At 64.4% G+C, this 83672-nt stretch carries 82 protein-coding genes and 2 pseudogenes (1 of these 84 only partly in view); 30 read left to right on the plus strand and 54 right to left on the minus strand.

Annotation, left to right across the window (positions count from 1 at the left end; translation table 11 throughout):
• From F6X42_RS21760 to F6X42_RS21785, 7 genes are all read right to left on the minus strand, one after another.
• Positions 1 to 879: the 5' portion of a carbohydrate ABC transporter permease gene (locus F6X42_RS21760; RefSeq protein ID WP_187636171.1), read on the minus strand. Its footprint begins 39 nt before the window's first position; the window shows 879 of its 918 coding nt (coding positions 1-879); it begins with the start codon at positions 877 to 879; the stop codon falls past the left edge of the window.
• Positions 876 to 1832, minus strand: a complete 957-nt coding sequence (locus tag F6X42_RS21765) for a carbohydrate ABC transporter permease (protein ID WP_187636172.1) — start codon at positions 1830 to 1832, stop codon at positions 876 to 878. The genes F6X42_RS21760 and F6X42_RS21765 overlap by 4 nt, the downstream gene beginning before the upstream one ends.
• 7 nt (positions 1833 to 1839) lie before the next feature.
• Positions 1840 to 3078, minus strand: a complete 1239-nt coding sequence (locus tag F6X42_RS21770) for an ABC transporter substrate-binding protein (protein ID WP_187636173.1) — start codon at positions 3076 to 3078, stop codon at positions 1840 to 1842.
• Between the two features lie 96 nt (positions 3079 to 3174).
• Positions 3175 to 4590 (minus strand): GH1 family beta-glucosidase, encoded by a 1416-nt coding sequence (locus tag F6X42_RS21775; RefSeq protein ID WP_187636174.1) that lies wholly within the window; start codon positions 4588 to 4590, stop codon positions 3175 to 3177.
• Between the two features lie 291 nt (positions 4591 to 4881).
• Complete coding sequence (locus tag F6X42_RS44150) at positions 4882 to 5619, minus strand: putative bifunctional diguanylate cyclase/phosphodiesterase (RefSeq protein ID WP_246530169.1); 738 nt, start codon at positions 5617 to 5619, stop codon at positions 4882 to 4884.
• Positions 5540 to 6370 (minus strand): GGDEF domain-containing protein, encoded by an 831-nt coding sequence (locus F6X42_RS44155; protein WP_246530170.1) that lies wholly within the window; start codon positions 6368 to 6370, stop codon positions 5540 to 5542. Before F6X42_RS44155 ends, F6X42_RS44150 begins: the two co-directional genes overlap by 80 nt.
• A gap of 81 nt (positions 6371 to 6451) precedes the next feature.
• On the minus strand, positions 6452 to 6607 hold the full coding sequence (locus F6X42_RS21785; RefSeq protein ID WP_187636175.1) for a hypothetical protein: 156 nt from the start codon (positions 6605 to 6607) through the stop codon (positions 6452 to 6454).
• 190 nt (positions 6608 to 6797) lie between these two features.
• On the opposite strand from F6X42_RS21785, the gene F6X42_RS21790 reads away from it, so the two are divergent.
• The 4 genes from F6X42_RS21790 to F6X42_RS21805 all read left to right on the plus strand — a co-directional run bounded on the left by F6X42_RS21790 (position 6798) and on the right by F6X42_RS21805 (position 10330).
• Positions 6798 to 7181, plus strand: a complete 384-nt coding sequence (locus F6X42_RS21790) for a nuclear transport factor 2 family protein (protein WP_187636176.1) — start codon at positions 6798 to 6800, stop codon at positions 7179 to 7181.
• 102 nt (positions 7182 to 7283) lie between these two features.
• Positions 7284 to 8231: a lactate/malate family dehydrogenase gene (locus F6X42_RS21795; protein ID WP_187636177.1), complete on the plus strand. Its 948-nt coding sequence runs from the start codon at positions 7284 to 7286 to the stop codon at positions 8229 to 8231.
• 55 nt (positions 8232 to 8286) lie between these two features.
• On the plus strand, positions 8287 to 9765 hold the full coding sequence (locus F6X42_RS21800; RefSeq protein WP_187636178.1) for a DASS family sodium-coupled anion symporter: 1479 nt from the start codon (positions 8287 to 8289) through the stop codon (positions 9763 to 9765).
• 106 nt (positions 9766 to 9871) lie between these two features.
• On the plus strand, positions 9872 to 10330 hold the full coding sequence (locus F6X42_RS21805) for an MEKHLA domain-containing protein (RefSeq protein WP_187636245.1): 459 nt from the start codon (positions 9872 to 9874) through the stop codon (positions 10328 to 10330).
• A 37-nt stretch (positions 10331 to 10367) separates the two neighbouring features.
• On the opposite strand, the gene F6X42_RS21810 is transcribed toward F6X42_RS21805, so the two are convergent.
• The 6 genes and pseudogenes from F6X42_RS21810 to F6X42_RS21835 form a co-directional block, all read right to left on the minus strand.
• The gene (locus F6X42_RS21810) at positions 10368 to 10775 is read right to left on the minus strand and encodes a carboxymuconolactone decarboxylase family protein (protein ID WP_187636179.1); all 408 of its coding nucleotides are present in this window, start codon (positions 10773 to 10775) and stop codon (positions 10368 to 10370) included.
• On the minus strand, positions 10709 to 11194 hold the full coding sequence (locus F6X42_RS21815) for a MerR family transcriptional regulator (protein WP_187636180.1): 486 nt from the start codon (positions 11192 to 11194) through the stop codon (positions 10709 to 10711). Before F6X42_RS21815 ends, F6X42_RS21810 begins: the two co-directional genes overlap by 67 nt.
• 512 nt (positions 11195 to 11706) lie before the next feature.
• Positions 11707 to 12276 (minus strand): hypothetical protein, encoded by a 570-nt coding sequence (locus F6X42_RS21820; protein ID WP_187636181.1) that lies wholly within the window; start codon positions 12274 to 12276, stop codon positions 11707 to 11709.
• Positions 12273 to 12839 carry a transglycosylase SLT domain-containing protein gene (locus tag F6X42_RS21825; protein WP_187636182.1) on the minus strand — a complete coding sequence of 189 codons (567 nt, stop codon included), beginning with the start codon at positions 12837 to 12839 and terminating at the stop codon, positions 12273 to 12275. The genes F6X42_RS21820 and F6X42_RS21825 overlap by 4 nt, the downstream gene beginning before the upstream one ends.
• A complete protein-coding gene (locus tag F6X42_RS21830; RefSeq protein WP_187636183.1) occupies positions 12836 to 13285 on the minus strand; it encodes a hypothetical protein in 450 nt (149 codons plus the stop codon). Before F6X42_RS21830 ends, F6X42_RS21825 begins: the two co-directional genes overlap by 4 nt.
• Before the next feature lie 627 nt (positions 13286 to 13912).
• A pseudogene (locus F6X42_RS21835) lies at positions 13913 to 14221 on the minus strand (NAD(P)-binding domain-containing protein); the annotation flags it as partial.
• On the opposite strand from F6X42_RS21835, the pseudogene F6X42_RS45950 reads away from it, so the two are divergent.
• Positions 14221 to 14331 (plus strand): annotated as a pseudogene (locus F6X42_RS45950) (winged helix-turn-helix transcriptional regulator); the annotation flags it as partial. The pseudogenes F6X42_RS21835 and F6X42_RS45950 sit on opposite strands and share 1 nt — an antisense overlap.
• A gap of 231 nt (positions 14332 to 14562) precedes the next feature.
• Here the strand turns inward: F6X42_RS45950 and F6X42_RS21840 are convergent.
• The 3 genes from F6X42_RS21840 to ftrA form a co-directional block, all read right to left on the minus strand.
• The gene (locus F6X42_RS21840; RefSeq protein WP_312892867.1) at positions 14563 to 16119 is read right to left on the minus strand and encodes a sialidase family protein; all 1557 of its coding nucleotides are present in this window, start codon (positions 16117 to 16119) and stop codon (positions 14563 to 14565) included.
• A gap of 486 nt (positions 16120 to 16605) precedes the next feature.
• On the minus strand, positions 16606 to 17028 hold the full coding sequence (locus F6X42_RS21845) for a hypothetical protein (protein WP_187636184.1): 423 nt from the start codon (positions 17026 to 17028) through the stop codon (positions 16606 to 16608).
• 108 nt (positions 17029 to 17136) lie between these two features.
• Complete coding sequence (ftrA, locus tag F6X42_RS21850; protein WP_187636185.1) at positions 17137 to 18099, minus strand: transcriptional regulator FtrA; 963 nt, start codon at positions 18097 to 18099, stop codon at positions 17137 to 17139.
• A gap of 121 nt (positions 18100 to 18220) precedes the next feature.
• On the opposite strand from ftrA, the gene F6X42_RS21855 reads away from it, so the two are divergent.
• From F6X42_RS21855 to F6X42_RS21865, 3 genes are all read left to right on the plus strand, one after another.
• On the plus strand, positions 18221 to 18637 hold the full coding sequence (locus F6X42_RS21855) for a rhodanese-like domain-containing protein (protein ID WP_187636186.1): 417 nt from the start codon (positions 18221 to 18223) through the stop codon (positions 18635 to 18637).
• Positions 18638 to 18836: 199 nt separating this feature from the next.
• Positions 18837 to 20981 (plus strand): putative bifunctional diguanylate cyclase/phosphodiesterase, encoded by a 2145-nt coding sequence (locus tag F6X42_RS21860; protein WP_246530171.1) that lies wholly within the window; start codon positions 18837 to 18839, stop codon positions 20979 to 20981.
• A 230-nt stretch (positions 20982 to 21211) separates the two neighbouring features.
• Positions 21212 to 22504: an aspartate carbamoyltransferase gene (locus tag F6X42_RS21865; RefSeq protein WP_187636187.1), complete on the plus strand. Its 1293-nt coding sequence runs from the start codon at positions 21212 to 21214 to the stop codon at positions 22502 to 22504.
• 20 nt (positions 22505 to 22524) lie between these two features.
• Here the strand turns inward: F6X42_RS21865 and F6X42_RS21870 are convergent, their stop codons facing one another.
• Together F6X42_RS21870 and F6X42_RS21875 are read right to left on the minus strand one after the other, a co-directional pair.
• Positions 22525 to 23379, minus strand: a complete 855-nt coding sequence (locus F6X42_RS21870; protein ID WP_187636188.1) for an alpha/beta hydrolase — start codon at positions 23377 to 23379, stop codon at positions 22525 to 22527.
• Between the two features lie 145 nt (positions 23380 to 23524).
• Positions 23525 to 24349, minus strand: a complete 825-nt coding sequence (locus tag F6X42_RS21875; RefSeq protein ID WP_187636189.1) for an NAD(P)H-dependent oxidoreductase — start codon at positions 24347 to 24349, stop codon at positions 23525 to 23527.
• Positions 24350 to 24419: 70 nt separating this feature from the next.
• Here F6X42_RS21875 and F6X42_RS21880 point away from each other — a divergent pair, with 70 nt between their 5' ends.
• Positions 24420 to 25328 (plus strand): LysR family transcriptional regulator, encoded by a 909-nt coding sequence (locus F6X42_RS21880; RefSeq protein WP_187636190.1) that lies wholly within the window; start codon positions 24420 to 24422, stop codon positions 25326 to 25328.
• A gap of 27 nt (positions 25329 to 25355) precedes the next feature.
• Here F6X42_RS21880 and F6X42_RS21885 read toward each other — a convergent pair whose 3' ends face one another.
• Positions 25356 to 26231 carry an aldo/keto reductase family oxidoreductase gene (locus F6X42_RS21885; protein ID WP_187636191.1) on the minus strand — a complete coding sequence of 292 codons (876 nt, stop codon included), beginning with the start codon at positions 26229 to 26231 and terminating at the stop codon, positions 25356 to 25358.
• A 106-nt stretch (positions 26232 to 26337) separates the two neighbouring features.
• On the opposite strand from F6X42_RS21885, the gene F6X42_RS21890 reads away from it, so the two are divergent.
• Entirely contained in the window at positions 26338 to 27264 is a 927-nt protein-coding gene (locus F6X42_RS21890; RefSeq protein ID WP_187636192.1) for a LysR family transcriptional regulator, read from the plus strand.
• 36 nt (positions 27265 to 27300) lie between these two features.
• Here F6X42_RS21890 and F6X42_RS21895 read toward each other — a convergent pair whose 3' ends face one another.
• Positions 27301 to 27642 carry a response regulator gene (locus tag F6X42_RS21895; protein ID WP_312892870.1) on the minus strand — a complete coding sequence of 114 codons (342 nt, stop codon included), beginning with the start codon at positions 27640 to 27642 and terminating at the stop codon, positions 27301 to 27303.
• A 235-nt stretch (positions 27643 to 27877) separates the two neighbouring features.
• Between F6X42_RS21895 and F6X42_RS21900 the strand changes: the two genes are divergently transcribed.
• Positions 27878 to 29086, plus strand: a complete 1209-nt coding sequence (locus tag F6X42_RS21900) for a sensor histidine kinase (RefSeq protein ID WP_187636193.1) — start codon at positions 27878 to 27880, stop codon at positions 29084 to 29086.
• 30 nt (positions 29087 to 29116) lie between these two features.
• Here the strand turns inward: F6X42_RS21900 and F6X42_RS21905 are convergent, their stop codons facing one another.
• From F6X42_RS21905 to F6X42_RS21915, 3 genes are all read right to left on the minus strand, one after another.
• The gene (locus tag F6X42_RS21905) at positions 29117 to 29476 is read right to left on the minus strand and encodes a hypothetical protein (protein ID WP_246530172.1); all 360 of its coding nucleotides are present in this window, start codon (positions 29474 to 29476) and stop codon (positions 29117 to 29119) included.
• Positions 29477 to 29490: 14 nt separating this feature from the next.
• A complete protein-coding gene (locus F6X42_RS21910) occupies positions 29491 to 30474 on the minus strand; it encodes a hypothetical protein (RefSeq protein ID WP_376776397.1) in 984 nt (327 codons plus the stop codon).
• Between the two features lie 227 nt (positions 30475 to 30701).
• Positions 30702 to 31280 (minus strand): hypothetical protein, encoded by a 579-nt coding sequence (locus tag F6X42_RS21915; RefSeq protein ID WP_187636194.1) that lies wholly within the window; start codon positions 31278 to 31280, stop codon positions 30702 to 30704.
• 239 nt (positions 31281 to 31519) lie between these two features.
• Between F6X42_RS21915 and F6X42_RS21920 the strand changes: the two genes are divergently transcribed.
• A complete protein-coding gene (locus tag F6X42_RS21920; RefSeq protein WP_187636195.1) occupies positions 31520 to 31795 on the plus strand; it encodes a metal/formaldehyde-sensitive transcriptional repressor in 276 nt (91 codons plus the stop codon).
• Positions 31796 to 31801: 6 nt separating this feature from the next.
• Positions 31802 to 32728 (plus strand): CDF family Co(II)/Ni(II) efflux transporter DmeF, encoded by a 927-nt coding sequence (gene dmeF / locus F6X42_RS21925; protein ID WP_187636196.1) that lies wholly within the window; start codon positions 31802 to 31804, stop codon positions 32726 to 32728.
• A 147-nt stretch (positions 32729 to 32875) separates the two neighbouring features.
• Here dmeF and pcaF read toward each other — a convergent pair whose 3' ends face one another.
• The 7 genes from pcaF to F6X42_RS21960 all read right to left on the minus strand — a co-directional run bounded on the left by pcaF (position 32876) and on the right by F6X42_RS21960 (position 39996).
• A complete protein-coding gene (gene pcaF / locus F6X42_RS21930) occupies positions 32876 to 34078 on the minus strand; it encodes a 3-oxoadipyl-CoA thiolase (protein ID WP_187636197.1) in 1203 nt (400 codons plus the stop codon).
• Positions 34079 to 34437: 359 nt separating this feature from the next.
• The gene (denD, locus tag F6X42_RS21935) at positions 34438 to 35418 is read right to left on the minus strand and encodes a D-erythronate dehydrogenase (protein WP_187636198.1); all 981 of its coding nucleotides are present in this window, start codon (positions 35416 to 35418) and stop codon (positions 34438 to 34440) included.
• 88 nt (positions 35419 to 35506) lie between these two features.
• Complete coding sequence (gene otnI / locus F6X42_RS21940; protein WP_187636199.1) at positions 35507 to 36307, minus strand: 2-oxo-tetronate isomerase; 801 nt, start codon at positions 36305 to 36307, stop codon at positions 35507 to 35509.
• A gap of 61 nt (positions 36308 to 36368) precedes the next feature.
• Positions 36369 to 37031 (minus strand): 3-oxo-tetronate 4-phosphate decarboxylase, encoded by a 663-nt coding sequence (gene otnC, locus F6X42_RS21945; protein ID WP_187636200.1) that lies wholly within the window; start codon positions 37029 to 37031, stop codon positions 36369 to 36371.
• Positions 37028 to 38341 (minus strand): 3-oxo-tetronate kinase, encoded by a 1314-nt coding sequence (gene otnK / locus F6X42_RS21950; protein ID WP_187636201.1) that lies wholly within the window; start codon positions 38339 to 38341, stop codon positions 37028 to 37030. The genes otnC and otnK overlap by 4 nt, the downstream gene beginning before the upstream one ends.
• Before the next feature lie 14 nt (positions 38342 to 38355).
• Positions 38356 to 39246 (minus strand): L-threonate dehydrogenase, encoded by an 891-nt coding sequence (gene ltnD, locus F6X42_RS21955; RefSeq protein ID WP_187636202.1) that lies wholly within the window; start codon positions 39244 to 39246, stop codon positions 38356 to 38358.
• 45 nt (positions 39247 to 39291) lie between these two features.
• The gene (locus F6X42_RS21960) at positions 39292 to 39996 is read right to left on the minus strand and encodes a FadR/GntR family transcriptional regulator (RefSeq protein WP_187636203.1); all 705 of its coding nucleotides are present in this window, start codon (positions 39994 to 39996) and stop codon (positions 39292 to 39294) included.
• A gap of 244 nt (positions 39997 to 40240) precedes the next feature.
• Between F6X42_RS21960 and F6X42_RS21965 the strand changes: the two genes are divergently transcribed.
• Positions 40241 to 41065, plus strand: a complete 825-nt coding sequence (locus tag F6X42_RS21965) for an IclR family transcriptional regulator (RefSeq protein WP_187636204.1) — start codon at positions 40241 to 40243, stop codon at positions 41063 to 41065.
• 44 nt (positions 41066 to 41109) lie between these two features.
• Here F6X42_RS21965 and F6X42_RS21970 read toward each other — a convergent pair whose 3' ends face one another.
• Positions 41110 to 42300: a M20 aminoacylase family protein gene (locus F6X42_RS21970; protein WP_187636205.1), complete on the minus strand. Its 1191-nt coding sequence runs from the start codon at positions 42298 to 42300 to the stop codon at positions 41110 to 41112.
• A 111-nt stretch (positions 42301 to 42411) separates the two neighbouring features.
• Here F6X42_RS21970 and F6X42_RS21975 point away from each other — a divergent pair, with 111 nt between their 5' ends.
• Positions 42412 to 43320: a LysR family transcriptional regulator gene (locus F6X42_RS21975; protein ID WP_187636250.1), complete on the plus strand. Its 909-nt coding sequence runs from the start codon at positions 42412 to 42414 to the stop codon at positions 43318 to 43320.
• Positions 43321 to 43350: 30 nt separating this feature from the next.
• Here F6X42_RS21975 and phnN read toward each other — a convergent pair whose 3' ends face one another.
• Genes phnN through phnF form a run of 3 tightly spaced genes read right to left on the minus strand, consistent with a single transcriptional unit; the run spans position 43351 to position 45418 of the window.
• Positions 43351 to 43902: a phosphonate metabolism protein/1,5-bisphosphokinase (PRPP-forming) PhnN gene (gene phnN / locus F6X42_RS21980; protein ID WP_187636206.1), complete on the minus strand. Its 552-nt coding sequence runs from the start codon at positions 43900 to 43902 to the stop codon at positions 43351 to 43353.
• On the minus strand, positions 43899 to 44663 hold the full coding sequence (locus tag F6X42_RS21985) for a DUF1045 domain-containing protein (RefSeq protein WP_187636207.1): 765 nt from the start codon (positions 44661 to 44663) through the stop codon (positions 43899 to 43901). The genes phnN and F6X42_RS21985 overlap by 4 nt, the downstream gene beginning before the upstream one ends.
• Positions 44660 to 45418, minus strand: a complete 759-nt coding sequence (gene phnF, locus F6X42_RS21990; protein ID WP_187636208.1) for a phosphonate metabolism transcriptional regulator PhnF — start codon at positions 45416 to 45418, stop codon at positions 44660 to 44662. The genes F6X42_RS21985 and phnF overlap by 4 nt, the downstream gene beginning before the upstream one ends.
• Before the next feature lie 180 nt (positions 45419 to 45598).
• Here phnF and phnG point away from each other — a divergent pair, with 180 nt between their 5' ends.
• Genes phnG through F6X42_RS22025 form a run of 7 tightly spaced genes read left to right on the plus strand, consistent with a single transcriptional unit; the run spans position 45599 to position 51503 of the window.
• A complete protein-coding gene (gene phnG, locus F6X42_RS21995) occupies positions 45599 to 46105 on the plus strand; it encodes a phosphonate C-P lyase system protein PhnG (protein ID WP_187636209.1) in 507 nt (168 codons plus the stop codon).
• The gene (phnH, locus tag F6X42_RS22000; RefSeq protein ID WP_187636210.1) at positions 46105 to 46716 is read left to right on the plus strand and encodes a phosphonate C-P lyase system protein PhnH; all 612 of its coding nucleotides are present in this window, start codon (positions 46105 to 46107) and stop codon (positions 46714 to 46716) included. The genes phnG and phnH overlap by 1 nt, the downstream gene beginning before the upstream one ends.
• Entirely contained in the window at positions 46716 to 47852 is a 1137-nt protein-coding gene (locus F6X42_RS22005) for a carbon-phosphorus lyase complex subunit (RefSeq protein ID WP_187636211.1), read from the plus strand. The genes phnH and F6X42_RS22005 overlap by 1 nt, the downstream gene beginning before the upstream one ends.
• Positions 47849 to 48781: an alpha-D-ribose 1-methylphosphonate 5-phosphate C-P-lyase PhnJ gene (locus F6X42_RS22010; RefSeq protein ID WP_187636212.1), complete on the plus strand. Its 933-nt coding sequence runs from the start codon at positions 47849 to 47851 to the stop codon at positions 48779 to 48781. The genes F6X42_RS22005 and F6X42_RS22010 overlap by 4 nt, the downstream gene beginning before the upstream one ends.
• The gene (phnK, locus tag F6X42_RS22015) at positions 48778 to 49548 is read left to right on the plus strand and encodes a phosphonate C-P lyase system protein PhnK (RefSeq protein ID WP_187636213.1); all 771 of its coding nucleotides are present in this window, start codon (positions 48778 to 48780) and stop codon (positions 49546 to 49548) included. Before F6X42_RS22010 ends, phnK begins: the two co-directional genes overlap by 4 nt.
• 8 nt (positions 49549 to 49556) lie before the next feature.
• A complete protein-coding gene (gene phnL, locus F6X42_RS22020) occupies positions 49557 to 50354 on the plus strand; it encodes a phosphonate C-P lyase system protein PhnL (RefSeq protein WP_187636214.1) in 798 nt (265 codons plus the stop codon).
• A 15-nt stretch (positions 50355 to 50369) separates the two neighbouring features.
• Complete coding sequence (locus F6X42_RS22025; RefSeq protein ID WP_187636215.1) at positions 50370 to 51503, plus strand: alpha-D-ribose 1-methylphosphonate 5-triphosphate diphosphatase; 1134 nt, start codon at positions 50370 to 50372, stop codon at positions 51501 to 51503.
• 26 nt (positions 51504 to 51529) lie between these two features.
• Here the strand turns inward: F6X42_RS22025 and F6X42_RS22030 are convergent, their stop codons facing one another.
• The 4 genes from F6X42_RS22030 to manD form a co-directional block, all read right to left on the minus strand.
• On the minus strand, positions 51530 to 52360 hold the full coding sequence (locus tag F6X42_RS22030) for a GntR family transcriptional regulator (protein ID WP_222945668.1): 831 nt from the start codon (positions 52358 to 52360) through the stop codon (positions 51530 to 51532).
• A 54-nt stretch (positions 52361 to 52414) separates the two neighbouring features.
• Positions 52415 to 53713, minus strand: coding sequence for an MFS transporter (locus tag F6X42_RS22035; RefSeq protein ID WP_187636216.1), 1299 nt, complete (start codon positions 53711 to 53713; stop codon positions 52415 to 52417).
• 81 nt (positions 53714 to 53794) lie between these two features.
• A complete protein-coding gene (locus tag F6X42_RS22040) occupies positions 53795 to 54841 on the minus strand; it encodes an L-idonate 5-dehydrogenase (protein ID WP_187636217.1) in 1047 nt (348 codons plus the stop codon).
• 141 nt (positions 54842 to 54982) lie between these two features.
• Positions 54983 to 56191 carry a D-mannonate dehydratase ManD gene (gene manD / locus F6X42_RS22045; RefSeq protein ID WP_187636218.1) on the minus strand — a complete coding sequence of 403 codons (1209 nt, stop codon included), beginning with the start codon at positions 56189 to 56191 and terminating at the stop codon, positions 54983 to 54985.
• Positions 56192 to 56355: 164 nt separating this feature from the next.
• On the opposite strand from manD, the gene F6X42_RS22050 reads away from it, so the two are divergent.
• Complete coding sequence (locus F6X42_RS22050; RefSeq protein ID WP_187636219.1) at positions 56356 to 57855, plus strand: mannitol dehydrogenase family protein; 1500 nt, start codon at positions 56356 to 56358, stop codon at positions 57853 to 57855.
• 30 nt (positions 57856 to 57885) lie between these two features.
• Here F6X42_RS22050 and F6X42_RS22055 read toward each other — a convergent pair whose 3' ends face one another.
• Together F6X42_RS22055 and F6X42_RS22060 are read right to left on the minus strand one after the other, a co-directional pair.
• On the minus strand, positions 57886 to 59703 hold the full coding sequence (locus F6X42_RS22055; protein ID WP_187636220.1) for a diguanylate cyclase domain-containing protein: 1818 nt from the start codon (positions 59701 to 59703) through the stop codon (positions 57886 to 57888).
• Positions 59703 to 60953 carry an ABC transporter substrate-binding protein gene (locus F6X42_RS22060; RefSeq protein WP_376776399.1) on the minus strand — a complete coding sequence of 417 codons (1251 nt, stop codon included), beginning with the start codon at positions 60951 to 60953 and terminating at the stop codon, positions 59703 to 59705. Before F6X42_RS22060 ends, F6X42_RS22055 begins: the two co-directional genes overlap by 1 nt.
• Before the next feature lie 613 nt (positions 60954 to 61566).
• Between F6X42_RS22060 and F6X42_RS22065 the strand changes: the two genes are divergently transcribed.
• From F6X42_RS22065 to F6X42_RS22085, 5 genes are all read left to right on the plus strand, one after another.
• Positions 61567 to 62349, plus strand: coding sequence for an ABC transporter substrate-binding protein (locus F6X42_RS22065; RefSeq protein ID WP_187636221.1), 783 nt, complete (start codon positions 61567 to 61569; stop codon positions 62347 to 62349).
• 266 nt (positions 62350 to 62615) lie between these two features.
• Entirely contained in the window at positions 62616 to 63731 is a 1116-nt protein-coding gene (locus tag F6X42_RS22070; RefSeq protein WP_187636222.1) for a succinylglutamate desuccinylase/aspartoacylase family protein, read from the plus strand.
• Between the two features lie 316 nt (positions 63732 to 64047).
• Positions 64048 to 65226 carry a porin gene (locus tag F6X42_RS22075; protein ID WP_187636223.1) on the plus strand — a complete coding sequence of 393 codons (1179 nt, stop codon included), beginning with the start codon at positions 64048 to 64050 and terminating at the stop codon, positions 65224 to 65226.
• 293 nt (positions 65227 to 65519) lie between these two features.
• On the plus strand, positions 65520 to 66812 hold the full coding sequence (locus tag F6X42_RS22080) for an MFS transporter (protein ID WP_187636224.1): 1293 nt from the start codon (positions 65520 to 65522) through the stop codon (positions 66810 to 66812).
• A 43-nt stretch (positions 66813 to 66855) separates the two neighbouring features.
• Positions 66856 to 67911 carry a serine hydrolase domain-containing protein gene (locus F6X42_RS22085; RefSeq protein ID WP_187636225.1) on the plus strand — a complete coding sequence of 352 codons (1056 nt, stop codon included), beginning with the start codon at positions 66856 to 66858 and terminating at the stop codon, positions 67909 to 67911.
• 3 nt (positions 67912 to 67914) lie between these two features.
• On the opposite strand, the gene F6X42_RS22090 is transcribed toward F6X42_RS22085, so the two are convergent.
• Both F6X42_RS22090 and F6X42_RS22095 read right to left on the minus strand, forming a co-directional pair.
• A complete protein-coding gene (locus F6X42_RS22090) occupies positions 67915 to 69648 on the minus strand; it encodes an IlvD/Edd family dehydratase (RefSeq protein WP_187636226.1) in 1734 nt (577 codons plus the stop codon).
• A 220-nt stretch (positions 69649 to 69868) separates the two neighbouring features.
• Entirely contained in the window at positions 69869 to 70309 is a 441-nt protein-coding gene (locus tag F6X42_RS22095; RefSeq protein ID WP_187636227.1) for a DUF1801 domain-containing protein, read from the minus strand.
• 132 nt (positions 70310 to 70441) lie between these two features.
• Here F6X42_RS22095 and F6X42_RS22100 point away from each other — a divergent pair, with 132 nt between their 5' ends.
• Entirely contained in the window at positions 70442 to 70885 is a 444-nt protein-coding gene (locus tag F6X42_RS22100; RefSeq protein ID WP_187636228.1) for a VOC family protein, read from the plus strand.
• A 53-nt stretch (positions 70886 to 70938) separates the two neighbouring features.
• Here F6X42_RS22100 and F6X42_RS22105 read toward each other — a convergent pair whose 3' ends face one another.
• The 9 genes from F6X42_RS22105 to F6X42_RS22145 all read right to left on the minus strand — a co-directional run bounded on the left by F6X42_RS22105 (position 70939) and on the right by F6X42_RS22145 (position 79766).
• Positions 70939 to 71319, minus strand: a complete 381-nt coding sequence (locus F6X42_RS22105) for a BON domain-containing protein (protein ID WP_187636229.1) — start codon at positions 71317 to 71319, stop codon at positions 70939 to 70941.
• A gap of 30 nt (positions 71320 to 71349) precedes the next feature.
• The gene (locus tag F6X42_RS22110; protein ID WP_187636230.1) at positions 71350 to 72495 is read right to left on the minus strand and encodes a porin; all 1146 of its coding nucleotides are present in this window, start codon (positions 72493 to 72495) and stop codon (positions 71350 to 71352) included.
• A gap of 139 nt (positions 72496 to 72634) precedes the next feature.
• Positions 72635 to 74260 (minus strand): 3-(methylthio)propionyl-CoA ligase, encoded by a 1626-nt coding sequence (locus F6X42_RS22115; RefSeq protein ID WP_187636231.1) that lies wholly within the window; start codon positions 74258 to 74260, stop codon positions 72635 to 72637.
• Positions 74261 to 74309: 49 nt separating this feature from the next.
• Positions 74310 to 74666, minus strand: a complete 357-nt coding sequence (locus tag F6X42_RS22120; protein ID WP_187636232.1) for a Rieske (2Fe-2S) protein — start codon at positions 74664 to 74666, stop codon at positions 74310 to 74312.
• A gap of 32 nt (positions 74667 to 74698) precedes the next feature.
• Entirely contained in the window at positions 74699 to 75265 is a 567-nt protein-coding gene (locus tag F6X42_RS22125; protein WP_187636233.1) for an RBBP9/YdeN family alpha/beta hydrolase, read from the minus strand.
• 18 nt (positions 75266 to 75283) lie between these two features.
• Positions 75284 to 76132, minus strand: coding sequence for a TauD/TfdA dioxygenase family protein (locus F6X42_RS22130; protein ID WP_187636234.1), 849 nt, complete (start codon positions 76130 to 76132; stop codon positions 75284 to 75286).
• 10 nt (positions 76133 to 76142) lie between these two features.
• Positions 76143 to 77123 carry a quinone oxidoreductase family protein gene (locus tag F6X42_RS22135; RefSeq protein ID WP_187636235.1) on the minus strand — a complete coding sequence of 327 codons (981 nt, stop codon included), beginning with the start codon at positions 77121 to 77123 and terminating at the stop codon, positions 76143 to 76145.
• A 107-nt stretch (positions 77124 to 77230) separates the two neighbouring features.
• Positions 77231 to 78553 (minus strand): MFS transporter, encoded by a 1323-nt coding sequence (locus F6X42_RS22140; protein WP_187636236.1) that lies wholly within the window; start codon positions 78551 to 78553, stop codon positions 77231 to 77233.
• A gap of 157 nt (positions 78554 to 78710) precedes the next feature.
• Positions 78711 to 79766: a beta-keto acid cleavage family enzyme gene (locus F6X42_RS22145; RefSeq protein ID WP_187636237.1), complete on the minus strand. Its 1056-nt coding sequence runs from the start codon at positions 79764 to 79766 to the stop codon at positions 78711 to 78713.
• A gap of 241 nt (positions 79767 to 80007) precedes the next feature.
• Between F6X42_RS22145 and F6X42_RS22150 the strand changes: the two genes are divergently transcribed.
• Positions 80008 to 81009, plus strand: coding sequence for an AraC family transcriptional regulator (locus tag F6X42_RS22150; protein ID WP_187636238.1), 1002 nt, complete (start codon positions 80008 to 80010; stop codon positions 81007 to 81009).
• A gap of 93 nt (positions 81010 to 81102) precedes the next feature.
• On the opposite strand, the gene phaC is transcribed toward F6X42_RS22150, so the two are convergent.
• The 3 genes from phaC to F6X42_RS22165 all read right to left on the minus strand — a co-directional run.
• Positions 81103 to 82845, minus strand: coding sequence for a class I poly(R)-hydroxyalkanoic acid synthase (phaC, locus tag F6X42_RS22155; RefSeq protein ID WP_187636239.1), 1743 nt, complete (start codon positions 82843 to 82845; stop codon positions 81103 to 81105).
• Positions 82846 to 82858: 13 nt separating this feature from the next.
• The gene (locus F6X42_RS22160; protein WP_187636240.1) at positions 82859 to 83329 is read right to left on the minus strand and encodes a MaoC family dehydratase; all 471 of its coding nucleotides are present in this window, start codon (positions 83327 to 83329) and stop codon (positions 82859 to 82861) included.
• Between the two features lie 83 nt (positions 83330 to 83412).
• A partial coding sequence (locus tag F6X42_RS22165) for an electron transfer flavoprotein subunit alpha/FixB family protein (protein ID WP_222945670.1) occupies positions 83413 to 83672 on the minus strand: 260 nt, incomplete at its 5' end.

An 83672-nucleotide genomic window follows, 5' to 3' on the forward strand; every position in this document is an offset into this window, starting at 1 on the left:
CCAGCGGCCCGAAATGAAATAAACCGCGAGCGGCACCATCGAGGTCAGAATGGTCGCCGCCATATTGACGTTGTACAGCCGCTCGCCGGTCGTCGTGTTGATGATGTTGTTCAACTGCACCGTCATCGGCAGATTCTTCGTGCCGGCGAACACGAGGCCCAGAATGAAGTCGTTCCAGATGTTCGTGACCTGCATGATCAGTGCGACGACGATGATCGGCGTCGACATCGGCAGCATCAGTTGAAAGAAGATGCGCCAGAAGCTGCCGCCGTCGATACGCGCGGCCTTGAACAGCTCCTGCGGAATCGACGCGTAGTAATTGCGGAACAGCAGCGTCATCACCGGCATGCCGAACATCGTATGGATCAGCACGATGCCGGGCAGCGAGCTGAACAGATGCACGCTCGCGAGCACGCGCACGAGCGGATAGACCATCACCTGCACCGGAATGAACGCGCCGACCAGCAGCACACCGAACAGCAGAGCCGCGCCGCGCGGCCGCCAGAACGACAGCGCGTAGCCGTTTACCGCACCGACCGCGATCGACAGCACCGTGCTCGGCACGACGATCCGCACCGAGTTCCAGAAGCCGACGCGAATGCCGTTGCAATCGAGCCCGGTGCAGGCCGACTGCCACGCCGCGCTCCACGCGTCGAGCGTGAAATGCATCGGCCAGCCGAGCAGATTGCCGAGGCGGATCTCGCTCATCGGTTTGACCGACGTGACCAGCATCACGTAGAGCGGCAGTAGAAAGAACACCGCGGCGCTCAGCAGGAACGCGTAGATGCCAATGCGTGCCGGCGAGAACGCCGAGCGGCGATGCCGCGTGTGCGTGCGATGCGGTACGCCGCCTTTGAGCGTGGAATCGAGCGTGTTCATTGCCTCTCCCCGCGCAGCGCCGCGCGGCTGCGAGCATAGAAGAACGGCGCGAGAATCGCGAGCACCGTCGCGAGCAGCACGATCGATGCCGCCGACGCGAGGCCGATGTTGGCGCGCCCGAACAGATAGTCCATGATGAATTTGGCCGGCACTTCGCTCGCGGTGCCAGGGCCGCCCTGCGTCATCGCGACGACCGCGTCGTACAGCTTCACGACCATCACGAACAGCAGCACGAACGCGGTCGAGATCGACGGTCCGAGCATCGGCACCACGATGCTCGCATACACGCGCCAGCGCGGAATGCCGTCGATGCGCGCGGCTTTCCACAACTCTTCGTCGATACCGCGCAGGCCCGCGAGCAACAGCGCCATCACGAGCCCTGACGCCTGCCACACGGTGGCGATCACGATCGTGTAGATGACCCAGTCCTGATCGACGATCCAGTCGAAGCGCGCATGCGTGAAGCCGATATTGCGCAGCACCTGCTGCGCGCCGAGCCCCGGATTCAGGATCCATTGCCACACGAGCCCGGTCGCGACGAACGACATCGCGTACGGATACAGAAACACCGTGCGCAACGCGCCTTCCGCGACCACGCGCTGATCGATGAAGATCGACAGTAACAGACCGATGACCATGCACGCGATGATGAAACACGCACCGTAGATCACGATGTTCTGCAGCGACACGAGCCAGCGGTCGTTGTGGAACAGCCGCACGTACTGCGTGAGGCCCGCGAAGTCGTTCGACGGAAACGTGTGCGAATTGCTGAGCGATACACGCGCGGTCCAGACCATCGTGCCCAGGTACGTGAACACGACGGTCAGGAGCATCGGCAGCAAGGCCAGCCAGACCGCGATCGAAAACCGCCTGTTCAGCGGTTTATGTCGCGGCCCGGGTTGCGACTTGCCGTGTGGTTTCGAACCCTCGGCTGGCAGCTTCAGCGCGTGCATGGCAGGTTTAGCCCTTCAATGCGCTGGCGAACGCTTTCTGCGCGTCGTCGACGGACTCGTTCTTGTTCCAGAAGTTCGTCACGACGTCGGTCAGCGCGCCCTGCGTATCCGGCGACAGCAGCATTTCCGGATTCGGCAACTGGCGCGACTTGTCCTTCATGATCGCGATGCCCTCCTTCGCGCAGACGTCGAGGCTGCTTTCGTCGACGTCAGACCGGATCGGAATCGAGCCCTTCTTCGCGCTGAACGCGACCTGCGCGGACGGCGAGGTCATCACCGTGGCGAGCAGATTCTGCGCCTTGATCGCCGACGCGCTGTCGGTCTTCGGGAACACGAACACGTCGCCCGCGACCAGATACGGCGAACGCGGACCGAAGCCCGGGAAGCAGCCGAAGTCCTTGCCCGCCGTTTGATTCGCCGCGACGAACTCGCCCTTCGCCCAGTCGCCCATGATCTGAACGCCGGCCTTGCCCGAAGTCACGAGCGCGGTCGCGTCGTTCCAGTTGCGGCCAGGCGAACCTGGATCGACGAAATCGTGCAGCCGCTTGAACGCCACGAGCACCTTCTTGAACGCCTCGGAGTTCACCGCGGTCTGATCGTGATCGCGATAGATCTTCATATACAGGTCCGGGCCACCCACATCGGCGAGGACCGCGTCGAACGTGATCTTCTCCTGCCACGGCTGGCCGCCGAACGCGAGCGGAATCACGCCCGCGCTCTTCAGCTTGCCCAGATCGGCGATGAATTCGTCGTAGCTTTTGGGCTCGCTCGCGATGCCCGCTTTCTGGAACACCGGCTTCGAATAGAAGAACCACGCCGGCATATGAATGTCGACCGGCGCCGCGTAGAAATGGCCCTTCACGCGGATACTGTCGAGAATCGACTGCGGGAAAATGCCGTTCCAGTTTTCCTTCGAGGCGACGTCGTCGACGTTATTCAGCAGTCCCTGGTCGATCAGGTCGTGAAACTGCTTCGACGTATTGAACTGGGCGGCGGTGGGTGGATCACCGCCGACGATCCGGTTGATCGCGGTGGCACGCGCCTGATCTCCGCCGGCGACCGCGTTGTCGACCCATTGGCCGCCGGCCTTGTCGTAAGCGACCGCAAACTGACGAATCGCGGCCGATTCGCCGCCCGAGGTCCACCAGTGAATCACGTTAGCCTTGAGCGGCTCTGCGTGCGCGACGACGCCATACAGCGCCAGTGCCGCAACCACGCCTCGCAAGACCATTCTGTTGCTGTTCATTCCGTCTCCTCCGGGCTCCTTGCCCGTGTGTCAATCGAAATACCAACCAGCTCCACCCGGTTTTACATCGTTGTTGCGTCGTTTTAATGGTGTTGATTACGCTTGCGCGTTGCGATCTTCGAGGAATTTCGACACCAGCTCCGCGCTGCGCTTGATCGTGCGTTTCTGCGTCGGATAGTCGACGTGAACGATGCCGAAGCGCCGCTCATAGCCGAAAGCCCACTCGAAGTTGTCCATCAGCGACCACAGGAAATAGCCGCGCACGTCGACGCCCGCCTTGATCGCCTGATCGACCGCGGCGAGATGGCGCTTCAGGAACGAGATGCGCTGGGTGTCCTCGACGCGGCCGTCTATCACCTGGTCGTTCGATGCCATGCCGTTCTCGGTGATGTAGATGGGCGGCAGATTGGCGTAGGTATCCTTGAAACCGGTCAGCAGATCGCGAAGACCATCAGGGTAAACCTCCCAGCCCATCTGCGTGCGCTCGACGCCCTCGAGCGGCACGTCCTTGAAGCCATGCCCGCCGTCGCTCGCCACGTTGGTGCGGAAATAATAGTTGATGCCGAGGAAATCGAGCGGCGTATTGATGGTCTGCATGTCGCCGTCGAGCACCAGCGGCTCGCTGCCCGGCCACAGTTCGAACAGGTCTTGCGGATAGTCGCCCTTGAACAGCGGATCGAGAATCCACGCGTTGTGCTGAACTTCGAACAGCTCGGCCGCGCGACGGTCGGCGGCGCTGTCGCTATCCGGCGTGCCGCGTCCGACGTTCGCGACGATGCCCTTGTGCGAGCGCGGATCGTTCGCGCGCAGCACCGGAATCGCGAGACCGTGCGCGAGCAGCAGATGATGTATGGCCTGCGTGGCGAAACGCACGTTCGACAGTCCCGGCGCGTGACGGCCGTCGCCGTAGCCGAGGTACGCCGAACACCACGGCTCGTTGAGCGTCGCCCATGCATCGACGAGGCCGTGCAGCTCGCGGCTCATCAGGTCCGCGTAATCGACGAATCGGTACGCGGTGTCGCGATTGAGCCAGCCGCCGCGATCCTCGAGATGCTGAGGCAGATCCCAGTGATACAGCGTGACGAAAGTCGTGATGTTCTTCTCTTTGAGCCGCCCCAGCAGACGCTTGTAGAAGTCGAGCCCCTTGCGGTTCGGCGCGCCGTTTTCGTCCATCACGCGCGGCCACGCGGTCGACAGCCGGTACGCTTCGAGGCCGAGGCCCGCGAGCAGGTCGACGTCCTGTTCCCAGCGATGATAGTGATCGCACGCGACCGCGCCGGTGTCGCCGGCCAACACCTTGCCCGGTGTGGCCGAGTACGTGTCCCAGATCGACGGCAGGCGGCCGTCTTCGTTGACCGCGCCTTCGATCTGATACGACGCGGTGGCCGCGCCGAGCAGAAAGTCCTTGCGCCACAGCGACGAATCGGCGGGCGGCGTGAAGGGATCGGTATGCGGGTCGCCGTGAGCGCTTGAATGGGCTGCGTCGATGACTGCCGATGCATCGTTTTCCACGGATTCTCTCCTGCGATGAGGTCGTTGAACCGGGTGTGATGGAAGCTGAGGCGCTCGCGTTCGAGCTTACTGTGAACGCTTGAATGGAAGCGCTTCCACACCGACCAGCGAACGATAGCAGCGGGCGAATCCCAGCAGCAATCCGGGTTTGTCTGGAGCGATTTCTGGCATGCGCGCGACGAGGATGCCGGGCGCATCGACGGCTATTCGACTGGAGCGTAGGGTTGCAGCTTGCGGGGGGAAATGGGGGGCAGCCGTTCAGCGCAAAGTCTCAGATCGTCGGCAATCAGCTTATCCAGGCAAGGCGATCCGGTCCGCGGCGCAACGCAGGAACGCAAGGCACTCCGCGGCGGGCAACGGCCGGCTCAACAGGAAGCCCTGCATTTGATCGCAGGCAAGTTCGCTGAGCGTGCGGAATTGCGACTCCGTCTCGACGCCCTCCGCCACGACATCGATCTGCAACGCGCGCGCTAGCGTCACGACGGCGGACAGCAACGCGCCGCCCCGTTGGCCGTCGGCGTCGAGATCGCGCATGAACGTGCCGTCAATCTTGATCTGGTCGAACCCGAAGCGCTGCAGATAGCAAAGGCTCGAATATCCGGTGCCGAAATCGTCGATGGCGACGGTATAACCGCGCGCCTGCAGCGCTTCGATCGTGCGGCTCGTCTTCTCGATGTTCTGCATCGCTGTCGTTTCCGTAATCTCGAACATCAGGCGACACGGTTCGACGCCGGCTGCCCCGATCAGCGCATCGATGCGGGCCACCAGGTCCGGCACGCTGAACTGGATCGGCGAAAGGTTCACCGCCACGCAAACCGCGGGCAGCCCTTGCGCGTCCCATAGCGCAATGTTGCGGCAGACTTCACGCAGCACCCAATCGCCGATCTCGACGATCAGGCCCGAGCGTTCCGCGATCGGGATGAATTCGAGCGGAGGAATCTCGCCCAGTTCAGGATGACGCCAGCGGATCAGGGCTTCGACGCCAGTCACCGATTGCGATGCAACGCTGAACTTCGGCTGGAAAGACATACTGAGTTCGCCGTCGCTCAACGCACGATGCAGATCGCGCTGCAGGATCAGCGACTTGAGCGCGCTGCATTTCCGGCTCGAACATGCGGAACGTGTTGCGGCCGCTTTGCTTGGCGGCGTACATCGCGGCGTCCGCGCTATGCAGCAGTTCGTCCGCATTGTCGCCATCATGAGGGTAGATCGCTATGCCGATGCTCGCACTCACGCGCAGCGGCAAGCCGTTGACAACGATCTCCTGGCTCAGCCGCCGCAGCACGGCATTGGCGACCGCCGCGGCGGACGACGCATCGACCACGTCGTCGACCACGATCACGAATTCATCTCCGCCCAGCCGCGCGACCATGTCGGTATGGCGCAGGTCGTGGCGCAATCGCTCGGCGCACACTTGCAGCAGATCGTCGCCGACGCGATGGCCGAGCGAATCGTTGATTGACTTGAAGCCGTCGAGGTCGACGAAGAGCACGGCGAACGGCGATTCGCTGCGCGCGGATTCGGCGACCGCCTGTGCGATGCGCAACGAGAGTTGCTGGCGGTTCGGCAGATTCGTCAGCGCGTCGTGCGTGCCGAGATAATGCAGTTGCCGGTTCGCGCGCTTGAGCGAGATGGAGAGGCTGCTCGTAAGAAAGCCGAGCAATGCGAGCGTACCCACTAGCACGGTGAACGAAGTCGCCGTGACCACGAGTCCGTCTCCGTTGAGTTCGCTGTGCGCGTTGGTCGCCGCACAGCCGAACCCGCGCGGCAAATCTGCCATGAGCAGAAATGCCGCAGCTATCAGAAACACCCAGAAACACCCGCATTCCGCTTCTATTTTTTATCGGGCGAATGCGCTCGACTACGGCTTGTCGTCCTCGCGATCGGGGTCGACGGCGGGATCGAGCGGCGGTTCATCCGGGTCCTGCGATGGACCGACGTCAGGCAAATCCGTCTGCACGACGTCGGACTGATCCGGGCGGATCGGGTTCTCGTCTTTGTTCGGTGCGGTGGCCATGGCGCCTTCTCCTCGGTTCGTTGCCATACCTGATTCAAGAGCAAGTTCCGCTCCCGATCGAAAGGCGGCATACCCTTGCCGGTCGCGAATCGAAGCCCATTTGAGAACGGCTATGCCGATAAAGGCGAGAATAGCAACGCGACGACCACCCGCGACTGGTCGACTTCAACACCCGATCTGGAGGCCCTCCATGAACGAAGAAGCGCTACGTGAAGCCTTGAACGCACACTGGCGAGCGTCGGCGGACGGCGATCTCGACGCCGAACACGCTATCTACGATGACGATGCGATCTGCGACTATCCCCAATCAGGCGAGCGCATCCACGGACGAATCAATCTGCAGGCACTGCGCGGTCATCATCCCGGCAAGCCATCGGGTTTCGAGGTCAGGCGAATTCAAGGCAACGGCAATCTGTGGATAACCGAGTACACCATCAACTATCAGGGGCGCATCGCTTACACGGTCAGCATGATGGAGTTCCGCGACGGCAAAGTGGTCCGCGAGACCCAATATTTCGCGGACCCGTTCGAGGCACCGGATTGGCGCAGTCAATGGGTCGATCGGATCGGCTGAAAAGCGTGTTGCGGCCGTGTAGGACCAAGGTCCGATTGATGAGAAACGCGCGCGTGCCACCATGTCTGCCAGGGCCGAAGCCCGAACTGACCGAGGTTCGCGATGCGGCAGGCAAAGATCGTTATCGTCGGCGCCGGGCTTGTGGGGGGATCGGCCGCCCTGTTCGTGGCGTTGGCCATTCCGAGCGCGAAAGTCGTGATCATCGACGTCGCGCGGGTGCGCGCTGAAGGACAGGTTCTCGATCTCGCCCACGCCGCGGCATTCTGGGGGCACAGCCGTTTCCGGGCCGGGGACTACGAAGACGCGCGCGACGCCGACATCGTCGTGATCGCCGCTGGCGCCGGCGTCAAACCCGGGGAAACCCGTCTGCACCTTGCCAGAACCAATGCGGACATCGCGGCCGGAATTGTCGAGCGCATCGCACCGCTCGCGCCGCAAGCCATCTATCTGATCGCGACCAACCCGTGCGACGTGCTGACTGGCGCCGTTTACAGTCAACTGCGTTGCGTGCGCGAGCGCGTCATCAGCACCGGCACCTCGCTCGACACCGGGCGGCTGCGCTCCCTGCTGTCCGAACGGCTCGGCGTGGTGGCATCCGCGATTCACGCTTATGTGCTCGGCGAGCACGGCGAATCGGCCGTGATCCAGTGGTCCGCCGCGACGGTCTGCGGCATGCCCCTCGAAACCTTCCTGACGAGGAACGGCAAGGAACTGGGCCCCGCCAGCAGGGATCTGATGCTGCGCTCCGTACACGAGGCGGCGAAGCTCATCAAGGAAGGCAAAGGCGCCACCCATTACGGCATCGCTAGCGCGATAGGAAGGATCTGCGAGGCCATCGTGCATGACACCGATCTGATCCTCACGGTTGGCATCGTGCAGACCGAAGTGGAAGGCGTACCGGACGTGTGCGTGTCGCTGCCGATGGTCGTCAATGGCGCGGGCGCGCGGTTGATCGCCTATCCGGAACTCGACCCTGGCGAGCGGACAGCCCTGCTAGGCAGCGCGCGCATCGTCAAGGAGGCGACCGAAAACGTTCTCCACGAGCGGTGACGCTTTCGCGCGCACTCCGCAAGCACCCAGCAACGCTGGCAAGCAGAGGTCCATCATGGCTCCATCACCTGCCAAGGTTTCACAGCCCACCAGTTCCCCACCGACCTCGCCGAAGCCGTCGGTCGGACTGCCGGCCGGCGTCTGGAAATATCTCGTGCCGGTCGCGGTCGGCGTCGTGCTGTGGTTCCTGCCCGCGCCCGCCGGCCTTCAGCCCAAGGCGTGGCATATGTTCGCCGTGTTCGTCGCGACCATTGCCGGCATCATGACCGCACCGCTGCCGATGTCGGTGGTTGCCATCATCGGTTCCACCATCGGCGTGCTCGTCGGCGTGCTGTCCTTTGCCGACGTCACCCGATCCACGGGCACTGACCTCGTATGGCTCGTGATGCTCGCGTTTTTCATTTCACGCGGCGTGATCAAGACCGGCCTTGGCCGCCGGATCGCGCTGCTGTTCATGCGATTGTTAGGGAAGCGAACGACGGGCCTCGGCTATGGGCTCGTGTTGACCGAACTGGTGATCTCCCCCGCCATGCCGAGCATCACCGCGCGCGCGGGCGGCGTGATGTTGCCGATCACGCGAGCGATTGCCGAAGTGCTAGGCAGCCACGCCGACGATCCGCAATCACGCGCGAAGGTGGGACGCTATCTGATTCTCTGCGCCTTCCACGCGAACATCATCACGGCGGGCATGTTCATCACGGCAATGGCGGGCAATCCGCTCGCGGTCAAGCTCGCCGCGGACCAGGGCGTCTCGATCAGCTGGCTCGACTGGGCGGTGGCGGCATCCCTCCCCGGCCTGTTGTGCCTCGCCGTCATTCCGATCGCCATGTTATGGATCGCGCCGCCGCAGGTCAGACGCACCCCCGATGCCATCGACCTCGCGCAAAAAGAGCTCGCAACGATGGGCCCGATTTCGGCCAGGGAAATCATCATGGCGGCTATCTTCGTCGGCTTGCTGGTGCTGTGGGTGTTCGGCGACGATCTCGGTGTAGGCGCGACGCTCGCGGCGGCGATCGGCGTTTCGTTGCTGTTCATCAGCGGCGTGCTGACCTGGCAGGACGCGTTGAACGAAAAATCCGCCTGGGACACGATGATCTGGATTGGCCTGCTCATCATGCTGGCCTCCAAGCTCAACGAATATGGCATGGTGAGCTGGTTCGGCAAGGAATTCGGCGCGCACCTCGCGGGCTTCCCGAGGCTAGCCGTTTATATGCTGGTGGCGGCGATCTACGTTTATATTCACTACTTTTTCGCCAGCGCTACCGCGCATATCAGCGCTCTGTTTCCACTTTCCATGGCGCTGATGGTCGCCGCCGGCATCCCGCCCTTCGTCGCCGCGGTCGCCCTCGGGATTCTGAGCAACGTGAACGGTTGCCTGACCCAATACGGCATCGGCTCCGGTCCGGTCATGTTCGGCGCGGGTTATGTGACGCAGGGCGAATGGTGGAAGGCGGGTTTTCTGATGAGCCTCTTTTATATGGTTGCATGGCTGGTTGTCGGGCCGCTCTGGTGGAAGGTGCTCGGGCATATTTGAGCGATTCGCGCCGGGTCAGAAGGCCACGAAACTTTCGCTTGCAGATGCTGTATCGTGAGCGCCTTTGCCCTTGCACGGGTCCACGATCTCCATCTAGATGTCTCAGATGATTCCACTGCACCGCGATCCCGCTTTCTATCAGCTCCTTGCCGACAGCTTCGCCAAACTGCTTGGTCGCCCCCTGGTGCCGCAGGCCATGCCCGTGGACGAAGCTACCGAATGGCTCTATGAGCGTGCCCCGTTCGCGGTACTCGCGCACAACACCGATCCCGACCCGCTCTTTATTTACGGCAACATGGCCGCGCAGCGCCGCTTCGGATACAGCTGGGATGAAATCACCCGACTGCCGTCCCGACTTTCCGCCGAGGCCCCGAATCGCGAGGAGCGGCAGCAATTCCTGGCACGCGTGCAGCGGCTGGGCTACGAGGCGGGCTACAAGGGCGTGCGTGTCACCAAGTCAGGCCAGCGCTTCATCATCGAGGAAGCCACACTGTGGCAACTTCTCGACGCGGACGGCAAATTGCACGGCCAGGCCGTTGTCATCCCGCGGACGCGCGACATCTGATCGCTACGCCGGGCGCACGTCGCCGCGCGTTCCCGTGCTACTCCCCGCTTTTCGCGGCAAACACTTCGTGTGCGGCGAACAATGCATTCAGTGCTGCCGGAAAGCCCGCATAAAGTGCCATCTGCATGAACACCTCAACGATCTCGTCGCGCGTGCAGCCGACGTTCAGTGCCGCCTCGATATGGACCTTCAATTGCGGTTGAGCATTGCCGAGCGCAGCCAAGGCCGCGATCGTCGCTATCTCGCGGGCGCGCAGATCGAGTTGCGGCCGACTATAGATGTCACCGAAGCCAAATTCGATCAACAGGCGGCCGAAGTCTGGAGCGATAGGCGCCAGCGCTGCGACTACCTTCTCGCCGACTTCACCGTCGATCTCCCTCAGCTTTTGCCACCCCTGCGCGTAGCGGTCCTGGTTTGTGTGCGTTGTATTGAATCCGGTATCCATGACGGGTCCTCTTCCTGTTGATGTGGTTGGAAACTGTCGTCATGTCGCGCTGCGTTCCTTGTGGCGGTCTCGTACCAGACGATCTTGTCCATGATTGCAGCAAGATTCGACTGCAGTTCAGCGATATGCACCAGGACCGTGTCTCGATGCTCAGCGAGCATCTCGCGCCGCGTATCGTACGTAGAGTCGCCTTGGGCGCGCAGCTCAGAGAAGACCTTTATCGAGGCTATCGGCATTCCCGTCGCCTTCAGGCGCATAACGAATTGCAGCCAGTCCAGATCGGCCGGCGAATACAGCCGGTGTCCGGCATCGGTTCGCCCGACTGCTCGCAGCAAGCCCGCTTGCTCGTAGTAACGCAAGGTATGCGCGGAAACACCAGTGGCTGCGGCCACCTGACCGATCGTTAGCGATTTCGACATGACGGACTCGAGGTTAGGACTTAGAGTGCACTCTAAGTCAAGCGAAACGCGGTGTCAGCTAGCCATGCGCGAGCGCGGAAAAAAGCGCAGCAGTCGCGGCGAAGAAACTGCGTCGCCCGTTACCGGTAATCTGCCCATCACTCACCGCCAGTCGGGGCGGTACGGGCGAATGACCAAGATTGCGGCTTGTCACCGGTCGGGCGTCGCGGACAGGCCACCACTGCCGCCGCTGCACGATGTTGAAGCAAGCTGAACCGGGCCAAACGGCTCTATGCTTACCGGCATCGAGTTCTTCGGCGACGTCGCCTATGCTCAGTCGTGATGGTGCCGGTTCGTCGCGTGACTTCGCTTTGCATAGCCCCGCCGAAGCGGGGCGATTGAACGATCAACGAACGGCGAATGGCTCGGAACATGGAATTGGGAACCGCCTCGCATCGCGAAGCATGAACTTCCACCCGTCGACGTATGGTCTTCTTTCAGTGCTAGTCTCACTGAAAACGTGTTTGTTGTTGTCACTCCGGTCGGTTTTTGGGGGCGGGAATTGGCACCACCCTAGAATGCGGAAGATGATCCGAATAGGCTTGCTTCGCTCGTCCGGCACCAGCGTCGTATCGGTAAATAATGTAGCGCTCAGGAGACTCGTTCCGCCCGCTATTGGGTATCAGTACGACTAGCCCTTTTGGATCAAGGTAGATGGCGGCGGGGCGTTCGCGCTCGGCGAAATCGACACGCTCCCATCGCCCCGATTTCGTGTTGTAGCGGATCGCAACGCCTTGGAGATAGTTCGATGTGAAGTCGCCGGATATCACGAATACGCGCTCCTTTGAACCGATACATGCCACCTGTATTCCATCGCCCCGCGATTGATCCTCGTCCCCCGCATAAAGGCGCACTGGCGCGGTGCTGTCCTTGCTAAGATAGAAAACCGCCGTGCCATCTATGGGATGATCGCGCAGCAATGCGAGCGTATGACTTTGATCGCTCCCGAGTTCGCAACGCGTGACCATTTCCATACCGATAGCGGATTGCGAATCGGCGACGTAGCCAATACACAGGATCGCAATAAAGGCGGCTATTCTCATTTCACCATATCTCGAAGGGACCGCATTGAATCAGGATCGGCGGTCAGGCGGTCCGCGCACCCCTTGATTTTCTTATAGTAGACGCCGTTAGACAGGCCGCGATAGAGTCTATACGCTGCATCAACTGAATGCGCCTTGTCTAGCCAGTATTGCATGTACTCTGTTCCTAATCCGATATTTGTTGCATCGTCGGTAAGTTGAGAGGAAGCATGTACCGCGGCAGCTTCCGCGAACAGTTGGTGCGTTTGCGCGTCGCTTGGCATATGGACCAACGTCTTTTGTGCCCTATATTTATAGACCTGTTGCACTGCGCCTTTCGTCATCTGCATCAAGCCTTTTGCAGTGCTACCGGCCGGCGAAGCGCTAGAGTCAAAGCGCGATTCCATGTAGATTTGGCAAATTACCAGATTGTCATCGAGAGTCGATTTGTTGTTCGCCCGCACCAACTGCCGAATCTCGCGTAGGCGTGCCGAATCGTCAATCTGCACCGTTACCGGTGTGGTATCCGATTTCGGAGTAAGTTTCGCCTTGTGCTTCTTGATTACCTTGTGCGTCGTGGTCATAGATATTTGTCCCACTTTGGATTAATCGGGACGTGTTCTTCGAAAACGTGGAGCGTCACGGATTCGGATTGTGCACCTGATATCTTAACGGTTCGGCCCTGTGCGTCCGTTCTGTGTTCTGCACTACCTCCATCTTCGCTGACGATTCGATACGGAATACCCTGCAAAGGCGTTCCGGTGTATTGGTCAGTTAACCGGAAATGCTGGTCGAAACGTTTCAGTGAGCGCCCGCGACAATCGCACGCCCATGCGTAACCCAGGGCTTCAGCCATGGCGTAACCGTTTGAATACGACTTCAGCCTATCGAACGGAAACCATTCGCCGGTTTCGGCGTTCAGCGCCATTGCGGACGGCATTAGCGGGAAGTTTGAGTAGACTGAATAGGTGATACGGCAAAGCATGCATTCTTCCTCGCCGCCGGTTTCATCCTGTTTCTGTTGTTCCATTTGACCTCTTTCGATTTTCCAGAACGCACCGGCAAATTAACCATCTAAAGAATCCACGGTCAACAGGTTTAATTTGAGATTAAAAGGTTTTGACAAATATTCACAATGATTCCGAGCATGCCATGTTCAAGCGGAACTTTCCGATGAGCCTCTTTTTCACAGTTGTATGGCTGGTTGTTGGCCCGCTGTGGTGAAAAGTGCCAGGGCATTATTTGAGCGATTCAGCGTCCGCCGTCGAAAGCCCTGAATGCTCGTGCGGAGTTGGATCCGGCCGCCCTCTTCGGGGCAGTAACCGGTCCATAGCCGGAGCTTCGTACGTAGTCGCTGTTTCGTCAGTGGCTGCGGCCACCTGACCTGAAGAGTGCACTCTAAGTCAAGCGAAACGCGGTGTCAGCTACGCATCCGCGAGTGCGGGAACAGGCCCGCGTGCAGGAACGGCAAGCACAACGCCTCCCCGAGCTGGAGGGCGTCAAGCAGACCCATAAGCGAGCGCACGCCGAGCGCACGCCAGATGATCGGAGCGCGGCTTACTGCCGGCGTCGCCCTCGCTTCAATCAAACTGTGGCTGCCCTTTGTCCACGAGGCAGGATCGCATCGAAATTTACGATCACGATTCATTAGTCGAACTTTGACCAAGTCCTTAAAGATCAGTTGACCCCAGCTATTTCCGCGCGCCTGCTCAGAAAGCCCGCGAAGTTTGATCGGCGAGAAACCGAGATTTTCCGCAAGCGCACCAATCTCCGCTGCGGCGCCGTCATCGTCGCTCGCCAGGAACACGACTCTCCTGCCACGATGTACGGCCGGATCCTGGTCAAGGACGGCAGCGACCAAATGGTTGAAGCCCCTAACCAGTCTTCCACCAGTGAAGGCCTGCGCGACGACCTTGGAAGAAGGCTGTCCTCCCAGTTCCTCAGGGGACACGCCGTAGGCACTGGACCCCGCTCGGTCGCAGCCTGGCCGACGCGATCGTCCCGCTGTGCACATGGGGAACCGAGAACATGGCGGAAATGACAAGCATCTTCGCCAAGCGCGACACTTTGCCCTAGCAGGATGCTGAAAACCCGCTGAGACGGACGACCCCCGCAGTCGAAAAAGCGCAGCAGTCACGGCTTAGAAAGTGCGTAGCCCGTTACCGGTGATCTGCCTTCACTCACAGCCAGTCGGAGCAGTACGGGCGAATGACGAAGATTGCGGCTTGTCACCGGTCGGGCTCAGCGGACAAACGCGAGCCATTGCAGGAACCAGCGGCGACCCCCTCAAGTCGCCGCCGCTTGCGCTTACGGCAATGTGATCTGACGGGTGAATTCGGCCGTCACGTTGGGAGCTGTGGCTGTGCCGAATACCGGGTAGATGGTTTTGGGCCCGCTGGCGGTCAGCCCCATGTAATCGCCGAGGAAATGGCCACGCGCCACAGGAGCGTTAAGTATATTGAACGAGGCCGTGGTCAGTCGCCGCTCGTTGCCCCAATTAGCGGAGCTCGTGCACGCGGACGAAGGCGAGATCGGGCAGAACAGCGCGAAATTGTCCGTACCCTCGGCGCCGGCAGACGTGTTCGTGTCGTTGCGAAAGTCGTAGTAGGTCACCACCACGGTCTTGCCGTCGCCCGAGGCCACCACTGCGGGGATGAAGGCCTGCTGACGGCACGGGTTGGCGGCATTCGCCGGCGTCTTGTTGATCATCACCGGCGTCGACCAGGTGGCCCCACCGTCATCCGATTCGCTGAAGACAATCCCGGTGATCGCGATTGACCCGGCACCGGGCGTGGTGCAGGTGGCTGTCGAAAAGCGATTGTCCTCCCACGCGAGATAGATTGCCCCCGTGACCGGGTTCACAGCGATACTGTAAAGAATGGCGGCATCGCGCACCGGCTGGCCGGTGTCCGGCGTGACCACTCCCGCTGCGCGCACCTGAATATCGTTGACGAACGTCGGTGTGCTCCAACTCGCGCCCTTATCCGTGGACTTGATATAGCCGATGCTGAGACCCGACGTTGTGACATTGATTGCAGTGAAGAAATCACGCAGGGTCCCATCAGGCAACACCCGTACGATGTTGTCGATCGTCTGTGCGTTCGTGCCCGGTTGATAGATCGGGGCGGCCGTGCTCCAGGTCACGCCGTTGTCGACGGATCGCGAGAAGAAGCTCGGGCCGGTGAAATTGAACTTGGAGACCGGAGCACCACCCGCTGCACGGTTGCGCAATTGACGCGCGATTTCGACACCGTCGTTTCCCGCGAGCAACTGATCGCCGGCCTGGCTTGGCGGGAAAACGCTCAGTTGATCCCACACCGCATAGACGTAACCGTTCGCCGTCGGATCGGCGGTGAGCGAGTTCTTGTCATTGAGCGCGTGCGGCGAGGTGGTGCGGATCAGCGTCACGGGAGCCTGCCAACTCGCGCCGTGGTCGACTGAGCGGCTGACCAGCAACCCGCTATTGCGCGCCCCGAACGGAGTCGTCGGCTTCATCGGGTCGAACACCAACGAGAAGAAGAACGCGGTGCCGTCTTGTGCGAAGTCTACCCACGGATCGGAGGCGCGACGGAATTTGCCGCCGGTGCAATCGGTAACGCCGGATGGGATCGTATTGGTCCACGTGCTGCCCGCATCGTTGGAGACGACGCCGACGAGTCCGCGTGAGCCACCGTCGTCCCAGCGGTCCTGCTGATGGCCGACGAGAAGGCGGGACGGGTTGGTCGGATCGGCCGCCAGCCATGGCTCGATCGACGTGGCCGGAAACAGGACGCTCCTGAATGCGGACTCCTGTGCGTTAATCTGGTCCGCAGTGCATCCGCTGAATGGATCGCCCGCGGCCACCGTGACGAGCGGGCCGACCACTTGCGCCTCGGCGCCTGGGACGATCGCGCACGTGAGCGCGATGACGCTGCCACCTGCAAAGCCGCGGGAAGCAGAACGGGATAGCCGTCTGAAAATCGATGTCATGTTGTGCCTCGCGAATAAGGTAAGACGCTTGCGCATTGCCGGGCTTTCCGTCACCGGCACCCATCTGAAAACGACTTGTTCTTGCTACCGCCCTTCGAGAGTCGTATCGATGCACGTCCGAAGCCACCTATGGCAACACACTAGGATGTTGCCGCCCGATTTGTCTGGAAAATTCGTCATGTATGCCAATTCGTGACAAGCCATCCTCATGGCTATTGATGTGGTATGGGGTTTGCAGAAGGACGATTGAAGCATGTATGCGCTTCCTGACCTGCGGCCATCCTGAATCCCGCTTCGCCGAGCACCTTCGCGCGCGGCAGACGCTGATAGGACAGGTGACAGATGCCGCGCAGAAACGCGTGCCGCGAATTCGATGCGGGCTCAACCCGGATGCAGCGAACTCACCAGCGCCTTCAGATTGGACGGGCGCACATGGATCATGCCGCCACGCGGGCTGTCGATATCGGCGACGTCGAGATAGTTGACGAGCAGGGCGCGGACCGCGGCCGCATCGGCGGCCGGCAGCAGATCGGCGCGCACGTAGGCGGTACTGATGGCGCTCGCCTCCTCTTCTTCGTAATGGTCGCGAAGGTCGTAGCGGCCGACCGCCATCGAGAACGTAAAGCCGATGATCAGCGCGAGCAGCGTCAGCGTCGCGGCCTGGATCACGCTGAAGTCGTCGTGGGCATCGTCGGCGATTTTTCTGAAGCGCCGCAACATCGTCGCGCCGATGCGCGCCGCCAGCCACATCAATGCGAACGACACGAGGAACACGAGCTCGGCATGATTCAGAACGTTTGGCATGACGCGCGTTTTTCTTTTGCTGAGGGTCTGGGAACGCTGACGGACTGCGGCGATGACGACGATGCATGCATATGCGCCTGCATGATAAGCGTCGCGGGCAGGCCGCGACTAGCATCCCGCCCCACCGAACCTGCGCCGATACGTGCCCGGACTCGTCAACGTGATCCGGCGAAAATGCCGCCGCAACGACTCCTCGGACCCGAACCCCGCCAGCTCGGCGACGCGCGCCATCGGCAGCGGTGTCGCGGCTTCGAGCAATTCACGCGCAATCGCGACGCGCTCCCTGACGAGCCATTCATAAGGCGCCATGCCGGTCGCGTCGCGGAACTGCCGTTGCAGCGTGCGCGGGCTCATCGCCGCGCGCCCGGCGAGCGAGTGCAGCGTATGCGGCTCGGCCGCATGGCTGCGCACCCAGTCCATCAGCTTCGCGATACGTCCGCTTTCGTCGCGCGGTATCGGGCGCGGCACGAACTGCGCCTGACCACCCTCGCGATGCGGCGGCACCACCAGCCGTTGCGCGACGCGATTCGCGACCGCGCTGCCATGATCGCGCCGCACCAGATGCAGCAGCATGTCGAGCCCGGCCGCCGATCCCGCCGACGTGATCACCTGCCCTTCATCGACATACAGCGCATCGGGCTGCACGCGCAGCTGCGGGTAGCGCTGCTGCAACTTGTCCGCGTAACGCCAGTGGGTCGTCACGGTCTTGCCGTCGAGCACGCCGGCCGCCGCGAGGACGAACACGCCCGAGCAGATCGAGCAGAGCCGCGCGCCGCGCTCATAGGCCGCGCGAAGCTTGCGCAGCAGCACGGCAGGCGGCACTTCGTCGGCATCGCGCCAACCCGGAATCACGATCGTGTCGGCGCTCGCGAGCAGCGTCAGCGTGTAGGGCGCGGCCAGCGTGATGCCGCCCGCCGCGCGGATCGGACCAGGTTCGCCCGCGCAGACCGCGAAGCGATACCAGGGCACGCCGAGCTCGGGCCGCTCGAGCGCGAACAGTTCGGTCACGCAGCCGAATTCGAAGGTGCAGAGCCGGTCGTAGGCCAGCGCGACGACGAGATGATTGTGCATGGCGCGATGTTACCGAAGATTGACGATCACGCCACTTATCCGGCGACCCGCCACCCGCCACAATCGACCGTGCCTGAAACGCGCGCGCCAGACCATCCGATCAACTCGACCCTTCCTTGACATGACTGACGACCACCTCACCGCCGTCCCGAACGCCGTCACCGCGATCCCCGCCGCCGACAGCGCCGCCGCGCTCGCGCACTTCCACGCGTCGCTGCGCTTCGAAACCGATTGCGCCGACGTGCACGCCGCCCTCGCGAGCGGCGCACCCGGCTTCGTACTGCTCGATGTGCGCAGTCCCGCGCTATTCGCGCAAGGCCACGTGCCGGGCGCGCTGAATCTGCCGCACGGCAAAATCGTCGCGTCGAAGCTCGCGGCCTATGCGCTGGACACGTTGTTCGTCACCTACTGCGCGGGCCCGCACTGCAACGGCGCGGCGCGCGGCGCACTGCGGCTCGCCCAGCTTGGGCGGCCCGTCAAGCTGATGGCGGGCGGCGTCACCGGCTGGCTCGACGAGGGGTTCCCGCTGAGCCGCTGAGCCGCCGGGACGCCGATCCGCCGTCCGAGCCGTGCTCCGATGCATAGCGTGGCTCGCAATCCGACACGCGTTCCAGCGCGGCATCCGCCGCCGTCCGCGCGCCCGTTTTGCCCCCTGTTCGCAAATCGCAAATAAGTTAAACAAAAGTTCGAAGAGTGCCGATAAGATGTTCAGCCGGACTCCTCCCGGCGGACCCAATATGCAGAGTTCATATAATTTCTGGCTCGTCGCGATTTCGTTCGCGGTTGCGACCCTCGCGTCGTACACCGCGCTCGACCTGACGGGCCGCATCTTCCTGCTCGGCTCGGCGCGCCGGCGGCATGCATGGCGGCTCGGCGGCGCGTTCGCGCTCGGCGTCGGCATCTGGTCGATGCACTTCGTCGCGATGCTCGCGTTCTCGCTGCCTATCCCGCTCGGCTATGACCTCGCGACGACCGCCTGCTCGCTGGCCCTCGCGATCGGCGCTTCGTATCTGGCGCTTTCGATGACGACCCGGCAGCGCCTGACGCCGGGCCGGCTGCTGATGGGCGGCGTGGTGATGGGGCTCGGTATCGCCGGCATGCATTACACCGGGATGGCGGCCCTGCAAATGGCGCCCGCGATCCACTATCAGCCGGCACGGTTCGCGGCCTCGATCGCGATCGCGATCGGCGCGTCGAGCGCCGCGCTGTGGATGGCGCGCGCGCTCAGCAACGAAGACGTGCGCCATGTCGCACGCAAACGTCTCGCCGCGGCGCTGGTGATGGGCGTTGCGATCAGCGGCATGCACTACACGGCCATGGCCGCCGCCGACTTCGCGCCCGGCGCGATCTGCGGCGCGGCCAACGAGATGGACGCGCAATGGCTCGCCACCGCGGTGATCCTGCTCACGTTCGCGGTCCTGATCGTCACGCTGATGCTGTCGCGCTTCGACGTGCGCACCACCTTCCTGCTCGGCGCGGTATCGAGGCTGAACGGCCAGATCGTGCGACTCGCGACGCTCGACGCGCTGACCGGCCTGCCGAACCGCGCGACGCTGACCGAGCGGATCGAACGCGCGATTAGCGGCGCGCGCCGCCAGCGCACGACGTTCGCGGTGCTGTTCATGGATCTCGACGGCTTCAAGACGATCAACGATTCGCTCGGCCACTCCGCCGGCGATGCGGTGCTGTCCGCATTCGCGCAACGCCTGCAGCAATGCGTGCGTTCGAGCGACACCGTCGCGCGGCTCGGCGGCGACGAGTTCGTCGTGCTCGCGGAGGACCTTACGTCCGCCGACGACGCGGCCGCGCTCGCCGACGGCGTGCTCGAGCGGATGCGCCAGGGCACGTGGAGCGACGCGCAACCGCTGCAGGTGATGCCGAGCATCGGCATTGCGCTCTATCCGCGTGATGGCGACAGCGTCGAGACGCTGCTCAAGCACGCGGACGCCGCGATGTACGAGGCGAAGCGCGCGGGCCGCGGCACCTACCGCTTCTTCGAGCGCACGATGAACGAGGCCGCCACGCGCACGTTGAAGATCCAGCAGGTGCTGCACGAAGCCTTCGCGAACGATCGTTTCTCGCTGCTGTTTCAGCCGAAGTTTCATGGCGGCGGCGAGGTGCTCGCGGGCGCCGAGGCGCTGATCCGTCTGCACGATCCCGAACTGGGCGCGCTGACGCCGCTCGAATTCATCCCGGTCGCCGAGCGCTCCGGGCAGATCGTCCAGATCGGCTACTGGGTCGTGCGCGAAACCTGCCGGCGCATTCGCGGCTGGATCGAACAGGGCCTGCCGACGATGAAGGTGGCGATCAACCTGTCACCGCGTCAGCTGCTGCAGCCGGAGCTCGTCGAGACGATACTCGACATCGTCAGGACCGAGGGCGTCGCGTGCGAGCAGATCATGTTCGAGATCACCGAGACCGTCGCGATGCAGGACGCCGCGCGCACCGTCGAAGTGATCCGCGCGTTTCAGCAGAGCGGCTTCGACATCTCGATCGACGACTTCGGCACCGGTTATTCGAGCCTCGCGTATCTGCAGCGCTTCCGGGCGAAGCAGTTGAAGATCGACCGCTTCTTCACCCACGGTCTCGACGCGAACGGCGCCGCGGGCAGCGCGATCGTGTCGGCGATCATCGCGCTGGCGCACTCGCTCGAAATGGACGTGGTCGCCGAGGGCGTCGAAACGCAATCGCAGCTCGACAAGCTGCGCTCGATGATGTGCGACGAAATGCAGGGCTTCCTGCTCGGCAAGCCGATCAGCGCTGACGACTTCGGCGAAATGCTCAGAGGGCGAATGATGGCCGCGTCGGCGAAGCGCGGCCCGGACCGTTTGCCCATGCGCGCATACCCATACGCCGACGCTGGCGGGGCCGATCTGGTCTGATCGGCTCCCGTCCGCCTGCGCTTCGAGTTCACGTCTGCCCTAACGCCGCGAGCCGTTCGACCAACGCCTCGCTCGCGCTCCCGCCGCGACCAGCCTTCGACGCTTGGCGAATCAGGCCGTCGACAAAATCGCTTGACTTCTACGTGGGGGAAACTAATATACGCACCGCGTATATCACCACGTTTTGCTGCCTCACTCCCCCGCCCCCCAAATTTGCGACAGGTGCCCTGATGAGCGTTCCGCAACAAGCCTTCCTACGCGATGCGATGCGTCGCCTGAACATGACGCGCGACACGTTCGCGAACCGCATCGGCGTGTCGCGCCGGGCGCTGGATACGTGGCTGCTGCCGGACGACTCGCAGGAATCGCGGGCGATGCCGGAAATCGTCGAGCGCTTCGTGTCGGAGATCGTTGCGAACACCGAACCCGGTGAAAGATATACGCAAAGCGTAGACTCGCAATCGCTCGCGAGCCAGATGCTGTTCGAAGGCAAACCGCAATTGCTGTCGGTCGATCAGTTTTCGCGCGACGCGGTCGAGGCCCTGTTTCGCGTCGCCGACATCATGCAGCCGATCGCGCGGCGCCGCAAAATCTCGCGCGTGCTCGAAGGCGCGGTGCTCGGCAATCTGTTCTTCGAGGCGAGCACGCGTACCCGTGTGAGCTTTGGCGCGGCGTTCTGCCGGCTCGGCGGCTCGGTGTGCGACACGACCGGCTTCACGTTTTCGTCGATGGCGAAGGGAGAATCTATCTACGACACGAGCCGTGTGATGAGCGGCTATGTCGACGCGCTGGTGATCCGCCACCCGGAGCAAGGCTCGGTGGCCGAATTCGCGCGCGCGACCAACGTGCCGGTGATCAATGGCGGCGATGGTCCCGGCGAGCATCCGAGCCAGGCGCTGCTCGATCTCTACACGATTCAGCGTGAATTTTCGCGGCTCGGCAAGATCGTCGACGGCGCGCACATCGCGCTGGTCGGCGACCTCAAGTACGGACGTACCGTGCATTCGCTGGTGAAGCTGCTGGCGCTGTATCGTGGCATCAAGTTCACGCTGATTTCGCCGCCGATGCTCGAAATGCCGGGCTACATCATCGAGCAGATTTCGCGCAACGGTCACGTGATCGAACAGACGCACGACCTGCCCAGCGGTCTGCGCGGCGCCGACGTGGTGTACGCGACGCGCATCCAGAAGGAGCGCTTCAGCGACGAATCGTTCGAGGGCTACACGCCCGATTTCCAGATCAACCAGGCGCTCGTCGATAGCAGGTGCGGCGCCGACACGCTGATCATGCACCCGCTGCCGCGCGACAGCCGCCCCGGCGCGAACGATCTGAGCACCGACCTCAATCACGACTCGCGACTCGCGATTTTCCGGCAAACGGACAACGGCATCCCGGTGCGGATGGCGATCTTCGCGGTGCTGCTCGGTGTCGACAAACAGGTCCAGCATTCGATGCGCGATGCCGCGTGGCGCCCGCCGGTCTACCTCGGCCCGGACGACGCGGTATTTCACGGCATCGATTGAAGCGGACAGCGCTTCGCCAATCAGGCCGCGGCGCGCGCGTCACGCATTTCGCGCGCCGCCTGCCTGAACCTGCCGGCAAAGAACAGCACCTGATATTTGACCGCGTTCGACCAGTATTTCCATGTATGTCCACCGGACCGCTCGGCGTAATCGTGCGGCACGCCGAGTTCGACGAGCCGCTCGTGCAGCAGCCGGTTCGACCGTACGAGCGAGTCGTTCACGCCGCAATCGATCGTCAGCGCGATATGGTCACGGCCGAAACCCTCCGCACTCGCGACGATCGCTTTGCTGTTCCAGAAGTTCGCATGTTGCATCGGGTCGCCGAACACACGCTCGATGCCGGGCTCGTCATCGCTGCCGCGCGGGTCCACCGCGCCGCTGATGCTGCCCGCCGCGCCGAAAGCGTCGGGCCGGTCGAGCGCAATGCGTAGCGCGCCGAAGCCGCCCATGCTCAAGCCCGTGATAGCGCGCGCCCGCTTCGTCGCGATCGTGCGGAAATGGCTGTCGATATAGGCCACCACTTCGGTGCCCACGTAGGTTTCGTAGCGGCTGCGCGGATCGACGGGGCTATCGATGTACCAGCTGTCGCGGCCGCCGTCGGGCATCACGAGGATCACCTGATATCGGTCGGCGAGCTTGCCGATATGCGAATTCGCGGTCCAGTCCGTGTAATTGCCGCCCGAGCCGTGCAGCACGTAGACGACCGGAAAGCGCGCAGCCTGGTTGCCACGCGCGTATTGATCGGGCAGCACGACTGTTGCGTCGAACGTCCGATGCATCGCCGCGCTCGGAATCGTGACGACGCGCGACTGGAACGCCCACGCCGGCGATGCGATCAGCATCAGAATGAGCCAGAACGTACGGACTGGATTCATGGTGGGTCGCCCTTGCGCTTGCTTGCGGCTGCTTACGTTCGTCAGGCATCCGAAGAAGAGCGCCCCGGCATGCCTCGGCCTATGTCCGTCGACGACTGTAGCAATGGCGACTTACAACCAAATTTCAGCGAAACATCCGATCCAGTCAGGCTTCAGCCGCTTCGTCGGCTTCAGTTGCTGTCTCTGCGCCCGCATCGTCGACGTGCGCGGCAAATCCAACCCGCCCCGGCGCGAGATCGTCCCGCAATGTGAGCGCCGGAATCGCATACGCGCCGCCATTCTGTGACCGGAACGGGATCGGAGCGGTCGTCCACAGAGCGTCGAGCCGTCGCCCTAGCGCCTCGCTAACCTCGGCATACTTCGCCTCGTCGACGCAGCTCGTGCGATAGACGACGAACGGCGGCAATACATCGAAGCCTGGGTAATACAGCACGCCGTGCTGGATCGGGAATAGCACGTCGTCGATCGGACCGTTGATGCCCCGCGCGCTGTAGTGCGACTCCCAGCCGCCCGTCGTGACGACCAGCATCGCGCGTTTGCCCGCGAAACGGCCTTCGCCATAACGCTCGCCCCAGCGCGCATCGGAATGTTCGCCGACGCCATACGCAAGACCGTACGCATAGACGCGCTCGACCCAGCCCTTCATGATCGCCGGCATCGAGAACCACCACAGCGGAAACTGCAGAATCACCGCATCGGCCCACTTCAGCTTGTGCTGCTCGCGCGCGATGTCCTCGCTCTGCAAGCCGTTCTCGAACGCATGCTTCGATTCCAGCGACGGAAAGAAGCGCTCGGCGCCGTGACGCTCGCTGCTATCGTTTGCATCGAGCGACGCTTTCCAGTTCATTGCGTACAGATCGGACACCTGCACCGTATGGCCGGCGCGTTCGAGATGCCGGACCGCGAAGTCCTTCAGCGAACCGTTCAACGATTTCGGTTCGGGATGTGCGTAGATGATCAGAACGTTCATGGTGGGACCTTCGTGGCTGAAAACAGTCACGATAGGCGTCGACGAGGTATATTGGAAATGAATTCCAAATATGTCAGGTATTGCCGTGATTAATCTCAGAAGGCTCGACCTCAACCTGCTGGTCACGCTCGACGTGCTGCTCGAAGAGCACAACGTGACCCGCGCCGCCGAACGGCTGAACTTCTCTCAGCCGTCGGTCAGCGTGCATCTGGCGAAACTGCGTGACGTGTTCGGTGATCCGCTGCTGTTGCCCGGACCGCGCGGCATGCGGCCCACCGCGAAAGCGCAGGCATTGCGTGAGCCGTTGCGCGAAGCGCTCGACGCGCTGCAGCGTGCGGTCGCGCCAACGAGCCCGTTCGACCCAGCCGCAGCAACGCAAACCTGGCGCATCGCCGCAACGGACTACGCGGAGTCGACGATCATCCTGCCGATGCTCGCCGGCCTGCGCGCGGCGGCGCCCGGCACGCGTCTGGCCATCGTCGAGGCGGCGCCGCCGCGGCTCGCGCGCCAGGCCGAACAGGGCGACATCGATATCGGCTTTCATACGAGCGAAGGCGCGCCCGAAGGCTTGCGCCGTCGCGTGCTGTTTGCCGAGCGCTATGCGCTGGTCGGCCGCGCCGGTCATCCGAAGCTGAAGCGCCGGCCCACCCTCGCGCAGTTCTGCAAGCTCGAACACGTGATCGTGTCGCCCGATGGCGGCGGCTTTTTCGGCGTCACCGACGAGACGCTCGCGAAGGTGGGGCTCGCGCGCAAGGTCGTGCTGTCGGTGCCGCACTTTCTGTTCATGCAATCGGTGCTCGCGAGCACGGACCTCGTGGGAATGCTGCCCGCGCGCCTCGTGCGCGGCTCGCACGCGCTGCGGATGGTCGAGCCGCCCGTCGAGGTGCCGGGCTACGAGATGGCAATGCTATGGCATGAGCGCGTGCATCGTGATCCCGCACATCAATGGCTGCGGGAGTTCATTGCGGCATCGATTTGAGCCACGCCGCGATGTCCAAGCCGAACCTCAGCCGTTTTCAGCGCCGATCGCATCCAGTTGATCGAGCACCTCGTCGCTCAGCTTCAACTGCGCCGCCTGCAGGTTTTCGCGCAGATGGCCAACCGAAGACGTGCCCGGAATCAGCAGGATGTTCGGTGCCCGATGCAACAGCCACGCGAGCGCGACCTGCATCGGCGTCGCGCCGAGATCGTGCGCAAGCGCCGACAGTTCCGTCGATTGAATCGGCGTGAAGCCACCCAACGGGAAAAACGGCACGTAGGCAATGCCCTGCTCCGCGAGCGCATCGATCAACGCATCGTCGTCGCGATGCACGAGGTTGTAGTGGTTCTGCACGCACACGACCTTCGTGATGCGCTGCGCCTCGGCAATCTGAGCGGCCGTTACGTTGCTCAGGCCGACATGACGCACGAGCCCGCGCTGTTGCAGCTCGGCGAGCGCCGTGATCTGCTTTTCGATCGAACCCTCGCTCGGCTCGTGCACGTTGCCCATCACGCGCATGTTGACGACGTCGAGTGCGTCCAGCCCGAGATTGCGCAGATTGTCGTGCACCGCGCGCTCGAGGTCGGCGGGCTCCTGCGCCGGCAGCCACGCGCCGGCGCTGTCGCGCACCGCGCCCACCTTCGTGACGATCGTCAGATCGCGCGGATATGGGTGCAGCGCCTCGCGGATCACCTGGTTGGTCACGTGCGGCCCGTAAAAATCGCTGGTATCGATGTGGTCGACACCCGACGCGACCGCTTCGCGCAGCACCGCGAGCGCCGCGCCGCGGTCTTTCGGCGGCCCGAACACGCCGGGGCCGGCCAGTTGCATCGCGCCATAACCCATGCGCCGCACCGGGCGGCCGGCTAGCGCGAAAGTGTCGATGGAACTGAAGTTCGGCATGACGATTTCCTTGTGAAGTGGTGAGCGACAGTATCGCTGGAATTGCGTTGTTGAATAAACCGGTCTAACGTGTACGGGTTGTTCAAAATTCTGCACAATCAATCCGATGGAACTGAACGATCTGGCCGCCTTCGTCTCGGTCGCCCGCGCCGGCGGCTTTCGCGACGCGGCGCGCGGCAGCGGCGTGTCCGCGTCGAGTCTGAGCGTCGCGGTGCGGCGCCTCGAAACGAAGCTCGGGCTGCGCCTGCTGAACCGCACCACGCGCAGCGTCGCGCCGACCGAAGCCGGGCTGCGTCTGATCGAGAAGCTGACGCCGCTGTTCGGCGAAATGGAAGCGGCGCTCGACGTGCTGAACGGCTTTCGCGACAAGCCGACTGGCACGCTGAGGCTCAACGTGCCGTCGAGCGTCGCGCGCATCGTGCTGCCCGACGTGCTCGCGCGCTTTCTGAAGACGTACCCGGATATTCGCGTCGAAGTGGTGGTCGAGGATGGTTTCGTCGATGTGCTGGCGATCGGCTGCGATGCGGGCATTCGCTACGACGAACGCCTCGAGCAGGACATGATCGCGGTGCCGATCGGCGCGCGCGTGCAGCGCTTCGCGACCGCCGCGTCGCCCGCGTATCTGGACGCGCACGGCCGCCCCGGGCATCCCGGCGAACTGCTCGCGCATGCGTGCCTGCGCGGACAATTCGCGAGCGGCGCGATGCCGACGTGGTACTTCGAGCGCGATGGCGAACTGCTGCAAATGAATCCGACCGGACCGCTGCTGGTGCGGCCAGGCGCCGCGATCGACCTCGCGGTCAGCGGCGCGCTCGCGGGCCTCGGCATCATTCATCTGTTCGAAGACATGCTGCGCCCGCATCTGGACAGCGGCGCGCTCGAAGCGATTCTCGAACCGTGGTGGCAGCGCTTTTCAGGGCCTTTTCTGTACTATCCGGGCCATCGTCATGTGCCGGCGCCGCTGCGCGCGTTCGTCGACTTCCTGAAAGCCGACTCAGCAGGGGTCCTCAGCAATGATGTGACACGCAATTGAGGTATAACGACGGCGGCAACGGCGACTCGTGCCACATCAGCATCGTGCTGCGCAGAGTTTCGCGATCGTCGTCAGAAAGAGTTCCGCGCCGATCGGCTTCAGCAAACACGCGTTGCAGTACCGCGCGTCGCTGTTCGAGGGCGGAACAGCGGTATGGACCAGAATCGGTACGTTGACGGATTGAGGCATCGATTTCAATCGGCGGCACAGCTCGGCGCCTCCCATGATCGGCATCATCCAGTCTGTAACAACCAGGTCGGGAACGTGAGCGACGACGTCAGCGAGTGCTTCGGCGCCGTTGCTCGCGCAAGTCACCTCATACCCTTCGCTTTCCAGAATCAGCCGCCATGCAGCTAGAATTTCCGGTTCGTCGTCCACCAGCAATATCGAACACATCATGGTTTGCGGACGAAATTTGCTTCTAGTCTGAGTAGAGTCTCGCAAGCCGTGTTCCACAGACGGCAATTGCGCGGATAATGACGCGGATTGCCGGCGCGCATCGGGTCGCCTGGCCGATTGGCGGCGAAACAGGCCCGCGGCGCCCCCGCAAATCGAGGCGTTCGCAACCGTTCGCGAGCAGGTACGTTGTAGAAACTCCATCCCGGTATCCATCATGACCGACAGACGGGTAGGCCCGCTGCGCAATTTCTCCGACTTCATCCGCGGCGAGCGGGACCGCCTGACGCGGCAATGGATGCAGGCCGTCTCCATCGACGCCAGTCTCGCCGAACCGGACCAGCTCACCTATCAGCAACTGGCGGACCATCTGCCGGAAATTCTCGAAGTGCTGTGCGTCGCGCTCGATGCGGAAGATCTGGGACGCGTTGAAACGTCGATCGAACGCGACGGGAAGAAACACGGCAACGTGCGCTGGCGCCAAGGTTACCGGATCGAAGAGCTGGTGCGTGAACTGGACCTCTTTCAGAAGGTGCTCACCGAAGCGCTCGAACAATTCGTCGAGCGCGACAGCACGTGCACGCGCCGCCACGAGAGCCGCGCACGGCGACTGATCGCCGAGACATTCAGCATGGTCACCTATGCGTCGATCAAGGAAGTGGTCGCCGAACGCGATCGCACGATCGATGAATACACGGAGCGGCTCGAACGCGCGAATCACGAATTGACGCTCAAGCAACGGCTGGTCGGCGATCTGTACGAATCGCGCATGCAGATCACGCGCTGCGTCGCGCACGATCTGCGCAACTTCCTCAACGCGTTTTCGATCGCGCTGCAACTGATCGAGCGGGCGCCGTCGCAAGCCGATACCGCGTTGGCGCTCGCGAACCGCCAGGCCGCCGACATGAAGCAACTGGTGGACCAGATGGTCGAATACTCGGTCATGCTTGGCGACTCGGCGCCGCTCGCGCTCGAAGACGTCGACTTGCGCGAACTCTTCGACGAACTGGTCGCGTCGACGCGGCCGTCGATCGACGCGAAGGGGCTCGCGTTACGCAGCTCGTTCGACGCGGCGCTGCCGGTCGTCACGTCGAACCGGCTGAAGCTCAAGCAGATCTCGCTCAATCTGTTGTCCAACGCGATCAAGTATACGAAGTCGGGACAGGTCGAATTCCGCTTCGCGACGCGTGGCGCCGAACACTGGATCATTCGCGTGTCCGACACCGGCGTCGGCATTGCGCCCACCGATGCGGAGCGCGTGTTCGACGAGTTCGAGCGCGCGGCCGGTGAGGAAATTCCGGGCACGGGGCTCGGGCTCGCGATCGTCAAGGAGCTATGCCGGGTGCTCGAGGGGCAGATCGAATTTGCGTCGCGCGAGGGCGTGGGGACCACGTTCGAAATTCGGTTTCCGCTGCGCGTTCAGTGAGCCGATCCATCGCATGATCCGTTTGCACGTTCAATGCAGTTGCGGTGCAGGCCGGCCCCGGCCCGCGGGTAGGCACTCGCTCATCACGCCGTTCTGCTCGCTCAATGCACGCACGACCACCTCCGACGATTTGCCGTCACGCCGCGCGAGCTCGGCCAGATCGAGCAACGCGGCGTAGCGCGCGGAACAGTCGCTCGCTGCGCTGGTGGCCGGCTTCGCGCGAAACTCGCGGTTGGGCTCGAGGTACGCGTTTAGCCCTAGCAGTGTTGCCATCACGATTGTCGCCAGCGCGGCTGCTTTGTACAGCGCGCACCACGCAGACACGTCGGCTCGCGAGTAGCGCATGGCGCGACGTGAGCGCCACGCTTCGACGCAGGTTCTGATTCGCATCGCCGCGCTCATCGTCAGGCCCAATGCGCCGGCACCCACACACGCCCGAACCAATGGCCCGGCACCCAGACGGCAGCCCGCGGTGCGACATACACAGCACGCGGCGCGATGTAGACGGCCGGCGGAGGCAGCGGCGCCACCACCACCAGCGGCGGAACATAGGCCGGCGGGGGCATCACCACGACGGGCTTCGGCGGCACGTAGACGACCGGCGGAGGCACGACGACCGGAGGCGGCGGCGCGACCACTACCGGCTTGGGCGCGACGACCACGGTCGCGCCGGTCGTCGTCCCGCCCGCAACCACCACACCGCCTGTTACCACCGTACCGCTCGAGCTCACCGTGTTGCCCTGCGTGCCGGTCACGCTCGTCGACGTCGTCACGACGCCGGGCGCGACCCGCGTCGCGGTGCCCGAGTGATAGACGCTGTTGTCCGGGCCCGTCACCGTGCCCGAGCGCGCGCAGGTCGACCCCGCGCAATTCGTCGACGCCGCATGATTGACCGTATTGCCGTTCGACCCCGTGATCGAGCCCGACGACGAATACTGGCCCGGCGCGGTACGCGTCACGTCGCCGGACGTCGTCGCCGTTTTGCCGTCGGGGCCGCTCAACGCGCCGGTATGCGAGCAGGAGCCGCCCGCGCAACTGGTGTCGCCGGAGTGCTGCACCGAGTTACCGTAGCGGCCCGTCGCGGTACCCGAGTTCGAGAACTGGCCGGGCGCCGTACGCGTGAGCGTGCCGGTGTTGCTCGCGAAGCCGCCATACGGGCCGGCCACGCTGCCCGCATGCGAGCAGCTACCGCCACCGCACGAGCCGTAGTGCGCGCCGTTATAGACGCCGCGCGACGTGTACGCGGTGCCGTGACCCGACCACGCGAACGCCGATGCGCTGCCGAGTGCGAGCACGGCGGCGGCCGCGCCGAGCACCGCGTTGCGCAGCGCGGCTCGCGCCAGGCGGGCGCTGACCTTGTCGGAACCTGCGAACGAACGATTTTTCACGGTATGTCCTTGCTGGATTCGGGCCACTTGCGTCACTGCCGCGTGGCGACGAACGGACTATAGAAGGACACACCGCGGAAATCATCACGGAAGATATGTCGAGCTGTTTCACCGCGACGCGGGCCCGCCAGGCAAGGCTTCGCCGCCATCCGGCGGGCGCCGCGACATGTTTCGACATAGTTTGCGAAGCCGACGCGGCCACGGACCGCTCCCGCTAGCTCGCCCCGTCACTGCCCGACAGGCGTCACCTGCATGGCGGCCGCCGACACGAACGCCGCATGCACGGTATCGCCGATCTTCACGTCGCTGAGATCGACATCGGGCGCGGCTTCGAAGGTCTGCGTCTGGGATGCGCCGCGCAGCGTCACCAGGCGCTGTTTGCGATCGATCTTCAGCACGGTGGCGAGCACCTCGGTCTGTCGCGCCGCCTCGTATCCGCCGGACGCCGGTGTATAGCTGTGCCTGTCGGCGCGCTCGCGAATCCCCTTGCTCGCGCTGCTTGCCTTGTCGACCTTGGTGAGCACCGCATTCTTGTACAGCACGTCGACGCGATCGCCGATCTTCAGCTGATCGAAGCCCGCAACCTGCTGGCTGACGAGCACGATCGCGACGTCGCCGTGCGGGCCCTTCAGTGTCAGTGAGCGGTTGCCCGCATCGATGGCGACGATCTCCGCCGTCATATGCACCGGCTGCGCCGCGCTCAGTACCGCTTGCGCGGTGCTCGCCATGTCGTCCTGCGCGCGCACCGGCGGGGCCGCGGCCGCCACCGCGATGGCCAATGCTGCCGCTAGCGTCGCTGTTTTCATCCGCGTTCTCCTCGAAGGTTTCAATAGTGCTTGACGGTCGGTCATGCGGGCGGCGCGCAATCGCTTCGCGCCCCGTACCATTCATGCCCGACGCGTTGAACTCCGCGTCTTCGGAACAACCACGTCAAACAGTATGACGCGAACGATCGGCCGACGTATGCGTCGGCAGGGCCGCCGACAGCCGCCAGAAACGCGATGTCAGTGCGGTGCTATCATCTATACCCATAGGGGGTATGCGTATGTCACATCTGAGTGAACACAAAGACGGCTTATTGAAGCGCGTTCGCCGCATCGCGGGCCAGGTTCAGGCTATCGAGCGTTCACTGGAATCGGACACCGATTGCGAAAAAGTCCTGCATCTGGTGGCCGCGACACGCGGCGCAATGAACGGCCTGCTCGATGAGATCGTCGAGGCGCACGCGCGCGAGCATGTCGCGCATCCCGACCTGACGGCCAGCCAGCGCAAAAAGGGCGTGGATTCATTGATCGAGGCGATCCGCCGCTATTCGAAGTAGGTTTCTATGACTGACAACATGATCCACAAGCACGAGCACTCGTTTCTCGGCAGCTCGCACGACGAAAACGCACGCCGGACCCGTTCCGTCGTCGCACTCACTCTTGCCATGATGATCGGCGAGATCGCGGCCGGTTACATGACCGGCTCGATGGCGCTGCTCGCCGATGGCTTCCACATGGCGACGCACGCTGGCGCGCTCGGGATTGCGGCGCTCGCGTATGCGTTCGCGAGACGCAACTCGGCAAACCACGCTTTCAGCTTCGGAACAGGAAAAGTGGGCGAGCTTGCCGGCTTCGCTTCGGCGTTGATTCTCGCGCTGGTGTCGCTGGGCATCGGCATCGAATCTGCGTTCCGGCTCATCCATCCCACCGGTGTCGCGTTCGGGCAGGCAGCGGTGATCGCGGCGATCGGGCTGGTCGTGAACATCGTCAGCGCGTTGCTGTTGTCGGGCGGCCATGCGCACCATGGGCATCGCGATCACGACCATCATCACCATCATCACGGCCATGCGCACGGGTCCGACAACAACCTGCGCTCCGCCTACCTGCACGTGCTCGCCGATGCGCTGACCTCGGTGCTGGCGATCGTGGCCCTGCTGGCCGGCCGCTATCTCGGGTGGGTGTGGCCGGACCCGCTGATGGGCATCGTCGGTTCCATCGTCATCGCGCGCTGGGCATGGACGCTGATGCGCGACACGGCCGGCGTGCTGCTCGATAAAACCGACGAGCACGTTGCCAGCGAAATCCGCGAAATCCTGGACTCGCACGGCGACGCCGAGATCGCCGACCTGCACGTCTGGCAGATCGGCCCGGAGGCGCGAGCGGCGATCGTCAGTGTGCGCACGCACGGCAGCGTCACCGCGGAGACGATCCGCGCGCGGCTCGCGCCAGTGCATGAGGTCATGCATCTGACAGTCGAAGCGGCGTCATAACGGCCGCGTCCGACGAAGCAACGCGCAATCAAAACAAAGGGCCGGCGTGTCTCGACGACACGCCGGCCCTGCTGCTTTGTGCTATTCAGCTTGCGCCGAAACCCGCAAAGCGCGAGGACGAACCCGCGCGCTAAAACAACTCACCCATCACACGCGTTCGATCGCGATCGCAATGCCCTGGCCGACGCCGATGCACATCGTGCACAGCGCGAAGCGGCCCTGCGTGCGTTGCAACTGATACGTCGCGGTCGTCACCAGACGCGCGCCGCTCATGCCGAGCGGGTGGCCGAGCGCGATCGCACCGCCGTTCGGGTTCACGCGGGGATCGTCGTCGGCGACGCCGAGGGCGCGCAGCACCGCGATGCCTTGCGAGGCGAACGCTTCGTTCAACTCGATCACGTCGAACTGTTCGATCGTCATGCCCAGACGCGCGAGCAGCTTCTGCGCGGCGGGTGCCGGGCCGATGCCCATCACGCGCGGCTCGACGCCGGCCGTCGCCATGCCGAGCACGCGGGCGCGCGGCGTCAGGCCGAAGCGCTTCGCGGTTTCTTCGTTCGCGAGCAGCAACGCGGCCGCGCCGTCGTTCACGCCCGACGCGTTACCGGCCGTGACCGTGCCGTCCGGACGCACGACGCCCTTCAGCTTCGCGAGCGTTTCGAGGCTCGTTTCGCGCGGATGCTCGTCCTGCGTGACCGTGATCGGATCGCCCTTCTTCTGCGCGATCGTCACGCCGACGATTTCCTGCGCGAGCGTGCCGTCGCGTTGCGCGCGCGCGGCCTTCTGCTGGCTGCGCAGCGCGAATGCGTCCTGGTCGGCGCGGCTGATGTTGTAGTCGGTCGCGACGTTTTCGCCGGTTTCCGGCATCGAGTCGACGCCGTACAGCTTTTTCATCAGCGGGTTCACGAAGCGCCAGCCGATCGTCGTGTCGTAAATCTCGGCCTGACGCGAGAACGCGGTCGGCGCCTTGCCCATCACGAACGGTGCGCGGCTCATGCTTTCGACGCCGCCAGCGATCATCAGTGCGGCCTCGCCCGACTTGATCGCGCGCGCGGCGATGCCGACCGCATCCATGCCCGAGCCGCACAGGCGGTTGACCGTCGAGCCCGGCACGTCCTTCGGCAGGCCCGCGAGCAGCAGCGACATGCGCGCGACATTGCGGTTGTCGTCACCGGCCTGGTTCGCGCAGCCGTAGATGACGTCGTCGATCGCGGTCCAGTCGACGTTGTTGTTGCGCTCCATCAGCGCCTTGAGCGGCACCGCGCCCAGGTCGTCGGCGCGCACCGACGACAGCGATCCCGCATAGCGGCCAATGGGGGTGCGAATCGCGTCGCACAGGAATGCTTCGGTCATGGGATGTCTCCAGTTGAAATGCTGCGTGCGCTGTGCCGCGGTCGGCTTTGCGTCATGACGCCGGTTCGATGCGGCGAGGCATCGGCCCAGTGGCCGACGGCCGCCGGCAGGAAGCTGCAAATGAGCGGCGGCGCGCGGCCGTTACATCGGAGCAGCTTAGCGCAGGATCGTGAACGATGGGCTTCGGAGCGACGAGTTGCGGCTCTCGCGTCTTCCTCGCCCGGCCTCATGTTCTCTGTACGAACGTCCGGTCATATATCGAACAAAACAGGCTCGATGATAGGCGTGGGCACGAAAGCGTGTCAAGCACGGCCGCAGCCGTGCCAAGCGATACCAGGGAATACGCGGAAACGGGATCTTCAGCGAACTTCGATTCCTTCATCGGCGATGTAGCCGCGGATCACATCCGCGAAACTGCGCTCGGCCGCGAGCCCGAGCCGTTCTGCGCGCGACGTATCCCACGCACCGGGCCAACTGCCGACGATCTTCTCGATGCGCTCGTCGGGCTGCCGCACGATGCGGCTCGCGACCGCATCGCCCGCGACCTCGCGCAGTGCCGCGATCATTTCGTCGACGCTGACCGACAAGCCCGGCAGGTTCAGCGCGCGCTGCTTGCCGAGCGCGGCGCCGTCGAGTTCGAGGCCGGCGATCAGGCTGTCGATCGCCTTGCGCGGCGACAGCAACCACAGCCGCGTCGAACCGGCGACCGGACACACGGCCTCTTCGCCATTGAGCGGCTCGCGGATGACGCCGCTCGCAAACGACGACGCCGCCGCATTCGGCCGCCCCGGCCGTACGCTGATAGTCGGCAGCCGCAGTACGCGGCCGTCGACGAAACCGCGCCGCGAATAATCGTTCAGCAGCAGTTCCGCGATCGCCTTCTGCGCGCCATACGACGACTGCGGATTCAGCGCGGTGTTGTCCATTACTAGCGCGGGTAGATCGCCACCATAGACGGCGACCGAACTGGTGAACACGACGCGCGGTTGGTGCCCGCGCTGACGGCAGATTTCGAGCAGCAGCCGCGATGCATCGAGATTGATGCGCATGCCGAGATCGAAGTCCGCCTCGGCCTGGCCGCTGACGATCGCAGCCAGATGAAAGATCGCCGACGTTTGATCGTCGATCACACGTTCGAGCACGCTGCGCTCCGCGATATCGCCGACTTCAGTGCGCACGCGCGCATCGCCGAAATCGTGGGCGCGCACGACGTCGAGAAGCACCAGCCCGGTAATCGCTTGCGCTGCGCCGTGCGCATCTTTCAGCGCGCCGCGCGCGAGCAGTTCGCGCGCGAGACGCTGGCCGAGAAAACCCGCGCCGCCGGTAATCAGTACTTTCATGGTTAGGTGTCCACTGTAGTTGTCAGCGATAGCAGCAAAAGCAGCAAAAGCAGCGAGATCAGCAGGGATCAGCGAAAGCCAGCGAAGCTCAGCGCCCCGCGTCGAGATAAGGCTTCAGCCAGCCCAGTCCCGCCGAGGTCCCCGCGCGCGGCCGGTATTCGCAGCCGATATAGCCGTCGTAGCCGAGCGCATCGATCAGATCGAACAGGTACGGATAGTTCAGTTCGCCGATGTCGGGCTCGTGCCGCTCCGGCACGCCGGCAATCTGGATGTGGCCGATGCCGGCCATATCGCGTTTGAGCTTGATCGCGAGATCGCCCTCGACGATCTGGCAGTGATAGCAATCGAACTGCACTTTCAGGTTCGGCGCGCCGACTTCGGCGCAGATCGCCTGCGCGTCGTCCTGTCGATTGAGGAAATAACCGGGAATGTCGCGCGTGTTGATCGGCTCGATGACGATCGTGATCTGATCGGCTTGCGCGGCTCGCGCGGCATAGGCGAGATTGTTCAGGTACACGTCGCGCTGTGTTTTACGCTGCGTTTCGCCCGCCTGATCGCCGCCGATCAACCCCGCCATCACATGCAGCTTGCGATTGCCGAGCACTCGCGCGTACCCGAGCGCCGTGTCGACGCTGCGGCGGAACTCATCCTCGCGGCCGGGCAGCGATGCGATGCCGCGCTCGCCGCCGTGCCAGTCGCCGGGCGGTGCATTGAACAGCGCCTGCGTGAGGCCGTGCGCGTCGAGCCGCGCCTTCAGTTCGTTCGCGCGGTACTCGTAGGGAAACAGGAATTCGACCGCATTAAAACCATCGCGCGCGGCCGCGGCGAAACGATCGAGGAACGCGTGCTCGTGGTACATCATCGACAGATTGGCGGCGAAGCGAGGCATGGTGGCAGCTCCTTTAAGACAGTACGGTGCGGTGCGCGGCCTTCATCGGTCATGCGCCCCGCTACCAGCGCGCGCCGAACGCGGCACAGAGTTCTTCGATCGCGGCGGGGTGGAGCGGCGCGGGTCGCGGATTCGTCATCAGCCACAGGCGCGCGGTCTCCTCGAGCTCTTCGAGCACATACGACGCATGCGCGACCGAGCGGTCCCACACCACCGGCCCCAAACGTTCGAGCAACACCGCGCGCACCCGATCGGCCAGCGCAGCGATCTGCGCGGCCACTTGCGGATCGCCCGGGCGTCGATAGCGAATCAGCGGTACATGTCCTACTTTCATCACGTAGTACGGCGTGATCGGCGGCAACACGTCCGCTTCGCTCCACACGCCCGCGAGCGTCAACGCGACCAGATGGGTCGAATGGGTATGGACGATGCCGCGCGCGTCGCCGTTGCGCGCATAGATGCCGCGATGCAGCGCGAGCGTTTTCGACGGCTTGCCGCCCGACACCGCGTGGCCATCCGCATCGACCTTCGCGATGTCGGCCGGATCGAGGCGGCCGAGGCACGCGTCGGTCGGCGTGATCAGCCAGCCGTCGTCGAGCCGCGCGCTGATGTTGCCGGCGCTGCCGACGGTATAGCCGCGCTGATACAGACTCGCGCCGACCGCGCAGATTTCCTCGCGCACGCGCGCTTCGGTGGATGTATGAAGTGCCGGTGCGTCGCTCATTGCGCGGCTCCGTCGAGATGGCGCAGCGCCTTGTCGAAGAAGTCGGTCGTGCCGAAGTTGCCGGACTTCAGCGCGAGCGCGAGCGGCTCGGCGCCGGTCGTCGCCGTGGCCGGCACGCCCGGATCGATCTGCGCGCCGATGCGCAGCATGCGCACGTCGAGCGCCTGCACGACCGCGCCCGAGGTCTCGCCGCCCGCGACGACGAACTTGCGCACGCCGCGTTCGCGCAGGCCGCGCGCAATCGACGCCAACGTCGTCTCCACCAGATGCCCGGCCTCGTTGACGCCGAGTTCGCGCTGCACGGCCTGCACTTGGTCGGCCGATGCGGTCGCATAGATCAGCACCGGCTCCGCGTGCGCGAAGCGCTGTTGTGCGAACGCGAGCGCCTCGCCGACGACATCCTCGCCACGCGCCGCCGCGAGCGGATCGATGCGAAACGCGGGCCGCGTCGCGCACCATGCGGCGACCTGCGCGTTGGTCGCTTTCGACGCACTGCCCGCGAGCACCGCCGACAAACCTCCGACACGCGGCAATTGCGCGGCATGGGTTTGCTCGCCGAGCAGAGCCGCGCGCCGAAAGTTGGCCGGCAAGCCGAGCGCGACGCCGGAGCCGCCGGTGATCAGCGCGAGATCCGCGCAGGCCGCGCCGAGCGTGTGCAGATCGGCGTCGGACACCGCGTCGGCAATCGCGATGCGCACGCCGTCGGCGCGCAGCGCGGCGAATGCGGCGCGCGCGCCCGCGTCGCCTTGTGCGAGCGCGTCGTAACGCACGAGCCCGACCTTCGATTGAGTTTGGCGCCGCAGCACGCGCACGAGGTTCGCGTCGCGCATCGGCGTCAGCGGATGGTTTTCCATGCCCGACTCGTTGAGCAGCGCATCGCCGACGAACAGATGACCGCGAAAAATCGTGCGGCCGTTCTCGGGAAACGCGGGACACGCGATCGTGAACGACGCGCGCTCGGCGAACTCGGCGGACAGCGCGTTCAGCAACGCATCGGTCACTGGGCCGATGTTGCCTGCATCGGTCGAATCGAAGGTCGAGCAGTATTTGAAGAAGAATTGCCGGCAGCCTTGCGCGCGCAGCCAGGCCAGCGCGGCCAGCGATTGCGCGACCGCGTCGGCGGCGGCGATCGTGCGCGACTTCAGCGCAACGACGAGCGCGTCGGCGTCGAGCGCTTCGTCCGAGGTGGGCACGCCAATCGTCTGCACGGTACGCATGCCACCGCGCACGAGCATGTTGGCGAGATCGGTGGCGCCGGTGAAATCGTCGGCGATGCAGCCGAGCAACGCGGGTTTCGTCTGAGCCGTCATGACCCGCCCCTCGCCTATTGCTTCGCCGGCAATTCGATGCCGGGGAAAATCTTCACCACCGCCGAGTCGTCTTCGCCACCGTGGCCCGCCGTCGACGCCATCATGAACATCTGATGCGCTGCCGCCGACAGCGGCAGCGGAAATTTGGTGCGGCGCGCGGTATCGAGCACGAGGCCCAGGTCCTTCACGAAAATATCGACCGCCGACAGCGGCGTGTAGTCGCCCGCGAGAATATGCGGCACACGATTCTCGAACATCCACGAATTGCCCGCGCTGTGCGTGATCACGTCGTACAGCGCGTCCGGGTCGACGCCTTCGCGAAGGCCGAGCGCGAGCGCCTCGGCGGCCGCCGCGATATGCACGCCGGCCAGCAGCTGATTGATGATCTTCACCTTCGAGCCGACGCCATGCGCGGCGCCGAGCCGATACACGTTGCCGGCGATCGCGGCGAGCACGTCCTCGCACGCGGCGTAAGCGGCCGTGGGACCGGACGTCATCATCGTCATTTCGCCCGACGCGGCGCGCGCCGCGCCACCCGACACCGGCGCATCGAGCATCAGCAGACCGGCCGCCTCGACGCGCTTGCCGAGATCGCTCGCGAATTCCGGCGCGACCGTGGCACACGCGATCACGACACCGCCCGGCTTCATCGCCGCGAGCGCGCCATGCTCGCCGAACAGTACGGCTTCGGTTTGCGCGGCATTCACGACCAGCGTGATCACGACCTCGCAATGCGCGCCGAGATCCGAGGGCGTCGCGCAGCCTAAGCCGCCTTCATCGACGAACGCCTGCAGCACGTCGCGCCGCAAGTCGCACGCGTGAACGCCAAAGCCCGCGCGCAACAGCGAGCGCGCGACGCCGAGCCCCATGGCCCCCAAACCTATGACACCGACATTTCTCGACATGCGTGACCTCTATGGATTGGTGCTGCATTCGTGGATTCACGCGCGTCAGACGATGCCCGCCTCGGCAAGTCGCCGCGCCGCGTTGTACAGATGCGTCTGCGCGGCATTGCGCGCCGCCATCGGATCGCCGGCACGAATCGCGGCGGCGATCGCCGCGTGCTCCTCGCGCACCTGCCGCGAGAAGTCCTCGCGCAGCGCCTCGTTGCGACGCGTAACGACCGTGCCCGCCTGGAGGTACTGATTGACGAACGTCAACGTCTTCAGGAAATAGGGATTGCCCGTCGCCGCCGCGATCGCGCGATGAAACGCGACGTCTTCGGCAACGCCGTCTTCGCCGTCGGCGACCGCCCGTTCGATGCGCGCGAGCGCGGCGTCGATCGCGGCCATGTCGGCATCGCTGCGGCGCATCGCGGCTTCCGACGCGACCTCGGCCTCGATCGCGCGGCGCAGCGCAAGGATGTGCACGACCGAGCCCGGTTCGACGGCTTCCGCATAGTCGATCCGCAGCGGGCGGATCGCGCCGTGCCCGGCGACGAACACGCCACTACCCTGGCGCGGCTCGACCACCCCCTCGTTCTTCAGCCGCGACAGCGCCTCGCGAATCACCGTGCGGCTCACGCCGAACTGTTGCGAGAGCACGGCTTCGGTCGGCAGCCTGGCGCCGCGCGCGAAGGTGCCCTTGTCGATCTGCTTCAGCAGTTGCTGCGCGACGGCGTCGCTCAACGCGCGCGCGGGAATCTTGTCGAACATGGTGGATCGGTGGGATCGGATGCGGTGAAGTGATCTGGTTATCGGGTCATCATACAAATTTGAACCGCGAATCGCATTCACGCAAACCCTGGGTTTTTTGAACGGATCGGCGTTATTTGGCGAAACAGAAGGCTTAAGCTATCGTCTCGCCTTTGCGCCGCCACGCAAAACGCGGCGCCGCATCGAAATCAACGCGCGTCGCACGTCCTTCGTGCGCACTTTTCCGACACCACGATCAAGGTCCATGAGCAAAGCCCTGCCGCCGTCTTCCGTCGCGCCCGCCAACGCCGAACCGCCCCCGGAGAAACCGGGCGACTCGTACGTGCAGTCGTTCGCGCGGGGCCTCGCGGTCATCCGCGCATTCGACGCGACGCGCCCCGAACAGACGCTCACCGACGTCGCCGCGGCGACCGGCCTCACGCGCGCCGGCGCGCGCCGGATCCTGCTCACGCTGCAAACGCTCGGCTACGTGGAAGCCGAGGGGCGCCTGTTCCGTCTGACGCCGAAGATTCTCGACCTCGGCTTCGCGTACCTGACCTCGATGCCGTTCTGGAATCTCGCCGAACCGGTGATGGAGAGCCTGTCGGCGCAGGTGCACGAAAGCTGCTCGGCGGCCGTGCTCGATCGCACCGAGATCGTCTACGTGCTGCGCGTGCCGACCCACAAGATCATGACGATCAACCTGTCGATCGGCAGCCGCCTGCCCGCGTACTGCACGTCGATGGGCCGCGTGCTGCTCGCCTCGCTCGACGACCAGACGCTCGACGCAACGCTGAACTCGTCGCCGCTCTACGCGCACACGCCGCGCACCGTCACCGACAAGGAAGAATTGAAGAGGTTGATCGAGCAGGTGCGACGCCAGGGGTGGGCGATTGTCGATCAGGAGCTCGAGGGCGGCTTGATTTCGCTGTCCGCGCCGATTCGCAATCGCCAGGGCCGTGTGATCGCCGCGATGAACATCAGCGGCAACGCGCAGCGCAATTCGGCCAAACAGATGGTGAAGGCGTTTCTGGAACCGCTGCAGCAAGCCGCGCAGACGGTCTCGGAGATGGTCGCGCGACGGGGCTGATGAAGTCGCGCACTGGCGCGCCCCGCGGCGTTCGTTCCAATCGCTCACCGCGCGAGGTAGCGCTCCACCAGCCGCGCCCAGAACGCCGCGCCGATCGGCAGGTTGCGGTCGTTGAAGTCGTAGTGCGGGTTGTGCACCATGCAGCCGTCCTCGCCGGCGCCATTGCCGATGCGCAGGAACGTGCCCGGCCGCTGCTGCAGCATGAACGCGAAGTCCTCGCTCCCCATCAGGATGTCGGTCTGCTCGACCACCTTGGCGTCGCCGACCAGCTCGCGCGCGACCTGCACCGCGAAATCCGTTTCGGCGTCCGTATTGATGACGACCGGATACCCTTCGATGTACTCGACGTTCGCCGTGCCGCCATAGCTCGCGGCCTGCGATTCGGCAAGCTCGATGATGCGCTTCTTCAGCAACGCGCGTACCTCGGGGCTGAACGAGCGCACGCTCAGTTCGAGCCGCGCGCTGCTCGAAATCACGTTGTTCGCGGTGCCCGCGTGCATCGAGCCGACCGTCACCACGGCCGGCTGCGACGGATCGACGTTGCGCGCGACGATCGTCTGCAGCGCCATCACGATGCTCGCGGCCACCACCACCGGGTCGACGGTCAGATGCGGACGCGCCGCATGACCGCCGATGCCTTCTATCGTGATGATCGCCTTGTCGCCCGCCGACATGAACGGCCCCTTGCGGAACAGCAGCACGCCCGGCTCCGCGCCCGGATGGTTGTGCAGGCCGAACACGGCGTCGCACGGGAAGCGCTCGAACAGGCCGTCGTCGATCATCTTCAGCGCGCCGCTGTCGATGCCGCTCTCCTCGGCCGGCTGGAAATACAGATGCACGGTGCCCGAGAAATTGCGCGTGGCCGCGAGCCGTTGCGCGGCGCCGAGCAGGATCGTCGTATGGCCGTCGTGGCCGCACGCGTGCATCTTGCCGTGGGTGTCGCTCGCGTACGGCAGGCCGGTCTGCTCGATGATCGGCAGCGCGTCCATGTCCGCGCGAATGCCGATGCTGCGCTGACTGTCGCCCACTTTCAGCGTGCCGACCACGCCGGTCTTGCCGACCCCGCGCGTGACCTGCCAGCCCCATCGTTCGAGCTTGTCGGCGACGAGCGCCGCCGTTTGCACTTCTTCGTACGCGAGTTCGGGATGGTGATGAATGTGATGGCGAATCTCGCGCAGGCTCGCGGCGGCGGGCTCCAGATCGGACACTTCGGTCAAACGCGGGGTCTCGTTCATAGTTGGTATGGCTCCAGTGAGTAGCCTCGCACTATAGCCACGCCGTCAGGTTCGAATAAGATGCTATTTTTTTCACCCTGATTAACGCGTCTTATATTGGGGCCTACCCTTATGAAGCTGCAGCAGTTGCAGGCCTTCGTCGTCGCCGCGCGTCAGCGCAGCCTGCGCGCCGCCGCGCGTGAGCTTGGCGTCACACAGCCGGCCGTCACGCATACGATTCGCGAGTTGGAGAGCGCGCTCAACGCGGAACTAATGGTGCGCAGTGTGCGCGGCATCGAGCTGACCGCGTGCGGGCTCGCGCTGTTGCCGCGCGCCGAGCAGTTGCTCGGTGACATACGCCGCACCGTCGAGGCCGTCGAGCAGGTGAAGGGGGAACTGGCCGGCAAGGTCAGCGTCGGCACGATGCCATCGCTCGCGCTGACGGTGCTGCCGCATGCGGTGTCGAGCTTCCGCGAGAAGATGCCGCTAGTCAACCTGCATCTGGAGGAAGTCACGGTGCCCGATGCGCTCGCGCGTTTGCGCAACGGCGCGCTCGATCTCGCGGCGATCCATCACGTGCAGGCATTGGACAGCGACCTGGTGCAGGTGCCGCTGTACTCGACGCAGTTCGTCGTCACGATGCGCGCCGGGCATCCGCTCGCGAACGTCACGCGTCTGTCCGAACTGCTCGACGCCGAGTGGATCGTCACGGTCGGCGCCGATCATTTCCCGCACAGCGTGATGATGGCGATGTTCAGCGCGCACGGCCTGCCGGTGCCGAAGCGGCTGTTGCGCGCGCCGTCGTCGTTTGCGGTGACGCTCGGGCTGGTGTCGCAGACCGACGTGATCAGCTGCTTCACGCGGCCGCTCGCGCAGAAGGTCGCGCCGCTCGGCATTTGTGTCGCGCCGATCGAAGACGCGCTGCCGAACTACGATCTAAGCATCATCTCGCGACGCGATCTGCTGCCGACGCCGGCCGTGCAGCAGTTCGTCGCATGTTTGCGGCAGGTGACGCGGGAACGGATGGAGGCCGTGCAATAAGCCGCTTGCCCGGGTGAGCGTGCGCTTGCGCTATGGGCTCACGCGCTCCTTGAGCACTGTGATCAAAGCGTGACCCGCGTCTTCGAGCGCGCCGGAGTTGTCGATCGTCGTGCAGCGCACGCCGGCGGGCAATGCAAACGGCGCACGCCGCGCGAGTCGCGCCGCGACCTGTTCCGCCGATTCGCGCGCCCGCGCGCCGAGCCGCGCTTCGAGAATATCGGGCGCGGCGCTCACATGCACCACTTCCGCGCGTGGATAGCGCGCGAGCGCATGCTGCACGTACTGCCGCGAGCCGTTGACGACCACCGTGCAGCCGCGCGCGAGCCACGCATCGAGTTCGATACCGATGCCATAGCGCAGCGAATGGCTCGACCATTCGAGCGCGAACAGGCCGAGCAGCGAACGCGCGGCGAACTCCTCGACGCTCAGTGTGACGTGCACTTCCCCATTGCCGCTCGGCCGCGTGATGTAACGATGCGCGAACACGACCGGCTCGCCGGCAAGCCGCTTGCGCGCGAATTGCAGCAGCGAGTCCTTGCCCGCGCCCGACGGCCCCATCACATAGATCAAACGCCCAGTCATTGGCTGCTCACCGCGCGTTGCTGCTTATCGTTGCCATAGCCGCGTTGCGCGCCGTCGCTGAACGGCAGCGCCCGCCACAGAATGAACGGGTCGCCCGGCGCCGGCTCGACGAACAGCGCGGCCTGATCGACCGCGAGCGGCCCAAGCGCGGGCGTGCGCTCACGCCACCAGGCGAGCAGCGTCGCGCGCTCGTCGGCATCGGCGAGCGAACTCGACAACGTCATGTGAAAACGGAACTCGTCGAACACGTACGGATAGCCCCATTGCAGCAGCAACGCACGTTGGCGCTCGCTAAGCGGCGCGGCGAGCCGGCGCTCGAGATCGGCCGCCGACGGATGCGCGCGCAGCCCGTCGAGCGATTGCAGCGCGTTCGACGCGAGTTCGCGAATGCGCGCCTCGCCATCTGCATTCGCGGGACGCATCGCGACGAAGTCGCCCAGCATGGCCGCTTCCACCGGCAACGCGAACGCGTGCTGCGCGAGCGCCCACGCACGCGCGGCCGCGAGCACGTCGTGCTGCGTGACGCCGGCGCCGGGCCGGAACGGCGCGACCAGCGTGCCATGCCAGCCATAGCGGCGCGGCGCGTCGGTCAACGCGGCGAGCGGGCGCGTCAGTCCCGGCGGCTGCGGCTGCGCGCAGCGCTCGCCGCTGTGCGCATCACGGCCGAGCCATGTCGAGCCGGCCCGCCACCAAGCGGATTCACGCGACGGCGCGTAGTACAGCGCAAAGCGCGCTTCGGCACTCCATGCGGGGCCGCTCACAGGTCGTGCTCCACGAGCAGTTGCACGCGGTCGGCCGCGAAATGCGTGAAGCCGTATTTGACCGGCGTGCCTTGCAGATCGACGTCGACGTTCTCGACCCACAGCACCGGCTGCTGACGGTTGATGTTGAGCCGCCGCGCGACCTCCGGCTCAGGCAGCACGCTGCCGATGCGGCTCCACTTGCGCAGATAATCGTCCACGCCGAATTCGGCCAGCGCCTTCGTCGTGCCACCGAGGCGTTGCACCACCTCCGGCAGATCCGGAAAACGCGTGGCCGGATACCAGCTGCGCGCGAACGTGAGCGGCACGCCGTCGGACGCGTTCAGCGATTCGATGCGATACACGGCCGCGCCCGCGCGCAGACCCAACGCCTTCGCGACAGTGGGCTCGGCCTTAACACGCGCCGCCGACAGCATCGTGCCCGCGGGCGAGTGATGCTGCTGACGCAGGTTTTCGGTGAAGCGCGTACGGCGGCCGATCGAATAGTCGATCGCGCCGGGCTGCACGAACGTGCCGCGCCCCTGCTCGACGCTGACCAGGCCGAGCGCGGCGAGGCCGAGCATCGCGCGACGCACCGTGTGGCGGTTGACGTCGAAGCGCTTCGCCAGCTCGCCCTCGCTCGGCAGCCGCCCTTCTTCGCCGAACCCGCTCGCCGCGATCTCGGCGGCCAGGATCTGTTCGATCTGTCTCCAGACGGCCACGCCCGCGCCGCGTTCGAGCGTCGTGGCCGGCGCCGCGCTGTCGTTCGATGTCATGGTGCTGTCATTCCCTTCGGTTCAAATGATCGCCATCACGTGCATTGTAGTGCGCGAGCCGTGATGGAAATATGAAACGTCAGCCTTGTACGACAGTCCAGACTTCTATGCTTATAAACGTCTAGACGTTTAGATGAATAGATGCTCCAATGTACACTCGCTGGATCGACAGGAAATCCGATGAGCCCGAGTTCCGTTCCTCCCTCTTCGCCGCTGCCGGCCGTGTCTTCGGCGGCGCGGCGCGCCTGGATGGCCGTGCTGGCGCGTACGCCGCGCGCCGACCTCGAAGCGGCGCTGCAGCGCGCGCTGCAAGGCCGCCCCACCCCCGCGTACGACTGGCTGCGTCCCCCTGAAATCGGCCTCGCGATGGTGCGAGGGCGGATCGGCGGCAGCGGCGACCCGTTCAATCTCGGTGAGGCAACGCTCACGCGCGCCACGCTGCGTCTGCATGCCAGCGGCGACGCCGAGGCCACCGTCGGCGTCGCCTGCCATCTGGGACGCGACCGCCGTCGCGCCGAACTGGCCGCTCTCGCCGATGCTTTGCTGCAGATGCCCGAGCATCATGACAGCCTGCAGCGTCAATTGATCGAGCCGTTCGCCGCGCAACAACGGACGCGGCGCGCGCAACAGCAACAGGATGCCGCGGCGACGCGCGTCGAATTCTTCACGATGGTGCGAGGCGACTGATGGAACATTCACCGATTGCGTTGTCCGCGCTGACGCCGGGTTTCGCGGACCCGGTCCACGATACCCAGGCCGTGTTTCGCACGCTGCTCGACGCGTTGTCGCGGCCCGGCACGATCGGCGTGATCCATGACGTGCTGCCCGCGTTGCGCAACACACCAGTTGAACCCGCCGCGTTCGCCGCGCTGCTGACGCTGTGCGACTACGCGACGCCGGTCTGGCTCGCGCAGCCCGATACCGCGCTCGCGTCGGCGTTGCGTTTCCATACCGGCGCGCCGCTCGTCGAGGCGCCCGGCGCGGCCGCGTTCGCGTATGTGCACGATGCCGACGCGTGGCCGCCGCTCGAAAGCTTCGCGCCCGGCAGCGACGAGTCGCCCGAACAGTCGGCCACGCTGCTGATCCGCGTCGACGCGCTGAGCGGCGGCACACCGGTCACGCTCAGCGGACCCGGCATTCGCGGTACCGAAACAATTTCGCCGGTCGGTCTTCCCGCGCGGTTCTGGCAAGAACGCGCGATGCTCGCACCGCTGTTTCCGTGCGGCATCGACTGTTATCTGGTTTGCGGCCTGCGCGTGATCGGCCTGCCGCGCACAACTGAAGCGAAGGTGAACTGATGTACGTTGCCGTCAAAGGTGGGGAACGCGCGATCGAGGCGTCGTGGCGCCTGCTCGACAAAGCGCGCCGCGGCGATACGCAGATCGCCGAACTGAGCGTCGCGCAGATTCGCGAGCAGTTGCGGCTCGCGGTCGCGCGGGTGATGACCGAAGGCTCGGTCTACGACGAAGAGCTCGCCGCGCTCGCAATCAAGCAGGCGGCCGGCGATCTGGTCGAAGCGATCTTCCTGCTGCGCGCGTATCGCACCACGTTGCCGCGCTTCGGCTATACGCGTGCGATCGATACCGAAACGATGCAGGTCGAGCGGCGCATCTCGGCGACCTTCAAGGACCTGCCCGGCGGCCAGCTGCTCGGCGCGACCTATGACTACACGCAGCGTCTGCTCGATTTCGCGTTGCTGGCCGATGGTGATGGTGCACAGCAAGGCGTGACGCGAGGCAGCGGGCCGGTTCCGCAAGAGCCGCCCGCGCCGGAATCGATGCCGCGCGTCGTGTCGCTGCTCGACAAGGAAGGCCTGATCGAACAGGAGCGCCCGACACCCGATGGCGCGCAACCCGGCGATCTGTCGCGCGAACCGCTCGCGTTTCCGGCGAGCCGCGCAACGCGTCTGCAAAATCTCGCGCGTGGCGACGAAGGCTTCCTGCTCGCGATGGGCTATGCGACGCAGCGCGGCTACGCGCACTCGCATCCGTTCGCGGGCGAGATCCGCTTCGGCACGATCGCGCTCGAGATGGACCTCGACGAACTCGGCGAAGCAGTCGACATCGGCGATATCGACATCACCGAGTGCCAGATGATCAACCAGTTCGCGGGCAGCGGCGCGGTGCCGCCCGCCTTCACGCAAGGCTACGGTCTCGCGTTCGGCCACTCGGAGCGCAAAGCGATGGCGATGGCGCTGGTCGATCGCGCGTTGCGCGCCGAAGAACTCGGCGAAACGCTCGCGTCGCCGACGCAGGACATCGAATTCATGCTATCGCATAGCGACAACGTCGAGGCGTCGGGTTTCGTGCAGCACCTGAAGCTGCCGCATTACGTCGACTTCCAGGCGGAGCTGGAACTGGTACGGCGTCTGCGCGCGCAGCATCACAGCCACGATGAAACAAGCCGCGAGACCGGCAAGGAGCAGGCAGCATGAACGCGCCCGACACCGCCGTTGCCAACACCTCATACGACAGCGCCGCACACGGCTACAACTTCGCGTATCTCGACGAGCAGACCAAGCGCATGCTGCGCCGCGCGCTGCTGAAGGCAGTCGCCGTGCCGGGCTACCAGGTGCCGTTCGCGTCGCGCGAAATGCCGCTGCCGTATGGCTGGGGCACCGGCGGCATCCAGGTGACGGCCGCGATCATCGGCAAAACGGACACGCTGAAGGTCATCGATCAGGGCTCGGACGAAACCACCAACGCGGTCAACATCCGCCGCTTCTTCGCGCGCACCACGGGCGTGACGACCACGCGGCATACCAGCGAAGCGACGATCATCCAGACGCGGCACCGGATTCCTGAAACGCCGCTGACCGAGCGGCAGATCCTCGTCTATCAGGTGCCGATGCCCGAGCCGCTGTACCGGCTCGAACCGCGCGTCGCAGAATGCAAAAAGCTGCATGCGCTCGCCGATTACGGATTGATCAGCGTGAAGCTGTACGAGGACATCGTGCATCACGGCAGCATCGCGACCACCTACGACTACCCGGTGATCGTCAATCATCGCTATCTGAGCTCACCGTCGCCGATCCCGAAGTTCGACAATCCGAAGATGCATATGAACGCGGCGCTGCAACTATTCGGCGCGGGCCGCGAACGCCGCATCCACGCGATTCCGCCTTATACGCCGGTGCGCAGCCTCGACTTCGACGATCATCCGTTCGAAGTGCAGAAGTGGCAGCACGCGTGCGCGCTGTGTGGATCGAAGGAAAGCTTTCTCGACGAAATGATCGTCGACGATGCGGGCACGCGCATGTTCGTGTGCTCCGATAGCGACTACTGTCACGAGCGGCGCGGCGACGGCGAAATCGAACCGCCAGCAGCGCTGCCGCGCGCCACGCGCGAAGGAGAATCCGCATGACGCCGCTTCTGAGCGCACGCGCGCTCACCAAACAATATGGCGGCCGCAACGGTTGCCGCAACGTGAGCTTCGATCTGTATCCGGGCGAGGTGCTGTGCATCGTCGGCGAATCGGGCTCGGGCAAAACCACGCTGCTCAACACGCTGGCGCTGAAGACCGAGGCCGATAGCGGCTCGCTGCACTACACCGCGTCGCATGGCGACTCGCTCGATCTGCGCGCGCTGTCCGAGCCGCGCCGCCGTCTGCTGATGCGCACCGAGTGGGGCTTCGTGCAGCAGAATCCGCGCGACGGCCTGCGCAGCGGCGTATCGGCCGGGGCCAACATCGGCGAGCCGTTGATGGCGGTCGGCGCGCGCCACTACGGCGAGATTCGCCGCATGGCCACGCAATGGATGGAGCGCGTCGAGCTCGACGCGACGCGCATCGACGAATTCCCCGCCGCGTTTTCGGGCGGCATGCAGCAGCGTCTGCAGATCGCGCGCAATCTCGTCACCGGTCCGCGGCTGGTGTTCATGGACGAACCGACCGCCGGTCTCGACGTATCCGTGCAGGCGCGTCTGCTCGATTTGCTGCGCACGCTGAGCTCGACGCTGCATCTGTCGGTGCTGATCGTCACGCACGATATCGGCGTCGCGCGTCTACTCGCGCATCGGCTCATCGTGATGCAGGCGGGCGAAGTCGTCGAAGCCGGCCTGACCGATCAGGTGCTCGACGATCCGCAGCACCCTTATACGCAAACGCTGGTTTCCTCGGTTCTGCCGGTTTGAGGCTCACAATGCGATCCACTGAGGTAGTCATCGACGCAGACAGCAATGCGCGCCACGGCGAGCGCGCTTTCGCCGACAACGCGGCGCTGATGCTGCGCGCCACCGGCATCGGCAAGACTTTCACGCTGCACGGCCAGGGCGGCGTGCGGATCGACGCGCTCGCGAATGTGTCGCTCGAGGTCGAGCGCGGCGAATGCGTGGTGCTGGTCGGGCCGTCGGGTGCGGGCAAGAGCACGCTGCTGCGCTGTCTGTATGGCAACTATCTGGCGAGCAGCGGCTCGATCGCGATTCGCGACACCAGCGATCACGGCCGGCCTGTCACGATCACCGGTGCCGAACCGCGTGAGGTGCTGCGTCTGCGCCGTGGCGTGGTCGGCTACGTGAGCCAGTTTTTGCGCGTGATTCCGCGCGTGCCGACGCTTGCGCTGGTCGCCGAGCCGTTGGTGTTGCACGGCGTCGCCGAACACGAAGCCAGCGCGCGCGCCGCTGGATTGCTCGCGCGGCTGAACGTGCCCAAGCGTCTGTGGTCGCTCGCGCCCGCGACGTTTTCGGGCGGCGAGCAGCAGCGCGTGAATATCGCGCGCGGTTTGATCGCCGGGCATCCGCTGTTGCTGCTCGACGAGCCGACCGCTTCGCTCGATGCGGAAAACCGCGACGTGGTGGCCGATCTGATCGTCGAGGCGCGCGAGCGCGGCGCGGCGATCGTTGGTATCTTTCACGACGAAGAGACACGCAACAAGGTCGCGACGCGCCGCCTCGAACTGCGGCCGCCGCTGCGGCACCGATCTGAAACCCGCCCCGACTGACTACGGAGCAAGTCGATGTTGATCAGCAACGCTCGCATCGTGACGCGAGACGAAGAATTCATAGGCGCCGTGCGCGTCGAAGACGGCGTGATTCGCGACGTCGAACGCGGCGCGAGTTCGGCGCGCGACGCCGAAGACTGGGACGGCGATTATCTGCTGCCCGGTCTGATCGAACTGCATACGGACAATCTCGAGAAGCACCTGGTGCCGCGTCCCGGCGTCGAATGGAATACCGACGCGGCCTTCGTGATCCACGACGCGCAGGTCGCCGCAGCCGGCATCACGACGGTATTCGACGCGCTCGCGATCGGCTCGCGCTCGAACGTTGGGCTGCGTAACCGCGATGTGCAGACGCAATGCGCCGATTCGCTGCTGCGGCTGTCCACGCGTCGACTGCTGCGCGCCGAGCACTTTCTGCATCTGCGCTGCGAGATCGCGACCGCCGACGTACTAGAGGTATTCGATTCGCTGTGTGCGCATCCGCTGCTGCGGCTCGCGTCGGTGATGGACCATACGCCGGGCCAGCGCCAATGGCACGACCGCGAGCAATGGCGCCGCTACCAGGAACGCAACGGCAAGATGAGCGACGAGCGCGTCGCGACCGCGCTCGCCGAGCTTGCGGTCGAACAGGCGCGTTACGCGGATGCGCACCGCCGCGAGATCGTCGAGCGTTGCGGGCGGCTCGGCATTCCGGTCGCGAGCCACGACGACACGCTGATCGAGCACGTCGAACAGGCGAAGGCCGAGGGCATCGTGCTCGCCGAATTCCCGACCACGCGCATCGCCGCGCAAGCCGCGCGCGAGCACGGCATCGCGACGATCATGGGCGCGCCGAACATCGTGCGCGGCGGCTCGCATTCGGGCAACGTGTCGGCGCTCGAGCTCGCGCGCGCGGACCTGCTCGACATTCTGTCGTCGGATTACGTGCCATCGAGCTTGCTGAGTGCGGTGTTCGATCTCGTCGAAAAAGCGGGCTGGCCGCTGCCGCGCGCGATGGCAACGGTCTCGGCCGAACCGGCGCGCACCGCCGGCCTCACGGATCGCGGCGCGATCGAGCCGGGCCTGCGCGCCGACCTCGTGCGCGTGACGATGCTCGACAGGCTGCCGGTGCCGCGCGCGACTTATCGCGGCGGAGTGCGGATCGTTTGAGTGGGCTATATGAGCGCGCCTGCGTCTCAGCTCGACAACGGCACGCGCTCAGGTTCGTCCGCCTCGAACCAGGCGGGGTTGCGCTCGGCGATCGGGCCGAGCGACACGAGGATTTCGCGCAGATGGCGGCGCATCGCGTCTTCGGCGGCTGTCGGGTCGTGCGCGCGCAGTCCGGCCAGGATCTTCGCGTGCTGGCGGATCAGCAGATCGAGCGGCGACACATCGGGTAGGCTCAGATAGCGCACGCGGTCCATTTGCGCCTTGATGTCCTGGATCGTTTCCCACGCGGCCGTGCAGTCGATTGCCCGGGCGATCGCGTAGTGGAACGCTTCGTCGAGCGCGAGAAACGCGGCCGTGTCGTTCGCTTTCGCCGCGAGTTTCTGCTCGCGCAGATTCTCGGCGAGCGCCTGCAACTGCTCGTCGGTAATCGAAACCGCCGCCTTGCGCACCACCGCGGTTTCGATCGCCTCGCGAATGAAGCGTCCTTCGCGCACCCGACGCGGAGAAATCCGCTTCACGAAGGTGCCGCGCTGCGGCAGCACTTGCAACACGCCCGCCTCGACCAGCTTGATGAATGCTTCACGTACAGGCTGGCGAGACACCTGAAACATGTCCGAGACCTCCTTCTCCGACAGCGGCGTGCCCGGCACCATCTGGCCGACGAAAATCGCCTCGCGCAGCGCGCGGAAAATCTGTTTGCCGATCGGCTCGTGAGAATCGAACGACAGGTGTGCGGTCAGGTCGGGCAGCCCGACGCGCGCGTTAGCCTGCGCGGCGGCGCGGCCACGCTTGCGTGGCGCGCTCGACGCGGCGGCGGAAGAAGACGGGAGCTCGGCGAGATGATTGCTGGTGGGCATTGGCAAAGCAGCGAATAGCGGCGGATCGGAAGCGAATAAAAGCTCCGCACCATACTACCATGCGCGCTCGACCGTCAAAGTGCCCGCGCGCGGCTCACGCACCCATATCAAGGAACAGACGGCGCCGAGCACCGCAATCGCGCCTGCCAGCACGAACGCGCTGCCGTATGCACCATGCGTCGCCTCGACGATAAAGCCGGTCACCGCCGGCCCGATCACGCCGGCCAGGTTCGCCAGCAGATGCACGAAGCCGCCCACGCCGCCGACGTGTTCGCGCGGCACGGTGTCCTGGATCACGGCCCAATAGACGGCGCCCGTCGCATAGAGGAAAAAGATCGACACCGACATCAGCGCGACCGCGCCCTGCATACTGGAGACGCGCCCGGCGAGAGCAACGCACAGCGCCGCCGCGCCGAGGCAAGTGCCGAGCACGAGCTTGCGCGACAACAACGGCTTGCCCGTGATGCGCAGAATCAGGTCCGAAATGAAGCCGCCGGCCGCGAGGCCGATGCTGCCGAGCAGCCACGGAATCACGGTCGCGATGCTCATGTCGTGCAGGCTCAGGTGATGCGCGTCGGTCAGGTAGCTCGGGAACCACGACAGAAAAAAGAACAGCACGTAGTTGTAGGAGAAGAACGCGAACGCGGTCGCGAGAATGATCGGCTTGCGCAGGAAGTGGCCGAGCCCCGGCTTGCCCTGCTCGCTGCCGCCTGCGTGTACAAACGCGGGCTCGTCCGTCTGGCCGGCGCGGATCAGGTCGAGCTCGGCCGGCGTAATGCGCGTCTGCTGATGCGGATGCTCGGTCGTCGTCAGCGACCACAGCACGAGCCACGCGAGGCCGAATAGCATGATCGCGACGAACGCCCAGCGCCAGCCGAACTGCACGGCCATGAAACCGACCACAGGGCCCGCCAGCGCGCCGCCGAGCGGCGTGCCCGAACTGATCACGCCGATCGCGCTCGCCACCTCGCGGCGCGGAAACCAGTTGTTGACCATCTTGCTGGTCGATGAGCTGAACGGCCCTTCCCCCATGCCGAACAGCACGCGCAGCACGATCAGCGAACCGATGCCGCTCGCGAGCGCGGTCGCGCCGCAGAACACCGACCACACGCCCATCGCGGTACCGAACACCCGTTTCGCGCCGACCTTGTCGGACGCCAGACCGCCGACGAAATTGAATAGCGCATAACCGATGAAAAAGCTGCTGAACACGACGCCCATCTGCGCGTGCGAAAAATTGAGGTCCTTCTGGATCAACGGCGCGGCGATCGACAGCGCCGCGCGATCGAGGTAGTTGATGACGCCTGCCAGGAACAGCAGCGCGACGACGAACCAGCGTTGACTCTTGATCATCGGATGTCTCCTTCGGTGGCGCCTCTTGATGGGCGTTCGACGTTGCTTCCGGGTTTGGGTTGGGGTGGCGGACGGCGCGCTTCAATCGAACGTCAGATGGACCTTCATCGACTGCGAGCGGTCCAGCGCAACTTCGAATGCATGATTCGCGTCGTGCATCGCGAACGCGTGCGTCATCAGCGGACGCAGGTCGAGCTTGCCGGCGGCGATTTCATCGGCGGCCACCGCGTATTCGTCGGTAAAGCGAAACGAGCCGCGATAGCAGAGCTCTTTCGCCATCACGAGATTCGCTGCGACCGGCGACTGCCTCGCCGGCAGATTGCCGACCTGGATCACGGTGCCGCCCGCGCGCGCCGAGCGCAACGCCGTGTCGAGCCCCGCCGGACTGCCCGATGCTTCGATGACGACATCGAACGTGCCGCGCCTGTCGGACCACGTCGCGATCGTCGCGGTATCGGCGGCATTCACGGTCTGGTCCGCGCCGAGTTGCCGCGCGAGCGCCAGCGCGCGCTCGGACAGATCGACTGCGACCACGCGATGCGCGCCGGCGCGTCGCGCCACACTGAGCAGCATGCAGCCGATCGGACCGCAGCCGACCAGCAGCACGCGCGCGCCCACCAGCGAGCCCGCCTGCCTCACCGCATGCAATGCGACGGCGAGCGGCTCGGCCATCGACGCCTGCGCGAAATCGACGCCGTCCGGCACCGGCACGCATTGCCGCGCAGTCACGACGATGTACTGGCGGAACATGCCCTGGGTGTGCGGAAACGTCGACGCACTGCCCATGAAGCGCATGTTCAGGCAATGATTGGGCATCCCGGCCGCGCAAAAGCGGCATGTGCCGCACGCCAGACCCGGATTGACGGCGACGCGTTGCCCGCGCGCAAACCCGGGTTGCGCGCTGACGCCCTCGCCGAGCAGGTCGATTTCACCGGCCACTTCGTGGCCGAGCACGAACGGCTCGCGCACCGCGAAGTCGCCGCTTTTTCCTTTGAAGTAGTACGACAGATCCGAGCCGCAGATGCCGCCCGCGCGTACACGTACGCGGACCTCCCCCGGACCGGGTTCGGGTGGCTGCATTTCGTCGATGCGGATCAGTTTCGGTTCGTGAAGTACGGCTGCGAGCATGATGGACTCCAGGGTTAGCGTCGCGGGCGCGTTCAACGGCACGCAAGCGGAGAAGACGGTGACGACGATGCGAACGCGGCGGATGAAGGCTGTCTACGCGATTCTGTTTTCAGTGAGCGGGAACGTTGGGGGTCTGGACGCTCACCAGTTCCACAACGTGCCGTCTTCCAGACGCGCGACCGGCAGGTAAGCGGGATCGTACGGATAACGCGCTGCCGCAACTTCGTCGATATCGACGCCATGGCCCGGCGCTTCGCCGGGATGCATCATGCCCTTGTCGAAGCGCCACGCATGCGGGAAGACGTCGAGCGCTTCGGCCCGAAAGCCCATGTATTCCTGGACACCGAAATTGGGTACCCACAAATCGAAATGCAGCGCGGCACCCATGCAGACCGGCGACAGATCCGACGGACCGTGGCAGCCCGTTCTCACCTGGTATAACGAAGCAAAATCCGCGATCCGCCGCAGATGCGTAATGCCGCCAGCATGCGTGAGCGTCGCGCGGATATAGTCGATCAACTGTTCCTCGATCAACTGCTTGCAGTCCCAGATGCTGTTGAACACCTCACCAACTGCAATCGGCGTGACGGTGTGCTCGCGAATCAGCCTGAAACCGGCCTGGTTTTCCGCGGGCGTCGGGTCCTCCATCCAGAACAATCGATACGGTTCGACGGCTTTGCCGAGCCGCGCCGCTTCGATCGGCGTCAAACGGTGGTGCACGTCGTGCAGCAGATGCGTGTCGAAGCCGAAACGCTCGCGCACGGCCTCGAACAGTTTCGGCACGAAGTCCAGGTATTTTTCCGACGACCAGCTCTGCTCTTCCACCGCACCCTTCGTAGCGGGCTCGTACATGCCGTTGCCCTTCGCGACGCCATACACCGAGCGCATGTTGGGCACGCCGCATTGAATGCGGACGGCCTGATAACCGGCCTCGATATGTTCGGCGTAACGGTCGAGCGCTTCGGGAATATCGCGGCCTGTCGCGTGGCCGTACACCATCACGCCTTCGCGCGACGCGCCGCCGAGCAGCTTGTAAAGCGGCATGCCCGCCACCTTGCCGAGGATGTCCCACAGCGCCACGTCGACCGCGGCGATCGCGGTCATCGTGACGGGACCACGCCGCCAGTACGCGCCTTTGTAGAGGAATTGCCAGGTGTCCTCGATACGCGCCGGATCGCGGCCGATCAGCAGCGGGCAGACGTGGTCCGTCAGATACGAAGCGACCGCCAGTTCGCGGCCGTTCAGCGTGGCATCGCCGATGCCGTGGACGCCTTCGTCGGTGACGATTTTCAGCGTGACGAAATTGCGGCCGGGGCACGTGACGATGACGTCGGCGCGAACGATTTTCATGAGTGCTCCTGGCAGAAAACGGGGAACCGCGATGACGGGCGAACCGGACGTGGCGGCATAAAAATCACTGCATCAGCCTGTCTCAAGCTGTTTGAACGATGCTACCATACAAGTATAGTTACTCGTCAAATCAGGGTTTCCCCGCCCCACCAGGACCACTTCCCATGACCGCCGCGACCGTCGCCTTGCCGCCAAACCGCCTGTCCCGTGATGCGCTGCCCACACTGCAGGCACATCTGCTGTCGCCGCAATGGAGGGAGCCGCGCATCGGCATCGTGCATCTGGGGATCGGCAATTTTCATCGCGCCCATCAGGCGCTTTACACCGAAGAGGCGATGCTGGCCGCCGGCGGCGACTGGGGCATTTGCGGCGTGACGCTGCAAGGCAACGTCGGCAAACGCAACGCGTTGATGGAACAGCAGGGGCTGTACAGTCTCGTCGAACGCGGGCCCGACGGTGCGAAGGTGACGGTCATCCGCGCGCTGCGCGAAGTGCTGGCGATGCCCGCCGACGCGGCCGCGATATTCGCGCGTCTCGCTGACCCGCTGGTTCGGATCGTTTCGCTGACCGTCACGGAAAAAGGCTATTGCCGCGACGCGAAGACCGGCGAAGTCGATCTCGACGATCCCGCCATCGCGCACGATCTCGCTGCTCCGCTCGCGCCGCGCACGGTGCCCGGTATCCTCGTCGCGGCCTTGCGCGCGCGGCGCGACGCCGCGAACGGGCAGCCCTTCACGGTGCTGTCGTGCGACAACCTCGCGCACAACGGCGCCGCGCTGCGCCAGGTGGTGTGCTCGTTCGCACGTCGACTCGACGCCGCGCTCGCCGACTGGATTGCCGCGGAAGTCGCGTTTCCATCAACGATGGTCGATCGGATCGTCCCCGCCACCACCGACGCCGAATGCGTGAGCGCAGCCGAACAGCTCGGCTACCGCGACGCCGTGCCGGTGCCTTGCGAGCCGTTCAGACAATGGGTAATCGAAGATCGATTTCCGCAGGGCCGTCCCGCGTGGGATGCGGTCGGCGCACAGCTCGTCGGCGATGTGATGCCGTTCGAACTCGCGAAGCTGCGTATGCTGAACGGCACGCATTCGACGCTCGCCTACCTGTCGATGCTCGGCGGCTTCGACACGATCGACGCAGCGATCGCCGAGCCCGCGCTGCGCAATCTGATCCACGCGATGATGACCGACGAAATCGCGCCGACGCTGAGCCTGCCTGCATCGTTCGACATTGCCGGCTACCGTGACGCATTGCTCGCGCGTTACGCGAACCCGGCGCTCAAGCACCGTTGCGCGCAGATCGCGATGGACGGCAGCCAGAAGCTGCCGCCGCGATTGCTCGCGACCATCGCGGCCCGCATCGACGCGGGTCGACCTTATCGCCGGCTCGCGCTCGCCGTCGCCGCGTGGATGACATTCCTGCGCGGCCACGCGGACGACGGCACGCGCTACGAAATCAACGACCCGCTCGCGGATAAACTGAAAGCGCTTGCGGCGTCCGCGCAACGCGACACCGTGGCGCTGATGAACGCGCTACTCGGCGTGCGCGAAGTGTTCGATGCGAAGCTCGCGGCTCACGCGGCATTCAGAACGACGCTAGATGACGCGTTGCGTCTGTTGCAGCAACAAGGCGCACGCGGCGCAATCGCGGCGTGGCAATAGAAAACGCTGATCGGCGCGAATAAAACCGCATCACGCGGTGGGCTCCGCCTCGCGCCCCTCGGTCCCATCGCGCGCGGCGTGCGCCCGGGCAAGCTCCCGCGCCTGTTCGTCGAGCCGCGCCGCGAGCAGATCCCGATAGCGCAGATACGCGCAACGTCCGCCCGATTTCGCCGCATACATCGCGGCATCGGCATTCAGCAGCAGTTCCTCGGCATTGCCGCTGTCGTGCGGGAACTCGCTGATGCCGATGCTCGCGCCGACCGTCATGCTATTGCCGTCGACGCTCAGCGTTTCGTTCAGCGCATCCATGATGCACGCGGCGATCGGGGGCGTGACCTCCGCCGCGCGCGGCCCTTCGATCAGCACGATGAACTCGTCGCCGCCGAGCCGGGCGACCACGTCCGTGAGATACAGCACGTCCTTCAGACGGCGCGCGATTGCGACCAGCACCTTGTCGCCAACGGAGTGGCCGAACTGATCGTTGATCTGCTTGAAGCCGTCGAGGTCGACGAACAGCACGGCGAGGCCTTCGCGGCGGAACCTGGCCTCGTCGATCGCGCTTTCGAGCTTCTGCATGAACAGCATGCGGTTCGGCAAGCCGGTCAGCACGTCGTGCGAGGCCAGATGCACGAGCTCGCTCTGCTTGCTGTGAAGCGCATCCATCTGCGCACGAATTTCGCGGCGCAAACGCTCGAAGCAGCGCGCGAGCACGCCGATTTCGTCGGTGCGTTTGAGCGGCAAGGTGTGCATCGCGTGCTCGGCGAACAGGTGGGTCGCCGCATGCGCGAGCAGATGCAGCGGCTTGGTGAGCGCCCTCGCGAACAGAATCGCCAGCAATACCGACAATGCGCTGAACACCAGCACCATGCGAACGATCCGCGAGCCGAGCTGATTGGCGCCGCTCAACACGTCCTCGAGCGGCTTCGCAAGACCGAGCACGATGAAGCGGTTGCCCTCCGAACCGCCGAACGGCCGTCGCACGAACGCGAGCACGCGCCCGGCCGTCTCGCCGGACCCCGCGAGACCGTTGACGAGCACCTCGCTCTGCCGTTGCTCGAACAGCTGCTTCGTGGCCGGGAAGCTGTCCTGCATCAGCACGCGCCGGCCGCGGTCGAAGCCGAAGGTTTGCGACGCGTCGGGATGAACCAGGAAGTCGCCCCACTCGTTCGCCAGATAGACCTGATAGTCGCTCGGCAGATCGCTCTGCAAACGCCGCAGCATGCCGGCCAGATCGATGTCGATCACGACGACGCCGAGCACCGTGCCGCGCGCGTCCGCGATCGGCGTGCCGAGGCGCAGCGTCGGCTTGCCTTGCGCCGCATGCGTGCCGGATTCGTGATTGACCGAAATCGGCGACGTGTAGATGCGGCCCGGCGAAAACGCGAGCGTTTCGAACACGTAGGGGAACTGAGCTTTTTCCTGCAGACCGTCACCCTTGACCCGCACGAGACCGTCGCTGTCCCGATCGAAACGGATCAGCTCCAGCCCGTGATGCTGCCGCGTGATCAGCCGCATCTGCAGATACTCCGGGTGGTGCAGCATGAAGCTCGAATACACCTGCGCGAGCCGCTCGCGGGCAAGGTTCGGGCCGATGCCATCGTCGGTCTGCGCGACGATTACCGACGACGGCATCGTCGCGAGCACGAGCGCGTCCGCCGCGACGTCGTCGATCGATAGCGCAATGCGCTGGCCGAGCAACTCCGTCGAAGTCCGCAGGCTGTGCTCGGCTTCGTTGACGAGCATCGTGCGATTCGCGCGATACGCGTAATAGCCGGTCGCGCCCGACGCCAGCACGCCGATGCACGCGAGCAGCACCGATAGCTTGAAGGTCAGGCCGCGGTGCAGCATCAGAAGCGCTCCGAACGGTCGCCCGACACGATCCGCGTCCACAGTTGCTCGCGGCGCTCGATATCTTCGACCGGACTGATCCACACGATGTGCGCGGTGGCGCTGCCTTCGGCCGGCTCGCTGAGCGTATTCGCGAGCCCCTGGCGCTGCGTGAGCAACGCGCTCACGCTCGGCTCGAGCATATAGTTGATCCACGCGAGCGCGAGCGGCTTGTCGGTCGCCGCGCGCGTCATCGACCAGCAATCGAGCCACGCGAGCGCGCCTTCGTCCGGAATCGCATAGCCGACGTCCGCGCCCGCGCGCCGCAGCAACTGCACCTGCTGCGTGCCGTAGTTGCCGAACATCAGCGCGACCTTGTGCTGGATGAAGAACGCGGTCGCCTCCTCGGGCAGCGTGTAATAGGTCAGCAGGTTGCGGCGCAGCTCGACGAGCTTGTACGCGATGGTGCGCATCTGCGCGGGGTCCAGTTGAAACGGATGCGGATAGCCGAGCGCGAGCGCGGTGAACGAGAAGTTGTGCTGCGCACTATTGAAGTCGAGCACCTTGCCGCGATACCGCGGGTTCCACAGTTCGAGCATCGAATGCGGCGCAACCGGAATCTGCTGGCGATCGTAGATGAGCCCCATCGACGAATACGTGAACGGAATCGCATACACCTTGCCCGCCGACGTCAGGCCGTCGATCGAGCCGAGCGCCTGGAAACGCGGCAACTGCTTCTTCGTGTTCGGCAGACTCGCGAGATCGAGCGGCGCGAGCAGATTCGCCTGCGTATAGCGGCGAATTTCGGCGGTGTTGGCGGCGAGCACGTCGAACGGCGGCGTGCCCTTGCTGTGCATCTGCGCCCACAGCGCCTCGTCGGAATCGACGAGCGTGACCTCGACCTTCGCGCCGTAGCGCGTTTCGAACGACTTCACGACGTCCGGGTCCGCGTAGCCGGGCCACGCCAGCACGTGCAGCACTTTGTCGGCGGCCATGGCGGGCGTCGCCGCGCCGACACCCGCGCACAGGCACGCGGCTATCAGAAAGGGCAAAACGCGGGCTAAAACCCCCGACCAAACGACGCACCAAAATCCGGATGTGCCAATCGATGAAAATCCCGACGCAACGCTCGACGAGAAACCGCCAAAAAACCGGCGCTGCAATAATGCCGCGCGAGATGCCGCGCGAGCCCGCGCGCCGGCGCTCGCGATTTGCCGCTTGAAAGCGTGTTTGCAACAGCCTGTTTGATCCGCCGTGAACATCGTGTGCATGAATAACACCGTTAAGCAGAAAGGCCTTCTGGGCGAGCGCAAACGCGCGGCATTGGAATCTTGACGGCTGTCCGAGGACATACTTCAGAGCGAGCCAGCCCGCGCCGCGGTCGGCATCCAGCGCGCGGAGCATCGATGATAGCGCCAAAGCCTGTGTTTTTTGCATCGATCGAAACGGCGGCCAAAAATGTCGGGCGCTAGTTAATTAACGGCAAATTCAGGCGCGAGCTTTAACGATCCGTCCGCGTTTCAAACTCGCGTTTCAACCCGGTTTTCGGCGAACTCGCGAGAAAACCGTCGCAAATTCCAGTCGATTGCGCTCGCCGCCCACCGTATTACCGCTCGCGCATTACACCCCCGTTACGCAAACCCCGCCAGGCGTGTACGATCCCGGCACACCGGCTTGCGCGCAAGCGTTGCTCTAGAGGGCTTCCTCCCGCGCCATCCGGTGTTCTACTAGCTTCCCAATATTTTTGAACTGATAAGCTTGGCGCGCGTTGCAGGCCACCCCGGCTTGCAGCCTGACCAGAAGCCCGGTCGCGAGTCGCGCCGGGCGTCCCAAGGCGGCACAACCGTCGAGGGCGTAATTGAACTACACCGAGGAGTAAAAACAGTGAAGAAACTGCTAGCGGCTTTGACAGTTGCTCTGCTTGCCACCGTCTCGATTGGCGCACACGCTAAAGATTGGTCGACGATCCGTTTCGGCGTTGATGCCAGCTATCCCCCGTTCGAGTCGAAAGGCGCGGACGGCAAGCTCGTTGGCTTCGACATCGACCTCGGCAACGAAATCTGCAAGCGCGTCGGTGCGAAGTGCGTGTGGGTGGAAAACGACTTCGACGGCATGATCCCGGCGCTCAAGGCGAAGAAGTTCGACGGCGTGCTGTCGTCGATGTCGATGACGCCGCAACGCGCTGAGCAGATCGCCTTCTCGTCGAAGCTGTTCAACACGCCGACGCGTCTCGTCGCGAAGAAGGGCTCGGGCATCATGCCGACCGCTGAATCGCTGAAAGGCAAGACGGTAGGCGTCGAACAGGGCACGATCCAGGAAACCTACGCGAAGACCTACTGGGAACCGAAGGGCGCGAAAGTCGTGCCGTATCAGAACCAGGACCAGGTCTACGCCGACCTGATCTCGGGCCGTCTGGACGCAGCGCTGCAGGACGCGGTGCAGGCCGAGCAGGGCTTCCTGAAGACGCCGCGCGGCGCGGGCTTCGACTTCGTCGGCAAGGACCTCGACGATCCGAAGATCCTCGGCAACGGCGCCGGCATCGGCATGCGCAAGGAAGACACCGATCTGAAGGCGAAGGTCGACAAGGCGATCGCCGACATGATCAAGGACGGCACCTACAAGAAGATCGAGAAGAAGTACTTCGACTTCGACGTGTACGGCAGCTAAACCGCCCGCGCGCGCCGCACGGCGCGCCGGCAGCTTGCCCAAACGGGCTCCGCGACGCGGAGCCCGTTTTGTTTTTGTGGCTCCACATCGAGCCACATCAAGCCACATGCTGTGGCATATCGGCTAAGATCGTGCGACACGCGGCCGCCGTGAGACAGGTTGCCGTAGTCCGCGCACGCGGACCCCGCGCGCAGCCGGCGCGTATCTTTCCCCTTGCAATCAAACACCTAGCGCGGCTGCTCCGAACGGGCCGCGAAGCCAAAACCATGCAAACCCAGACCCATCCGCTGATTGCCCCGTCGCTTGGCACCGCCCGCGAACTGACGAGTTTCCACTACGGTCCCGGCGGCGGGCAAAAGATCTATATCCAGTCGTCGCTGCACGCGGACGAGCTGCCCGGCATGCTGGTGTCGTGGTCGCTGCGCCGCAAGCTGGCCGCGCTCGAAGCCGCGGACAAGCTGCGCGGGGAAGTCGTGGTGGTGCCGGTGCCGAACCCGATCGGTCTGAACCAGCATCTGCTCGGCCAGATGCTCGGCCGCTTCGAAACCGGCAGCGCGCAGAACTTCAACCGCAACTTCTACGACCTCGCCGAGCTCGTGCTGCCGGTCATCGAGTCGCATCTGACCGGCGACATCGACGCGAACCGCGCCGCCATCCGCGCGGCGATGCGCGAAGCGCTCGACGCGCAGCAGCCGACCACCGAACTCGGCTCGCAACGCCTCGCGCTGCAAAAGCTTTCGTACGACGCCGACGTCGTGCTCGATCTGCATTGCGACTGGGAAGCCGCGATGCACCTATACACCAATCCGGAGCTGTGGCCCGACGTCGAGCCGCTCGCGCGCTACCTCGACGCGAAGGCGTCGCTGCTCGCGCTGAACTCGGTCGGCAATCCGTTCGACGAAATCCACAGCTTCTGCTGGTCGGATCTGCGCAGCCGTTTCGGCGAGCGCTTCCCGATCCCGAACGGCGGGATCTCGGTCACGATCGAGCTGCGCGGTCAGCGCGACGTGTCGCACGAGCTGGCGGAAAAAGACGCGCAGGCGATCATCGAGTATCTGACCTCGCGCGGCGTGATCGACGGCGAGCCGGCGCCGCTGCCGCCGCTAGAATTCCCGGCGACGCCGCTCGCGGGCGCCGAGCCGCTCGTCGCGCCGATCAGCGGCGTGCTCGTCTATCGCTGCGCAGTCGGCACGCGGGTGGACGTGGGCCAGGCAATCGCGGATATCGTCGATCCGTTGACGGACCGGGTCGTCACGATCGAAAGCAGCGTGGCGGGCGTGCTGTACGCGCGGCATCTGGCGCGCTTCGCGACGGCCGGCCTCGAGTTCGCGCGCATCGCCGGCGCGACGCCGTTCCGCAGCGGCTCGTTGCTGAGCAACTGACACCAAAGCCGCTGCGACTATCGATGTGTCGCAGCCGGCCATGTAACTGTATTTTCAACGCACGCACCTGAAGCAATCGATCGCCCGCCGCGCGGCGGGCGTTCCGCTGCCACGCGTTGCCCGCCTCCCCTTCAGGGTCGACCGACCCGCCCCGCCTCCGGTACGCCGGCAAAGTGTCGCGCCGACACGACACCGTGAAAAGATTTTTTCACTGTCACATACGTTACTCAGCGCCCCCTTAAATTGCCGGCCATCGCGCGACATTGCCGCAGAGCATCGCGTCGCGATCGCTAAAATTTCCTACCGGAGAAGTATTTTGAACAAAAAAATCCTGACCGCCGCTACGCTCGCCGTCTTCGCCACCGCCGCTCACGCACAAAGCAGCGTCACGCTGTACGGCTTGATCGACGCGGGTATCAGCTACGTGAACAACTCGAAAACGGCCACCGGCCACAGCAGCCTGACCAAGTACGACGACGGCGTCGCGAACGGCAGCCGTTGGGGCCTGCGTGGCACGGAAGACCTCGGTAACGGCCTGAAGGCGCTGTTCGTGCTGGAAAACGGCTTCAGCAGCGCGAACGGCACCGCCGGCCAGGGCGGCGCGATGTTCGGCCGCCAGGCGTACGTTGGTCTGGCGCAGAACAACGTCGGCTCGCTGACGTTCGGTCGCCAGTACTCGTTCTCGACCGACTACCTCGGCTCCAACTACGCGACCGGCGGCCAGACCGTCGCGGGTAACTACGCGTACCACATCAACGACGTCGACCAGCTCACGTCGAGCCGTATCAACAACTCGGTCAAGTACAGCAGCGCGAACTTCGCCGGCCTGACCTTCGGCGCGATGTACGGCTTCTCGAACACGGCTGGCGGCTTTGCCGGCACGCCGGCTACGGGCACGGCGGCTGCCCCGGTCGCGGGTTCGTCGCGCGCTTACAGCTTTGGCGCGAACTACGCTAACGGCCCGTTCGGTATCGGCGCGGCATACACGGACATCCGTTACCCGGGCCAGGCATCGCCGGCCTTCTCGACGTCGCTGGCTAACGTGAGCTTCCCGACGATCGGCACGGGCCAGATCCAGGATCTGCGCACGGTCGGCGTTGGCGGCCGTTACGCGTTCGGCCCGGCAACGCTGTGGGCGCTGTACACGAACACGCGCCTCGCACCGATCTCGGGTCAGTCGACCACCTTCGCCGCCTACGAAGCAGGCGCGAAGTATGCGTTCACGCCGGCGATCACGGCAGGCGCAGGCTACACGTACATGCACCTGAGCGGCGCGAACGTCGGTCACTGGAACCAGGTGAACCTGAGCGGCGACTACGCGCTGTCGAAGCGCACGGACGTGTATGTGCTGGGTATCTATCAGATCGCGTCGGGCCACAACGGTACGCAGAATCTGCAGGCACAGATCGGTTCGAGCACGAGCTACTTCAGCACGTCGGGCGTCGGCGCCGACAACCAGCTCGCGTTCCGTGTCGGTCTGCGTCACAAGTTCTAAGCAGACGGTTCGCGGTGGGGAACACCTGTGCTCCCTGCGTGGCTGCATCGATGGAAAGCGCCCTGCCCAGGGCGCTTTTTCGTTTGCGGCGCGAATTCAGTCGGGCAGCGCGGTGTTCCCCGATCTGGATCATCCCAGTTGTGCTTTGCCTTTTCGGCAACGCTATCTGCCAAATATTGTAATTGTCGATCAATATCGTCCACGCCAAGATCGGGTCACGCTTCGAATCCCGCGCCCGCTCCGCCCTCGAGACACTGCCGGCGCGCCCCCACACGCCGCCACAGGACTTCGTCATGAGCATGGACTCCGTCACCACCGCCGACGCGCTCGCGCCGCACGCCTCGCGTTCGAGCGTATCGCGGCTGATTCTCGCGACCTCGATCGGCAACGCGCTGGAGTTCTACGATCTCGTCGTGTACGGCTACTTCGCGGCCGTGCTGTCGCGTACGTTTTTTCCGGTGCACGACCGCACCGTGTCGCTGCTGCTCACGCTCGGCACCTTCGCGCTGTCGTATCTCGCGCGACCGATCGGCGCGCTCGCGCTCGGCTCGTTCAGCGACCGCAAAGGCCGCAAGGCATCGCTGACTTTATCCATTGCAATGATGACCCTCGGCACCGGCATGATCGCGATAATGCCGTCATACGCGGCGATCGGCGTGCTCGCGCCGATCGGCGTATTCGCGTCGCGGCTGTTGCAGGGATTTTCGGCGGGCGGCGAGTTCGGCAGTTCGACCGCGTTTCTGATCGAACATGCGCCGGCGCGCAAAGGCTTCATGGCGAGCTGGCAGTTCTCGAGCCAAGGCGCGAGCACGCTGCTCGCATCGCTGTTCGGCGCGGTGTTGACGAGCACGCTGACGTCCGCGCAACTCGAGGGCTGGGGCTGGCGCATTCCGTTTCTGTTCGGCATGCTGATCGGTCCGGTCGGGTTCTACATTCGCCACCGCATCGACGAAACGCCAGAGTTCGAGCGCGCGGAAAAATCCGCCGCGCCGGTGCGCGAATTGCTCGCAACGCAAAAGGAACGGGTGTTCGTGTCGATCGGCGCGCTCGTGTTGACCACCACGGCCAACTACATGCTGCTCTACATGCCGACGTACGCGGCGCGGCAGCTTGGGCTGGCGCCGTCGTCGGGCTTCATCGCGACGCTCGTCGCCGGTCTGATCATGATGGTGCTCACGCCGATCGTCGGTCATCTGTCCGACAAGGTGGGGCGCGTGCGCATCATGCTCGGCGCCGGCGTGGTGTTCTTCGCGACCGTCTATCCGGCCTTCGTGCTGATGAACGCGCACCCGTCGCTCGGCTCGTTGCTTGCCGCGGTCACGTGGGTCGCATTGCTGAAGGCGACCTACTTCGCGCCGATTCCGGCCTTGATGTCCGAGCTGTTCCCGACTCGCACCCGCACGACCGGCATGGCGCTCGGCTACAACATCGGCACCACCGTGTTCGGCGGCTTCACGCCGCTCGCCGTTGCCGCGCTGATCGCGGCGACCGGCAATAATCTCGCACCCGGCCTCTATCTGATGCTCGCAGCCTTGCTCAGCCTGTTCACGGTGATGTGGGCACGCGTGCGACTGCACGTACGCTAAGCCTCAGTGTCGCTGGCTTCGTTGAACCGACAGGACCTTATCCATGCAAGACCGTTTGCAGCAAGCCGTGCAATTCGCGGTGGATCATGAATCGCTTTGGGACCGCCATGTGGGTGGCGCATGGGGTGTGCACGTGAACGACCCGCCGCCGTGGAACAAGCTGCTCGGTCCGGTGCATGATCGCGGGCCGGTGTCCGGCGCGATCGCCGTCGACGGCCGCGTGCTGACGAGCTGGGGCGAACCGGATCGCGCTGATCTGACTTTCAGCGTCGCGAAGATGTACCTCGCGCTACTCGCCGGCGTCGCGCACGATCGCGGCCTGTTGCCCGACGTCGACGAACCGGTGTGCGCGCGCGTGCCCAACATCGGCTTCGACGACGAACACAACGCGCCTATCAGCTGGGCGCATCTGCTGCAGCAAACGAGCGAATGGCGCGGCACGTACTTCGGTTTGTCGGATCAGGCGGACCACTACCGCGCGGTCAATTTCGCCGCGCCGCCCGATGGTAAGAAGGGCGACCTACGTCCTCTGCAACGGCCGGGCACCTACTGGGAATACAACGACGTCCGCATCAACCAGTTCTCGCTCGCGCTGCTGCATCTGTTCCGTCAGCCGCTGTCCGAGGTGTTTCGCGAAGCGATCATGCGACCTTCGGGCGCGAGCGAAAACTGGCAATGGGTCGGCTACGACAACGCGTGGGTCGAGATCGACGGGCGACGCATGCAGTCGGTGCCGGGCGGCACGCACTGGGGCGGCGGTATGTCGGTCGGCGCGAACGACCAGTTGAAGATCGCGCAGATGCTGCTCGACGACGGGGTCGCGAACGGCCAGCGCGTGCTGTCGTCCGAATGGATCGCGCGCATGCGCACGCCGTGCGCGATCGCGCCGTTCTATGGGTACCTAGTGTGGCTCAACACCGGGCGCAAGGTGTTTCCGAACGTGCCGGCGTCGAGCTATTTCGGCGTCGGCGCAGGCAGTTCGTTCACGTGGGTCGAACCGGAGCGGCGCATGACGGTGGTCGTGCGCTGGCTGAATCCGGCCGCGGCGAACGAGTTTTTCGGGCTCGTGCTAGACGCGGTCGACAGCCTCGGCCGCTAGCCGTCAGTGCGAATGCCGCGGCACGGTGGAACCTCGACACCCAACGAGGAAGTCGAGATCGCAACCCTCGTCGGCCTGCAGCACATGGTCGATATACAGGCGCCGGTAGCCGCCACCTTCCGGCGGCTGGGGCGGCACATGCTGCGCGAGACGGCGCGCGAGTTCCGCATCGCTGATGTCGAGGTGCAGCGTGCCCGCGTCGCAATCGAGCTCGATCCAGTCGCCGTCCTGCACCGCGGCGAGCGGGCCACCGGCCGCCGCTTCCGGCGTCACGTGCAGCACCACGGTGCCGTACGCGGTACCGCTCATGCGCGCATCGGAAATGCGCACCATGTCCTTCACGCCCTGCTTCAGCAGCTTTGGCGGCAGGCCCATGTTGCCGACTTCGGCCATGCCCGGATAACCCTTCGGCCCGCAGTTCTTCATCACCAGCACCGAATTCGCGTCGACGTCGAGCGTCTCGTCGACGATGCGCGCCTTGTAGTGCTCCAGGTTCTCGAACACGACCGCGCGTCCGCGATGCTTGAGCAATTCGGGCGTCGCCGCCGACGGTTTCAGCACCGCGCCGCGCGGCGCGAGGTTACCGCGCAGCACGCGGATGCCGCCATCGGCTACGAGCGGCTTGTCGAGCGGACGGATCACCTCGTCATTGGTGTTGGGCGCATCCTTCACGTTGTCCCACAGCGACTTGCCGTTGACCGTCAGCGCGCTGGGATGAGGCAGCAGGTTCGCTTCGCCGAGCCGGCGCAGCACGGCCGGCAGGCCGCCCGCGTAATAAAACTCCTCCATCAGGAAACGGCCCGACGGCATCAGGTCGACGATCGTCGGCGTGTCGCGGCCGATGCGTACCCAGTCGTCGAGTTCGAGATCGATACCGATGCGTCCCGCGATCGCCTTCAGATGAATCACCGCATTGGTCGAGCCGCCGATCGCCGCATTGACGCGAATCGCGTTGATGAACGCCTCGCGCGTGAGGATCTTCGATAGCTTCAGGTCTTCGAGCGCCATTTCGACGATCCGGATGCCCGACATATGCGCGAGCACGTAGCGGCGCGAGTCGACCGCGGGAATCGCCGCGTTATGCGGCAGCGACGTGCCGAGCGCCTCGGCCATGCAGGCCATCGTCGACGCGGTGCCCATCGTGTTGCAGGTGCCCGCCGAGCGCGACATGCCCGCCTCGGCCGACAGAAACTGATGCAGATCGATCTCGCCGGCCTTCAGCGATTCGTGCAGTTGCCACACCGCGGTGCCCGAGCCGATGTTCTTGCCGTCGAGCTTGCCGTTCAGCATCGGGCCGCCAGTCACGACGATCGCCGGCACGTCGCAGCTCGCCGCGCCCATCAGCAGCGCGGGGGTCGTCTTGTCACAACCGGTCAGCAGCACGACCGCGTCGATCGGATTGCCGCGGATCGCTTCCTCGACGTCCATCGCCGCGAGATTGCGCGTGAGCATCGCGGTCGGGCGCAGATTCGATTCGCCGTTAGAAAACACCGGGAACTCGACCGGGAAGCCGCCCGCTTCGTAGACGCCGCGCTTCACGTGCTCAGCGAGCTTGCGAAAGTGCGCGTTGCACGGCGTCAGCTCGGACCACGTGTTGCAGATACCGATCACGGGACGCCCGTCGAACTCGTGATCGGGAATGCCCTGATTCTTCATCCAGCTTCGATACATGAAGCCGTTCTTGTCAGCCGTGCCGAACCACTCGGCCGAGCGCAATTTCCGCTTTTTTTCCGACATGCTAGGTCCTTGATGCATGTGCCGGGACCCTCACCGGCCAATTTGACTGAAGCGGCGCACCCCGGCGCTACTGCGCACGGTTGCCGCTCAGTGTCCAGGGATGGTGAAGTGTACGGAGCAGGTTGATATCTTTCCAATTATATTTTGGGTGATATCGATATCAATTCTGGTATCGATCCGCCGGCGCGCGCGGCCATTGGGCGAACGGACTGTGCCGACTTCAGGCCTCGCCGGTATTCGCCTGGCCGGCCGCCTTCTTACTGGAGGCTTTCGGTTGCGCGGAGCGAGCGTTCTTCTTCAGATGGCTCCGGTTGTAGTCGATCGCGGCGCGCACCAGCGCTTCCAGTGCGCGCTCGTCGACCTCGTCGCCCTCGAGGAAGTCGATCGCGCGCCGTGCGTTGCCTTCGAGGCCAGCGTTGAACAGGCCGTCCGGGTCGGCCAGGGCCGCCCCGTGCGCGAAGGTCAGCTTGACCTTGCCCTTGTGCGCGTTGGCGACCGCGATCATGCCGTCGCGTGACCAGACGGGGCTGCCCATCCACTTGAACTCCTCGACGATGTCCGGGTCCGCCGCGAGCACGCATTGACGGATGCGAGCGAAGGTGGCGCCGCGCCAGTCGATGAGGCCTGCGATCAGTTCGTCGATATGTTCGGAAGCGTTCATTGGGGTAAGCTCGAACCAATAGGATGCCGTAGCGATCTGATTATTCTAGTCCCCCTTCGGGTCGCTGGCGCACGTCCGCGGGCGAAGCACCGCGTTTTCCGCCGATCATTCGCCCGCAACCGGGAGGTGACGATGAACGCGATTCACGAGGTCTACCCGTATCTGCGAGTGCGCAATGCCGCGCAGGCTATTGAGTTCTACGCACAGGCATTTGGCGGCATGGAGCAGTTTCGCCTGACCGAGCCAGGCGGGCGCATCGGTCATGCCGAAGTGAAGATCGGTCCCGCGACCGTGATGCTATCCGATGAATATCCCGAGCACGGCATGCTCGGACCGACCGGCGACAACCGGCCGGGTGTGCTGCTGCATATCCACTGCGACGACGTCGACCAGCTCGTCGCACAAGCGGTCAAAGCGGGCGCAACCGTGGTCCGCCCGCTAACCGATCATTTTTATGGCGAACGCTCGGCGACCGTGCGCGATCCGTACGGCCACGAATGGCTGCTCGGCGCGCAGATCGAAGCGCTCACGCCTGAAGAGATGCAGCGCCGTTACACGGCGCTGTTCGACAGATAGTGGCTTGTTATAGTGGGCTCCTCGCGCTTAATCCCCCCGATGCGTGAGGTCTTTTACATTCCACCCAACGGTTTTTGCACGGTCAGCTTGTTGGTCACCGAAGTCACCCCAGCAACGCCTTTCGCGATCTCCGCGACCTGATTGACCTGCGAAGCGTCGGTGACCGTGCCATTGAGCGTCACCGTACCGCCTTTTACGGTGACGCCGATATTGCCGGCGCTGATCTCCTTGTGCTTGCCGATGGCGGCATACACCTGCCGACGCAGCGCGCGATTGGCTTTCCTTTCGCTGACGGGCGATGCGGCGTTAGCTTCAGCCGCGGATGCGCCCGGCATGCTCGAAGGTGCACTGGCCGCCGGCTGCGACCATGCGTTGCCGGACGCGGCCAGAATCAATGTGGCAATCGCCAACGCGCGTGCCTGAATGCTTTTCATCGAATACTCCAGTTGTTATAGATGACGTAATCAGAAGCTATGACGGATGCCGATCATGGCCGCCGTGGTGGACACGCCAGGCGCAACCGGGGCGCCATAGACGATGGTCTGGTTCATGGTCCCCTTGTTGTCGACGTAACCCACTTGCGCGTACGCCCTTGTGCGCTGGGACAGGTTGTATTCCGCGCCCACGGCGACTTCGCTCGAATGGTTCGCCGAGTTGTTCTTGTCTTTCAGGTAGTAGTACCCGGACGTGATCTTGAAACGCGGATTGATCTGGTAGCCGAGGCCCCCCGAGATCATTTCGAAGTCCGCGGTGTTGCTATGGGCCGGGTTCTTGCCGGCGCCGTACGAGGCCGACACCGAAAATCCGGCGATCGTGTACATCGCACCGAAATAGTAGAAACGGTTGTTCGCAAGCCCGGTCGCCGGGATAGCGGGCGCCGCCGGGTAGGTGATCGGGTACGGGTTGGTATCGTGGCCGTTGTAATACAACGCGGACAGATTCAGACCGTAGTTCGAATACTTGAGCACGGCCGACTCGCGCGTGCCGCCCTGGAATTGACCGGCGACGCCGCCCGGCGCGTACTCGAGCGCGAGCGACGCGCCATGGAATTTCGGCGAGTTGTAGACGAGCGCGTTGCTGTCGTACAGCGCGCCGATCGGCGCGTTCGTGCTGGTGCCGGGCCAGCCGGCCGCCTGATTGACGCCCAGCCACGCGGTCAGAATACTACCGAAATACTGCGCGCCGCGGACGTCGGTTTCCGCCATCGCGTAGATCATCGGCACGATCTGCCGGCCAGCGTCGAAGGTACCGAACGGCCCGGATACGCCGACCGTCGCGTACTGGTTGAAGATCGCGGTAACGCCCGGCGTGTCGGACAGCCCGAACTTGCCGTTCGCGGTGTTGAACGCACCCTGCAGCTTGAAGTTGACCTTGTAGCCGCCGCCGATGTCTTCGCTTCCCTTCACACCCCAGAAGCTCGAATAGATGCCGCCGTCCTTCAGCTGATAAATTTTGCCCGTGTTCGGCGCGTGCGGCAGAAAAGTAGCCGCCGATGTGCTCTGATACAGCAGCCCGGTATCGACTACGCCATAAAGCGTCACTGACGACTGCGCATGAGCCGCGGTGGCGAAAATGGCCAACACGATAGCGCTACTTGACTTCAACTTCATTGTGTCTCCTTCGCGTACCGGCGGTGGCGCAAAAGCCGATGCTGCGGTCGCTTCAAGATGGTTGGTGGTTATGTGAGCGCCGGGTTCACCCGGTCGCCTTGTTGCGTGATTCGAACTGCGTTGCTGCGAGAGCCGCGCGTCAGGGCAGGTAGTAGTTGCCGAACTGATCGCGTAACTGGTTCTTCAGGACCTTGCCTGTTGCGCCGATAGGCACCGTGTCGACGAACACCACTGCATCGGGAGTCCACCAGCGCGCGACCCGGCCGTTGAAGAAGGACAGCAGTTCGTCGCTGGTCAGCTCGCTGCCCGGCTTTTTCACGACCAGCAGCAGCGGCCGTTCGTCCCACTTCGGATGCCGTGCGGCGATACACACTGCAGTCGAGACTTCCGGATGCAGATAAGCGACGTTTTCGATCGCAGCCGAACTGATCCATTCGCCGCCCGACTTGATCACGTCCTTGCTGCGATCGGTGATCTGCATGAAGCCGTGCCGGTCGATCGTCGCGATGTCGCCGGTCGGAAACCAGCCGTCGCACAATGGCGACTCGACGTCGGCGCCGAAGTACTGCAGCGTGACCCAGTGACCGCGCACCTGCAGATCGCCAGCGCTCTCGCCGTCCCACGGCAATTCATTACCGTGGGAGTCGACGATCCGCATGTCGATGCCGAACAGCGCGCGTCCCTGCTTCGCCTGAATCTTGTACTGATCGTCCATCGGCAGCGACTGCTGATGCGCCTTGAAGCTGCAGACCGTGCCGATCGGGCTCAATTCGGTCATGCCCCACGCGTGCAGCACCTCGACCCGATGGCGCTTCTGGAACGCCTCGGTCATCGCGGTCGGACACGGCGCGCCGCCGATCACCGTGCGTCGCATCGACGAGAAGGTCCCGCCCATCGCATCGACATGCGTGAGCAGTCCCTGCCACACGGTCGGCACGCCGGCCGACAGCGTCACGTGTTCCGTTTCGATCAGTTCATAGAGCGACTTGCCGTCGAGCGCCGGCCCCGGAAACACCAGCTTCGCGCCGACCATGCAGGCGATGTAGGGCAGTCCCCACGCGTTCACATGGAACATCGGCACGACCGGCAGGATCACGTCGCGCGCGGAACAGTTCAGCGAATCGGGCAGCGCCGCCGCGTAGGTGTGCAGCACGGTCGAACGATGGCTATACAGCACGCCCTTCGGATTGCCGGTGGTGCCCGACGTGTAGCACAGCGACGACGCGCTGTTTTCATCGAGCAGCGGCCATTCGAAAACGTCGTCTTGCAGCTCGAGCAGATCCTCGTAGCACATCAGCATGCCGGTCAGGTCGTTCGCTTGCGGCATGTGCGCGCGATCGGTCATCGCCACGAATACTTTCGGGCTCTTCACCCGGGGCGCGACGCTCTCGATCAGCGGCAGAAAGGTCAGGTCGAAGAACACGACACGATCTTCCGCATGCTCGATGATGTACGCGAGCTGGTCGACGTGCAGTCGCGGGTTAAGCGTATGCAGCACGGACCCGGAGCCCGACACCGCGAAATAGAGCTCCATGTGGCGATAGCCGTTCCACGCGAGCGTCGCGACGCGCTCGCCCTGGCCGACGCCGAGCGTCGACAGCGCGTTGGCCATACGGCGCGCGCGCTGCGCGAGGTGCCGATACGAATAACGATGGATGTCTCCTTCCACGCGTCGCGACACGATTTCCTGTTCGCCGTGATGGCGCTCCGCATGCGTGAGCAGCGCGGAGACCAGCAGCGACTGCTGCATCATCAAGCCTTGCATCTTTCCGTCTCCTGATTGGTTGTGGCGTCTCGTAGGCGGCCTGGCCGTCCTACGTTGTCGCGCTGCCGGCTCGCGCCTGCGAGGGCGTCGCGTTCTGCTCGTCGAGACTCACCACCACCTTTGAATCCACTATTCCGACCGGGAAGGTCGTCACACTCAATCCGCCTGTTCCCGGCATACAGCCTGTGCGCACGTCGAACCGCAAACCGTGCGCCGGGCAGCGCAACATGCAGCCTTCCAGCTTTCCGCTCGCGAGCGAGGCCCCGTTGTGCGGACATGCGTTGTCGATGGCGTGAAGCGTGCCTTCGATGTTGAACAGCACGATGCTGCGGCCTTCGATGAAGGCCAGCTTGCGCTGGCCCGGCGCGAGCTCGCCGGCAACACCCACCACGCTCTGACGCGACATCCCAGACTCCTTCTGATCCGGCGCGGGCCGCGTCACATCAGTACCAGGCGGCGAATCAACGTCTCCGCCATCGGCCATTCGCCAAAGCCCGCAGCGGGGTTGAGGTGCCCCACTTCGCCGAGATCGACGAAGCGGCTGCCCCAGTCCTGAGCCATGTCCTGTACACGCTCGTACCGCGCGAGCGGATCGTTGCGGCTCGCACCGACGATGCTCGGGAACGGCAGCGGCTTGCGCGGAATCGGCAACCAGCCGTTCTGCTCGAGCGCATCCAGCTCCGGATAGCCCGCCGGCATCGGCGTCTCGAGGTCCGCGGGCGCCGCGAGCAGCGCAGCGTGAATCTCGCGCTTGTGCTGCGCCGCCCAATGCACGGTGATCATCACGCCCGCGCTATGCGCGACCAGAATCACCGGGCCGTCGATCCTCGCGAGCGCGGCATCGAGCGCCGCGACGCGTGCCGCGCAACTGAGCTTGTCGTGCTCGAGCGGCGGCACCGACAGCGCTTTCGGCAGCCGTTGCTGCAGCAGGGTTTGCCAATGCTCCGCGACGTGGTCGCGCAGGCCCGGGACCATCAGAATGGTCGGTTTCAATTCGTAATTCATGGGAAGCTACCTGCTAGTTCAGTACGGCTTGTCGCCGATGATGCCGGCGCGTTCCATCTTGCGATGGCACGGCGGGTAGTCCATCACCGCATAGTGCTGCGTGCTGCGGTTGTCCCAGATCGCGATGCTGTTCTTCTGCCAGCGCCAGCGCACCTGGTACTCCGGGATGTACGCCTGGCTGATCAGATAGCGCAGCAGATCGCCCGCGCCCGGATTCGCGTCCTGTCCGAAACGCACGCGTTCGGGCGTGTGATAGTTCGTGAAATGGCTGGTGAAGGCGTTCACGAACAGCACCTTCTCGTCCGTCTCCGGGTGCGTGCGCACGACCGGGTGCTCGGCGTCCGGAAACTGCGCCTTCAACGCGAGCCGCTTTTCGATCGGCATCGCGGCACCGAAGCTCGCCTCGATGCTGTGGCGCGCGCGCAGGTCCGCGATCTGCGTCTTCACGTGCGCCGGCAAATTCTCATAGGCGAGGACCATGTTCGCCCACATCGTGTCGCCGCCGACGGGCGGGCACTCCACGCAGCGCAGCACGGCGCCGAACTGCGGCGCTTCGCGCCACGTGGCGTCGGCATGCCACGCGTTTTCGTAGCGGTCGTTGGGCTGATCCGGGGTCTTGTAGATGCGCACGAGACCCGGATGCTCCGGATCGCTGCCCGCGACCGGATGGTCTTCCAGTTCGCCGAAGCGGCGCGCAAACGCCAGGTGTTCGGCGCGCGTGATGTCCTGGTCGCGCAGGAACAGAACCCGGTGCTTCAGCAGCGCAGAGCGGATCTGGGCAAACAGGCCATCGTCGTTGATCGCATGGGCGAGATTCACCCCGGTCAGTTCGGCGCCGATCGAGTACGTCAATTGTTCGACTCGCATGACTAGCTCCTCAGATCACGAAGACCGACGAACCCGTCGTCTTACGCGATTCCAGATCCCGATGCGCTTGCGCCGCATCTTCGAGCGCATAACGCTGATTGACTTCGATGCTGATGCGTCCCGATGCTATGTGTTCGAAGATTTCGCCGGCAAGCTCGTTCTTCTCGGCGGGGTCGGCGATGTAGTCCGCGAGCGCCGGGCGGGTCAGATAGAGCGAGCCCTTCATCGCCAGCAGTTGCGGATTGAACGGCGGAATCGGGCCGGAAGCCGTACCGACGCAAACCATCAGACCGCGGCGCTTCAACGAATCGAGCGAGGCCTCAAAGGTATCCTTGCCGACGCTGTCGAACACCACGTTCACGCCGACACCATCGGTCAGTTCGCGTACGCGCTTTGCGACGTCTTCGCGGCTGTAGTTGATGGTGTGATCGCAGCCGTGCGCGCGGGCCACCTCGCCCTTGGCCTCGGTCGAAACCGTGCCGATCACGGTCAGACCCAGCAGCTTCGCCCATTGCGAAACGATCAGGCCGACACCGCCGGCGGCGGCATGCAGAAGGATCGTGTCGCCCACCTTGAAGTCGTGAATGCGGCGCATCAGATACGCGGCGGTCAGGCCGCGCATGGTCATGCCGGCCGCCGTTTCGCAGTCGATCGCATCGGGCAGCCGGATCAGCGGCGCAGCCGGAATCAGGCGTTCGGTGCTATACGCGCCGAGCGTGTTGATAAAGCCCGTGTAGGTCACACGATCGCCCACTGCCACGTTCGTCACGTCCGGGCCAACGGCTTCGACCACGCCCGCGGCCTCCACGCCCATCCCTGCGGGCAGCGGGACCGGGTACAGGCCGCTGCGGAAGTAGGTGTCGGCGAAATTGAGGCCCACTGCCTGATGGCGCAGGCGAACCTGTCCGGGGCCGGGGTTGCCCACTTCGACGTCCTCGTAGCGCAGGACGTCGGGACCACCGGTTTCATGAAAGCGAACTGCCTTTGCCATGTTGAATCTCCAATTCTTTACAAGATCTGCAATCTGCAGAGTTCGTTGCGCCCGCGGCGCAGTGACGGGTTCTGTTCACCACGTCGTCCGTGCGGCGCGCTGCGATGTCAGCGTGCGGCCTGCTCACGCAGGGTGTTCAGACGATCCAGGTCGCCCGAGTAGTTCCGTTTGCCGATCATGAATGCGGCAGCCGCGACGAGCGGTGCGAACGGCACCAGTTGCAACGCACCCAGCAGCCCGATCCGATCGGCGACAATGCCGGTGAGGACAGCCGCCGGCGCGAGGCCCAGCAGGTTGTTCGCGAGCGTCAGGGTCGCAAACGCCGAGGCATGAATCGTCGGCGGCGTGAGGTTCGCCACCATCGCGCCCGACGGGCCGCTCGCGCCGGCGCAGAAGAACATGCCGGCACCGATCACGACGAGTTGCCACGGCCCCGCGGGCATCTGGAAGCCAATCGCGAGCAGGACGAAACAGGCGAGGCAGAAAGCGATCGCGGCGACCCATTTGCGTTCCCGGGCGTTCTTGCTGAGCCGGTCAGCGAGGTTTCCGCACACCACCATACCCACCCCGGTTATCAGCACGAACACCGCTGCGCACATCGCGGCCTTGCCGGTGGCCATGCCGTAGTAGCGATTCAGGAAGCTCGGCAACCACGCCCACACAGCGGCGGGAACCAGCAGATGAAGGCCGCTGCCCACATAAGCGCACACCACGGACTTCGTCGAGAACAGTCCCCGCATCAGCGCGCGCAGGCTCATGCACACGCCGCGCGATTGCGCCTGCCTCGTCACGCTCGCCGGCTGCAGCTGCACGAGACGCTTTTCGGTGACGACCAGGCGGTAGATCACGACCAGCACGATCCCCATCGCCGCCATTGCGCCGAATGCCGAACGCCAGCCGAGGTGAGCCGCCACCGCGCCGCCGAGGGCCATGCCCAGCACCGAGCCGAATGCGCCGCCCGCCATGAAGGTGCCGGTCAGCGTGGAGCGCAGCCGCACCGGAAAAATGCTCAGGACAACCGCGATGCCGACACTACCGTAGGCCGCTTCGCCGATACCGACGAAGGCACGCGCAAGCAGCAACTGGCCATAGCTCGTCGCGACCGCGCAGCCCGCCGTCGCGAGACTCCACATCGCCGCCATCAGCACGATGCTCTTCACACGGCCCCAGCGGTCGGCGAGCACCGACAGCGGAAACGTGAGCACACCGACCATCAGCGCGACCACGCTGCTGAGCGAACCCAGCTGCGCGTCGGACAAATGCCATGCGGCCTTGAGCGGCGGAAACACGGCATTCAATACCTGCCGCGACATGTAGTCGGAAAGCAGCAACCCGACCGTCAACGCAAACACCACCCACGCATAAGCGCGCACGCCCGTCTGTGCTGCCGAAACTTCGCCCGTCGTGGGCCCAGCATGCTGAATCAGCATGGTTCTGTCTCCTTCCTGTCTGACGCCCTGGCGGCCGCCTTGCCCGCGAGGGCCAACGACCTGTTATGGATTCCGCTACCGGCTCCCCGCTATGCGCCGGGGAGCGCTATCCGTGAAGCCCGGCCTCGGCTTACGCGTCGGTCCGGGCTCCCGGCGATCACGCCGCGCGCAGCGGCATGTTCCTGACGCCGGCCTGGCGGTTCGGCGCCATACCGTTGGCGACGAGCGTCTCGTCGATCGTCTCGTACTGCACACCAATACGATAGATCTCGCGCGCTTCTTTACCAGTGGCAATCTCGCGCCCCAGTTCACGCGCGACGCGCACGCACTGCTCGATCTGCTGCACCGACGTGAAGCGCTTGCCGTGCTGGTCGATGATCGTGTCCTCGATGCCGCAGCGCGGATGCAGGCCCATCGACATCGCCATCATGTTGAACGGCAGCACGTTCTTCAGCAGCGACTCGGCGGTGAGCGTGCAGCCATCCGGCGCGCGATGCACGAAGTTGAAGAAGTTGAACGGATTCGGGCCGTCGAAGCCGCCACCGATACCGATCCACGTCAGGTTCAGCGGTCCCTTGTACACGCCCTTGCGCACGAGGCGCTCGAGCGTTTCGAGCGCGTGGATGCCGGTGAGCTGGAAGTGCGGCTGGATCCCCGAAGCCTGAAGGCGGCGCAGGTGCTCCTCGACCCATGCGGGGCCAGCCGGAACGGTCATTTCACTATAGGCGGTCATGAACGCGGGGTTGGACAGCGAGGTGCCTTCCAGATACTCCGGATAGAGCAGCTCCATGATGTTCATCTGCGTGGTGTTGATCGCGACCGTCACCTGATCGGGCTTCGGTTCGAGATCGGCCAGCATGTGGCGCGTGTCGTCGGACAGCCACTTCGCGCTCTGTCCTTCATCTTCCGGTGCAAACGAAATCGAGCCACCGACCTGAATGATCATGTCGGGCACCGCGGCACGCACACCCGCGATCAGTTCATTGAACTTCGACAGGCGCTTCGAGCCCTTGCCGTCCAGTTCACGCACATGCAGGTGCAGTACCGTGGCGCCGGCGTTGTAGCAATCGACGGCCTTCTGGATCTGCTCGTCCATGGTGACGGGGATGTCTTCCGGGAAGTCCTCGGGCATCCATTCCGGGCCGTACGGCGCCGTTGTGATGACTACCTTGTCCTGATTCTCAGGGTGCAGCGAATCGTCGAGAAACTGCATTTGTTTGCCTCCGTCCAGTTTGGGGTGACGCTGTTCCGATGTCGCGAAGTCGCTTGAAATTCGCTGGAACATTTCGAACGCCATGTACCCACGATACGGCAATCGCACGCTACACTTTTATGATTGGGCGCCATCCTTTTAGCCATTCGTGCCACTTCGCGTTAACACCAATCTGTGCGCGAAGCAAGCGTTTAATGACAAGAAAATGACCCCGCATGTGAATGCGTCCGGAGAAACCACGATGGAAACAAGGGTGACGTCGGTAGCCATGAGCGGCTATTTCGAAGTGACGCGACGGCTCGGACTGAATCCGGTCGAGCTCGCGAAACAGGCCGGCATCGATGCCGGCGCGCTCGCGAATCCGGACGATCGTGTACCGATCGCCGCCTGCTGCCGGCTGCTGGAAATGACGGCCGAAAAGGCCTCCTGCCCAACTTTCGCGCTGCAAATGGCGGAAACGCGGCAGACCTTCGGCAGCGGCGTGGTCAATGTCCTGCTCGCGCACAAACGCACGCTGCGCGAAGTGCTGCTGGCTGCGGCCCAATACCGTCATCTGCTGAACGAAGCGCTGGCGGTCCATGTCGAGGACGCGGACAAAACGGTCACCATTCGGGAGGAACTCGTCGTCGAACCGGGTACCCCGACAACGCAGGCGATCGAGCTGGCGCTCGGTGTCCTCGCGCGGCACTCCAGCGCGCTGCTCGGCAAGTTCTGGAAACCGCGCGAGGTCCATTTCACGCACCCGGCGCCCGCGGACCTGACGTTTCATCGGCGCTTCTTCGGCTGTCCGCTGGAGTTCGGCAGCGACTTCAACGGGTTCGTTTGCGCGAGCGCCGATCTCGACTACCCGAATCCACTAGCCGACCCTGAACTCGTGCGCTATGCGGAGAGCCTTGCGTCTCCGCTGAACGTGACCGGTGCGGAATCGGCCGCGCTCGAAGTGCGCAAGGCGATCTACCTGCTGCTGCCGCTCGAGCAGGCGAACGCCGAGCTGGTTGCCCGTCATTTGCGTCTGAGCGTGCGCACCATGCAACGCCAGTTGAATTCGGCCGGCACCAGCTTCTCGGATCAGGTGGAGGAAGTCCGCGGAGAACTTGCCGTGCGCTACATGAGCAATCCCAGCTATCCGATCGGACGGGTCTCCGCGCTTCTCGGCTATGCGCAACAGGGATCGTTCACGAACTGGTTCGTGTCTCGCTTCCACATGACGCCGCGCCACTGGCGCGCGAGCCATTCGAAATGATGAGGCGCGGCGCCGCAAGTGAAGACAAAAAAACGGAGGGTGATGCACTGAACATCACCCTCCGTTCACGCGGTACGCGCCATGGCCATCCGGTCATGCGGCACGAAGCTTCACATACCGGCCCGGCGCGCTCTCGATGGTCTTGTACTTTCGATTGCCGAGCTTCGCACGCGCCTCGATCTGTTCGCCGGAATGCTGTTTGACCCAGTCTATCCAGTGATTCCACCAGCTACCGCGCCGCTGAACCGCCGTTGCGCGCCAGTCGTCGGCATTCTCGTCGCAGGTATCGTTGGTCCAGTAGCTGCGTTTGTTCTTCGACGCCGGATTGATCACGCCCGCGATATGGCCGCTTGCCCCCAGCACGAACTCGGTTTGACCGCCCAGTAACTGCGTCGATCGATACGCGGATCGCCACGGCACGATGTGATCTTCGTCGGCCGCCATCAGATAGCTCGGCATATCGATGTTGCCGAGATCGACGGGCGTATCGCAACAGGTCAGTTTGTTCGGCACGCACAGACTGTTTTCGAGGTACATATTGCGCAGATAGTAGCTGTACATCGGGCCGGGCAAATTGGTCGTGTCCGCGTTCCAGTAAAGCAGATCGAACGCAGCCGGGGTTTTGCCTTTCAGGTAGTTGTTCACGACATACGGCCAGATCAGATCGTTGGCACGCAGCGACTGGAATACGAAGCCGAGTTCGCGCCCGGGATAAAGCCCGCCACCACCGATCGTCCGCTCGCGCAGCGACACACCCTGCTCGTCGATGAAGACGCCGAGATCACCCGGGTCGTTGAAGTCGAGCAGCGCCGTCAACAGCGTCAGGCTCGCCACGGGGTCCTCGCCGTTCGCACGCATGATCGCCAGCGCCGACGACAGCATCGTGCCGCCCACGCACCAGCCCAATGCGTTGACCTTGTCGGCCCCACTGATGGCTCGCGCGACGCTGATCGCCTGCATCACGCCATCCTCGAGGTAGGCGTCCCATGTGGTCTGCGCCATGTCCTGCTGCGGATTGCGCCAGGACACGACGAACACGGTCAGCCCCTGCTCGCAAGCGAAGCGCACGAAGGAATTTTCCGGCTGAAGATCCAGAATGTAGAACTTGTTGATACACGGAGGAACGATCACGAGCGGTCTTGCGGCGACCTTCGGCGTCAGCGGTGCGTACTGGATCAGCTGCAACAGATCGTTTTCAAAGACCACCGCGCCGCTCGATGTGGCGACGCTGCGGCCCACTTCGAACGCCCTTTGATCGGTGATCGAAATCGAGCCGTTGCCCAGGTCGTCGAGCAGTTGCGTCAAGCCCGCGAGCAGACTCGATCCGCCCGATTCCACCGCCGCCCGGATGACCTCGGGATTCGTCACGGCGAAATTCGCGGGGCTCGCGAAGTCGATGAATTGACGCGTGAAAAAGCGCAGCTTGTGCTTGTCCTTTTCATCGAGCGTGCTCGCCTCGACGAGTTCCGCGAGCGCCCGGGCATTGATCAGATAGCTCTGTTTCAGAAGGCTGTACCAGCCGTTGCTGGACCAGTCGTCGGCGTGAAACCGCCGGTCTCCGTGCTCGGGCTCGGCGACCGACTTCACTGCCGGCCGCGCGCCGATCAGTCCGGCGACGGCGTCGCCCCACAGTTCCGCCTGCTGTTGCAGGTATTGGGTGCTCGCGTGCGTCATGGTGCCTCGCGCGACAAGCCCGTTGGTGTCGATGTCAGCGCGCTTGGCGTCGAGCACCGTCGTCGCGTGTCCATCCATGACGGGCGAAATGCGCCAGAAATCGAAGCCGGCGTTGACCCAGCCCGTGGAGAACTCGTGTGGCATGCTAAATGGCATTCTCATGGCGAACTCGCTGTCATCCGTTGGCGGCGGCGCAAGCCGCGCTCGCCTCGACACGGTCGGCGCACGACGTCGGCATCACCACGGCGTCGCCTTCGATCACCACCTTGCCGCCGACCGTGCAAACGGTGGACAGCACCACGCGGCGCTTGTCGTGAATCAGTTCCTTGACGGTCACTTCGGCCTGAACGGTGTCGCCGGGTCGAACCGGCGCCTTGAAACGCAGGTTCTGACCGAGGTAGATCGTGCCCGGGCCAGGCAGCCGCCCCGCGATTGCCGCGGAGATGATGCTCGCGGTCAGCATCCCGTGAGCGATGCGCCCCTTGAAGGGTGTCGTTTGCGCAAACTGCTCGTTGATGTGAACCGCGTTGATGTCGCCCGACGCGCCCGCGAACAGCAGAATGTCCGCCTCCGTGATGGTCTTGGCGAAATGGGCGCTCATGCCCGGTCGCAGGTCTTCGAAATCGTATCCGTTAAGCTCATTCATGATTGTTCCACTTGCTGGGCACGTGTTTGCCCTGTGCTGGATGCGTACTACGCATGGGGACCGGATCTCACCGCTGGATGCGGTTAGCCCAGAGCGTGCTCGAGTTCCGGCACGACGGCGAACAGATCGCCAACGAGACCGTAATCGGCGACGCTGAAAATCGGCGCTTCTTCGTCCTTGTTGATCGCGACGATGACCTTCGAGTCCTTCATGCCCGCGAGGTGCTGGATCGCACCCGAGATGCCGACCGCGACGTACAGTTGCGGCGCGACGATCTTGCCCGTCTGGCCGACCTGATAGTCGTTCGGCACGAAGCCCGCGTCGACGGCCGCGCGCGAGGCGC

The organism is Paraburkholderia podalyriae (genome assembly GCF_014397785.1).
Classification (GTDB): domain Bacteria; phylum Pseudomonadota; class Gammaproteobacteria; order Burkholderiales; family Burkholderiaceae; genus Paraburkholderia; species Paraburkholderia podalyriae.

What these genes read in the sequence shown, in the direction of transcription:
- F6X42_RS22135 (WP_187636235.1), bottom strand. Translation starts at nt 77,123, where the DNA reads ATGGCAAAGGCAGTTCGCTTTCATGAAACCGGTGGTCCCGACGTCCTG.
- ltnD (WP_187636202.1), bottom strand. Translation starts at nt 39,246, where the DNA reads ATGTCGAGAAATGTCGGTGTCATAGGTTTGGGGGCCATGGGGCTCGGC.
- F6X42_RS21825 (WP_187636182.1), bottom strand. Translation starts at nt 12,839, where the DNA reads ATGACCACGACGCACAAGGTAATCAAGAAGCACAAGGCGAAACTTACT.
- F6X42_RS21960 (WP_187636203.1), bottom strand. Translation starts at nt 39,996, where the DNA reads ATGTTCGACAAGATTCCCGCGCGCGCGTTGAGCGACGCCGTCGCGCAG.
- F6X42_RS21885 (WP_187636191.1), bottom strand. Translation starts at nt 26,231, where the DNA reads ATGCCGAACTTCAGTTCCATCGACACTTTCGCGCTAGCCGGCCGCCCG.
- F6X42_RS22070 (WP_187636222.1), top strand. Translation starts at nt 62,616, where the DNA reads ATGCAAACCCAGACCCATCCGCTGATTGCCCCGTCGCTTGGCACCGCC.
- F6X42_RS22005 (WP_187636211.1), top strand. Translation starts at nt 46,716, where the DNA reads ATGTACGTTGCCGTCAAAGGTGGGGAACGCGCGATCGAGGCGTCGTGG.
- F6X42_RS21880 (WP_187636190.1), top strand. Translation starts at nt 24,420, where the DNA reads ATGTCAGGTATTGCCGTGATTAATCTCAGAAGGCTCGACCTCAACCTG.
- F6X42_RS22090 (WP_187636226.1), bottom strand. Translation starts at nt 69,648, where the DNA reads ATGTCGGAAAAAAAGCGGAAATTGCGCTCGGCCGAGTGGTTCGGCACG.
- F6X42_RS22105 (WP_187636229.1), bottom strand. Translation starts at nt 71,319, where the DNA reads ATGAAAAGCATTCAGGCACGCGCGTTGGCGATTGCCACATTGATTCTG.
- F6X42_RS22110 (WP_187636230.1), bottom strand. Translation starts at nt 72,495, where the DNA reads ATGAAGTTGAAGTCAAGTAGCGCTATCGTGTTGGCCATTTTCGCCACC.
- F6X42_RS21820 (WP_187636181.1), bottom strand. Translation starts at nt 12,276, where the DNA reads ATGAGAATAGCCGCCTTTATTGCGATCCTGTGTATTGGCTACGTCGCC.
- F6X42_RS21920 (WP_187636195.1), top strand. Translation starts at nt 31,520, where the DNA reads ATGTCACATCTGAGTGAACACAAAGACGGCTTATTGAAGCGCGTTCGC.
- F6X42_RS21815 (WP_187636180.1), bottom strand. Translation starts at nt 11,194, where the DNA reads ATGTCGAAATCGCTAACGATCGGTCAGGTGGCCGCAGCCACTGGTGTT.
- manD (WP_187636218.1), bottom strand. Translation starts at nt 56,191, where the DNA reads ATGAAAATCGTTCGCGCCGACGTCATCGTCACGTGCCCCGGCCGCAAT.
- phaC (WP_187636239.1), bottom strand. Translation starts at nt 82,845, where the DNA reads ATGAGAATGCCATTTAGCATGCCACACGAGTTCTCCACGGGCTGGGTC.
- F6X42_RS22095 (WP_187636227.1), bottom strand. Translation starts at nt 70,309, where the DNA reads ATGAACGCTTCCGAACATATCGACGAACTGATCGCAGGCCTCATCGAC.
- F6X42_RS21900 (WP_187636193.1), top strand. Translation starts at nt 27,878, where the DNA reads ATGACCGACAGACGGGTAGGCCCGCTGCGCAATTTCTCCGACTTCATC.
- F6X42_RS22115 (WP_187636231.1), bottom strand. Translation starts at nt 74,260, where the DNA reads ATGCAAGGCTTGATGATGCAGCAGTCGCTGCTGGTCTCCGCGCTGCTC.
- otnK (WP_187636201.1), bottom strand. Translation starts at nt 38,341, where the DNA reads ATGACGGCTCAGACGAAACCCGCGTTGCTCGGCTGCATCGCCGACGAT.
- F6X42_RS21805 (WP_187636245.1), top strand. Translation starts at nt 9,872, where the DNA reads ATGATTCCACTGCACCGCGATCCCGCTTTCTATCAGCTCCTTGCCGAC.
- F6X42_RS22080 (WP_187636224.1), top strand. Translation starts at nt 65,520, where the DNA reads ATGAGCATGGACTCCGTCACCACCGCCGACGCGCTCGCGCCGCACGCC.
- F6X42_RS21865 (WP_187636187.1), top strand. Translation starts at nt 21,212, where the DNA reads ATGAGCGTTCCGCAACAAGCCTTCCTACGCGATGCGATGCGTCGCCTG.
- F6X42_RS22125 (WP_187636233.1), bottom strand. Translation starts at nt 75,265, where the DNA reads ATGAATTACGAATTGAAACCGACCATTCTGATGGTCCCGGGCCTGCGC.
- F6X42_RS44150 (WP_246530169.1), bottom strand. Translation starts at nt 5,619, where the DNA reads ATGTCTTTCCAGCCGAAGTTCAGCGTTGCATCGCAATCGGTGACTGGC.
- F6X42_RS21915 (WP_187636194.1), bottom strand. Translation starts at nt 31,280, where the DNA reads ATGAAAACAGCGACGCTAGCGGCAGCATTGGCCATCGCGGTGGCGGCC.
- ftrA (WP_187636185.1), bottom strand. Translation starts at nt 18,099, where the DNA reads ATGCACAATCATCTCGTCGTCGCGCTGGCCTACGACCGGCTCTGCACC.
- F6X42_RS22130 (WP_187636234.1), bottom strand. Translation starts at nt 76,132, where the DNA reads ATGCGAGTCGAACAATTGACGTACTCGATCGGCGCCGAACTGACCGGG.
- F6X42_RS22055 (WP_187636220.1), bottom strand. Translation starts at nt 59,703, where the DNA reads ATGCTGCACCGCGGCCTGACCTTCAAGCTATCGGTGCTGCTCGCGTGC.
- F6X42_RS21845 (WP_187636184.1), bottom strand. Translation starts at nt 17,028, where the DNA reads ATGCCAAACGTTCTGAATCATGCCGAGCTCGTGTTCCTCGTGTCGTTC.
- F6X42_RS21790 (WP_187636176.1), top strand. Translation starts at nt 6,798, where the DNA reads ATGAACGAAGAAGCGCTACGTGAAGCCTTGAACGCACACTGGCGAGCG.
- pcaF (WP_187636197.1), bottom strand. Translation starts at nt 34,078, where the DNA reads ATGACCGAAGCATTCCTGTGCGACGCGATTCGCACCCCCATTGGCCGC.
- F6X42_RS22025 (WP_187636215.1), top strand. Translation starts at nt 50,370, where the DNA reads ATGTTGATCAGCAACGCTCGCATCGTGACGCGAGACGAAGAATTCATA.
- F6X42_RS21800 (WP_187636178.1), top strand. Translation starts at nt 8,287, where the DNA reads ATGGCTCCATCACCTGCCAAGGTTTCACAGCCCACCAGTTCCCCACCG.
- phnN (WP_187636206.1), bottom strand. Translation starts at nt 43,902, where the DNA reads ATGACTGGGCGTTTGATCTATGTGATGGGGCCGTCGGGCGCGGGCAAG.
- F6X42_RS22050 (WP_187636219.1), top strand. Translation starts at nt 56,356, where the DNA reads ATGACCGCCGCGACCGTCGCCTTGCCGCCAAACCGCCTGTCCCGTGAT.
- F6X42_RS44155 (WP_246530170.1), bottom strand. Translation starts at nt 6,370, where the DNA reads ATGGCAGATTTGCCGCGCGGGTTCGGCTGTGCGGCGACCAACGCGCAC.
- phnG (WP_187636209.1), top strand. Translation starts at nt 45,599, where the DNA reads ATGAGCCCGAGTTCCGTTCCTCCCTCTTCGCCGCTGCCGGCCGTGTCT.
- F6X42_RS22160 (WP_187636240.1), bottom strand. Translation starts at nt 83,329, where the DNA reads ATGAATGAGCTTAACGGATACGATTTCGAAGACCTGCGACCGGGCATG.
- F6X42_RS21975 (WP_187636250.1), top strand. Translation starts at nt 42,412, where the DNA reads ATGAAGCTGCAGCAGTTGCAGGCCTTCGTCGTCGCCGCGCGTCAGCGC.
- F6X42_RS22040 (WP_187636217.1), bottom strand. Translation starts at nt 54,841, where the DNA reads ATGCTCGCAGCCGTACTTCACGAACCGAAACTGATCCGCATCGACGAA.
- phnF (WP_187636208.1), bottom strand. Translation starts at nt 45,418, where the DNA reads ATGACATCGAACGACAGCGCGGCGCCGGCCACGACGCTCGAACGCGGC.
- F6X42_RS22140 (WP_187636236.1), bottom strand. Translation starts at nt 78,553, where the DNA reads ATGCTGATTCAGCATGCTGGGCCCACGACGGGCGAAGTTTCGGCAGCA.
- F6X42_RS21830 (WP_187636183.1), bottom strand. Translation starts at nt 13,285, where the DNA reads ATGGAACAACAGAAACAGGATGAAACCGGCGGCGAGGAAGAATGCATG.
- F6X42_RS21890 (WP_187636192.1), top strand. Translation starts at nt 26,338, where the DNA reads ATGGAACTGAACGATCTGGCCGCCTTCGTCTCGGTCGCCCGCGCCGGC.
- F6X42_RS21795 (WP_187636177.1), top strand. Translation starts at nt 7,284, where the DNA reads ATGCGGCAGGCAAAGATCGTTATCGTCGGCGCCGGGCTTGTGGGGGGA.
- F6X42_RS21965 (WP_187636204.1), top strand. Translation starts at nt 40,241, where the DNA reads ATGAGCAAAGCCCTGCCGCCGTCTTCCGTCGCGCCCGCCAACGCCGAA.
- phnL (WP_187636214.1), top strand. Translation starts at nt 49,557, where the DNA reads ATGCGATCCACTGAGGTAGTCATCGACGCAGACAGCAATGCGCGCCAC.
- F6X42_RS21810 (WP_187636179.1), bottom strand. Translation starts at nt 10,775, where the DNA reads ATGGATACCGGATTCAATACAACGCACACAAACCAGGACCGCTACGCG.
- F6X42_RS22150 (WP_187636238.1), top strand. Translation starts at nt 80,008, where the DNA reads ATGGAAACAAGGGTGACGTCGGTAGCCATGAGCGGCTATTTCGAAGTG.
- F6X42_RS22100 (WP_187636228.1), top strand. Translation starts at nt 70,442, where the DNA reads ATGAACGCGATTCACGAGGTCTACCCGTATCTGCGAGTGCGCAATGCC.
- phnK (WP_187636213.1), top strand. Translation starts at nt 48,778, where the DNA reads ATGACGCCGCTTCTGAGCGCACGCGCGCTCACCAAACAATATGGCGGC.
- F6X42_RS21970 (WP_187636205.1), bottom strand. Translation starts at nt 42,300, where the DNA reads ATGAACGAGACCCCGCGTTTGACCGAAGTGTCCGATCTGGAGCCCGCC.
- F6X42_RS21855 (WP_187636186.1), top strand. Translation starts at nt 18,221, where the DNA reads ATGACTGACGACCACCTCACCGCCGTCCCGAACGCCGTCACCGCGATC.
- F6X42_RS22030 (WP_222945668.1), bottom strand. Translation starts at nt 52,360, where the DNA reads ATGCCCACCAGCAATCATCTCGCCGAGCTCCCGTCTTCTTCCGCCGCC.
- denD (WP_187636198.1), bottom strand. Translation starts at nt 35,418, where the DNA reads ATGAAAGTACTGATTACCGGCGGCGCGGGTTTTCTCGGCCAGCGTCTC.
- F6X42_RS22010 (WP_187636212.1), top strand. Translation starts at nt 47,849, where the DNA reads ATGAACGCGCCCGACACCGCCGTTGCCAACACCTCATACGACAGCGCC.
- otnC (WP_187636200.1), bottom strand. Translation starts at nt 37,031, where the DNA reads ATGAGCGACGCACCGGCACTTCATACATCCACCGAAGCGCGCGTGCGC.
- F6X42_RS22035 (WP_187636216.1), bottom strand. Translation starts at nt 53,713, where the DNA reads ATGATCAAGAGTCAACGCTGGTTCGTCGTCGCGCTGCTGTTCCTGGCA.
- F6X42_RS22060 (WP_376776399.1), bottom strand. Translation starts at nt 60,953, where the DNA reads ATGCACACGATGTTCACGGCGGATCAAACAGGCTGTTGCAAACACGCT.
- F6X42_RS21870 (WP_187636188.1), bottom strand. Translation starts at nt 23,379, where the DNA reads ATGAATCCAGTCCGTACGTTCTGGCTCATTCTGATGCTGATCGCATCG.
- F6X42_RS21875 (WP_187636189.1), bottom strand. Translation starts at nt 24,349, where the DNA reads ATGAACGTTCTGATCATCTACGCACATCCCGAACCGAAATCGTTGAAC.
- F6X42_RS21905 (WP_246530172.1), bottom strand. Translation starts at nt 29,476, where the DNA reads ATGCGAATCAGAACCTGCGTCGAAGCGTGGCGCTCACGTCGCGCCATG.
- F6X42_RS21785 (WP_187636175.1), bottom strand. Translation starts at nt 6,607, where the DNA reads ATGGCCACCGCACCGAACAAAGACGAGAACCCGATCCGCCCGGATCAG.
- F6X42_RS21770 (WP_187636173.1), bottom strand. Translation starts at nt 3,078, where the DNA reads ATGAACAGCAACAGAATGGTCTTGCGAGGCGTGGTTGCGGCACTGGCG.
- F6X42_RS22120 (WP_187636232.1), bottom strand. Translation starts at nt 74,666, where the DNA reads ATGTCGCGTCAGAGCGTGGTGGGTGTTGCCGGCGAGCTCGCGCCGGGC.
- F6X42_RS22145 (WP_187636237.1), bottom strand. Translation starts at nt 79,766, where the DNA reads ATGCAGTTTCTCGACGATTCGCTGCACCCTGAGAATCAGGACAAGGTA.
- otnI (WP_187636199.1), bottom strand. Translation starts at nt 36,307, where the DNA reads ATGCCTCGCTTCGCCGCCAATCTGTCGATGATGTACCACGAGCACGCG.
- phnH (WP_187636210.1), top strand. Translation starts at nt 46,105, where the DNA reads ATGGAACATTCACCGATTGCGTTGTCCGCGCTGACGCCGGGTTTCGCG.
- dmeF (WP_187636196.1), top strand. Translation starts at nt 31,802, where the DNA reads ATGACTGACAACATGATCCACAAGCACGAGCACTCGTTTCTCGGCAGC.
- F6X42_RS21860 (WP_246530171.1), top strand. Translation starts at nt 18,837, where the DNA reads ATGCAGAGTTCATATAATTTCTGGCTCGTCGCGATTTCGTTCGCGGTT.
- F6X42_RS21765 (WP_187636172.1), bottom strand. Translation starts at nt 1,832, where the DNA reads ATGCACGCGCTGAAGCTGCCAGCCGAGGGTTCGAAACCACACGGCAAG.
- F6X42_RS22085 (WP_187636225.1), top strand. Translation starts at nt 66,856, where the DNA reads ATGCAAGACCGTTTGCAGCAAGCCGTGCAATTCGCGGTGGATCATGAA.